This is a genomic window from Mycobacterium sp. IDUB_19 (assembly GCF_055419445.1).
Genome location: NZ_JBVAXR010000003.1, coordinates 113,769 through 224,952 on the forward strand (window position 1 = coordinate 113,769; position 111,184 = coordinate 224,952).

At 67.1% G+C, this 111,184-nt stretch carries 113 protein-coding genes, 1 pseudogene and 1 riboswitch (2 of these 115 only partly in view); of the genes and pseudogenes, 76 read left to right on the top strand and 38 right to left on the bottom strand.

Annotation, left to right across the window (positions count from 1 at the left end; genetic code table 11):
• The 3 genes in view from infB to ACZY0B_RS04310 are tightly spaced (each overlapping or abutting the next) and all read left to right on the top strand, a layout consistent with a single transcriptional unit that may run on beyond the window.
• A protein-coding gene (gene infB, locus ACZY0B_RS04300) for a translation initiation factor IF-2 (RefSeq protein WP_463762754.1) crosses the window boundary here: on the top strand, positions 1–2,383 show its 3' portion. 416 nt of this gene lie to the left of the window's left edge; only the last 2,383 of its 2,799 coding nucleotides appear in the window; its start codon lies off the left edge, out of view; the stop codon is at positions 2,381–2,383.
• Positions 2,383–2,904, top strand: coding sequence for a 30S ribosome-binding factor RbfA (rbfA, locus tag ACZY0B_RS04305; protein ID WP_463762755.1), 522 nt, complete (start codon positions 2,383–2,385; stop codon positions 2,902–2,904). The genes infB and rbfA overlap by 1 nt, the downstream gene beginning before the upstream one ends.
• Positions 2,879–3,889, top strand: coding sequence for a DHH family phosphoesterase (locus ACZY0B_RS04310; protein ID WP_463762756.1), 1,011 nt, complete (start codon positions 2,879–2,881; stop codon positions 3,887–3,889). The genes rbfA and ACZY0B_RS04310 overlap by 26 nt, the downstream gene beginning before the upstream one ends.
• 7 nt (positions 3,890–3,896) lie before the next feature.
• On the opposite strand, the gene ACZY0B_RS04315 is transcribed toward ACZY0B_RS04310, so the two are convergent.
• A complete protein-coding gene (locus ACZY0B_RS04315) occupies positions 3,897–4,478 on the bottom strand; it encodes a hypothetical protein (protein ID WP_463762757.1) in 582 nt (193 codons plus the stop codon).
• Positions 4,479–4,670: 192 nt separating this feature from the next.
• Positions 4,671–5,420, bottom strand: coding sequence for an enoyl-CoA hydratase (locus tag ACZY0B_RS04320; RefSeq protein WP_463762758.1), 750 nt, complete (start codon positions 5,418–5,420; stop codon positions 4,671–4,673).
• A 43-nt stretch (positions 5,421–5,463) separates the two neighbouring features.
• Between ACZY0B_RS04320 and ACZY0B_RS04325 the strand changes: the two genes are divergently transcribed.
• On the top strand, positions 5,464–5,742 hold the full coding sequence (locus tag ACZY0B_RS04325; RefSeq protein ID WP_463762759.1) for a DUF2277 domain-containing protein: 279 nt from the start codon (positions 5,464–5,466) through the stop codon (positions 5,740–5,742).
• On the top strand, positions 5,739–6,299 hold the full coding sequence (locus tag ACZY0B_RS04330; protein ID WP_463762760.1) for a DUF1802 family protein: 561 nt from the start codon (positions 5,739–5,741) through the stop codon (positions 6,297–6,299). The genes ACZY0B_RS04325 and ACZY0B_RS04330 overlap by 4 nt, the downstream gene beginning before the upstream one ends.
• On the opposite strand, the gene ACZY0B_RS04335 is transcribed toward ACZY0B_RS04330, so the two are convergent.
• The gene (locus tag ACZY0B_RS04335; protein WP_463762761.1) at positions 6,258–7,970 is read right to left on the bottom strand and encodes a CocE/NonD family hydrolase; all 1,713 of its coding nucleotides are present in this window, start codon (positions 7,968–7,970) and stop codon (positions 6,258–6,260) included. The genes ACZY0B_RS04330 and ACZY0B_RS04335 overlap by 42 nt on opposite strands.
• A gap of 101 nt (positions 7,971–8,071) precedes the next feature.
• Positions 8,072–8,659 (bottom strand): DUF3558 domain-containing protein, encoded by a 588-nt coding sequence (locus ACZY0B_RS04340; protein WP_463762762.1) that lies wholly within the window; start codon positions 8,657–8,659, stop codon positions 8,072–8,074.
• A 161-nt stretch (positions 8,660–8,820) separates the two neighbouring features.
• Between ACZY0B_RS04340 and ACZY0B_RS04345 the strand changes: the two genes are divergently transcribed.
• The 5 genes from ACZY0B_RS04345 to ACZY0B_RS04365 all read left to right on the top strand — a co-directional run bounded on the left by ACZY0B_RS04345 (position 8,821) and on the right by ACZY0B_RS04365 (position 13,905).
• Complete coding sequence (locus ACZY0B_RS04345; protein ID WP_463762763.1) at positions 8,821–9,786, top strand: metallophosphoesterase family protein; 966 nt, start codon at positions 8,821–8,823, stop codon at positions 9,784–9,786.
• On the top strand, positions 9,783–10,457 hold the full coding sequence (pptT, locus tag ACZY0B_RS04350) for a 4'-phosphopantetheinyl transferase PptT (protein ID WP_463762764.1): 675 nt from the start codon (positions 9,783–9,785) through the stop codon (positions 10,455–10,457). The genes ACZY0B_RS04345 and pptT overlap by 4 nt, the downstream gene beginning before the upstream one ends.
• Positions 10,454–11,356 carry a tRNA pseudouridine(55) synthase TruB gene (gene truB, locus ACZY0B_RS04355; RefSeq protein WP_463762765.1) on the top strand — a complete coding sequence of 301 codons (903 nt, stop codon included), beginning with the start codon at positions 10,454–10,456 and terminating at the stop codon, positions 11,354–11,356. The genes pptT and truB overlap by 4 nt, the downstream gene beginning before the upstream one ends.
• 79 nt (positions 11,357–11,435) lie before the next feature.
• The gene (locus tag ACZY0B_RS04360; RefSeq protein WP_463762766.1) at positions 11,436–12,626 is read left to right on the top strand and encodes a lipid-transfer protein; all 1,191 of its coding nucleotides are present in this window, start codon (positions 11,436–11,438) and stop codon (positions 12,624–12,626) included.
• Positions 12,627–12,651: 25 nt separating this feature from the next.
• A complete protein-coding gene (locus tag ACZY0B_RS04365; protein ID WP_463762767.1) occupies positions 12,652–13,905 on the top strand; it encodes an acyl-CoA dehydrogenase family protein in 1,254 nt (417 codons plus the stop codon).
• 19 nt (positions 13,906–13,924) lie between these two features.
• Here ACZY0B_RS04365 and mntR read toward each other — a convergent pair whose 3' ends face one another.
• Complete coding sequence (gene mntR / locus ACZY0B_RS04370) at positions 13,925–14,617, bottom strand: manganese-binding transcriptional regulator MntR (protein ID WP_463762768.1); 693 nt, start codon at positions 14,615–14,617, stop codon at positions 13,925–13,927.
• A 142-nt stretch (positions 14,618–14,759) separates the two neighbouring features.
• Between mntR and ACZY0B_RS04375 the strand changes: the two genes are divergently transcribed.
• The 6 genes from ACZY0B_RS04375 to bla all read left to right on the top strand — a co-directional run bounded on the left by ACZY0B_RS04375 (position 14,760) and on the right by bla (position 22,077).
• On the top strand, positions 14,760–15,731 hold the full coding sequence (locus tag ACZY0B_RS04375; RefSeq protein ID WP_463762769.1) for a bifunctional riboflavin kinase/FAD synthetase: 972 nt from the start codon (positions 14,760–14,762) through the stop codon (positions 15,729–15,731).
• A 143-nt stretch (positions 15,732–15,874) separates the two neighbouring features.
• On the top strand, positions 15,875–16,144 hold the full coding sequence (gene rpsO, locus ACZY0B_RS04380; protein ID WP_036468159.1) for a 30S ribosomal protein S15: 270 nt from the start codon (positions 15,875–15,877) through the stop codon (positions 16,142–16,144).
• Between the two features lie 372 nt (positions 16,145–16,516).
• Positions 16,517–18,787 carry a polyribonucleotide nucleotidyltransferase gene (locus tag ACZY0B_RS04385; RefSeq protein WP_463762770.1) on the top strand — a complete coding sequence of 757 codons (2,271 nt, stop codon included), beginning with the start codon at positions 16,517–16,519 and terminating at the stop codon, positions 18,785–18,787.
• Positions 18,765–20,147, top strand: a complete 1,383-nt coding sequence (locus tag ACZY0B_RS04390; RefSeq protein ID WP_463762771.1) for a M16 family metallopeptidase — start codon at positions 18,765–18,767, stop codon at positions 20,145–20,147. Before ACZY0B_RS04385 ends, ACZY0B_RS04390 begins: the two co-directional genes overlap by 23 nt.
• A 4-nt stretch (positions 20,148–20,151) precedes the next feature.
• Complete coding sequence (locus ACZY0B_RS04395; protein WP_463762772.1) at positions 20,152–21,180, top strand: nitronate monooxygenase; 1,029 nt, start codon at positions 20,152–20,154, stop codon at positions 21,178–21,180.
• A gap of 6 nt (positions 21,181–21,186) precedes the next feature.
• A complete protein-coding gene (bla, locus tag ACZY0B_RS04400) occupies positions 21,187–22,077 on the top strand; it encodes a class A beta-lactamase (protein WP_463762773.1) in 891 nt (296 codons plus the stop codon).
• A 3-nt stretch (positions 22,078–22,080) separates the two neighbouring features.
• On the opposite strand, the gene ald is transcribed toward bla, so the two are convergent.
• Positions 22,081–23,196 (bottom strand): alanine dehydrogenase, encoded by a 1,116-nt coding sequence (gene ald, locus ACZY0B_RS04405; protein WP_463762774.1) that lies wholly within the window; start codon positions 23,194–23,196, stop codon positions 22,081–22,083.
• 67 nt (positions 23,197–23,263) lie between these two features.
• Between ald and aldR the strand changes: the two genes are divergently transcribed.
• From aldR to ACZY0B_RS04435, 6 genes are all read left to right on the top strand, one after another.
• Positions 23,264–23,779 carry an HTH-type transcriptional regulator AldR gene (gene aldR / locus ACZY0B_RS04410; RefSeq protein ID WP_463762775.1) on the top strand — a complete coding sequence of 172 codons (516 nt, stop codon included), beginning with the start codon at positions 23,264–23,266 and terminating at the stop codon, positions 23,777–23,779.
• A gap of 35 nt (positions 23,780–23,814) precedes the next feature.
• On the top strand, positions 23,815–24,276 hold the full coding sequence (locus ACZY0B_RS04415; protein WP_463762776.1) for an SRPBCC family protein: 462 nt from the start codon (positions 23,815–23,817) through the stop codon (positions 24,274–24,276).
• Positions 24,277–24,297: 21 nt separating this feature from the next.
• Positions 24,298–25,761, top strand: coding sequence for a flavin-containing monooxygenase (locus tag ACZY0B_RS04420; protein WP_463762777.1), 1,464 nt, complete (start codon positions 24,298–24,300; stop codon positions 25,759–25,761).
• Between the two features lie 126 nt (positions 25,762–25,887).
• Positions 25,888–26,796: a metal-dependent hydrolase gene (locus ACZY0B_RS04425; protein WP_463762778.1), complete on the top strand. Its 909-nt coding sequence runs from the start codon at positions 25,888–25,890 to the stop codon at positions 26,794–26,796.
• 3 nt (positions 26,797–26,799) lie between these two features.
• Positions 26,800–28,566 carry an SDR family oxidoreductase gene (locus ACZY0B_RS04430; protein WP_463762779.1) on the top strand — a complete coding sequence of 589 codons (1,767 nt, stop codon included), beginning with the start codon at positions 26,800–26,802 and terminating at the stop codon, positions 28,564–28,566.
• 2 nt (positions 28,567–28,568) lie between these two features.
• A complete protein-coding gene (locus tag ACZY0B_RS04435) occupies positions 28,569–29,663 on the top strand; it encodes a PDR/VanB family oxidoreductase (RefSeq protein ID WP_463762780.1) in 1,095 nt (364 codons plus the stop codon).
• Between the two features lie 6 nt (positions 29,664–29,669).
• Here the strand turns inward: ACZY0B_RS04435 and ACZY0B_RS04440 are convergent, their stop codons facing one another.
• Complete coding sequence (locus ACZY0B_RS04440; protein ID WP_463762924.1) at positions 29,670–30,254, bottom strand: TetR/AcrR family transcriptional regulator; 585 nt, start codon at positions 30,252–30,254, stop codon at positions 29,670–29,672.
• 203 nt (positions 30,255–30,457) lie between these two features.
• Between ACZY0B_RS04440 and ACZY0B_RS04445 the strand changes: the two genes are divergently transcribed.
• Together ACZY0B_RS04445 and ACZY0B_RS04450 are read left to right on the top strand one after the other, a co-directional pair.
• Positions 30,458–31,504, top strand: coding sequence for a Rieske 2Fe-2S domain-containing protein (locus tag ACZY0B_RS04445; protein ID WP_463762781.1), 1,047 nt, complete (start codon positions 30,458–30,460; stop codon positions 31,502–31,504).
• The gene (locus tag ACZY0B_RS04450) at positions 31,501–32,589 is read left to right on the top strand and encodes an NAD(P)H-dependent amine dehydrogenase family protein (RefSeq protein ID WP_463762782.1); all 1,089 of its coding nucleotides are present in this window, start codon (positions 31,501–31,503) and stop codon (positions 32,587–32,589) included. The genes ACZY0B_RS04445 and ACZY0B_RS04450 overlap by 4 nt, the downstream gene beginning before the upstream one ends.
• 1 nt (position 32,590) lies before the next feature.
• Here ACZY0B_RS04450 and ACZY0B_RS04455 read toward each other — a convergent pair whose 3' ends face one another.
• Entirely contained in the window at positions 32,591–33,949 is a 1,359-nt protein-coding gene (locus ACZY0B_RS04455) for an HNH endonuclease signature motif containing protein (RefSeq protein ID WP_463762783.1), read from the bottom strand.
• Between the two features lie 112 nt (positions 33,950–34,061).
• On the opposite strand from ACZY0B_RS04455, the gene dapB reads away from it, so the two are divergent.
• From dapB to ACZY0B_RS04470, 3 genes are read left to right on the top strand one after another with little or no spacing between them, the layout of a single operon-like run.
• Positions 34,062–34,799: a 4-hydroxy-tetrahydrodipicolinate reductase gene (dapB, locus tag ACZY0B_RS04460; protein WP_463762784.1), complete on the top strand. Its 738-nt coding sequence runs from the start codon at positions 34,062–34,064 to the stop codon at positions 34,797–34,799.
• The gene (locus ACZY0B_RS04465) at positions 34,796–35,251 is read left to right on the top strand and encodes a tetratricopeptide repeat protein (RefSeq protein WP_463762785.1); all 456 of its coding nucleotides are present in this window, start codon (positions 34,796–34,798) and stop codon (positions 35,249–35,251) included. The genes dapB and ACZY0B_RS04465 overlap by 4 nt, the downstream gene beginning before the upstream one ends.
• The gene (locus ACZY0B_RS04470; RefSeq protein WP_463762786.1) at positions 35,248–35,703 is read left to right on the top strand and encodes a flavodoxin family protein; all 456 of its coding nucleotides are present in this window, start codon (positions 35,248–35,250) and stop codon (positions 35,701–35,703) included. Before ACZY0B_RS04465 ends, ACZY0B_RS04470 begins: the two co-directional genes overlap by 4 nt.
• Here ACZY0B_RS04470 and ACZY0B_RS04475 read toward each other — a convergent pair.
• Complete coding sequence (locus ACZY0B_RS04475) at positions 35,700–36,533, bottom strand: thioesterase family protein (RefSeq protein WP_463762788.1); 834 nt, start codon at positions 36,531–36,533, stop codon at positions 35,700–35,702. The genes ACZY0B_RS04470 and ACZY0B_RS04475 overlap by 4 nt on opposite strands.
• Before the next feature lie 39 nt (positions 36,534–36,572).
• Between ACZY0B_RS04475 and ACZY0B_RS04480 the strand changes: the two genes are divergently transcribed.
• Both ACZY0B_RS04480 and ACZY0B_RS04485 read left to right on the top strand, forming a co-directional pair.
• Entirely contained in the window at positions 36,573–38,108 is a 1,536-nt protein-coding gene (locus tag ACZY0B_RS04480; RefSeq protein ID WP_463762790.1) for a class I adenylate-forming enzyme family protein, read from the top strand.
• Complete coding sequence (locus ACZY0B_RS04485) at positions 38,105–41,332, top strand: acetyl-CoA carboxylase family protein (RefSeq protein WP_463762792.1); 3,228 nt, start codon at positions 38,105–38,107, stop codon at positions 41,330–41,332. Before ACZY0B_RS04480 ends, ACZY0B_RS04485 begins: the two co-directional genes overlap by 4 nt.
• Before the next feature lie 20 nt (positions 41,333–41,352).
• Here ACZY0B_RS04485 and ACZY0B_RS04490 read toward each other — a convergent pair whose 3' ends face one another.
• Positions 41,353–41,682 carry a PE-PGRS family protein gene (locus ACZY0B_RS04490; RefSeq protein ID WP_463762925.1) on the bottom strand — a complete coding sequence of 110 codons (330 nt, stop codon included), beginning with the start codon at positions 41,680–41,682 and terminating at the stop codon, positions 41,353–41,355.
• A 133-nt stretch (positions 41,683–41,815) separates the two neighbouring features.
• Between ACZY0B_RS04490 and ACZY0B_RS04495 the strand changes: the two genes are divergently transcribed.
• The 4 genes from ACZY0B_RS04495 to ACZY0B_RS04510 are packed head-to-tail and all read left to right on the top strand — an operon-like array spanning position 41,816 to position 46,126.
• The gene (locus ACZY0B_RS04495; protein ID WP_463762794.1) at positions 41,816–42,598 is read left to right on the top strand and encodes an SDR family oxidoreductase; all 783 of its coding nucleotides are present in this window, start codon (positions 41,816–41,818) and stop codon (positions 42,596–42,598) included.
• Positions 42,595–43,797, top strand: a complete 1,203-nt coding sequence (locus ACZY0B_RS04500; RefSeq protein WP_463762795.1) for an acyl-CoA dehydrogenase family protein — start codon at positions 42,595–42,597, stop codon at positions 43,795–43,797. The genes ACZY0B_RS04495 and ACZY0B_RS04500 overlap by 4 nt, the downstream gene beginning before the upstream one ends.
• Positions 43,794–44,891 carry an acyl-CoA dehydrogenase family protein gene (locus ACZY0B_RS04505; protein ID WP_463762797.1) on the top strand — a complete coding sequence of 366 codons (1,098 nt, stop codon included), beginning with the start codon at positions 43,794–43,796 and terminating at the stop codon, positions 44,889–44,891. Before ACZY0B_RS04500 ends, ACZY0B_RS04505 begins: the two co-directional genes overlap by 4 nt.
• Before the next feature lie 5 nt (positions 44,892–44,896).
• Entirely contained in the window at positions 44,897–46,126 is a 1,230-nt protein-coding gene (locus ACZY0B_RS04510) for a glycosyltransferase (RefSeq protein ID WP_463762798.1), read from the top strand.
• On the opposite strand, the gene ACZY0B_RS04515 is transcribed toward ACZY0B_RS04510, so the two are convergent.
• Positions 46,123–46,872: a dienelactone hydrolase family protein gene (locus ACZY0B_RS04515; RefSeq protein WP_463762799.1), complete on the bottom strand. Its 750-nt coding sequence runs from the start codon at positions 46,870–46,872 to the stop codon at positions 46,123–46,125. The two genes, ACZY0B_RS04510 and ACZY0B_RS04515, sit on opposite strands and share 4 nt — an antisense overlap.
• Positions 46,873–46,976: 104 nt before the next feature.
• Between ACZY0B_RS04515 and ACZY0B_RS04520 the strand changes: the two genes are divergently transcribed.
• The 9 genes from ACZY0B_RS04520 to ACZY0B_RS04560 all read left to right on the top strand — a co-directional run bounded on the left by ACZY0B_RS04520 (position 46,977) and on the right by ACZY0B_RS04560 (position 56,379).
• Positions 46,977–47,783, top strand: a complete 807-nt coding sequence (locus ACZY0B_RS04520; protein WP_463762926.1) for a thymidylate synthase — start codon at positions 46,977–46,979, stop codon at positions 47,781–47,783.
• A 73-nt stretch (positions 47,784–47,856) separates the two neighbouring features.
• Positions 47,857–48,342 carry a dihydrofolate reductase gene (locus ACZY0B_RS04525; protein WP_463762801.1) on the top strand — a complete coding sequence of 162 codons (486 nt, stop codon included), beginning with the start codon at positions 47,857–47,859 and terminating at the stop codon, positions 48,340–48,342.
• A gap of 102 nt (positions 48,343–48,444) precedes the next feature.
• Positions 48,445–49,146 carry a cell division protein DivIVA gene (locus ACZY0B_RS04530; protein WP_463762927.1) on the top strand — a complete coding sequence of 234 codons (702 nt, stop codon included), beginning with the start codon at positions 48,445–48,447 and terminating at the stop codon, positions 49,144–49,146.
• Positions 49,147–49,187: 41 nt separating this feature from the next.
• A complete protein-coding gene (locus ACZY0B_RS04535) occupies positions 49,188–50,423 on the top strand; it encodes a winged helix-turn-helix domain-containing protein (RefSeq protein WP_463762802.1) in 1,236 nt (411 codons plus the stop codon).
• Complete coding sequence (locus ACZY0B_RS04540; RefSeq protein WP_463762928.1) at positions 50,393–51,823, top strand: class I SAM-dependent DNA methyltransferase; 1,431 nt, start codon at positions 50,393–50,395, stop codon at positions 51,821–51,823. The genes ACZY0B_RS04535 and ACZY0B_RS04540 overlap by 31 nt, the downstream gene beginning before the upstream one ends.
• Positions 51,820–52,872 carry a restriction endonuclease subunit S gene (locus ACZY0B_RS04545; RefSeq protein WP_463762929.1) on the top strand — a complete coding sequence of 351 codons (1,053 nt, stop codon included), beginning with the start codon at positions 51,820–51,822 and terminating at the stop codon, positions 52,870–52,872. The genes ACZY0B_RS04540 and ACZY0B_RS04545 overlap by 4 nt, the downstream gene beginning before the upstream one ends.
• Before the next feature lie 5 nt (positions 52,873–52,877).
• Positions 52,878–53,630: an FAD-dependent thymidylate synthase gene (gene thyX / locus ACZY0B_RS04550; RefSeq protein ID WP_463762803.1), complete on the top strand. Its 753-nt coding sequence runs from the start codon at positions 52,878–52,880 to the stop codon at positions 53,628–53,630.
• Positions 53,631–53,792: 162 nt separating this feature from the next.
• Entirely contained in the window at positions 53,793–54,695 is a 903-nt protein-coding gene (gene dapA / locus ACZY0B_RS04555) for a 4-hydroxy-tetrahydrodipicolinate synthase (protein WP_463762805.1), read from the top strand.
• A 7-nt stretch (positions 54,696–54,702) separates the two neighbouring features.
• Positions 54,703–56,379: a ribonuclease J gene (locus tag ACZY0B_RS04560; RefSeq protein ID WP_463762807.1), complete on the top strand. Its 1,677-nt coding sequence runs from the start codon at positions 54,703–54,705 to the stop codon at positions 56,377–56,379.
• Between the two features lie 10 nt (positions 56,380–56,389).
• On the opposite strand, the gene ACZY0B_RS04565 is transcribed toward ACZY0B_RS04560, so the two are convergent.
• Genes ACZY0B_RS04565 through ACZY0B_RS04575 form a run of 3 tightly spaced genes read right to left on the bottom strand, consistent with a single transcriptional unit; the run spans position 56,390 to position 58,400 of the window.
• Positions 56,390–57,262, bottom strand: coding sequence for an SAM-dependent methyltransferase (locus tag ACZY0B_RS04565; RefSeq protein WP_463762809.1), 873 nt, complete (start codon positions 57,260–57,262; stop codon positions 56,390–56,392).
• A 5-nt stretch (positions 57,263–57,267) separates the two neighbouring features.
• Positions 57,268–58,089 (bottom strand): mycofactocin-coupled SDR family oxidoreductase, encoded by an 822-nt coding sequence (locus tag ACZY0B_RS04570; RefSeq protein WP_463762811.1) that lies wholly within the window; start codon positions 58,087–58,089, stop codon positions 57,268–57,270.
• Positions 58,086–58,400 carry a putative quinol monooxygenase gene (locus tag ACZY0B_RS04575; protein WP_463762813.1) on the bottom strand — a complete coding sequence of 105 codons (315 nt, stop codon included), beginning with the start codon at positions 58,398–58,400 and terminating at the stop codon, positions 58,086–58,088. Before ACZY0B_RS04575 ends, ACZY0B_RS04570 begins: the two co-directional genes overlap by 4 nt.
• A gap of 206 nt (positions 58,401–58,606) precedes the next feature.
• Here ACZY0B_RS04575 and ACZY0B_RS04580 point away from each other — a divergent pair, with 206 nt between their 5' ends.
• Positions 58,607–61,105, top strand: coding sequence for an FtsK/SpoIIIE family DNA translocase (locus ACZY0B_RS04580; protein WP_463762815.1), 2,499 nt, complete (start codon positions 58,607–58,609; stop codon positions 61,103–61,105).
• 27 nt (positions 61,106–61,132) lie between these two features.
• Here the strand turns inward: ACZY0B_RS04580 and ACZY0B_RS04585 are convergent, their stop codons facing one another.
• Positions 61,133–61,651 carry an amino-acid N-acetyltransferase gene (locus tag ACZY0B_RS04585; protein ID WP_463762817.1) on the bottom strand — a complete coding sequence of 173 codons (519 nt, stop codon included), beginning with the start codon at positions 61,649–61,651 and terminating at the stop codon, positions 61,133–61,135.
• A 56-nt stretch (positions 61,652–61,707) separates the two neighbouring features.
• Here ACZY0B_RS04585 and pgsA point away from each other — a divergent pair, with 56 nt between their 5' ends.
• The 4 genes from pgsA to pspM all read left to right on the top strand — a co-directional run bounded on the left by pgsA (position 61,708) and on the right by pspM (position 64,501).
• A complete protein-coding gene (gene pgsA, locus ACZY0B_RS04590) occupies positions 61,708–62,298 on the top strand; it encodes a CDP-diacylglycerol--glycerol-3-phosphate 3-phosphatidyltransferase (protein WP_463762819.1) in 591 nt (196 codons plus the stop codon).
• A gap of 57 nt (positions 62,299–62,355) precedes the next feature.
• Positions 62,356–62,694, top strand: coding sequence for a transcriptional regulator ClgR (gene clgR, locus ACZY0B_RS04595; protein ID WP_463762820.1), 339 nt, complete (start codon positions 62,356–62,358; stop codon positions 62,692–62,694).
• 139 nt (positions 62,695–62,833) lie between these two features.
• The gene (pspA, locus tag ACZY0B_RS04600) at positions 62,834–63,664 is read left to right on the top strand and encodes a phage shock protein PspA (RefSeq protein WP_463762822.1); all 831 of its coding nucleotides are present in this window, start codon (positions 62,834–62,836) and stop codon (positions 63,662–63,664) included.
• An 18-nt stretch (positions 63,665–63,682) separates the two neighbouring features.
• Positions 63,683–64,501, top strand: coding sequence for a phage shock envelope stress response protein PspM (pspM, locus tag ACZY0B_RS04605; RefSeq protein ID WP_463762824.1), 819 nt, complete (start codon positions 63,683–63,685; stop codon positions 64,499–64,501).
• A 27-nt stretch (positions 64,502–64,528) separates the two neighbouring features.
• Here pspM and ACZY0B_RS04610 read toward each other — a convergent pair whose 3' ends face one another.
• Positions 64,529–64,960 carry a limonene-1,2-epoxide hydrolase gene (locus ACZY0B_RS04610; protein ID WP_463762825.1) on the bottom strand — a complete coding sequence of 144 codons (432 nt, stop codon included), beginning with the start codon at positions 64,958–64,960 and terminating at the stop codon, positions 64,529–64,531.
• A gap of 49 nt (positions 64,961–65,009) precedes the next feature.
• On the opposite strand from ACZY0B_RS04610, the gene ACZY0B_RS04615 reads away from it, so the two are divergent.
• On the top strand, positions 65,010–66,176 hold the full coding sequence (locus ACZY0B_RS04615; protein ID WP_463762826.1) for a glycosyltransferase: 1,167 nt from the start codon (positions 65,010–65,012) through the stop codon (positions 66,174–66,176).
• Between the two features lie 23 nt (positions 66,177–66,199).
• Positions 66,200–66,394: a DUF3046 domain-containing protein gene (locus ACZY0B_RS04620; RefSeq protein WP_463762828.1), complete on the top strand. Its 195-nt coding sequence runs from the start codon at positions 66,200–66,202 to the stop codon at positions 66,392–66,394.
• A 94-nt stretch (positions 66,395–66,488) separates the two neighbouring features.
• On the opposite strand, the gene ACZY0B_RS04625 is transcribed toward ACZY0B_RS04620, so the two are convergent.
• Positions 66,489–67,166, bottom strand: a complete 678-nt coding sequence (locus ACZY0B_RS04625) for a (2Fe-2S)-binding protein (RefSeq protein ID WP_463762829.1) — start codon at positions 67,164–67,166, stop codon at positions 66,489–66,491.
• A 43-nt stretch (positions 67,167–67,209) separates the two neighbouring features.
• A riboswitch (cobalamin riboswitch) is annotated at positions 67,210–67,336 on the bottom strand.
• Between the two features lie 163 nt (positions 67,337–67,499).
• Here ACZY0B_RS04625 and recA point away from each other — a divergent pair.
• The 4 genes from recA to ACZY0B_RS04645 are packed head-to-tail and all read left to right on the top strand — an operon-like array spanning position 67,500 to position 71,224.
• Positions 67,500–68,540, top strand: a complete 1,041-nt coding sequence (gene recA, locus ACZY0B_RS04630; protein ID WP_463762830.1) for a recombinase RecA — start codon at positions 67,500–67,502, stop codon at positions 68,538–68,540.
• Positions 68,506–69,027: a recombination regulator RecX gene (gene recX / locus ACZY0B_RS04635; RefSeq protein WP_463762832.1), complete on the top strand. Its 522-nt coding sequence runs from the start codon at positions 68,506–68,508 to the stop codon at positions 69,025–69,027. Before recA ends, recX begins: the two co-directional genes overlap by 35 nt.
• 44 nt (positions 69,028–69,071) lie before the next feature.
• On the top strand, positions 69,072–70,607 hold the full coding sequence (gene miaB / locus ACZY0B_RS04640; RefSeq protein ID WP_463762834.1) for a tRNA (N6-isopentenyl adenosine(37)-C2)-methylthiotransferase MiaB: 1,536 nt from the start codon (positions 69,072–69,074) through the stop codon (positions 70,605–70,607).
• Positions 70,595–71,224, top strand: coding sequence for an Rv2732c family membrane protein (locus ACZY0B_RS04645; protein WP_463762836.1), 630 nt, complete (start codon positions 70,595–70,597; stop codon positions 71,222–71,224). The genes miaB and ACZY0B_RS04645 overlap by 13 nt, the downstream gene beginning before the upstream one ends.
• Here ACZY0B_RS04645 and ACZY0B_RS04650 read toward each other — a convergent pair.
• Positions 71,221–72,549, bottom strand: a complete 1,329-nt coding sequence (locus ACZY0B_RS04650) for a DUF349 domain-containing protein (RefSeq protein WP_463762838.1) — start codon at positions 72,547–72,549, stop codon at positions 71,221–71,223. The genes ACZY0B_RS04645 and ACZY0B_RS04650 overlap by 4 nt on opposite strands.
• Before the next feature lie 255 nt (positions 72,550–72,804).
• Between ACZY0B_RS04650 and ACZY0B_RS04655 the strand changes: the two genes are divergently transcribed.
• The gene (locus tag ACZY0B_RS04655) at positions 72,805–73,707 is read left to right on the top strand and encodes a DMT family transporter (protein ID WP_463762840.1); all 903 of its coding nucleotides are present in this window, start codon (positions 72,805–72,807) and stop codon (positions 73,705–73,707) included.
• A 128-nt stretch (positions 73,708–73,835) separates the two neighbouring features.
• On the opposite strand, the gene ACZY0B_RS04660 is transcribed toward ACZY0B_RS04655, so the two are convergent.
• Positions 73,836–74,018 (bottom strand): hypothetical protein, encoded by a 183-nt coding sequence (locus ACZY0B_RS04660; RefSeq protein WP_463762842.1) that lies wholly within the window; start codon positions 74,016–74,018, stop codon positions 73,836–73,838.
• A 155-nt stretch (positions 74,019–74,173) separates the two neighbouring features.
• Between ACZY0B_RS04660 and ACZY0B_RS04665 the strand changes: the two genes are divergently transcribed.
• The 7 genes from ACZY0B_RS04665 (at position 74,174) to ACZY0B_RS04695 (ending at position 83,364) form a co-directional block, all read left to right on the top strand.
• Complete coding sequence (locus ACZY0B_RS04665; RefSeq protein WP_463762844.1) at positions 74,174–75,109, top strand: DMT family transporter; 936 nt, start codon at positions 74,174–74,176, stop codon at positions 75,107–75,109.
• 66 nt (positions 75,110–75,175) lie between these two features.
• On the top strand, positions 75,176–75,871 hold the full coding sequence (locus ACZY0B_RS04670) for a class III extradiol ring-cleavage dioxygenase family protein (RefSeq protein WP_463762845.1): 696 nt from the start codon (positions 75,176–75,178) through the stop codon (positions 75,869–75,871).
• Positions 75,868–76,809 carry a tRNA (adenosine(37)-N6)-dimethylallyltransferase MiaA gene (gene miaA / locus ACZY0B_RS04675; protein WP_463762847.1) on the top strand — a complete coding sequence of 314 codons (942 nt, stop codon included), beginning with the start codon at positions 75,868–75,870 and terminating at the stop codon, positions 76,807–76,809. The genes ACZY0B_RS04670 and miaA overlap by 4 nt, the downstream gene beginning before the upstream one ends.
• Positions 76,810–76,813: 4 nt before the next feature.
• Positions 76,814–77,680: a diaminopimelate epimerase gene (gene dapF, locus ACZY0B_RS04680; protein ID WP_463762849.1), complete on the top strand. Its 867-nt coding sequence runs from the start codon at positions 76,814–76,816 to the stop codon at positions 77,678–77,680.
• A 45-nt stretch (positions 77,681–77,725) separates the two neighbouring features.
• Positions 77,726–79,180 (top strand): GTPase HflX, encoded by a 1,455-nt coding sequence (hflX, locus tag ACZY0B_RS04685; RefSeq protein WP_463762851.1) that lies wholly within the window; start codon positions 77,726–77,728, stop codon positions 79,178–79,180.
• A 98-nt stretch (positions 79,181–79,278) separates the two neighbouring features.
• Positions 79,279–80,439 (top strand): acyl-CoA dehydrogenase family protein, encoded by a 1,161-nt coding sequence (locus ACZY0B_RS04690; RefSeq protein WP_463762853.1) that lies wholly within the window; start codon positions 79,279–79,281, stop codon positions 80,437–80,439.
• A 552-nt stretch (positions 80,440–80,991) separates the two neighbouring features.
• The gene (locus ACZY0B_RS04695; protein ID WP_463762930.1) at positions 80,992–83,364 is read left to right on the top strand and encodes an LGFP repeat-containing protein; all 2,373 of its coding nucleotides are present in this window, start codon (positions 80,992–80,994) and stop codon (positions 83,362–83,364) included.
• A gap of 18 nt (positions 83,365–83,382) precedes the next feature.
• Here ACZY0B_RS04695 and lexA read toward each other — a convergent pair whose 3' ends face one another.
• A complete protein-coding gene (gene lexA, locus ACZY0B_RS04700; RefSeq protein ID WP_463762854.1) occupies positions 83,383–84,084 on the bottom strand; it encodes a transcriptional repressor LexA in 702 nt (233 codons plus the stop codon).
• Positions 84,085–84,398: 314 nt separating this feature from the next.
• Here lexA and ACZY0B_RS04705 point away from each other — a divergent pair, with 314 nt between their 5' ends.
• The 3 genes from ACZY0B_RS04705 (at position 84,399) to ACZY0B_RS04715 (ending at position 86,006) form a co-directional block, all read left to right on the top strand.
• Complete coding sequence (locus ACZY0B_RS04705; protein WP_463762855.1) at positions 84,399–84,893, top strand: LysM peptidoglycan-binding domain-containing protein; 495 nt, start codon at positions 84,399–84,401, stop codon at positions 84,891–84,893.
• Between the two features lie 157 nt (positions 84,894–85,050).
• On the top strand, positions 85,051–85,515 hold the full coding sequence (nrdR, locus tag ACZY0B_RS04710; RefSeq protein WP_463762857.1) for a transcriptional regulator NrdR: 465 nt from the start codon (positions 85,051–85,053) through the stop codon (positions 85,513–85,515).
• 5 nt (positions 85,516–85,520) lie between these two features.
• Positions 85,521–86,006 carry a peroxynitrite isomerase gene (locus ACZY0B_RS04715; protein WP_463762859.1) on the top strand — a complete coding sequence of 162 codons (486 nt, stop codon included), beginning with the start codon at positions 85,521–85,523 and terminating at the stop codon, positions 86,004–86,006.
• A gap of 34 nt (positions 86,007–86,040) precedes the next feature.
• Here the strand turns inward: ACZY0B_RS04715 and ACZY0B_RS04720 are convergent, their stop codons facing one another.
• From ACZY0B_RS04720 to ACZY0B_RS04730, 3 genes are read right to left on the bottom strand one after another with little or no spacing between them, the layout of a single operon-like run.
• The gene (locus ACZY0B_RS04720; protein WP_463762861.1) at positions 86,041–86,727 is read right to left on the bottom strand and encodes a PhzF family phenazine biosynthesis protein; all 687 of its coding nucleotides are present in this window, start codon (positions 86,725–86,727) and stop codon (positions 86,041–86,043) included.
• Between the two features lie 33 nt (positions 86,728–86,760).
• Entirely contained in the window at positions 86,761–87,792 is a 1,032-nt protein-coding gene (locus ACZY0B_RS04725; RefSeq protein ID WP_463762863.1) for an alpha/beta fold hydrolase, read from the bottom strand.
• Between the two features lie 35 nt (positions 87,793–87,827).
• The gene (locus tag ACZY0B_RS04730) at positions 87,828–88,802 is read right to left on the bottom strand and encodes a proteasome assembly chaperone family protein (protein WP_463762865.1); all 975 of its coding nucleotides are present in this window, start codon (positions 88,800–88,802) and stop codon (positions 87,828–87,830) included.
• A gap of 208 nt (positions 88,803–89,010) precedes the next feature.
• Between ACZY0B_RS04730 and ACZY0B_RS04735 the strand changes: the two genes are divergently transcribed.
• On the top strand, positions 89,011–89,829 hold the full coding sequence (locus ACZY0B_RS04735) for a trypsin-like serine peptidase (protein ID WP_463762867.1): 819 nt from the start codon (positions 89,011–89,013) through the stop codon (positions 89,827–89,829).
• A gap of 4 nt (positions 89,830–89,833) precedes the next feature.
• Here the strand turns inward: ACZY0B_RS04735 and sthA are convergent, their stop codons facing one another.
• Positions 89,834–91,240 (bottom strand): Si-specific NAD(P)(+) transhydrogenase, encoded by a 1,407-nt coding sequence (gene sthA / locus ACZY0B_RS04740; protein ID WP_463762931.1) that lies wholly within the window; start codon positions 91,238–91,240, stop codon positions 89,834–89,836.
• 113 nt (positions 91,241–91,353) lie between these two features.
• Here sthA and ACZY0B_RS04745 point away from each other — a divergent pair, with 113 nt between their 5' ends.
• Positions 91,354–92,412, top strand: a complete 1,059-nt coding sequence (locus ACZY0B_RS04745; protein ID WP_463762868.1) for a DUF4192 domain-containing protein — start codon at positions 91,354–91,356, stop codon at positions 92,410–92,412.
• A gap of 6 nt (positions 92,413–92,418) precedes the next feature.
• On the opposite strand, the gene ideR is transcribed toward ACZY0B_RS04745, so the two are convergent.
• From ideR to ACZY0B_RS04760, 3 genes and pseudogenes are all read right to left on the bottom strand, one after another.
• Positions 92,419–93,108, bottom strand: a complete 690-nt coding sequence (ideR, locus tag ACZY0B_RS04750) for an iron-dependent transcriptional regulator IdeR (protein WP_463762869.1) — start codon at positions 93,106–93,108, stop codon at positions 92,419–92,421.
• Positions 93,109–93,254: 146 nt separating this feature from the next.
• Positions 93,255–94,217, bottom strand: coding sequence for a sigma-70 family RNA polymerase sigma factor SigB (sigB, locus tag ACZY0B_RS04755; protein WP_108920061.1), 963 nt, complete (start codon positions 94,215–94,217; stop codon positions 93,255–93,257).
• Between the two features lie 218 nt (positions 94,218–94,435).
• Positions 94,436–94,853 (bottom strand): annotated as a pseudogene (locus ACZY0B_RS04760) (DUF3099 domain-containing protein); the annotation flags it as partial.
• A gap of 58 nt (positions 94,854–94,911) precedes the next feature.
• Between ACZY0B_RS04760 and ACZY0B_RS04765 the strand changes: the two are divergent.
• A complete protein-coding gene (locus tag ACZY0B_RS04765) occupies positions 94,912–95,151 on the top strand; it encodes a DUF3039 domain-containing protein (RefSeq protein ID WP_463762870.1) in 240 nt (79 codons plus the stop codon).
• Here ACZY0B_RS04765 and ACZY0B_RS04770 read toward each other — a convergent pair whose 3' ends face one another.
• Both ACZY0B_RS04770 and ACZY0B_RS04775 read right to left on the bottom strand, forming a co-directional pair.
• On the bottom strand, positions 95,152–96,156 hold the full coding sequence (locus ACZY0B_RS04770) for a YihY/virulence factor BrkB family protein (protein WP_463762871.1): 1,005 nt from the start codon (positions 96,154–96,156) through the stop codon (positions 95,152–95,154).
• 66 nt (positions 96,157–96,222) lie between these two features.
• Positions 96,223–96,408 carry a DUF7455 domain-containing protein gene (locus ACZY0B_RS04775; protein ID WP_463762872.1) on the bottom strand — a complete coding sequence of 62 codons (186 nt, stop codon included), beginning with the start codon at positions 96,406–96,408 and terminating at the stop codon, positions 96,223–96,225.
• A gap of 158 nt (positions 96,409–96,566) precedes the next feature.
• Between ACZY0B_RS04775 and ACZY0B_RS04780 the strand changes: the two genes are divergently transcribed.
• A complete protein-coding gene (locus ACZY0B_RS04780; RefSeq protein ID WP_463762932.1) occupies positions 96,567–96,926 on the top strand; it encodes a DUF952 domain-containing protein in 360 nt (119 codons plus the stop codon).
• Here the strand turns inward: ACZY0B_RS04780 and ACZY0B_RS04785 are convergent.
• From ACZY0B_RS04785 to ppgK, 4 genes are all read right to left on the bottom strand, one after another.
• Positions 96,911–97,288, bottom strand: a complete 378-nt coding sequence (locus ACZY0B_RS04785) for a RidA family protein (RefSeq protein WP_463762873.1) — start codon at positions 97,286–97,288, stop codon at positions 96,911–96,913. The two genes, ACZY0B_RS04780 and ACZY0B_RS04785, sit on opposite strands and share 16 nt — an antisense overlap.
• A gap of 95 nt (positions 97,289–97,383) precedes the next feature.
• The gene (locus tag ACZY0B_RS04790; protein WP_463762874.1) at positions 97,384–98,250 is read right to left on the bottom strand and encodes a DUF4436 family protein; all 867 of its coding nucleotides are present in this window, start codon (positions 98,248–98,250) and stop codon (positions 97,384–97,386) included.
• Between the two features lie 47 nt (positions 98,251–98,297).
• Positions 98,298–99,827, bottom strand: coding sequence for an RNA polymerase sigma factor (locus ACZY0B_RS04795; RefSeq protein ID WP_463762875.1), 1,530 nt, complete (start codon positions 99,825–99,827; stop codon positions 98,298–98,300).
• A gap of 178 nt (positions 99,828–100,005) precedes the next feature.
• A complete protein-coding gene (ppgK, locus tag ACZY0B_RS04800; RefSeq protein ID WP_463762876.1) occupies positions 100,006–100,815 on the bottom strand; it encodes a polyphosphate--glucose phosphotransferase in 810 nt (269 codons plus the stop codon).
• 127 nt (positions 100,816–100,942) lie between these two features.
• Here ppgK and ACZY0B_RS04805 point away from each other — a divergent pair, with 127 nt between their 5' ends.
• On the top strand, positions 100,943–101,830 hold the full coding sequence (locus ACZY0B_RS04805; RefSeq protein ID WP_463762877.1) for an inositol monophosphatase family protein: 888 nt from the start codon (positions 100,943–100,945) through the stop codon (positions 101,828–101,830).
• Between the two features lies 1 nt (position 101,831).
• Here the strand turns inward: ACZY0B_RS04805 and cei are convergent, their stop codons facing one another.
• On the bottom strand, positions 101,832–102,482 hold the full coding sequence (gene cei, locus ACZY0B_RS04810) for an envelope integrity protein Cei (RefSeq protein ID WP_463762878.1): 651 nt from the start codon (positions 102,480–102,482) through the stop codon (positions 101,832–101,834).
• A 181-nt stretch (positions 102,483–102,663) separates the two neighbouring features.
• Between cei and ACZY0B_RS04815 the strand changes: the two genes are divergently transcribed.
• The gene (locus ACZY0B_RS04815) at positions 102,664–102,966 is read left to right on the top strand and encodes a DUF4193 domain-containing protein (protein ID WP_036468275.1); all 303 of its coding nucleotides are present in this window, start codon (positions 102,664–102,666) and stop codon (positions 102,964–102,966) included.
• 4 nt (positions 102,967–102,970) lie between these two features.
• Here the strand turns inward: ACZY0B_RS04815 and ACZY0B_RS04820 are convergent, their stop codons facing one another.
• The gene (locus ACZY0B_RS04820) at positions 102,971–103,450 is read right to left on the bottom strand and encodes a DUF3093 domain-containing protein (protein WP_463762879.1); all 480 of its coding nucleotides are present in this window, start codon (positions 103,448–103,450) and stop codon (positions 102,971–102,973) included.
• Between the two features lie 25 nt (positions 103,451–103,475).
• Between ACZY0B_RS04820 and dut the strand changes: the two genes are divergently transcribed.
• Both dut and ACZY0B_RS04830 read left to right on the top strand, forming a co-directional pair.
• Positions 103,476–103,940 carry a dUTP diphosphatase gene (gene dut, locus ACZY0B_RS04825; protein WP_463762880.1) on the top strand — a complete coding sequence of 155 codons (465 nt, stop codon included), beginning with the start codon at positions 103,476–103,478 and terminating at the stop codon, positions 103,938–103,940.
• Positions 103,937–104,707 carry a DUF3710 domain-containing protein gene (locus tag ACZY0B_RS04830; RefSeq protein WP_463762881.1) on the top strand — a complete coding sequence of 257 codons (771 nt, stop codon included), beginning with the start codon at positions 103,937–103,939 and terminating at the stop codon, positions 104,705–104,707. Before dut ends, ACZY0B_RS04830 begins: the two co-directional genes overlap by 4 nt.
• Before the next feature lie 207 nt (positions 104,708–104,914).
• Here ACZY0B_RS04830 and ACZY0B_RS04835 read toward each other — a convergent pair whose 3' ends face one another.
• Positions 104,915–105,613 carry an alpha/beta hydrolase gene (locus ACZY0B_RS04835; protein WP_463762882.1) on the bottom strand — a complete coding sequence of 233 codons (699 nt, stop codon included), beginning with the start codon at positions 105,611–105,613 and terminating at the stop codon, positions 104,915–104,917.
• 138 nt (positions 105,614–105,751) lie between these two features.
• On the opposite strand from ACZY0B_RS04835, the gene ACZY0B_RS04840 reads away from it, so the two are divergent.
• Both ACZY0B_RS04840 and ACZY0B_RS04845 read left to right on the top strand, forming a co-directional pair.
• On the top strand, positions 105,752–106,120 hold the full coding sequence (locus tag ACZY0B_RS04840) for an OB-fold nucleic acid binding domain-containing protein (RefSeq protein WP_463762883.1): 369 nt from the start codon (positions 105,752–105,754) through the stop codon (positions 106,118–106,120).
• A 2-nt stretch (positions 106,121–106,122) separates the two neighbouring features.
• On the top strand, positions 106,123–106,800 hold the full coding sequence (locus ACZY0B_RS04845) for a DUF3159 domain-containing protein (RefSeq protein ID WP_463762933.1): 678 nt from the start codon (positions 106,123–106,125) through the stop codon (positions 106,798–106,800).
• Here the strand turns inward: ACZY0B_RS04845 and ACZY0B_RS04850 are convergent.
• Both ACZY0B_RS04850 and ACZY0B_RS04855 read right to left on the bottom strand, forming a co-directional pair.
• Positions 106,797–107,474 carry a potassium channel family protein gene (locus ACZY0B_RS04850; RefSeq protein ID WP_463762884.1) on the bottom strand — a complete coding sequence of 226 codons (678 nt, stop codon included), beginning with the start codon at positions 107,472–107,474 and terminating at the stop codon, positions 106,797–106,799. The two genes, ACZY0B_RS04845 and ACZY0B_RS04850, sit on opposite strands and share 4 nt — an antisense overlap.
• 37 nt (positions 107,475–107,511) lie before the next feature.
• Positions 107,512–108,195, bottom strand: coding sequence for a potassium channel family protein (locus tag ACZY0B_RS04855; RefSeq protein ID WP_463762885.1), 684 nt, complete (start codon positions 108,193–108,195; stop codon positions 107,512–107,514).
• A gap of 134 nt (positions 108,196–108,329) precedes the next feature.
• Here ACZY0B_RS04855 and ACZY0B_RS04860 point away from each other — a divergent pair, with 134 nt between their 5' ends.
• Complete coding sequence (locus tag ACZY0B_RS04860) at positions 108,330–110,324, top strand: APC family permease (protein WP_463762886.1); 1,995 nt, start codon at positions 108,330–108,332, stop codon at positions 110,322–110,324.
• 30 nt (positions 110,325–110,354) lie between these two features.
• A protein-coding gene (locus tag ACZY0B_RS04865; protein WP_463762934.1) for a class I SAM-dependent RNA methyltransferase crosses the window boundary here: on the top strand, positions 110,355–111,184 show its 5' portion. Its footprint extends 373 nt past the window's final position; 830 of the gene's 1,203 nt are visible here — the first part of the coding sequence; its start codon is at positions 110,355–110,357; its stop codon lies off the right edge, out of view.

The window sequence follows — 111,184 nt, forward strand, 5'->3', positions numbered from 1 at the left end:
GACATCCGGCCAGGCGCCCGGCCAACAGGCGCCGCCGCCCGGTGCGACACCCGGACCGCGTCCCGGCCCGATCCCGAAGCCGGCCGCTCGTACCCCGCGCGTCGGCAACAACCCGTTCTCGTCGGCGCAGCCCGTCGACCGCCCGATCCCGCGTCCGCAGGCGCCGCGTCCGGGCGCGCCCCGGCCCGGCGCTCCGCGGCCCGGTGGTGCGTCGCCCGGCAGCATGCCGCCCCGCCCCGGTGGCGGCGGCGGAGGCGGAGGGTTCCGTGGCCCGGCCCGTTCCGGCGGCGGCGGCCCTCGTCCCGGTGGCGGTCGGCCCGGTGGTCCCGGCGGCGGCCGCGACGGCGGCGGTGGTGGTGGTGGTAACTACCGCGGTGGTGGCGGCGTCGGTGCCGCGCCCGGTGGTGGCGGTGGTGGTTTCCAAGGTCGTCCCGGCGGCGGTGGCCGTCCCGGCCAGCGTGGCGGTGCGGCCGGTGCGTTCGGCCGTCCCGGTGGCGCCCCCCGGCGCGGTCGCAAGTCGAAGCGCGCAAAACGCGCCGAGTACGAGAACATGCAGGCTCCGGTTGTGGGTGGCGTGCGGTTGCCGCACGGCAACGGCGAGACCATCCGGCTGGCCCGCGGCGCATCGCTGAGCGACTTCGCCGACAAGATCAACGCCAACCCGGCCTCGCTGGTGCAGGCGTTGTTCAACCTCGGTGAGATGGTCACGGCCACCCAGTCCGTCGGCGACGAGACGCTCGAGCTGCTGGGCAGCGAGATGAACTACGTGGTGCAGGTCGTCAGTCCGGAGGATGAGGACCGTGAGCTGCTGGAGTCGTTCGACCTGACCTACGGCGAGGACGAGGGCGGCGAGGATGATCTGCAGACCCGTCCGCCGGTGGTGACCGTGATGGGTCACGTCGACCACGGTAAAACGCGGTTGCTGGACACCATCCGAAATGCCAGCGTGCGCGAGGGCGAGGCCGGCGGCATCACCCAGCACATCGGCGCCTACCAGGTCGGAGTCGACTTCGAGGGCAGCGAGCGGCTGATCACCTTCATCGACACCCCGGGTCACGAGGCGTTCACCGCCATGCGTGCCCGTGGTGCCAAGGCCACCGACATCGCGATCCTGGTGGTCGCCGCCGACGACGGCGTGATGCCGCAGACGGTGGAGGCCATCAACCACGCGCAGGCGGCCGACGTGCCGATCGTGGTCGCGGTCAACAAGATCGACAAGGAAGGTGCCGACCCGGCCAAGATTCGCGGGCAGCTCACCGAATACGGTTTGGTGGCAGAGGATTTCGGTGGCGACACGATGTTCGTCGACATCTCCGCCAAGCAGGGCACCAACATCGAAGCGCTGGAGGAGGCGGTGCTGCTGACCGCCGATGCCGCCTTGGACCTGCGGGCGAACCCCGACATGGAGGCCCAGGGTGTGGCGATCGAGGCGCACCTGGACCGCGGTCGCGGACCGGTTGCCACCGTGCTGATCCAGCGCGGCACGCTGCGAGTCGGTGACTCTATCGTCGCCGGCGACGCCTATGGCCGGGTCCGACGGATGGTCGACGAGCACGGCGACGACGTTCACGAGGCGCTGCCGTCGCGGCCGGTCCAGGTCATCGGCTTCACGTCGGTGCCCGGAGCCGGTGACAACCTGCTGGTCGTCGACGAGGATCGCATCGCCCGCCAGATCGCCGACCGGCGCAGCGCCCGCAAGCGCAACGCGCTGGCCGCGCGGTCGCGCAAGCGGATCAGCCTGGACGATCTGGATGCCGCGCTGAAGGAAACCAGCCAGCTGAACCTGATCCTCAAGGGCGACAACGCCGGTACCGTCGAGGCGCTGGAAGAGGCCCTGATGGGAATCGAGATCGACGACGAGGTGGAGCTGCGCGTCATCGACCGCGGCGTCGGTGGCATCACCGAGACCAACGTCAACCTGGCGTCGGCCTCCGACGCGGTGATCATCGGCTTCAACGTGCGCGCCGAAGGCAAGGCGACGGAGCTGGCCAATCGCGAAGGCGTGGACATCCGGTACTACTCGGTGATCTACCAGGCCATCGACGAGATCGAGAAGGCCCTGCGCGGCATGCTCAAGCCGATCTACGAGGAGAACGAGCTGGGCCGGGCCGAGATCCGGGCGATCTTCCGGTCCTCCAAGGTCGGCATCATCGCCGGCTGCCTGATCACCTCCGGCATTGTGCGCCGCAACGCCAAGGCGCGGCTGCTGCGCGACAACATCGTGGTGGCCGAAAACCTGACGATCTCCTCGCTGCGCCGGGAGAAGGACGACGTGACCGAGGTCCGCGATGGCTTCGAATGCGGTATGACGCTGACCTATTCCGACATCAAGGAAGGCGACATCATCGAGTCCTTCGAGCTCGTCGAGAAGGAGCGCGCCTGATGGCAGACCCCGCTCGGGCGCGCCGGCTGGCCAAGCGGATCAACACGATCGTCGCTTCGGCGATCGAGTTCGAGATCAAGGATCCGGGGCTGGATGGGGTGACCATCGTTGACGCGAAGGTGACCGCCGACCTGCACGACGCGACGGTGTTCTACACCGTGATGGGGCCGACATTGGACGGCGAGCCGGATTACGAGGCGGCCGCGGCCGCGCTGGACCGGGCCAAGGGCACGTTGCGCACCAAGGTAGGCGCGGGCACTGGCGTGCGCTTCACCCCCACGTTGACCTTCATCCGGGATACGACAACGGACAGCGTGCAGCGGATGGACGAGCTGCTGGCGCGTGCGCGTGCCGCCGACGCCGACGTGGCGCGGGTTCGGGTGGGGGCCAAGCCGGCCGGGGAGGCCGATCCCTACCGTGAGAGCGGGTCTGCAACGGGGGCGGCGAACGGGTTCGATGCTGTGGGGGTACCACCCGCTTGCGGGGGAGGTGCCGGTGACGACCATCGACCCGAAGACTGACTTGGCCCGCGCCCCGATCGCGGGGTCGCGGGTGGACGCATTCGGTGCCGCCGAGTTGCTTTCGGCGGCAACGACAATCGGGGTGATCTGCCACGTTCACCCCGACGCCGACACGATCGGCGCGGGGCTGGCCCTGGCCACGGTGCTCGATAGAAGCGACAAGCAGGTAGAGGTGAGTTTCGCCACACCCGCGACACTGCCGGAGTCGCTGCGGTCGCTGCCCGGCTGCCATCTGCTGGTAGCTCCCGACGCGATGCGCCGCGATGTCGATCTGGTTGTGACGGTGGATGTTCCGAGCGCCAAACGGCTCGGCGCGCTGGGCGAGTTGACTGGCCCGGGCCAGCCGCTGTTGGTGATCGATCACCACGCCTCCAACGACTTGTTCGGAACCGCGAACTTCGTCGACCCGTCGGCGGACTCCACCACGCTGTTGGTGGCCGAACTGCTCGACGCGTGGGGCAAGCCGATCGATCGCGACGTCGCGCACTGCATCTACGCCGGGCTGACCACCGACACCGGCTCGTTCCGCTGGGCCAGCGCCCGCGCGTTCCGGCTGGCGGCGCGGTTGGTCGAGACCGGTGTGGACAACGCCAAGGTCAGCCGAACGCTGATGGATACGCATCCGTTCGTGTGGCTACCGCTGTTGTCGCGGGTGCTCGGCTCGGCGCAGCTGCTGCCGGACGCGGCCGGCGGGCGCGGGCTGGTCTATGCGGTCGTCGACAACCACGACTGGACCAACTCACGTCCGGAGGAAGTCGAGAGCATCGTCGACATCGTGCGCACCACGCAGCAGGCCGAAGTGGCCGCGGTGTTCAAAGAGGTTGATCCGCAACAGTGGTCGGTCTCGATGCGGGCCAAGACGGATGTGGATCTGGCCGCGGTCGCGTCGGTGTTCGGTGGCGGCGGCCACCGGCTCGCCGCCGGCTATTCGACCGCCGGGTCGATCGACGACGTCGTGGCCTCGCTGCGAACGGCGCTTGGTTAGGGCGGGTTTAGAACGCCCAGCTTCCCACGGACTGCAGGACGAACCCGTGGTCCCCGCTGGTGGTATCCAGGCAGGCAATGAGGTTGTCGGCGCCGACTGCGCAGGTGACGTTGAGGTAGGACAGTTTCTGCCCCGCGGGCAACGCCTTGCCGCCGTACGGCAATGCGGCCGGATTGCCACCGCAGCCGCCATAGGACATCCGGCTCAATTCGTAGCCGGGACCCTTGAAATTCACCGAGCCCTCCACGCAATCGCCCGGTTTCGGGTGGCCGCCACCGGGAAAGGGAATGTCGTCCATTCCGGGCACTTCGCCATTGCACTTAATATCTTGTGAGGGTTGTGTCACGGGTGCCGGGCCGCCATAGAAATCGCACACCACCGAGTTCGGGGCCGAGAAAATTATCCGGGGCGCGTTTCCCGGCAACGACGTCGTGATATACCCCTCGGCCGGAACGGCGGTGAATCCGTCGAGATTAGGAAAGCGCGGTGGCGGCAGCGCGGCCGCGTGCTGCCCGGACGCGATCGCGGATGCGATTAGCACGGTCAGGACGCCGAGAACCCGCATTATGAGGTCGACGACAATGCGCATCGATTCCTCCTGCTCTGGGAGAATAATTTCGGGTCGCTGTTGGGATCGTATGGGCTATTGCCCCGGCTGGCGATCAAAAGTTTCGCGGCACAGGCCAACGGCATATAAAACGAATAGCGGCGATGCCCGGACGTGGGCCGACTATTTCCTGGTGCCCGAAGCACGTCAATTCTGCCAGGGCACCGACTGCCGTTAGCGGACTTGGGCCCGGCCGCGTTGCAGTACCGCCTCGCGGTTGGCGGCGATGTCGTCGCCGGTGGTCCGGAACTGCCTGGCCGCCATGGCTTCCAGCCACAGGCCCTCGCTGGTCTGCGACTCGTCGATGCGGTGGTAGGAGGCCAGCAGGGCGCGGACCGCGTTCTGGTTGTTGCCGACGATCGACGCGGCCACCTGGCGTGCGGTCGCCAGCAGCTGGTCGTGTGGCACCACTTCGGTCGCCAGCCCGGCCCGCAGCGCGTCGGCGGCCGACAGGTAGTCCCCGGTGAGGCTCATACGCCGGGCCAGGCCGATGCCCACCTTCTGCGGTAGCCGCACGCTGAGGCCCCAAGTGGGCAGCAGGCCCACCCGGGCGTGGGTGTCGGCGAAGCGGGCCTGCTCCGAGGCGATCACGATGTCGCAATACAGGACCAGCTCCAGCCCGCCGGTGACCGCGGCGCCGTTGATCGCGCCGATCACCGGCTTGGTCATCGACGGCCACCGCGGCGAGATGTCCGGAAGCGCCGAGGAATCACCCAGTTCTCTGAGATCGAGTCCGGCGCAAAACACCGGGTCGGCGCCGGTGAGGATGACCACGTCGACGTCGTCGTCGGTTTCGGCCTCGCTCAGTGCCCCGAAGAACCGATCCCGCAGCGCCGAGGACAGCGCATTGCGCGATTGCGGCCGGTTGAGGGTCAGGGTGCGCACCCGCTCGTCGGTGCTGATCAGCAGGATGTCGTCGGTCATGGCATCACCGTAGAGGGTCGCCCGGTGCGCCTATCGTTGAGGGATGTGCCGGAATATCACCGAACTGCGCGGTTTGCAGCCAGCGGCCACGGCTGAGGAGATCGCCGCGGCCGCGCGCCAGTACGTGCGCAAAGTCAGCGGCATCACGCACCCGACCCGTCTGCCCGGCGCAAGCGCCTCGGCTTTCGAGGCCGCCGTCGCCGAGGTCACCCAGACGACGACACGCTTGCTGAAGTCCCTGCCACCGCGCCGGCAACCGCCGAAGACCGTCCCGCCGTTGCGCCGACCCGAAGTCGTGGCCCGCCTCTCAGCAACGAAATGACGCTCACCGCAACGACGCCGGCGCTCAAGGAGTGGAGCGCGGCCGTGCATGCACTGTTGCACGGTCGGCAGTACGTGCTGTTGCGCAAGGGCGGTATCGGGGAGAAGCGGTTTGAAGTGGCATCGCCGGAGTTCTTGCTGTTCCCGACGGTTGCGCACAGCCACGAAGAGCGGGTCCGGCCCGAGCATCGCGACCTGCTGGCCGCTGCGGCGGCCGACAGCACCGACGCTGAGCTGGTGATCAGGGCGGCAGCGAAAGTGGTTGCTGCACTGGCGGTTAACCGGCCTGAGCAGCTCGGGGAAATCGAGGACCTGCACATCTGGACCGCTGAGTCGGTGCGCGCCGACCGGCTGGATTTCCGGCCCAAGCACAAACTCGCCGCGCTGGTGGTGTCCGTGGTTCCGCTGACCGAGCCGATACACCTGACCCGGACCCCGGAGTACGGGGGTTGCACCAGTTGGGTGCAGCTGCCCGCCCGTCCGGCGTTGGGGGCGCCGATCCACGACGACGCCGTGCTAGCCGGGGTTGCCGCCCGGGTCCGCGACGCCGTGGGCTGACAGGTCGAGCGGGCCGACCGGAAGCAACAGCCGGGAGCGCCCGTAGGCGATGGCGTGGGCGGCCGGCTTCGATTGCCGGGCCGTCAGAGTCGGTTCGTCGCTGCCCAGGTTGCGCGCGTAGCGCGGGAACCAGCTGCCGGAGATGAGCAGGCGGATGCGTGAGCCGGCCCGGAAGCGGTGCGCGATCGCGTCGAGTTCGATGCTGACGGTTTTCGCCTTGGCGCTCAGCCGCCGATAGCCGTCGCTGACGTTTCGCGACTTGCCCTTGGCCCCGATATCGCTGACCTCGCTGACCCGAACGAACAGGTCGACGTTCGGATTGTCCGAGCTGTGCGCCAGCTCGACGACCGGGCTTCCGTACACGCACAGATCGTGCAGCAAAGTCGCACTGTCGAAGGTCAGCACGTCATCGCGCAGTGCGAGGCGACTGTCGTCGCGGTAACCGCCGGTCGGGGACAGCAGCGGACCGCCGGTGGTCGGTGTCGGGTTGGCGGGGGCGTAGCGGAAGGTCGCCGGCGGCAGTCCCTTCAGGTCCTTGGGCGACGTGTAGTCCAGGTAGCGGCCGGGCCGCAGGTACAGCGCGCGCTGCGAGGTGACGGGCGGCCAGTCGGGCAGGTTGCGCCAGCCCTGGCCGGTGACGCAGACGCGGACCCTGCTGGGGCGGCGCAGCTCCGCGGTGCCCGCCAGATGGGTGTCCAGCCAGTCCACGGTCTCGCGCGCGTTGGTGGCCAGTCCCTTGCTGAGCATCTGGGCGTGGGTCCAGGGCCCGACCGTGAGCGCGACGTCCACCCCCCGGCGGCGCAGGTGCGCGTATTGCTGCAGCGTCTGGCGCAGAAAGATGTCTTGCCAGCCACCCATCAGCAAGACCGGCACCTGGACGCGGTCCAGCGCGGCGTCGCACCGCAATCGCTCCCAGAACGCGTCATCTCGATCGCGGTGTTCCACCCAGGATTCGAACCACGGCGCACCGGTGCCGAGCAGTGCCCGCGCCGACTCACCGAACGGCACCCCGGCGGCCGCCTCGGCCACCTTGCGGGGAGCCAGCAGCTGGCGGATTCCGGCCCGGACGCGGACGGGGTCTTCCTGGTGGGACACCATGTCGCTCCACCCGAGAAAGTCGGTCGTGAACGAGCCGGTATCCCAGACCGCGGCGTGGAAATCGTGTGGGCCCACGGCGATGATGGCGGCGGCCAGCTCCGGTGGCGGATCCTGCAGCAACGCCCATTGGGTGAAACCCAGATACGACAGGCCGATGGTCGCGAACCGGCCGGTGAACCACGGCTGCTCGACCAACCATGCGGCAGTGTCGGCGCCGTCGGTGGCTTCGTTGGCCATCGGCTCGAAAATGCCGGCAGATCCGAACGTCCCGCGCACGCTCTGCATCACGACGTGGTAGCCGCGCGCCGCATACGGCCTGGCGAATACCAGCGAAAACGGAAATCCGCGCCCGTAGGGCCCGCGCACCAGCACGGTGCCCGCGGGGCTGGAGGTGGTCGGTGCGTAGTGATCGGCCACCAGCGCCACCCCGTCGCGCATCGGGACCTCAACCCGGTTCACGGTGTAGCCGCTGGTGGCCGGGCGCAGACCCAACAGCCGGCCCAGGGCGTTGCTACCGGCCTGGGTCAGGGTGTGCAGCGCGGGTTCGGCGGGTCGAGTCGATGTCATGCTCACGTCCCCAGGTTAAGGCCGGCCGGCAACGGTCATTTGCGCCGACGCGAATTCATTTCGGCCACAAAAGATCGTGCGCACCGGCGCCGATCACCGCGGCCGGGCTAGAACTTGTAGTAGGGCGCGAGGTCGTTGGCCCGCTGCAGGTTGGTGGACGGGCAGTCGACCTCGGGGTTGGAGTAGACCGTCGAGTAGTACAGCGCCTGTTGCAGCACGCCGTAGCTGGTTTTGAACGCCACCATGCAGGAGAAGAACCAGTAGCTGTTGTGGTAGGTCGGCTTCAGCACCCAGTACGTCGCCGCGCGGTGTCCCTGGATCGTGGTCTCGAGGGCGTCGGGGGGCAGGGACTGCTCGTAGGTACGCCAGATGATGGGTTCGACGGCCACCTGATAGTTACCCGCGTCGAGTTTGCAGCGCAGACCGTCCTCGTGCTCGGGAGGCGTGAACGCCAAACCGAGCCGCTGCAGGGCGTCGATCGGGATGTCTTCGCACGCGTCGAAGGGCCGCGGGTCGGTGGTGGCGATGATGGGACTCTTCATCGTCGTTTCCATCGGCTGCCCCGTCGACCGCAGCTCGACGGTCTTGGCGCCTCCGGTCGGTTCGGGCGGGGCGCTCTGCCAGCCCACCGTGCTTCCGATGACCGCTGTCATCACCGCACCGAACGCCCCGAGCAGGCGCACCTTGGTGAACATGACACCCCCCTACCGTCGGCCGTCCCTTTTGCGGGGAGTTTACAAGTCACGTGCGCGAGGTCACAGCCAATCCTGAACTTGTTCTAACCGGGAGGCGACGACCGCCCGAAAGTCCCCAGCGGAACCCGGGTCGGCGCGCCGGGTCGTTAGGCTGGTTACTCGTGGTTACGCGTGACTCGACAAACGGGGGACAGCCGACACTGTGGGCGGTCTCCGATCTGCACACGGGTCACATGGGCAACAAGCCGGTCACCGAATCGCTGCACCCGTCGTCGCCGGACGACTGGCTGATCGTCGCCGGCGACGTGGCCGAACGCACCGACGAGATCCGTTGGGCCCTTGACCTGCTGCGACGCCGGTTCGCCAAGGTGATCTGGGTGCCGGGCAACCACGAGTTGTGGACCACCAACCGCGATCCCAACCAGGTCTTCGGCAAGGCTCGCTACGACTACCTGGTCAACATGTGCGACGAGATGGGCGTGGTCACGCCGGAACATCCCTTCCCGGTGTGGACCGAACGCGGCGGCCCGGCCACGATCGTGCCGATGTTTCTGCTCTACGACTACACCTTCTTGCCAGATGGGGCGCGGAGCAAAGCCGAAGGCCTGGAAATCGCCCGCCAGCGCAACGTGGTGGCGACGGACGAATTCCTGCTCTCATCGGAGCCGTACCCCACCCGCGACGCCTGGTGTCGCGAGCGGGTGGACATCACCCGCGCCCGCCTGGAACAACTCGACTGGATGACGCCGACCGTCCTCGTCAACCATTTCCCGCTGGTGCGCGAGCCCTGCGACGCGTTGTTCTACCCGGAATTCTCGCTGTGGTGCGGCACCACCAAGACCGCCGACTGGCACACCCGCTACAACGCCATCTGCTCGGTCTACGGCCACTTACACATTCCACGGACCACCTGGTACGACGACGTGCGCTTCGAGGAAGTCTCGGTGGGTTACCCGCGGGAGTGGCGGCGCCGCAAGCCGCCCAGCTGGCTGCGCCAGGTGTTGCCCGACCCGCAGTACGCGCCCGGCGACCTCAACGACTTCGGTGGTCACTTCGAGATCACCCCCGAAATGAAGGCGCAGGCCGCGCAGTTCCGGGACCGGTTGCGGCAGCGGCAGTCGCGATGACCGCAGACACCCTCGTGTCGTCGGTGTTGCCGGCGACCGACGATATGGCGTATTCGGAGGTGTACTCCGACCCGCCGGGTCTGGCCCCGTTGCCCGAAGAAGAGTCACTGATCGCAAAGTCGGTTGCTAAGCGGCGCAACGAGTTCATCACCGTGCGGTACTGCGCCCGGATCGCGCTGGGTGAGCTGGGCGTGGCGCCGGTGCCGATCCTCAAGGGCGACAAGGGAGAACCCTGCTGGCCCGAAGGCGTGGTCGGTAGCCTCACGCACTGCACCGGGTATCGCGGTGCGGTGGTGGCGCGCAGTGCCGCGGTGCGTTCGGTGGGCATCGACGCCGAACCGCACGATGTGCTGCCGAACGGCGTGCTGGACGCGATCAGCCTGCCCCAGGAGCGCACCGAAATGCCGCAGGCAATGCCGCCAGCTCTGCACTGGGACCGAATCCTGTTCTGCGCCAAGGAAGCAACGTATAAGGCGTGGTTTCCGCTGACCAAGAGATGGCTGGGTTTTGAAGACGCCCACATCAGCTTCGAGGCCGACGGCCCGGCGGCCGGCACCTTCGTCTCGCGGATCCTGATCGACGCCGGGGCGCTGTCGGGTCCGCCGCTGACCGCGCTGCGGGGCCGCTGGTCGGTCGACCGCGGGCTCGTGCTGACCGCGATCGTCCTATGACCGAAAGCCCCACCGGCCCGGGGTTAGTCGTCGTCGACAAGCCGGCCGGAATGACCAGCCACGACGTCGTGGGGCGCTGCCGCCGAATCTTTTCCACCCGACGGGTGGGCCATGCGGGCACGCTCGACCCGATGGCCACCGGCGTGCTGGTGATCGGAATCGACCGCGCCACCAAGATCCTCGGCCTGTTGACGGCGTCGGAGAAGTCGTATGCCGCCACCATCCGGCTGGGCCAGACCACCTCCACCGAGGACGCCGAAGGCGAACTGCTGCATAGCATCTCGGCTGAAAATGTCACTGACGAGGCGATCGCCGCCGCGGTCGCCGGGCTGCGCGGCGATATCGAACAGGTGCCGTCGGCCGTCAGCGCGATCAAGGTCGGTGGCCGTCGGGCGTATCAACTGGTTCGCGAGGGCGAGGCCGTCGAGCTCAAGGCCCGCCCGGTGCGCATCGACCGGTTCGAAGTGTCGGCGACGCGGCGTTCGGGCGGCGGCCAGGGCCTCATCGACCTCGACGTCGACGTCGACTGTTCGTCGGGAACCTACATTCGCGCGCTGGCCCGCGACCTCGGGTCCGCGCTCGGGGTGGGCGGGCATCTGACGTCGTTGCGGCGCACCCGCGTCGGTCGCTTCGGGCTCGATACGGCACGCACACTCGACGAACTGGCCGACCAACCGCGACTGAGCTGGACGCTGGACGACGCGTGTCTGCTGATGTTCCCGCGCCGCGACCTGAGCGCCGAGGAGGTCGACGCGACCAGCAACGGCCGGTCCTTGTCGCCGGCGGGTATCGACGGCGTCTATGCCGCCAGCGACGGCGACGGCCGAGTGATCGCGCTGCTGCGCGACGAGGGTTCGCGGACCAAGTCGGTGGTGGTGATCCGCCCCGCGACGCTCTAACGGGTCCCGGCCGAGCGGTTGGTAGGGCGGCGTTGCACACTGGGATGACCAGGCGGCCCACCGTTCGAAAGGGGCAGGAATGTCCAACAAGGTTTATGTCATCGGCGTTGGCATGACGAAGTTCGAGAAGCCGGGCCGCCGCGAGGGCTGGGACTACCCGGACATGGCTCGCGAGTCGGGGACCAACGCGCTACAGGACGCCGGCATCGACTACGGCGAGATCGAGCAGGGCTACGTCGGCTACGTCTACGGCGAGTCGACCGCGGGGCAGCGGGCGCTCTACGAATTGGGCTTGACCGGCATTCCGGTCGTCAACGTCAACAACAACTGTTCGACCGGCTCCACCGCGCTGTTCTTGGCGGCGCAGGCGATTCGCGGCGGGTTGGCTGACTGCACCATCGCGCTCGGGTTCGAGAAGATGAAGCCCGGATCGCTGGCGACAACCTACGAAGACCGCACCAATCCGATGGACAAGCACGTCAAGGCGATGGCCGAGATCAGCGAGTTCGCCTTCCCGGCGGCGCCGTGGATGTTCGGCGCGGCGGGCCGCGAGCACATGGTGCAATACGGCAGCACCGCTGAGCACTTCGCCAAGATCGGCTACAAGAATCACAAGCATTCCGTGAACAACCCGTTCGCGCAGTTTCAGGACGAGTACACCCTTGAGGACATCCTGGCGGCGAAGATGATCTACGACCCGCTGACCAAGCTGCAGTGCTCGCCGACGTCGGACGGCTCGGGCGCGGCGATCCTGGCCTCGGAGGGTTTCGTCGATCGCCACGGGCTGGCCAGTCAGGCGGTGGAGATCGTCGGTCAGGCGATGACCACCGACTTCAAGTCCACCTTCGACGGCAGCGCCAAGAACATCATCGGTTATGACATGAATGTGCAAGCGGCGCAACGGGTTTACGACCAGTCCGGTCTGGGTCCGGAGGACTTCCAGGTGATCGAGCTGCACGACTGCTTCTCGGCCAACGAGCTGCTGCTCTACGAAGCCCTCGGCCTGTGCGCTGCGGGTGAGGCGCCCAAGCTGATCGACAACGGCGACACCACCTACGGCGGACGCTGGGTGGTCAACCCGTCCGGCGGCCTGATCTCCAAGGGTCATCCGCTGGGCGCGACCGGGCTGGCGCAGTGCGCGGAACTCAACTGGCAGTTGCGCGGCAAGGCCGACAAACGTCAGGTCGACAACGTCACCGCCGCACTGCAACACAACATCGGACTGGGCGGGGCCGCCGTCGTCACCGCGTATCAGCGGGCCGAGCGCTGAGCGGCGCGCGGCCGGGGGGAACACGATGATCGAGTGGTCCGACACCGATCTGATGATGCGGGATGCCGTTCGTCAGTTCGTGGACAAGGAGATCCGCCCACATCTGGATGAACTGGAAACCGGTGCGCTGTCGCCGTATCCGATCGCCCGTAAGTTCTTCAGCCAGTTCGGCCTGGACGCCATGGCCGCCGAGTCGGTCAAGAAGATGCTGGACCGCGAGCGTGCCAAGCGCAACGGTGAACCCAACGGCGAAAAGCGGGACGGCGCAGACGATTCCGGCGGCATAGGCGGCCAGCAATCGATGGTCGCGGTACTGGTTTCCGAAATCGCCCGGGTCAGCATCGGATTGCTCAGCACGGCATCGGTCAGCCTCGGCCTGGGCGCGGCGACCATCATGAGTCGCGGCACGCTGGCCCAGAAAGAACGCTGGCTGCCCGAGCTGATGACGCTGGAAAAGATTGCGGCGTGGGCGATTACCGAGCCGGACTCCGGGTCGGACGCGTTCGGAGGCATGAAGACCTACGTCAAGCGCGACGGCGAGGACTACATCCTCAACGGGCAGAAGACATTCATCACCAACGGCCCCTGCGCCGACGTCCTGGTCGTGTACGCGAAGCTGGACGAAGGCGACGCTTCCGTGGACAAACGGAACCGGCCGGTGCTGGTTTTCGTGCTCGATGCGGGGATGGAAGGCCTCACCCAGGGCAAGCCCTTCAAGAAGATGGGAATGATGTCCTCGCCGACGGGTGAGTTGTTCTTCGACAACGTGCGGCTGAGCCCGGACCGGTTGCTCGGCGAGAGTGAACAGCACGCCAGCGGCGACGGCCGCGACAGCGCCCGCGACAATTTCGCCGCCGAGCGGATCGGGATCGCGATGATGGCGTTGGGCATCATCGACGAATGCCACCGGCTGTGTGTGGACTACGCGAAGAATCGCACGTTGTGGGGCAAGAACATTGGGCAGTTCCAGCTGATCCAGCTCAAGCTGGCGAAGATGGAAATCGCCCGGATGAACGTGCAGAACATGGTCTTCATGACCATCGAGCGCCAGCAGGCCGGTAAACCGCTGACGCTGGCCGAGGCGTCGGCCGTCAAGCTGTACTCGTCGGAGACGGCCACCGAGGTGGCGATGGAGGCCGTGCAGTTGTTCGGCGGCAACGGCTATATGGCCGAATACCGGGTCGAGCAGCTTGCCCGCGATGCGAAATCACTGATGATTTACGCCGGCAGTAACGAGGTCCAGGTCACCCACATCGCCAAGGGATTATTGGCGAACTGACGGCCCGGCCCGCGAAAAATCAGGGCACGACCCAGACTGCCCGGGCGGCCGGACTGCCCAGATCGACGGTGTTCTGAGCGCCGTCGACCGATTCGATCTCGATCGAGATCATGCCCGCGAATTCGCGCCGGGTCAGCACCCGTACCCGCGAGTCGAGATTGATTCCGACGCTGGCGAAATAGCGCAGCATCTCGGGGTCCTTGTCGGAGATTCGGGCCACGGTGACGGTCTCGTCCTCGCCGCATGCCCACAGCTGGCGGGCCGGCGGGGCGGGCACTTGCCCGTCGGAGGCGGGGATGGGGTCACCGTGCGGATCGCGCTGCGGGAATCCCAGCTTGGCGTCGATGCGGGCGACCAGACGATCCGAGACCGCATGCTCGAGCACTTCGGCCTCGTCGTGCACCTCGTCCCAGCCGTAGCCGAGCTCATTGACCAGGAAGGTCTCCAGCAGCCGGTGCCGGCGCACCACCTCCAGCGCCGCACGCCGGCCCGCTTCGGTCAGGGTCACCGCGCCGTACTTCGCGTGGTCGACCAGTCCCTGCTCGGCGAGTTTGCGGATCGACTCCGAGGCCGTGCTGGCCGATACCCCGATCCGGTCGGCCAGCATCTTGGTGCTGACCTTCTCCACCGACCATTCCTGGGCATTCCAGATGACCTTGAGATAGTCCTGGCCAACCGCGGTGAGACCGCCAGCCTCGTCGTCAGCCCTCACAACCCGAAAGTCTAGGCATCCACGTCTGGTCTGGCGTGCTGACCGGCTCACTGGGCGTCGTCGTGCCGAAATGCCCACGCCGGTTCGGCGGAATCGGGATCCTTCGGCGCGTCGGGCCACCGTGCACCGTAGGCTTGCGATCGTGCAGCGGTGGCGCGGCCAAGACGAGATCCCCACTGACTGGGGCCGATGCGTGCTCACGATCGGGGTGTTCGACGGTGTGCACCGCGGTCATGCCGAATTGATTGCGCACGCGGTGAAAGCCGGCCGGGCGCGCAACGTGCCGGCCGTGATGATGACCTTCGATCCGCATCCGATGGAAGTGGTCTATCCGGGCAGCCACCCCGCACAGCTGACCACCTTGACGCGCCGCGCCGAGCTTGTCGAAGAACTGGGTATCGACGTCTTCCTGGTGATGCCGTTCACCACGGACTTCATGAAGCTCACCCCGGAGCGTTACGTGCACGAGCTGCTGGTGGAGGACCTGCACGTCGTCGAGGTCGTGGTGGGGGAGAACTTCACCTTCGGCAAGAAGGCGCTCGGCACCGTCGACACCCTGCGCAAGGCCGGCGACCGGTTCGGATTCGCGGTGGAGTCGATGTCGCTGCTGTCCGAGCACCACAGCAACGAGACCGTGACGTTCTCGTCCACCTACATCCGCTCCTGCGTGGACGCCGGCGACATGGTGGCCGCGACCGAGGCGCTGGGCCGTCCGCACCGCGTCGAAGGCGTCGTGGTCCGCGGTCACGGGCGCGGCGCCGAGTTGGGCTTTCCCACCGCGAACGTCGCACCGCCGATGTACTCGGCCATCCCGGCCGACGGCGTCTACGCCGCCTGGTTCACCGTGCTTGGGCACGGACCGGTGACGGGCACCGTCATCCCGGGTGAGCGCTACCAGGCCGCCGTCTCCGTCGGCACCAACCCGACCTTCTCAGGACGCACCCGCACCGTCGAAGCATTCGTCCTCGACACCACCGCTGACCTGTACGGACAGCATGTCGCCCTGGACTTCGTCACCCGCATCCGCGGACAGCACAAGTTCGATTCGGTGAAGGAACTGGTGGCCGAGATCGGCGTCGACACCGAACGAACGCGCACCCTGCTGTCGGACTGACGCGCGCCTGACCCCGCATCCGACGATTCGGGGCGGGCACCTCTTGGCTGCTAAACTGCCGGACGACATCGGCGCGTGCTGCGGTTCGCGGTGGCCGTGCCAAGAAAATCGAACGTTCGCGGACCCATTGATGGAGATATTTCGTGGCGCTTACTGCCGAGCAGAAAAAAGAAATTCTGGGCCAATACGGCTTGCATGACACCGACACCGGATCGCCGGAGGCGCAGATCGCGCTGCTGACCAAGCGGATCGCCGACCTCACCGAGCACCTCAAGGTGCACAAGCACGACCACCACTCGCGGCGCGGTTTGCTGCTGCTGGTGGGACGCCGGCGCCGGCTGATCAAGTACATCTCGCAGATCGACGTCGAGCGTTACCGCTCGCTGATCGATCGGCTGGGCCTGCGTCGCTGACGCGGAGCCAATCCCACGCCATTCCCGCGGGCCGAGTTGGCCCATGTAGAGTGGGAGCGTTCTGGGCCTGTCTGGCCCGAGCAAACGGTGCGGTCCACGCAGATCCGCGTGTTCCGTTCCAGCGTGTCACGACGGGAGTAGCCCAGTCTGTATCGGGCGGTCTTCGGTAGTGGCTGCCGGGCTCCCTGGATCTGGGGCAGGTCGGCCGCTTCGATCGATGGCCGTAGCCGCATTCAGACTCCATGTTTCTCAGGGCAGCTCTCAGGGGTGGCTCGCGGGTCCGTCCGGGCCGGTGAGCTGGCCCGGACCCCTCCGGGTTGCGTGTGACCACGCGAAAAAGCTGAATAACCCAGAGAGGCTGTACGGACACCTATGTCTGTAGCTCAAATTGATGAGGGCGTGTTCGAGACGACCGCCACAATCGACAACGGGACCTTTGGTACCCGGACCATTCGTTTCGAGACCGGCCGGCTGGCCCAGCAGGCCGCCGGTGCCGTCGTGGCCTACCTCGACGACGAGAACATGCTGCTGTCGGCGACCACCGCCAGCAAGTCGCCCAAGGAACATTTCGACTTCTTCCCGCTGACCATCGACGTCGAGGAGCGGATGTATGCAGCGGGCCGCATCCCCGGCTCGTTCTTCCGTCGCGAGGGCCGGCCATCCACCGACGCGATCCTGACATGCCGGCTCATCGACCGCCCGTTGCGCCCGACGTTCGTTTCCGGTCTGCGCAACGAGATCCAGGTCGTGGTGACGATCCTGAGCCTGGACCCCAACGACCTGTACGACGTGTTGGCGATCAACGCCGCGTCGGCGTCCACCCAGATCTCCGGCCTGCCGTTCTCCGGCCCGGTCGGCGGTGTGCGGGTGGCGCTGATCGACGGCACCTGGGTCGCGTTCCCGACCGTCGAGCAGCTCGAGCGCGCCGTGTTCGACATGGTCGTGGCCGGCCGGGTCGTGCATGACGGCGACGTCGCCATCATGATGGTCGAGGCGGAGGCCACTGACAAGGTCATCGAGCTCGTCGAGGGCGGCGCCCAGGCGCCGACGGAAACGGTTGTGGCCGAAGGCCTGGAGGCCGCCAAGCCGTTCATCGCCGCACTGTGCACCGCTCAGCAGGAGTTGGCCGACGCGGCCGCCAAGCCCATCGGTGATTACCCGGTGTTCCCGGACTACGCCGAGGACGTCTACTACTCGGTCGCCTCGGTGGCCACCGACGAGTTGGCCAAGGCGCTGACCATCGGCGGCAAGGCCGAGCGCGACGCGCGCACCGACGAGCTCAAGGCCGAGGTGTCGGCGCGGCTCGCCGAGACCTACGAGGGTCGGGAGAAAGAGGTCAGTGCCGCGTTCCGCTCGCTGACCAAGAAGCTGGTCCGCCAGCGCATCCTGACCGATCACTTCCGCATCGACGGCCGCGGCATCACCGACATCCGCGCGCTGTCGGCCGAGGTCGCCGTGGTTCCGCGCGCACACGGCAGCGCGCTGTTCGAGCGCGGCGAGACCCAGATCCTGGGTGTCACCACGCTGGACATGGTCAAGATGGCCCAGCAGATCGACTCGCTGGGGCCGGAAACCTCCAAGCGGTACATGCACCACTACAACTTCCCGCCGTTCTCCACCGGCGAGACCGGCCGGGTCGGTTCGCCCAAGCGGCGTGAGGTCGGGCACGGCGCGCTGGCCGAGCGGGCCCTGATGCCGGTGCTGCCCGGCGTCGAAGAGTTCCCGTATGCCATCCGGCAGGTGTCCGAGGCGCTGAGCTCCAACGGCTCGACCTCGATGGGGTCGGTGTGTGCGTCCACGCTGTCGCTGCTCAACGCCGGTGTGCCGCTGAAGGCGCCGGTCGCGGGCATCGCGATGGGCCTGGTCTCCGACGACGTCGAGGTCGACGGCAAGACCGAGCGTCGCTTCGTCACCCTCACCGACATCCTGGGCGCCGAGGACGCCTTCGGCGACATGGACTTCAAGTGCGCCGGCACCAAGGACATCGTCACCGCGCTGCAGCTGGACACCAAGCTCGACGGAATCCCGTCGCAGGTGCTCGCGGGTGCGCTGGCGCAGGCCAAGGATGCGCGCCTGACCATCCTCGAGGTGATGGCCGAGGCGATCGACGAGCCCGACCAGATGAGCCCCTACGCGCCGGTGGTGACCACCATCAAGGTTCCGGTCGACAAGATCGGTGAGGTCATCGGCCCCAAGGGCAAGATGATCAATTCAATCACCGAGGAGACCGGCGCACAGATCTCCATCGAGGACGACGGCACCGTGTACGTCGGTGCCACCAACGGCCCCTCGGCGCAGGCCGCGATCGACAGGATCAACGCCATTGCCAACCCGCAGCTGCCGACGGTCGGCGAGCGATTCCTCGGAACCGTGGTCAAGACAACGGATTTCGGCGCGTTCGTGTCGCTGCTGCCCGGCCGTGACGGTCTGGTGCACATCTCCAAGCTCGGCAGGGGCAAGCGCATCGCCAAGGTCGAGGACGTGGTGAACGTCGGCGACAAGCTGCGTGTGGAGATCGCCGACATCGACAAGCGGGGCAAGATCTCGCTGGTCCTGGTGGCCGAAGAGGACTCGGCAGACAGCTCGGCCCCCGCAGATTCCCCGGAGACCGCACCAGCCGATGCCGCGACGGCCAGCAGCTGACTTAGCCGGGGCGCGCCCCGGTCGAGTGGGTGCCCTGCGGCGGGGCAAACAAGCCGCCGAGGCTGAGCCTCAATTGCAGGCCACCCTGCGCCGCACCACCTTGCCGGGCGGCCTGCGGGTGGTCACCGAGTACCTGCCCGCGGTGCGCTCCGCGTCGGTCGGGGTGTGGGTCGGTGTCGGATCTCGCGATGAAGGCGCGACCGTTGCCGGTGCCGCGCACTTCCTCGAGCATTTGCTGTTCAAGTCGACGCCGACCCGTTCGGCGGTGGACATCGCCCAGGCGATGGACGCCGTCGGCGGCGAGCTGAACGCGTTCACCGCCAAGGAGCACACCTGCTACTACGCGCACGTGCTCGACAGTGATCTCGAGCTGGCCATCGACCTAGTCGCCGACGTGGTGCTCAACGGCCGCTGCGCAGTCGAGGACGTCGAGCTCGAACGCGATGTCGTCCTCGAGGAAATCGCGATGCGCGACGACGATCCGGAGGACGCACTGGGGGACATGTTCCTCGCGGCGCTCTTCGGTGACCATCCGCTGGGACGCCCGGTAATCGGTACCGGGCAATCGGTGTCGGCGATGACGCGGTCCCAGCTGCACTCCTTCCACATGCGGCGTTACACGCCGGAACGGATGGTCGTCGCGGTGGCGGGCAATGTCGACCACGACGAGGTGGTCGCGTTGGTGCGCGATCACTTCGGGTCGCGTTTGGTGCGTGGGCGCCAACCCATTTCGCCGCGCAAGGGTGCCGGACGCGTGAACGGCCAGCCGGGATTGTTGGCGGCCAAGAGGAACGCCGAGCAGACGCATGTGTTGTTGGGCGTGCGTACTCCCGGGCGCACCTGGGAACATCGCTGGGCGTTGTCGGTGCTGCACACTGCGCTGGGTGGCGGGTTGAGCTCGCGGTTGTTCCAAGAGGTCCGCGAGCTACGCGGGCTGGCCTACTCGGTCTACTCCGCGGTCGACATGTTCTCCGACAGCGGCGCGCTGTCGGTGTATGCCGCGTGCCTGCCCGAGCGGTTCGCGGACGTCATGCGGGTGACCAGTGAGGTGCTCGAATCGGTGGCACGCGACGGCATCACCGAGGCCGAATGCCGCATCGCCAAGGGCTCCATGCGTGGCGGGATCGTCCTCGGCCTGGAAGACTCCAGTTCTCGTATGAGCCGCATCGGTCGTAGCGAATTGAACTATGGCAAGCACCGCAGCATCGAGCACACCCTGCGGCAGATCGACGACGTCACCGTCGACCAGGTCAACGCGGTCGCCAGCCAGCTGCTGACCAAGCGCTTCGGTGCCGCCGTTCTGGGACCATATGCTTCGAAACGATCACTGCCGCAACAACTTCGGGCGATGGTAAATTAGCCGGATGGTGCTGGGCTTTTGGGACATCGCGGTGCCGATCGTTGGCGCACCGATGTCGGGCGGACCCGGTAGCCCGGCATTGGCGGCGGCGGTGTCCAACGCGGGTGGACTCGGGTTCGTCCCCGCCGGGTACCTGAGCGCAGACCAGTTCGCGGCCGACGTCGCGGCCGCCCGCGCCGCCACCACCGGCCCGCTCGGCGTGAACCTGCTGGTACCCCAACCCAGCGTCGCCGACTGGGTGGCACTGGACTTCTATGCGGACGAACTCGAAGGCGTCGCCGAGCATTACCAGGTCCAGGTCGGCCGGCCCGAATACGGCCACGACGACGACTGGGCGCGCAAGCTCGAGGCGGTGGCCGACCTCCGCCCGGAGTTGGTGTCCTTCACCTACGGAGTGCCGTCGCCCGACGTGATCCGGCGGTTCGGGGCGCTCGGGCTGTTGGTGATGGTCACGGTGACGTCGGTGTACGAGGCCGGGGTCGCCGTCGCGGCCGGTGCGGACAGCCTGGTGGTCCAGGGCCCCAATGCCGGCGGGAACCGCGCCACCTTCGCCCCGGACATGGACCCCGGCAACGAGCCGCTGCAGCACCTGATCGACCGCATCCACCGGGCGCATCGCGACGTCCCTATCATCGCCGCGGGGGGGCTGGGCACCGCCGAGGATGTCGCGAGCGTGCTGCGCCGGGGAGCGGTGGCCGCGCAGGTCGGGACCGCGCTGTTGCTCAGCGACGAAGCCGGCACCAGCCCCGGGCAGCGGGTCGCCATGAAGAATCAGCTTTTCGCCAAGACCATCGTCACGCGCGCGTTCTCGGGCCGGTATGCGCGCAGTCTGGAGAACGAATTCATTCGCCTCTTCGACAACATCGCGCCGCTGGGCTATCCCGAGGTCAACCAGATGACGCTGCCGATCCGGGAGGCCGCGGCCGACCGGGAAGACCCGAACGGCATGAACCTCTGGGCGGGAACGTCGTTCCGTAAGGCGCAGCCCGGCCCGGTGGCCGATATCGTCGCGAGCCTCACGCCCAACGAATAGCGCGCCGTGCCAGAACTAACCCGCCGGCGGATGTTGTCGGCCGCAATGGCGGTACCTGCGCTGAGTGCCTGCGGACGTGCGCTCGCCGCACCGGGCGCGCCTAGGGTTTATGACCGCTTGGCAGAGCTGGAGCGCCAATACGACGCCTACATCGGGCTTTTCGCAACCGACGTCGCATCGGGACGCACCTGCGCACATCGCGACGACGACCCGCTCGCGATGTGCTCGACGTTCAAGGTCTACGCCGCGGCGCGGGTGCTGCAGAAAGCGCAGCGCGGCGAATTGGATTTGCAGCGAGCGGTTTTCGTAGATCCCGCCGCGCTGCTGCCCAACTCTCCGGTGACGGCGCCACAGGCCGGCAACACCATGACGCTCGCGCAATTGTGTGCGGCCGCGTTGCAGCGCAGCGACAACGCCGCCGCCAACCTGCTGTTGACCGAAATCGGCGGACCGCCTGCCATCACCGACTTCGCTCGCTCCGTCGGCGACGAGCGCAGCCGGTTGGACCGCTGGGAAATCGAGCTGAACACCGCGATCCCCGGCGACCCGCGCGACACCAGCACCCCGCGGGCCCTGGGCACCGGAGTCCAAAAGCTGCTCACCGGAACGGTTCTCGGCGCCGAACAGCGCGATCAGCTGGAACAGTGGATGCGCGACAATGTGACTTCGAGCATACGGGCGGCCCTGCCGCCGGGGTGGACCACCGCCGACAAGACCGGCTCTGGGGATTACGGCAGCACCAACGACATCGGCATGCTCTACGGGCCAACCGGGCAGCGGGTGCTGCTATCGGTGATGACCCGCTCGCAGTCACCGAACTCCGACGCCGACGCGCTGCGGCCGCTGATCGTCGAGGTGACGAAATCGGTGTTGGGATGGCTGACCGGACAGGGCTGAGCGTCAGGCCAGTACGCTGGCCGTTTCGCTGAACGGCAGGCCCAGGTCGGCGGCCACCCGTTCGGACAACAGCGCGCCCTCGTGCGTCGAAAGGCCTTTTGCCAGAGCGGGATCCGAGCGGCAGGCCGCCTGCCAGCCCTGGTCGGCGAGCCGCAGCACGTACGGCATGGTCGCATTGGTCAGCGCGTACGTCGAGGTCTTGGGGACCGCGCTGGGCATGTTCGCCACGCAGTAGAACACCGCGTCATGCACCCGGAACGTCGGGTCATCGTGGGTGGTCGGTCGCGAATCCTCGAAGCAACCGCCCTGGTCGATGGAGATGTCCACCAGCACCGCGCCCGGTTTCATCTGTGCAACAAGCGAATTCGTGATCAACTTCGGCGCCTTAGCGCCGGGCACCAGGACGGCCCCGATAACCAGGTCGGCGCGCTTGACGGCACCTTCGAGCTCGTAGACCGACGAGTGGCGGGTCTGGATGCGGCCGGTGAACTCGGCGTCGAGCAGCCGGAGCTTGTCGATGTTGAGGTCCAGTACCCGGACGCTGGCGCCCATGCCACTGGCCACCCGGACCGCGTTGTAGCCGGCGGTGCCGGCGCCGATGACCACGACGTCGGCGGGCTTGACGCCCGGCACCCCACCCATCAGCACGCCGCGCCCACCCTGCGTCCGCATCAGGTGGTACGCCCCGATCTGAGCGGACAACCGGCCGGCGACTTCGCTCATCGGGGCCAACAGCGGCAGTGCGCCATCGGCGGCCTGAACGGTCTCGTAGGCGATCGACGTCGTGCCGGAGGTCAAGAGCGCGCCGGTGCAGGCACGCGACGCGGCCAGGTGCAGATAGGTGAACAACACCTGCCCGGAGCGCAACAGGCCGTACTCGGCCGGCATCGGTTCCTTGACCTTGAGCAGCAGGTCGGCGTCGGCCCATACCTGGTCGGCGGAGCTGAGAACCTGGGCGCCCGCCGCCTTGAACTTCATATCGGGGATGGCCGACCCTTCTCCGGCACCGGCCTGGACGAGCACCTCGTGGCCGCGATGCGTCAGTTCGGCGACGCCCGCCGGGGTGATGGCGACCCTGAATTCGTTGTTTTTGGTCTCGGTGGGGATGCCGATGCGCATCCTTCAATTGTGAAGAAAGTTCGGCACGAGGGCAAACAGGCTGATGTTAATTCTGTAAGTTGTGCATATGGGTGATAAGACAACGGATATTGTCGTCGGATTGAGTGACGCGCCGAAGGAAGTTCGGCCTGCCGACCTCGACGGCGTCGATCGCAGAATTCTGAGCCTGCTGCACTCCGATGCGCGTATCACCAACTACGCGCTCGCCGAGGCGGTCGGGATCGCCGCGTCGACGTGTCATGGCCGGGTGCGGCGGCTGGTGGACCTCGGCGTCATCCGGGGCTTCTACACCGACATCGACCCGGTCACGGTGGGGATGCCGCTGCAGGCGATGATCTCGGTCAGCCTGCAATCCAACGCGCGCGGCAAGATCCGCAGCTTCATCCACCAGATCCGGGGCAAGCGACAGGTGATGGACGTCTACTTCCTCGCCGGTGCAGACGATTTCATCCTGCACGTCGCCGCCCGCGACACCGAGGACCTGCGATCGTTTGTGGTCGAGAACCTCAACGCCGACGCCGACGTCGCCGGAACCCAGACCTCGTTGATCTTCGAGCATCTCCGTGGAGCCGCGCCGATCTAGGTCCACCACGAATTAGCGGTGGTTATGATCCACGCATGACTGACCCGTGCGTTTCGGCCACTGTTGCGATCAACGCACGACCCGACCTGGTCTATTCGCTCATCACCGACCTGCCCACACTGGCGTCACTGGCCGAAGAGGCGACCGCGATGCAGTGGTGCAAGGGCGATGCCGTGCGCCCGGGAGCGGTGTTCGCCGGGCATAACGAAAACGGCACCAGGCGGTGGACCACGAAGTGCACGGTCACCGACGCCGAACCCGGCCGGATGTTCGCGTTCGACGTGCGGCACACGGTCTTTCCCGTCGCGCGCTGGCAATACGACATCGTCGCGTCCGACGGCGGCTGCCGGGTCACCGAAAGCACCTGGGACCGGCGGCCCGGCTGGTTCCGCAAGCTCGCCGGCAAGGCCACCGGCGTGACCGATCGGGTGGCCGCCAACACGAAGAACATCGACCTCACGCTGCAGCGCCTCAAGCAGCGCGCCGAAGCCGGGTAGCCGGAGAGGGCGTTACTGGCGATGACGAGACGCGATCCCGCCGTAGCCGTCGTCGGAGCCGGCATGTCCGGCCTGTGCGTCGCAATTGCCTTGCTGCGCAGCGGTATTAACGATGTCACCATCTATGAAAAGGCCGACGAGGTCGGCGGCACCTGGCGGGAGAACACCTACCCCGGACTGGTCTGCGACATCCCTTCGCGTATCTACCAGTACAGCTTCGCCCGGAATCCGAACTGGTCACACTTGTTCTCACCCGGCGGCGAAATCCAGGCCTACTTCCGTGACATCGCCGACCGATACGGGTTGCGGGACCGGATCCGGTTCGGCACCGAAATCGCCCACGCGCGTTTCGACGACGGCCGGTGGGTGCTGCGCACGGACGCCGGCGAGGAGGGGTGCGTCGACTTCCTGATCTCGGCCACCGGTGTGCTGCATCATCCGCGCTTGCCATCGATCGCGGGCTTGGACGACTTCGGCGGCGACGTCTTCCATTCGGCGCGCTGGGACCACGGTATTGCGGTGCAGGGGCGCCGAATCGCGGTGATCGGCAACGGATCCACCGGCGTCCAACTCGTCTGCGGCCTGGCCGGGGTGGCGGGCAACGTCATGCTGTTCCAGCGCACCGCGCAGTGGGTACTGCGGCTGGCGAATCCCCACTACAGCAGGTTCACCGGGATCACCCGACGCAAAATGCCGTGGCTCGATTGGTTGGCATCCCGCATATACAGCCTCGGATATGACTTCTTCGCGGTCGGACTGACCAAGCCCGGCGTGCGCCGAAAGATCCTGGCGACGCTGTGCCGCGCCAGTCTCTGGGAAGTGCGTGATCCGCAGTTGCGCCGCGCGCTGACCCCCGACTACACGCCGGCCTGCAAGCGACTGGTGATGTCGAACGGCTTCTACCGCGCGATGCAGCGCGACGATGTCGAGCTTGTCACCGCCGCTATCGATCATGTGGAACGGCGCGGCATCGTCACCGACGACGGCGTGCTGCACGAGACCGACATCATCGTGCTGGCAACGGGTTTCGACACGCATGCGTTCTTCCGGCCGATGCAGCTGATCGGCCGGGACGGGACGTGTGCCAACGAAGTCTGGCGCGACGGCCCTTCGGCCTACCAAACCGTTGCGCTGTCCGGCTTTCCCAACTTCTTCATGATGCTGGGGCCACACAGCCCGGTGGGAAACCTCGCGCTGACGACGGTGGCCGAATCGCAGGCCGACCACATCCTGGGCTGGATAGAGCGCTGGCGCCGCCGCGAATTCGACACCGTCGAGCCGACGGCCGCGGCGACCGAGCGCTTCAACGCAAAGCTGCGTGCCGCGATGCCGGACACCGTGTGGACCACCGGCTGCAACAGCTGGTATCTCAACAAGGACGGCGTGCCCGAGGTGTGGCCGCTGACGCCGGCCGAACACCGGTGGATGCTGGCCAACCCCGACCCCGGCCAGTACGACCTGCGCCGGCACGTCGCGGCCGGCTGAGGACGGCTCCGGGCAAAAACCCGGTACCGGCGGTTTCGCATATCTGGGTTGCGAACTTATACTTGCCCTGCCCGATGTTCACCGAGACGACTTTGATGGTCGGTAAACGCTGAGGTAGGGGGCCAGATGTTCACCGTCGACGACCAGGCCGCGGGTCCGCACGACGCATCACTCGACCACGAGCGTCTGGTGCTCGAGGCGCGTGATGTCGCATTCGACTGGGCAAAGCTGCCGCTGCACTATGTGCCCGACGAGCCGTTCACCACTCACATGCTCAACGTCCTGCACCTGCTGCTGCCCGCGGGTGAAGAGTTCTTCGTCGAGGTTTTCAAGAAAGCGCTGCCGTTGATCAAAGACGACCAGCTGCGCCTGGATGTCCAGGGATTCATCGGCCAGGAGGCGGTGCATTCTCAGGCGCACTCGGGAGTGCTCGACCGGTTCGGCGCTCAGGGCATCGACGTGACGCCCTACACCGGCCAGGTCAACTGGATGTTCGAGAAGGTGCTGGGGAACAGGCCCCACTGGAGCAAGCGGCGCCAGGACAGTTGGCTGCTGGAGCAGGTGTCGTTCGTCTCCGCGATCGAGCACTACACCGCCATCTTGGGTGAGTGGATTCTGAACACCCCGGCCCACGACGCCATCGGCACCGATCCCGTGATGCTGGACATGCTCCGCTGGCACGGCGCCGAGGAGGTCGAGCACAAGTCGGTGGCCTTCGACACGATGAAGCATCTGCAGGCCGGGTATTGGCGGCAGGTGCGCGCGCAGCTGGTCGTCTCACCGGCGATGCTGCTGTTGTGGATTCGCGGCGTGCGCTACCTGTATTCGGTGGATCCGCAGCTGCCGCCCGGCGCCAAGCCGCGTCTGCGCGATTACTTCAACGCCGCACGCCGGGGTTTGTTGCCCGGCCCGCTGCGATTCGTGCGCGGCATCGCAAACTACTACCGGCCGGGCTTTCACCCCTCACAGTTGGGCGGGCTCGGGCCGGCAGTCGACTATCTGGCCGTATCGCCTGCCGCGCGGGCGTCGCACTGATCGATGACCATCAATTCCGGATTCATGTCATCGGACGGTGTGGCTCTGGCCGTCCATCGCTACACCGATGTCGACACGTCGCGCCCGACCATCCTGGCCGTTCATGGCTGGCCCGATAACCACCAAGTGTGGGATCCGGTAGCCGAGGAATTCGCGCGCAGCTACCCCGACCGGTACAACGTCGTGGCCTACGACGTACGCGGCGCCGGTGAATCATCGCGTCCGGCAAAGAGATCCGGATATGCTTTCGAGCATCTGGTCTCGGATCTCGGCGCGGTGATCGACAGCCTAGGTGTCGAGCAGGTCCACCTGCTGGCGCACGATTGGGGTTCGATTCAGGCCTGGGCGGCCATCACCGACGAATCGGTGATGAACAAGGTCGCCTCGTTCACTTCGATCTCGGGCCCGCATCTGCAGTACGCGGGCGTGTTCTTGCGCTCGGCGCGTACCCCCCGGACGCTGGCCCAGGTCGCCAGGCAGTTGATCGGCTCGGCCTACATCCCCTTCTTCCTATGCCCGGGCCTGCCGGAGGTGGCGTTTCGCTCCCGGCTGGGAGTGAAACTTGTTGAGGCCTTTGAACGTATCGGCCGATCGAGTACCCGCAGCCAGCGGCACGCAACGCCCCGGTCGATCACGGACTACGTCAACGGGCTCAACCTGTACCGGGCGAACATGCCAGGGCCGATGCTGTCGCCCGGACGCGAGCTGTCGAAAACCAGTGTCCCGGTCCAGGTGCTGGTGCCGCGCAAGGACATTTTCGTGACTCCGGCGGTGCAGCGGTTCACCGGCGCGATTCCCGCTGGGAGCAGGGTGATTTCGATCGAAGGCGGACATTGGGTGGTGACGTCGCGTCCCGATGTCGTGGCCCGGCTGACCAGCGAGTGGGTGGATCGAAGCTTCGGCGGCACGGTCACCGCAACCGAGCCGTCGGTGCTCGGCGGCCCCCACGAGATACCGGGCAAACTCGCCCTGATCACCGGCGCGGGTGCCGGCATCGGCAGGGCCACCGCGGTCGAGCTGGCCCGTCATGGTGCCCGCATGGTGGTCATCGTCGATCGAGACCTCGCCGCGGCCAACGAGACCGCGGATGCGGTGCGCGCCGCGTGCGCCAAGGCTGCGGTGTACCAAGCAGACGTCAGCGACGAAAAGGCGATGAATCACCTTGCCGCACAAGTCTTCAACGACCACGGCGTGGTCGACATCCTGGTGAACAATGCCGGCATCGGGATGGCGGGCCGGTTTCTGGAGACCAGCCCGCAGAACTGGGAAGACATCATCGGGGTCAATCTGCGCGGCGTCATCACCGGCAGCCGAGCGTTCGGCGCGCAGATGGTCGAGCGCGGCCAGGGCGGCACGATCATCAACGTGGCGTCCGCGTCGGCATACCTGCCGTCGAAATCCATGGTCGCCTACAGCACGACGAAGGCGGCCGTGCTGGCGTTCAGCGAATCGTTGCGGGCCGACTTCGCCGACGAGGGCATTGCCGTCACCGCGGTGTGCCCCGGATTCGTCAACACCGATATCGCCAAAAGCACCGTCTACGCGGGGATGTCGGCCGCCGAGCAAGAGCGCGCCCGAGACAAGGCCGACGTGGCCTACCGGCGCCGCAACTACACCCCGGAGGCCACCGCAGCGGCGATCGTCAAGGCCGTCAAGACCGGTCCGGCGGTGTTGCCGATCGCCGCGGAGTCCAGGATCGGCTACGCGATGCGCCGGATCAGCCCGTCGATGATTCGGATGCTCGCGCGGTTGGACATTCGGCCGACGTAAGCATGGTAGGGGATTTGCCTGTGCGGGAGAGTATTTGGACCAGTAGGCCGGCCGACCTCTACGGCCGGCGCGACCGCGACCGTCTCGGCACGCTGTTGTGGGGCATCCGGGTGTTGTACGACGGATTCGCCTCGGTGTCGCGGTGGGAGCCGTCGCGGATCAAGCCGGTGCGTCGCACCCAGGCCGCCGTCGTCACCGAACGCGAGTTCGTCGCGCCCGACGTTGTCGCATTGACATTGGCCGACCCGGGCGGCGGTTTGCTCCCGTCCTGGACTCCCGGCGGGCACATCGATGTCTCGCTGCCCTCGGGCCGGCGCCGCCAATACTCGCTGTGCGGCCCGCCCGGCCGGCGAACGGACTACCGCATCGCGATTCGCCGGATCGCGGACGGCGGTGGCGGTTCGATCGAAATGCACGACGGGTTCGACGTGGGCGACACGCTGATGTTCGAAGGCCCGCGCAACGCCTTCTACCTCGGCACGGCCGAACGCGACGTGTTGTTCGTGATCGGCGGCATCGGCGTGACACCGATCCTGCCGATGCTCCAGGTGGCCCGGCAGCGCGGAATCAATTGGCGCGCAATCTACGCCGGGCGCAGCCGGGAGTACATGCCGTTGCTGGACGAAGTCGTGTCGGTGGCGCCGGATCGGGTTACCGTATGGGCCGACGACGAACACGGCCGGGTTGCCGCCGTCGATGACTTATTGGCCGGCGCCTCGCCGACGACGGCCGTCTACGTGTGCGGCCCGAGCGCGATGCTCGATGCGGTGCGCCTGGCCCGTGACGAACACGCCGACGCACCATTGCATTACGAGCGATTCAGCCCGCCGCCGGTCGTGGACGGAGTGGCATTCGAACTCGAGCTCGCGCGGTCGCAGCGACTGCTCGATGTTCCGGCGAATCGGTCCGCGCTCGACGTGATGCGCGACCTTGATCCGACGACCCCGTACTCGTGTCAGCAGGGTTTCTGTGGGACGTGCAAGGTCAAAGTGCTTGCCGGACAAGTCGATCACCGTGGGCGCACGGTCGTGGGTGACGGCGAGATGCTGGTCTGCGTGTCACGGGCCAAGGCCGACCGCCTCGTCATCGACGCCTGAGGACTCCTAAGGTCGATCCGACCGGGATTGCTCGAGATAGGCGACCAGAGCGTTGGTCAGACCTTGCCGGGCCAAGTCGAGGTCGGCGAAGGAACCGAGCTGGCGCTCGGACACCAGGCCGCGCATCGCGCCCGGGATGAGTGCGGCCACCTCGCGCACCCGGCCCGGGTCGACGTCGAGGCCGGCGAAGGCGTTTTGACAGGTTTCCAGCCAGCTTTTGCCCCAGGAGAACAACTCCGCGGCGGTGCGCGGATAGAGGCGTTCGAGTTCGTCGGGATCTCGGGGCAGGGCTGCGCGCAGATTTTCGATCGCGCGTGAATCTGCGGACGCCAGGCCGCGATACAGGGTTTCGATGATGGCGCTGACCCGCTCGCGCAGGGGCGCGTTCGGCCGAACCGGTGTCGACAGCGTCGAGAACGTCGCTTCGCGCCGCTCGGCGGTGCGGTGCAGCACGGCCGCCCAGAAACCGTCGGTGTCGCCGAACTGATACTGCACAGCGCCCCAGGTGGCACCTATTTCCTTGGCGATGCGATTGGCCGACACCGAACCCGGCTCGCCCGAGGCCAGCGACCGCAATGCGGCCTCGAGCATGTTTTCGCGTGTCGCGCTCCCGCGCCGGTTGGGACGCCGGCCCACGATCCCGGCCTCCGAAATATGCCGGGTAGCCCGCTGCGCCATCGGCCGATCCTAGTCGATTGCTTGCACGCGGCGGGCTAACCCATTACGGTTTCATAGAGGGTACTGTGATTGTTGACCGGCGACGCTATCATTCGTACGCGAGGAGGACAGCTCAGATGGCTAAGCCGCCGTTGTCGATGAAACCGACCGGATGGTTCCAGGTCGCCTGGTCCGAGGAGATCGGCGTCGGGGACGTCCACAAGATGAAGTACTTCGACCAGGAGATGGTCGCCTGGCGGGCCGAGTCCGGCCAGCTCACTGTCATGAACGCCTATTGCGAGCACCTGGGTGCGCACCTGGGCTACGGCGGCAAGGTGCTCGGCGAGGTGTTGCAGTGCCCGTTCCACGGCTGGCAGTGGAGCAATGAGGGCCGCAACGTGTGCATCCCGTATCAGGACCGTCCTAACCGTGGCCGCCGGGTGCGCACCTATCCGGTGGTCGAGCGCAACGCTTCGGTCTACATCTGGCACGACGCGCAGCGCCGCGATCCGTTCTTCGACGCTCCGGACGTGTTCGCCGCGTTCGACGACGGCAGCAGTGCGGCCGACTACTACCCGCAGCAGCGGTTGCACCGCGCCGGCCTGGAGCTGCATCCGCAGTACGTGCTGGAAAACGGGGTGGACTTCGCGCACTTCAAGTACGTGCACAACACGCCGATCGTGCCGGTCTTCACCCGCCACGACTTCGACGAGCCGGTGTCCTTCGTCGACTTCACCATCACCTTCGAAGGCGACGACGGGCAGCGCATCGAGGACGTCAACAGTGGCGTGGAGGCCATCAACGGTGGGCTGGGAATCGCGGTGACCAAGAGCTGGGGCATGGTCGACAACCGCACCATCTCGGCGATCACTCCGGTCGACGAGTGCACCTCCGATATCCGGTTCATGGTGTATATCGGCCGCACACCGCACAAGGAAGCCGGAGCGGGCCTTGAAAAGGCCCGAGCGAAGGCGCAGGAGTTCGGGCGAGAAGTCATCCGGCAGTTCGAGCAAGACGTCGAAATCTGGCAGCACCAGCGGTATTCGGATCCGCCCGCGTTGGCCACCGACGAGTACGAAGGCTTCACGGCAATTCGCAAGTGGGCCAAGCAGTTCTACCCCGACGGCATCGGTGGCAGCGCCGCCGAAGTGTACGCAGCATCCGAGAAAGGCTTAATGGAATGAATGCACCCGCTCGACCGATTCGCGTCTTCCAAGTCGGAAGCGGAAACGTCGGTTCGGAGATGATCAAGCGGATCGCCACCCAGCCTGATCTCGAACTCATTGGCGTGCACTGCTATTCGCCGGAGAAGGTCGGCAAGGACACGGGCGAGTTCGTCGGCGTCGGGTCCAACGGGGTGAAGTTCACCGGCACCATCGAGGAGATCATCGCCGCCAAGCCGGACGTGCTGACGTTCCACGGTGTGTTCCCCGACGAGGACCTCTACGTCAAAGTGCTTGAGGCGGGCATCGATATCGTCACCACCGCCGATTGGATCACCGGCTGGCACCGCGACACCAACCACCCGCACCCGTCCGGCAAGCTGGTCAGCCAGCTGCTGGCCGAGGCCTGCGAAAAAGGTGGCGCGACCTTCTACGGCACCGGGATGAACCCGGGGCTGAACCAGATTCTCGGCGTGGTGTGCTCGGCCGACGTCGCCGACATCGAAAACGTCACCACGATCGAGTCGGTCGACGTGTCGTGTCACCACTCCAAGGACACCTGGATAGAGGTGGGTTATGGCCTGCCGGTCGATGATCCGTCCATTCCGGCGAAGCTGGAGAAGTACACCCGCGTTTTCGCGGACAGCGTGCTGATGATGGCCGACTGCTTCGACGTGAAGCTCGACGAGGTCAAGTTCAGCTACGAGCTGGGTGCCTGCACGAAGGACGTCGACCTGGGCTGGTACACACTGCCCAAGGGTTCGCTGGGCGGCAACTACATCAAGTACCAGGGCATGGTGGACGGGGTGCCTCTGGTCGAGACGCACCTGGAATGGCAGATGACCCCGCACACCGATCCGCACTGGGATATCAAGGGCTGCTACATCACCCAGATCAAGGGCGACCCATGCGTCTACAACAAGCACATGATCTTCCCCAAGCCCGGCGTGGACCTGTCCAATCCGGACAACTTCGCGTCCATCGGCATGACCGTGACCGGGATGCCCGCCCTTGCCTCGATCCGGTCAGTGATGGCGGCGCCGCCAGGGCTGATCACCAGTGCCGACCTTCCGCTGCGTGGGTTCGCCGGGCGGTTCAAGAAGTAGCTCAGCACGCTTCGTCATCACCGAGGAGCCGTTCTGGATGGTGGTAGTCGTTGGTGCGTGCGCGCGCGTCGAACTGCGGCGGCGGGATCCACGCGGTGCGGCCGTCGGCCAGTTTCCTTGTTCGCCAACCTGTTCCGGCTAGTTTGTGGTGGGGTCCGCACGCGAACGTAAGCTTGTCGGCATCCGTCGCGCCGCCGGCGGCCCATTCGTCGACGTGGTGGACTTCGCACCAATATCCGGGCACGTCGCAGCCCGGATGCGTGCAGCCGCGATCCTTGGCATACAAGACCACGCGTTGATCCGGTGAGGCAACGCGGCGGGATCGGCCGAGATACAGCGGCCGACTTTGATGCTCGTCGAACACGGCCAGGTAATGGTAGGCGTGGCTGGCCATCCTGATCAGGTCCGGCATCGGCAGCAGCGTACCGCCGCCCGTCACCGCTCGGCCCGTGCCCGTCGTCAGCTCCCGCAGCGTGGTCGACACGATGACCGTCACGGGCAGCCCGTTGTGCCGGCCGAGCTTCGGGTCGCCCAACTGACCGCGGACTAAGGCGTTGAGCGCGTCGTGCTGACGCTGGGCCGGTGTGCGGGTGTCGCGACCGGCCGCCTCATCGGCGGGGTCGTCAGCGGTACAAGGGTATTCGTCATCGGGGTTGCACATTCCTGGCGCGGCGAATCGCGCAAGCCAGGCGTCGAGATTGGCGCGCAATTCCGGGGACGCGATGAGCTTTCCGATGCTCATCCCGTCGCGGCGCTGCCCGCACCACGTGAAGCCGCGCTGGCGGGCGCGGTCGGAGTCCGAAAATTTCCCGTCGGGGTTGATGTGCAACGCAATCCGGTGGGCGGCCCGTTCCAGTTGATCGGGACGCAGTTTGGCGGCTTGTTCGGCGAGGAATCGCTCGGCGTCCTCGACGATATCGGCGGGCGTCGCGTCCGGGAGGTCGTGTAAGAAAGCCTGAATCACCCGCAGGTGTTGCGCGTCGAGTTCGCCTTCTCGCCACGCCTGGGCGGTAGCCGGCAGCTCCGGTGGCAACTCGTGGCCGGTGAGAGTCAAACGCGGAGAGAGCTGTTCGGCGTCCCTGAGCCGGCGACGGGCTTCGGCAAAACTGATCCGCAGGCAGTCGGCAATGACTTTGTGGATCGGGCCGCCGACGGCGGCCGGCTCCTCCTTAGCCAGGCCGGCGATCAGGTCGTGGCTCACCGCAATCTGGCGTCGGCGTGCAGCCTCCAACCGTTTCAGCACTTCCAGCCGGACGGCGGGGCTCAACCCATCGAAGTTCAGGCCGGCCAGCGCGGCGTCGGCGGCGTCCTGCGCGTCCAGGGCGGCGGACACCTCCGCCGGAACCTCGATCGAATGCATGTTCGAATTTTATCTGTGGCCATTGCGCCGGGCAGCAGGGAAAGCGCTAACTGTGGATAGACGCCCAACTGTGCACAAATCCCGCCCGAGCGCTCCGTCTAGGGTGAAGGCCATGCGGGTAGGAGTGCTGGGTGCCAAGGGCAAGGTCGGGACGGCGATGGTGGCGGGTGTGCAGGCCGCCGAGGATCTGACCCTGTCCGCCGAAGTGGACGCCGGCGATCCCATGAGTCTGCTGACCGATCACAACACCGAGGTCGTCATCGACTTCACCCACCCCGATGTGGTGATGGGCAACCTGGAATTCCTCATTAGCAATGGAATTCACGCCGTGGTGGGCACGACGGGCTTTACCGCCGAGCGGCTGCAGCAGGTCGAGGCCTGGCTGGCCGACAGCGCAGGCACGTCGGTGCTGATCGCGCCGAACTTCGCGATCGGTGCCGTGCTGTCAATGCATTTCGCGAAACAGGCCGCGCCCTTCTTCGACTCCGCCGAGGTGGTCGAGCTGCATCACCCGCACAAGGCCGACGCGCCGTCGGGCACTGCGACTCGCACCGCCAAGCTGATCGCCGAAGCTCGAAAAGGCTTGCCGCCCAACCCCGATGCCACCAGCACCGGCCTGCCCGGGGCTCGCGGCGCCGACGTCGACGGCATCCCCGTGCACTCGGTGCGGCTGGCCGGGCTGGTCGCCCATCAGGAGGTGCTGTTCGGCACCGAGGGGGAGACGCTGACGATCCGCCACGACAGCCTGGACCGCACGTCGTTCGTGCCGGGCGTGCTGCTGGCGGTGCGCCGCATTCGGGAATACCCCGGGCTGACGGTGGGGCTGGAGCCCCTGCTCAACCTGCAATGAGCAGGTCGCTGCGCACGCAATTGCTCATCGCCTTCTTGTGCGCGGCGATGTTGCTGTACTTCGTGCTGCTGGGGCGATTGGCCGTCGCGATGATCGCCTCGGGGCGGGCCGCCGCCGTCGGCCTCGGGCTGGCGGTGTTGATCATGCCGGTGATCGGGCTGTGGGCGATGATCGCCACCCTGCGGGCCGGGTTCGCGCACCAGAAGCTGGCCCGGCTGATCGCCGAAGACGGGATGGAACTCGATGCCAGCGCGCTGCCGCGACGGCCGTCCGGCCGCATCCAGCGCGACGCGGCCGACGCGCTGTTCGCCACCGTGCGCACCGAAGTCGAATCCCACCCCGACGATTGGCGGCATTGGTACCGGCTCGCTCGTGCCTACGACTACGCGGGGGATCGCCGCCGCGCCCGCGAGGCCATGAAGAGGGCGGTCGAGCTGGAGGGGCACCCGTGAGCAAGACACTGCTGATCGTGCACCACACGCCGTCGCCGGCCACCCGCGAGCTGCTCGAGGCGGTGCTCGCCGGAGCCAACGATCCCGAGATTGACGGCGTCGACGTGGTCTCCCGGCCGGCGCTGGCGGCGACGCTGCCGGACATGCTCGACGCCGACGGCTACCTGTTCGGCACCACCGCCAACTTCGGCTACATGTCCGGCGCCCTCAAGCACTTCTTCGACACCGTCTACTACCCGAGCCTGGACCACGTATCGGGACGGCCCTACGGGCTGTGGGTGCACGGCAACAACGACACCGTCGGTGCCGCCTCGGCCGTCAACAAACTGGCCATCGGACTGTCGCTGAGCCAAGCCGCCGACGTGCTGGAGGTGGTCGGTGCCGTCGACGCCGCGGTGCGTGAGCGGGCCTACGAGCTGGGTGGGACGCTGGCCGCGACGCTGATGGGCTAGGTGTGGGTCGGCTTGAACGCGTCGGCGGGCTGGGCCACCGCCAGCGCCGAGCTGGTACCCAGCGGTCCGTGCCGATCGAACAGCGTCGCCGCCCCGGTGGCCACACCTGCCGTGCCGTAGTGGCTCAGCGCGGCCAACCCGACGAATTCACCGTCGGGCAATCGGCTCGCGGTGACCGTGTAGTCGGCATTGATGTAGCGCAATCCGCCTGTGCCCCAATGCGTGAGCGAACTGGTGATGTCACCGACGAAGGCCAGGCGAGTAAACGGCGTCAGCGGGTGGCCGTGCACCATCGGGCGAAACACCCGGGCCCAGGCGAACTTCTGGGAGTGGGATTGCTCCCATTCGCCCGCGGCGATACCGGGACTGCCCTCGAACGTGGCCCCGTACCCCCAGATAAGGAACGGCATGTCGCTCGGAAAGCCGTCGTAGGACGTCGGTAGCGCCGGCATCTGGACCGGAAAGGACCACACCTGGCCCTCGGGATGATCGCCGCGACGCAGGAACAGCGCACTTGCGCGGGCGACAACAGTGCCGCTCTGAACCAAGGCGGCGTCGACCAGTCTGATGCGACGGCCTTCGCGCTGTATCGAAGTCTGAATCTGCACCGGCCGCAGCAGCACCGGCCGTAACAGGTCGACGGTCAGACGGGCGGGCTGAAAGTCGGGATCGATGCCCGATTGTTCTATGCCCCAACCCAACAAGCCTCCGACGATCTGACCGCCCATTGCCGCGCCCCACGGCCCTCGCGTCAGCGGGCCCGGAACATAGGAGTCGCCGTCGACAGTGAAGAATGCCTCGGGCATGATGGCGGAATCCTCGATCGTCACCGCTATCACGATAGGACACGACGATAGTAAGGACCGGGCATGCCTGAAGTGATCGACATTTCGCGCGGCCACAACCCGTTCTCGACGACGGGCGTGACCCGCGACCCTGACGGCATCCCGCGTTACCACGATCTGCCCGCAACGCTGCTGGACATGCTGGCCGAGCACGTCGAGCACCGTCCCGACAGCGAGGCCGTTGTCGAAGTCGGTGCCGGCCGACTGACCTACCGGCAGTTGTGGGACCGCGCCGCACGGGTCGCCGGCGGGCTGCGGGCGGCCGGTGTGCAACCAGGGGAGCGCGTGGCGGTGCGCTACCCCGCGGGCATCAATTGGGTGTTGGCGTTTTGGGGCACGGTGATGGCCGGCGGCATTGTGGTGGCGGTCAATACGCGCTCGGCGCAACCGGAAGTCGAGTTCGTGCTGTCCGACTCCGGGGCGACGCTGGATCTGGCGGCGGACACCCCGCTGCCCGACGGCCAACCCTATGTGGCCGAAGGACTCACGCCTGCGGACACCGCCGCGCTGTTCTACACCTCGGGGACCACCGGGCATCCCAAAGGCGTGCCGACCACTCACGAGGCATTCGTCACCAACACCGAGAATTCAATTCGGTGCGTGGGATTCTCCCGGGATGCCGGCGATGAGCTGCGCACCCTGATCTCGGTGCCGCTGTTTCACGTGACCGGTTGCAACTCACAGCTTTTGGCGGCCATTCGGCTCGGGGGAGCATCGGTGATCCTGCCGACACTCAACGTTGACGGGTTGATCGCCACCCTGAGCGCCGAACGTATTTCGCTGATGGTGACGGTTCCCGCGATCTACTCGTTATTGCTGCGGCACAAGGAGTTCGCCAATACAGATGTGTCCGGTGTTCGCTGGGTGGGCTACGGTGGGGCGCCCATCGCGCCCTCGTTGGTGCGGTCGGTAAAGAATGCGTTTCCGCAGGCAAAGGTGTTCAACGGCTACGGCATGACCGAGTCCGCCTCGCTGATGACCGTGCTACCCGATCGGGACGCGGTCGCACACGCCGACTCCGTGGGGTATGCCGTGCCCTCGGTAGATCTCGGCCTGATTCCGTTCGGCGGCGACGAGCAAGGCGTCGGTGAGTTGGTGGTGCGCGGCGCCAACGTGACCGCCGGGTACTGGAACCGGCCGGAAGCGACCGCTGCCGCGATCGTGGACGGCTGGCTGCACACCGGCGACGTGGTGCGCGTCGACGACGCGGGCCGGGTGCACATCGTCGACCGCCTCAAGGACATCATCAATCGCGGCGGAGAGAACGTCTCCAGCGTCGAGGTCGAAGCGGTGTTGTTGGCCGCGCCCAGTGTCGCGGATGCCTGTGTGCTGGCGGTGCCCGACGAGGTCATGGGTGAGAAGGTCGGGGCCGTGTTGTTCGGCGGCGGCGCGCAGGTCGACGTGCCGGCCGTGCTCGAGCACTGCCGCGGGAAGCTCGCCGACTACGAAATTCCGCAGTACGTCACGGTGGTATCAGAAGCGTTGCCGCGCAATGCCGGTGGCAAGCTACTCAAAGCCAGGCTGCGTGGTGAAGTGCAGTGGGGCGACCCGCTCCGATGAGCGCGACCCTGCTGATCGCGAACCGCGGTGAGATCGCGCTTCGGATCATCCGCACCGCAACCGAATTGGGTATCCAGACCGTCGCGGTCTACGCCGAGGACGACGCCGAGAGTCCGCACGTGCATGCCGCCGAGGAAGCGATCGGCCTGCCGGGCAGCGGCGCCGACGCCTACCTGGACCAGTCGGCCATCCTGGCGGCGGCGAAGAACGCCGGCGCGGAGCTGATCCATCCGGGTTACGGCTTCCTTTCCGAGAACGCCGGATTCGCTCGTGCGTGCGCGGCGGCCGGGTACACCTTCGTGGGGCCGGACGCCGACGTGCTCGAGACAGTCGGCAACAAATCCTCGGCGCGCGCCGCCGCGATCGCTGCCGGTGTGCCCGTGTTGCCCGCCACCGCTGGGCCGAGCAGCGTCGAGGATGTCCGGGCGTTCTTCGCCACCCACGGCGCAGCGGTCATGATCAAGGCGCTGGCCGGTGGGGGCGGTCGCGGCATGCGCCGAGTGGACCGTGCCGATCAGATCGACAATGCCTACCGGCAGTGTGCGGCGGAGGCGCAACTGGGATTCGGCAATGCCGCGGTGTTCGCCGAGGCGCTTCTGGACGACGCCAGGCACATCGAGGTGCAGATCGTCGCCGCCCCGGCCGGGCCCCGCACACACGCGCTCGCCCTCGGCGACCGTGATTGCAGCATTCAGCGCCGCTACCAAAAGGTCGTCGAAATAGCTCCCGCGCAAGGGCTTTCGGATGCGCTGCGCCGCGAGCTGCACCTGGCCGCGGCGCGGCTGTGCGGCGGTGTCGGCCTGCGCGGGCTGGCCACCGTCGAATTCCTGGTCGCCGGTGAGAAATTCGTCTTTCTCGAGGTCAACCCTCGCATTCAGGTCGAGCACCCGATCACCGAGGAGACCACCGGGGTGGACCTGGTGGCCGCACAGCTGGCCATCGCCGGTGGCGCCTCCTACTACCAGCTGGGGTTGCCGTCCGGAATCGCCTCTGACGGTGACGAAGTCATCGGCGAGCCCGCCGTACGGCGCGGCATTGCAATACAGGCCCGGGTCAACATGGAGACCCTGACGGCGCAGGGGGCCGTGGTGCCCGCAGCGGGCGTCTTGACGGTGTTCTCGCCGCCGAGCGGTCCCGGCGTGCGCGTCGACACGTACGGGCGGACCGGGCTGGCGTTGAGCGCGCGATACGACTCGCTGCTGGCCAAGGTCATCACCCACGTGCACGGGTCGTCGTTCGCTGTGGCGCTGCGAAAGTTGCGCACCGCGCTGGCCGAATTCGGTGTCGAGGGTGTCCGCACGAACATCAATTTTCTGCAAGAGCTGCTGTCCGACGGCGAAATTCAGTCGGGTGTGGTGACCACGAGCTTCCTCGATGCCAAGCTTCGGACGCTGGCGGCCGCGGCGCTGAGCCACGAACACGACACCCGGGTGGCGTCCGTCGAGCTCTATCCCGGTGAGGAAGCGCTACGTGCTCAGCTGGCCGGCACCGTGGTCGAGTTGTCGCCCGAGGGCACCGAGCTTTCTCCCGGCGATCAACTGGTCGTGCTCGAGGCAATGAAAATGCAACATGTGCTCGTCGCCCCGGACGCGCTGCGAACGGTCCGCAATCTCGTGGCACCCGGCCAGGTTGTCGGAGCCGGCGATCCGCTGGTGGTCTTCGCCCGCACCGGGGCCGGTATCGGCGGCGAGTCCGCCGTCGCCGCGGTCGACCTCGACCGCCCGCGTGCCGACCTCGACGAGGTCGCCCAGCGCCATCTGCTCACTCTGGACGAGGGACGCGAACCCACGGTGGCCAAGCGGCACAACAAGGGTCGCCGCACCGCCCGGGAGAACATCGCCGATCTGATCGACGCCGGCAGCTTCGTCGAGTACGGCGCGCTCGCCATTGCCGCGCAACGCAGCCGGCGCTCGGAATCCGACCTCATCGCCAACACCCCGGCCGACGGCCTGGTCGCGGGGTTGGCGACCATCGGCGCCGACCGATTCGGGCGCGCGGCGGCCGAGGCGGTCGTGGTGTCCTACGACTACACCGTGCTCGCCGGGACACAGGGCATGCGCAACCATGCCAAGACGGACCGCGTTTTCGACGTGGCCGCCCGAAAACGCTTGCCGGTGGTGCTGTTCGCGGAGGGCGGTGGTGGACGGCCCGGCGACACCGACGTCGGGGGCGCGGCCGGGCTGGATGTGCCGACCTTCCGGGTACTGGCCGGGCTGCGCGGTCAGGTGCCATTGGTGTCCATCGTCTCCGGACGTTGCTTCGCCGGCAACGCCGCGCTGGCCGGAGTGTGCGACGTGATCATCGCGACCCCGGACGCCAACATCGGAATGGGCGGGCCGGCGATGATCGAGGGTGGCGGGCTCGGGGTGTACCCGCCCGAGGCGATCGGTCCGATCGACGTGCAGCGGCACAACGGGGTGGTGAGCCTGATCGCGCGCGACGAGGCGCACGCGGTGTCGCTGGCCAAACAGTATCTGTCGTACTTCCAGGGCAGTATCAGCGACTGGGCGGCACCCGATCCACGGCTGGCCCGACATGTGGTGCCGGAGAATCGGTTACGCGCCTACGACGTACGTCGGGGGATCGAGTCGATTGTCGACGTCGACTCCGTGCTCGAGCTACGCCCCGACTATGGCGTCGGCATCGTCACCGCACTTGTCCGCGTCGAGGGCGTGGCATTTGGATTGCTCGCCAACAGCAGTCACCATCTGGGCGGCGCGATCGATGCCGAGGCCGCCGACAAGGCCGGTGACTTCCTGACTCTGTGCGAATCGTCTCGGCTGCCGGTGATTTCGTTGTGCGACACACCGGGATTCATGGTCGGGCCGGATGCGGAAAAACAGGCCGCGGTCCGCCGGTTCGGCCGGATGTTCGTGTTGGGTGCGCGGTTAACGGTGCCGCTCGGAATGATCATCCTGCGCAAGGGATATGGGTTGGGCGCGATGGCCATGGCGGGCGGCTCGTTCCACGCCCCGCAGTTCACCGTCGCCTGGCCGACGGGGGAGATCGGTGGCATGGGCTTGGAAGGCGCGGTACGGCTCGGCTTCAGTAAAGAGCTGGCCGCCGCGTCCGATGCGGCCGAACGTGAACAGCTATTCGATCGGCTTGTGGCGGCGGCATATCAACACGGCAAAGCACTTCGGGCCGCCACGACGTTCGAGCTTGACGATGTGATCGACCCTTCAGACTCCCGCGCCTGGATCACCAGGCTGACGGGAGGCTGAAGGGTTGTGACGGAGGGATATCAGGCGTGGCCGGATCCGCAGCCGACGCCCGGCAGACATCCGGTGCCACCCGGAACGCCGCCCGGGCCGGCGTTTTGGCCGCCGGAGCCGCAGCCGACACCCGGCAGACATCCGGTGCCGCCCGGACCGCCGCCCGGGCCGTTGTTCTGGCCGCCGGAACCGCAGTTGCCGTTGGCGTCGCAGCCGCCGCCGCCCGGGTCGTCCTTGAAGACGACGTGGGTCGGTGACGGGCCGGTCATGGCCGGGCCGGTCGCAAAACTATCCGCAGCTGCGATCGGTGCGGCGGCGATCGCGGCAGCGACGGCACCGCCGACCACCAGTGGTTTCAGGAGGGTCAATTTCGCTAACATGCGACTCGCATACCACGCATGCCCGCGGACAAAACCTTTCACTGAAAGATTGTTTGCAATCGACGTTCTCCGCTAACGAACTCGGGCCCCACAAAATAAAAGGTGTACGAAGATGACCTCACTGGATTTGACCGGCCGTACTGCGATTATCACGGGGGCCTCGCGCGGAATCGGGTTGGCGATTTCGCAACAGCTGGCAGCCGCCGGCGCCAATGTGGTGCTCACCGCGCGCAAGCAGGAAGCGGCGCAGGAAGCTGCGGCTCAGATCGGGGAGCGGGCGTTGGGCGTGGGCGCTCACGCGGTCGACGAGGACGCCGCGCGCAGCTGCGTGGACCTCGCCTTGGAAAGGTTTGGCAGCGTCGACATCTTGATCAATAACGCGGGCACGAATCCGGCGTATGGCCCACTGATCGACCAGGATCACGCCCGGTTCACCAAGATTTTCGAGGTCAATCTGTGGGCCCCGTTGCTGTGGACATCGCTGGTTGTCAAGGCATGGATGGGCGAACACGGTGGCGCGATCGTGAATACCGCCTCCATCGGTGGCCTGCACCAATCCCCGGCGATGGGGCTGTACAACGCGACCAAGGCGGCGCTGATCCACGTCACCAAACAACTCGCCCTGGAACTGTCACCGCGCATCCGGGTCAATGCCATCGCCCCGGGAGTGGTGCGTACCAAACTGGCCGAGGCGCTGTGGAAGGACCACGAAGATCCGCTGGCCGCCCAGATTGCGCTCGGGCGCATCGGTGAGCCAAGCGATGTGGCGAACGCGGTGGCCTTTCTGGTTTCCGACGCGGCGAGCTGGATCACCGGTGAGACGATGGTCATCGACGGCGGTCTGCTGCTGGGCGGCGCGCAGGGCTTCCAGATTCGGCCCGGGGGCAAGCCATGAGCACGGAGGATTTCTCGGCCGACCTCACGAAGCGGGTGCAAGCGCTGCTGGACGACCACGACCCGGCGACCACTGATCCTCGCGATTTCCTTGGCGCACAATTCGATGCCGGGCTGGCCTGGGTGCATCTGCCACAGGGTTTCGGCGGACTGGACCTGCCGCGTAAAGCGCAGGAACTGGTGAACGCTCGGCTGGGCGCCGCGGGCGCGCCGGTGGGCGGCACCATCAAGAACTTCATCGGAATGGGCATGGCGGCCCCGACCATCGCGGCGTTCGGCACCGACGAGCAGAAGCGAAAGTTCTTGCGCCCGTTGTTCACCGGCGAGCAGGTCTACTGCCAGTTGTTCAGCGAACCCGGCGCGGGATCGGACCTGGCCGGGGTGGCCACGCGCGCGGTCCGCGACGGTGACGACTGGATTGTCAACGGGCAGAAGGTGTGGACGTCGATGGCGCAACATGCGCAGATGGCCATCCTGGTTGCCCGCACCGACCCGACCGTGCCCAAGCACGCGGGCTTGACCTACTTCGTCTGCGACATGACGCAACCGGGCGTCGACGTTCGGCCGCTGCGTCAGATCACCGGTGAGGCCGAGTTCAACGAGGTGTTCCTCACCGATGTCCGGGTGCCCGACACGAATCGGCTGGGCCCCGTGGGCGGCGGCTGGCGGGTTGCGACCACCACGCTCAACAACGAACGCGTCGCGATCGGTGCCAGCTCCGGTGTTCCGCGGGAGGGCGGGATCATCGGGAAGATCGCCCGCGCATGGCGAGACGAGCCGGGGCTGCGCAACGGCGCGATGCACGACGAGCTGATGCGGCTCTGGGTCGAGGCGGAAGTCCTTCGGCTGGCCGGGGAACGGCTTGGGCAAAAGGCCCAAAAGGACCCAGCGGGCCAGCCCGGGCCGGAGGGCGCCGGCATGAAGGTGGCCTTCGCCAAACTGGCGCAAGCGCTCTCGGGTTTCGACATCGAGCTACATGCCGAATCCGGCCTGCAGTACGACGACTGGACCATGCGCAGAACAGAAGTCGTCGACTTGGTCGGCCGCGAACCCGGGTACCGCTACCTGCGGGCACGCGGCAACTCGATCGAGGGCGGCACGTCGGAAATCTTGCGCAACACCATTTCTGAGCGGATTCTCGGCCTGCCGGGCGAACACCGCGTCGACAAGGATGTCGCCTGGAAGGATCTGGACCGATGAGCATCGGGGACCTGCTCTACTCCGACACCGAGGAGGCGTTGCGCGACAGCGTCCGCCACCTGTTCGCCGAGCGGTGTGCACCCGAAGTGGTGGTTCGCGCCTACGACCCAGAGCCACAAGACTTTTCCAACTTGTGGCGGCGCCTGGCCGGTGAGTTGGGGGTCGCGGGTCTGCTGGTGCCGGAATCGCTTGGCGGTGCCGGCGCGAGTGCCCGCGAGGCCGCGGTCGTGATGGAGGAGATCGGCCGCGCCGTCGCGCCGGTGCCGTTTTTGTCCAGCGCCGTGCTGGCCACGGTCGCGCTGGTGGGTGCCGGCGAGACCGAGACCTTGTCTGCGCTGGCCCAAGGTGAGCTCACCGCGGCGCTGGCGGTGCCGCTGTCCACCGCGCCCGGCGATCCGATCGCGGGGGTCAGTGTCGGGGCCGACGGCCTGACCGGCGTGGTCAGCAGCGTCGCCGGCGCGGGCGAGGCCGACGTGTTGGTGGTGCCGGTCGCGGGCCGCGACGGTCTCGAGTTGCACACCGTCTCCACTAGCGCGGCGGGAGTACGGGTGTCACCGTTGCTGGCCTTGGACATGACGAGACCCCTTGCCAACGTGACCTTTTCGGCGGCGCCATCAACTCGCGTCGGACCCGCGGATCAAGGCGTGGCCGCCGCGCTACAGACGGGTGCGGCGCTGCTGGCCTCCGAGCAACTCGGGCTGGCGCGGTGGTGTTTCGAGACCACGCTGGCCTATGCCAAGCAGCGCAAGCAGTTCGGCCGCGCGATCGGCTCGTATCAGGCGATCAAGCATCGGTTGGCGGATCTGTGGTTCGAGGTCGGTGCGGCGACGGCGGCCGCACGCCACGCCGCGGATACTTGCGCTTCCGAAGATCCGGATGCGAGCATCGCCGCGGCCGTCGCGCAGGCGTACTGCAGCGGCATCGCGGTGCACGCCGCCGAGGAGTGTGTGCAGCTACACGGCGGCATAGGCATGACCTGGGAGTATCCGGCCCACCTGTACCTCAAGCGAGCCAAGAGCGATCAGTTGGCCTTCGGCACGGCCTACCGTCATCGGACCCGGCTGGCCGAACTGGTGGACCTGCCGGCCGGCTGAGCGCCATGCGTGTGTTGTTGACGACATACGATTCGCGCGGCGGCGTCGAACCACTGCTGGGGCTCGCGGTGCAGTTGCAGGCGCTCGGCGCCGAGGTGGTGCTCTGCGCGCCGCCGGACGACGAATTCGCTGAGCGGGCAGCTGGTTTCGACGTTCCCCTGGTTGGTTTCGGTCCGTCCGTGCGCGCGATGGCGACCACGGCGACGCGGTCGTCGGAGGCGGACCTGCGCGGGCACCTGCTCGGGTTGATCGCCGCGCAGTTCGACACGGTCGCCGCGGCGGCGCAGGGATGCGACGCGCTGGTGTCGGCCAGCCTGGTGTGGACGTCGGCCGGTGCGCGGTCAGTGGCCGACAAACTCGGTATCCCCTACGTCTACGCGAGCTACCACCCGACCCAGCTGCCGTCGCCGTACCACCCGCCGCCGGAGTACGTCGGCCGGGGGATGGGGACCACCGAGATCGACAACCGGGTGATGTGGGATCACAACGCGCGCAATGCCAATACGTTGTTCGGTCCGACGCTCAACAGCCACCGGGCGGCGATCGGCCTGGCCCCGGTGGACGACGTGCGTGCTTACGCCTACACCAATCAGCCGTGGCTGGCAGCCGACCCGACGCTGGGCCCGTGGCAGCCGCTGGCCGACTTCGACGTCGTGCAAACCGGAGCGTGGCTGTTGCACGACGAACGCCCTCTCGCACCCGAGCTTCAGGAGTTCCTCGACGCCGGCACACCGCCGGTGTACCTGGGCTTCGGCAGCATGCCGTTGTGGGGTGCCAAGGAGGTCGTGCCGATGGCGATCGAGGCGATCCGCGGCCAGGGCCGGCGGGTGTTGCTCTCGCACGGCTGGGCCGAGCTGGCGCTCGGCGATGACCGTGACGACTGTTTCGCCGTCGGCGAGGTCAATCAGCAAGCGCTGTTTGCCCGGGTGGCCGCCGTCGTGCACCACGGCGGCGCGGGCACCACGACGACAGCCGCCCGGGCGGGCGCGCCCCAGCTGGTGGTACCGCAGGGCGCCGACCAGGTGTATTGGGCCTGCCGGGTGGCCGAGCTGGGCATCGGCACCGCATGCGACGGTCCGACTCCGCCCCCGGGCGGCCTGCCGGCCGCACTCGAGGTGGCCCTGGCCGACGAGACCCGCGCACAAGCCGGCACCGTCGCGGCCACGATCCGTGCCGACGGCGCGACGGTCGCCGCGCAGTTGTTGCTCGACGTGGTGAGCCGCGAAAAGCGTTAGTGGGACAGCTCCGAAGCGAAGACCTCCGTCATCGCAGCCCAGTGCCGCTCGGCAGCGGCCGCGTCATAGGGCGCGTTGTCCGGGACCGCGAAGCCGTGCGCTGCCTGATACCACTCGATGGTGTGCCGCACACCGGCCGCCGTCAGCGCCTTGTCGAGCTGTTCGGCGTCATCGGTGGTGAAGGACGCATCGTTCTGCGCGCCGCCCACGTAGACCGTGGCGTTCATCCGGTGGGCCAGCAAGTGCGGGCTGTCCGGGGTGTCGGTCACCAGGCCGCCGCCGTGGAAAGACGCCGCGGCGGCCACCCGGTCCGGAACACGGCCGGCCACCGTCAGCGAGATTCGCCCGCCCATGCAGTAGCCGCACACGCCGAAGCGTTCGCCGGATACGTCGGGGCGCGCCGCCAGGTAGTCGAAGAATGCGCGCGCATCGCTGGCGATTTTGTCCGCTGTCAGGCCGCCAATCATGGAAAACAGGCGCTTGCGCTCTGTTTCGTCGCCGAACACGCTCGCCATGTCGAACGGGGCCCAGTTGCCGTTGCGGTAGTACACATCCGGCAGCAGCACCGTGTAGCCGAATCCGGCCAGTTTGGCCGCCATTTGTCCGAAGGTGTCGCGCAGTCCGCCGGCGTCGGGGTACATGACCACGCCGGGCCAGGCGACTTGGGATTGCGGACCTTCGGGCGTGAAGAGGTGGACGGTGCAGGTCCCGTCGGCGGTGGTGATGGTGTCGGTGATGTTCGGCATGGCACCCGTTCTACTCCTGGGATCTGAACCTAAATTCATCGGCGCCGCCGCGCCGCGCCCGGCTTCGCCACGCCCGCGATCGCGGCTAAGCTGACCGCGTGCCGATCGCCGCCCCGGTTCCTGCGCCGTACGAGGACTTGCTGCGCCTGGTCCTAGAGACGGGTTCGGCCAAATCGGACCGCACCGGCACCGGAACCCGCAGCCTATTCGGCCAGCAGTTGCGCTACGACCTGTCGGCCGGATTCCCGCTGCTGACCACCAAGAAGGTCCATCTCAAATCGGTGGTCTACGAGTTGCTGTGGTTCCTGCGCGGCGACTCCAACGTCGGCTGGCTACACGAACACGGCGTCACGATCTGGGACGAATGGGCCAGCGACACAGGCGATCTCGGGCCCATCTACGGCGTGCAGTGGCGATCCTGGCCAACCCCTTCCGGTGAGCACATCGACCAGATCAGCGCGGCGCTGGAGCTGCTGCGCACCGACCCGGACTCCCGGCGCAATATCGTGTCGGCCTGGAACGTCGGCGAAATCCCGCAGATGGCGCTCCCGCCGTGTCACGCGTTCTTCCAGTTCTACGTGGCCGACGGACGGCTGAGCTGCCAGCTTTACCAGCGCAGCGCGGACCTGTTTTTGGGCGTGCCGTTCAACATCGCCAGCTACGCGCTGCTGACCCACATGATGGCGGCCCAGGCCGGCCTCGGTGTCGGGGAGTTCGTCTGGACCGGGGGCGATTGCCACATCTACGACAACCACGTCGACCAGGTGCGGACCCAGCTCAGCCGCGATCCGCGGCCGTACCCGGAACTCTTTCTAGCCCAACGGGATTCGATCTTCGACTACACCTACGACGACGTCGTCGTGAAGAACTACGATCCGCACCCGGCGATCAAAGCTCCCGTCGCTGTATGACACGCGCCGGCGACGATGCAGAGCGAAGCGATGAGGTGGGGGTACCTCCCGCTTGCGGGGGAGAGTGGCGCGCTTGACCACCGTGGGCTTGGTGTGGGCGCAGTCCACATCCGGGGTCATCGGCCGCAATGGCGACATCCCGTGGCACGTGCCGGAGGACCTGGCCCGCTTCAAGCAGGTGACCGTGGGCCAAACCGTGATCATGGGTCGGCGGACCTGGGATTCGTTGCCGGCTGCGGTGCGGCCGTTGCCGCGCCGCAGAAACATCGTCCTGTCCCGCCAGGCCGACTTCAAGCCTGAGGGAGCCGAAGTGGTCGACTCCCTCGAAGAGGCCCTGACCGAGCCCGAAGCGTGGGTGATCGGCGGCGCCCAGATCTACCGGCTCGCGCTGCCGCGCGCCACCCGATGCGAGGTCACCGAGATCGAGATCGACCTGGTTCGCGACGACGAGGACGCGCTGGCCCCGGTGCTCGACGAGACTTGGCTCGGTGAGACGGGGGAATGGCAGGTCAGCCGGTCCGGGCTGCGGTATCGGTTTCACAGCTATCGTCGGCCCTGAGCGCTCGTCTCGGCGTCGACGCCCGTGACCTGACATACTCGACGGGGGTCGGCGGGTCGGAGTGACGGGGTTTAGGGCATTTCCAGGGAGGGGAAATTGGCAGTGATTACCGAACCCACATCGGCATTCACCCGCAAGTTCATGGGGTACGACGCGACCGCTGTCGATGCCCACATCGAGATGTTGACCACCAAGCAGAGTCTGTTGCTCAACGACGTCGAGAGCCTGCGGGCCCGGCTCAAGGAATCCGGGGAGGAAGCGACCGCGCTGCGCAAGGAGGTCGCCGTCCTGACGGACACCTCACCCGCGCCCCAGGCGATGCAGCAACGGATGGCGAAGATGCTGCGGCGTGCGGTCGACGAAATTTCGGAGATGCAAGCCGAGGCGCGGGCCGAGGCGGAGGCGCTGATCACCGCGGCGGAAGCGGAGATCGAGGCCGAGCAGCGCAAGCACCAAGAGGTGTTGGCGGACATGGCCTCCCAGCAAAAGGCGATGGAAGCGCAGTATCGCAAAACCAAGGAGACGCTCGAGGCCGAACTGGCCAGCATGCGCGACGACGCCCAGCGGGCGCGTGAACAGCTGCTCGCCGACGCCAAGGAGCAGGTCGACCGGGATCGTGAACAGGCCCGGCGGGCGGTGGACGCCGCGAGCGAGCAGCGGATCAAAGTCCTCGAACAACTGATGGGCGTATACCGCGACCTGGAATCGGTTCCGGCCGCGCTCGAGACGGCATACCAAGAACAAAAGAATCCGCCGGAGCGCAGCGGTGCCGCGCCGGTGGACGAGAAAGTCAGCGCGGGGTGAGCCTGCGCTGAGAGCGGCGCAAAGACCGGTATTCTCGGCGCGTGTCGATCAGGAGGCTGACCGCCGCGCAGGCCCGGCGGATAGCCGTTGCGGCCCAAGGGTTTAACGAGCCGCGACCCGGCGGCGAGATCACCCGCGCCCACCTGCGTCGGCTGATCTCGAGAATTCAAGTGCTGCAACTGGATTCGGTTTCCGTAGCGGTACGTGCGCATTACGCGCCGGTGTTCAGCAGGCTCGGCCCCTACGACCGCGACGTGCTGGACCGCGCCGCCTGGGGCCCACGCTCGGCGCGGCTGCTGGCCGAGTACTGGGCACACGAGGCCGCACTGATGGCCGTCGACGACTGGCCGCTGCTGCGCTGGCGGATGCGCCAGTACCGGCACGGCCGCTGGGGCACCCACATCGTCAAGGCCAACCCGGCGCTCGCCGACAAGATCGTCGCCGCCGTCCGCGAACTCGGGCCGAGCACCGCCGGACAGATCGAGGCCCATCTCGAGGCCGAACCTCGCGGGCCCAAAGGAAGCTGGTGGGGCAGTCGCAGCGACACCAAATGGGTGGCCGAGGCACTGTTCGCCTCCGGGGTGCTCACCACGGCCACCCGGGTCGGCTTCGCCCGCCACTACGACCTGGTGGAACGGGTGCTGCCGGCGAGCGTGCTGGCCCGCGAGGTCGACGACGCCGAAGCCATCCGCGAGCTCATCCTGCGCGCGGCCACCGCCCTGGGGGTGGGCACCGAGGCCGACCTCCGCGACTACTTCCGGCTGTCCGCGCAACAGGTCAAACCGGCGATCGCCGAGCTGGCGGCCGCCGGCGACATCGAGGCGGTCAGCGTCGACGGCTGGTCGGCGCCCGCGTATCTGCATGCCGGCCGGTCGGTGCCCCGGCTCGATCGCGGCACCGCGCTGCTGTGTCCGTTCGACCCGTTGATCTTCTTCCGGCCTCGGGTGCAGCGGCTGTTCAATTTCCATTACCGCATCGAGATCTACACCCCGGCGCCCAAGCGCCAGTACGGCTATTACGTGTGGCCGCTGCTGGTGGACGGTGAGCTGATGGCACGAGTCGACCTCAAGGCCGACCGCGCCGCCGGCACGCTGCGCGTGGTGGGCGCGTTCGGTGAGCCCCAGCATGCTGGCCGGGTGTCGCGCTCCCGGGCGGCCGCTGCGCTGGCCGGCGAGCTGGAGTCGATGGCGTCATGGCTTGGCCTGGGCGGGTTTACCGTGTCCGGCCGCGGTGATTTGGCCGGGGAATTGCGCACCGCCGCCAAGCGGGTGAGCTGATGCCGCCGCCGTCAAAGGAGCTCAGGGCCACGCTGTGGAAGGCGGCCGAGAAGCTACGCGGGTCGGCGTCGGCCAGTGAGTACAAGGACGTGATTCTGGGGCTGGTGTTCCTCAAGCACGTGTCCGAGTCGCACTGGAACATGTTGGCGGACAACGCAAAAGCCGACAATATCGGTCGTTTCGTCGATGACGCGATGGGTGCTGTGATGGCCGGCAATCCGGCCCTTGCCGGGATGCTGCCGCGGCTCTACGAAAGCCTCGACCAGCGCCGGCTCGGTGAGCTGGTGGAGCTGCTCGACGGCGCGCGACTGCAACCGCAGGACGGCCGCCGCCCCCGGGACCTGATGGGGGAGGTGTACGAGTACTTTCTCGGCAACTTCGCTCGCGCGGAAGGCAAACGGGGCGGGGAGTTCTTCACACCGCCCAGCGTGGTGCGCCTCATCGTGGAGGTCCTGGAGCCGGCGGGCGGGCGGGTGTACGACCCGTGCTGCGGCTCGGGCGGAATGTTCGTGCAGACCGAGAATTTCATCGCCGCCCGCGACGGTGACCCGAAGGACGTGCGCATCTACGGGCAGGAGGGCGTCGAGCAGACCTGGCGAATGGCGAAGCTGAACCTCGCCATTCACGGGCTCGACAACACCGGCCTCGCCCGGGGCGACACGTTCGTGAACGATGTGCACGCCGGCGTTCAGATGGACTACGTGATGGCCAATCCGCCCTTCAACATCAAGGATTGGGCTCGCGACGAACACGATCCGCGCTGGCGCTTCGGCGTTCCACCGGCCGGCAATGCCAACTACGCGTGGATTCAGCACATTCTTTCCAAGCTGGCGCCCGGTGGTGCGGCCGGAGTGGTGATGGCCAACGGCTCGATGTCGTCGAACGCCGTCGGCGAGGGCGACATTCGCGCGCGGATCGTCGACGCGGATCTGGTGTCGTGCATGATCGCGCTGCCCGCGCAGCTGTTTCGCAGCACCGGAATCCCGGTGTGCCTGTGGTTCTTCGCGAGGGACAAGGGCGACCGCTCCGGTCAGGTGCTGTTCATCGACGCCCGCGGGCTCGGCTACCTCGTCGATCGCACGGAACGCGCATTGACCGACGGCGAAGTCGTCCGCATCGGCGACACCTGTCACGCGTGGTGCGGGTCGAGCTCGGCGGCGGCGAAGGGCATTGTCTACGAGGATATTCCGGGCTTCTGCAAATCCGTATCGCTGAGCGAGATCGCCGCCGCGGGCTACCTGCTCACACCGGGACGCTATGTCGGTGCTTCCGCTGCCGAGGCTGACGCGGAGCCGGCCGACGAGAAGATCGCGCGCCTGACCGAAGACCTGCTGACGGCGCTCGACGAGTCCGCGCGGCTGGAAACGGTGGTGCGGCAGCAGGTGCGGCGATTGTGCTGAAGGCAACGCTGGGCGAGTATCTCGACTTCAGCACCGGAAGCGGCTCGCCGGCGCGGGTACCGGACGGGCGGTTCCCGGTTTACGGCGCCAATGGCGCGATCGGGTATGCGGCGCAACCCAATGCGAGCGGCCCGCTGATCGTGCTCGGTCGCGTCGGGTCGTATTGCGGCAGCGTGCGCTATTGCGACTCCGATGTTTGGGTCACCGACAACGCGCTGGTATGCCGGGCCAAAGAGCCTGCGGAGACGCGATATTGGTATTACGCGTTGCAGGCCTGCAGGCTGGGCGATCACCGGGCCGGGTCGGGGCAGCCGCTGCTCAATCAGGCGATTCTGCGCGACGTTTCGGTTCGGGCGGTCCCGGGACGCCAGCGGCAGCGGATCGCCGCGCTGCTCGGAGCCTTCGACGACAAGGTGGCCGCCAACGAACGCGTGATCGAGGCCGCGGAGAAGCTGATGGTCGCCATCGTCGAGCCGGTCTCCGATGACGTGCCGCTGTCGAGCCTGGCGCAGCGGTCGACGGTGCTTCGAGGACCGGAGCAATTCGACGATGTCGTCGCGCATTTCAGCCTCCCGGCGTTTGACGACGGCGCCACACCACGGCGGGTTTCCGGCGCATCCGTGCGAAGCGGCAAGTTCGTGTTGTCCGAACCGTGCGTGCTGTTCGCCAAGTTGAATCCGCGGATTCCGCGCATCTGGAATGTGCCGCGGCTACCTGCCGAAATGGCAGTGGCGAGCCTGGAATTCGTCGTGCTGCGACCGAACGGCGTCGACACCTCGGCGCTGTGGGCGGCGGTGCGGCAACCCGACGTCTCGCACCGACTGCAGCAGCAGGTCGCCGGAACCTCGACCAGCCACCAACGCATTACGCCGCGCGACCTGATGGATGTCGCGGTGCGCGACGTGCGGCGTCTGAGCGCCGATGCCGCGCAGACGATCACCAGTCTTGGTGCGCTGTGTCACGCGCGACGCAGCGAATCCTTGCGGCTGTCGGGTTTCCGCGACGCCTTGCTGCCCTTGGTGATATCGGGCGAGGTCCAGCTAAGGTAATCGCCGTGGCCGAGACCGCGCCGCTGCGCGTGCAACTGATCGCCAAGACGGAGTTCTTGGCGCCGCCGAACGTACCGTGGACCACCGACGCCGACGGCGGGCCGGCGCTGGTCGAGTTCGCCGGCCGCGCCTGCTACCAGAGCTGGTCGAAACCCAACCCCAAGACCGCGACCAACGCCGGCTACGTCAAACACATCATCGATGTCGGGCACTTCTCGGTGCTCGAGCACGCCAGCGTGTCGTTCTACATCACCGGCATCTCGCGTTCGTGCACGCATGAACTGATCCGGCACCGGCATTTCTCCTACTCGCAGCTCTCGCAGCGCTACGTGCCAGAGGCGGACTCGCAGATCGTCGTGCCGCCCGGCCTGGAAGACGACCCCGAACTGCGACAGGTCCTGGCCGAGGCAGCCGACGCCAGCCGCGCCACCTACACCGAGCTGCTGGCCAAGCTCGAGGCGAAGTTCGCCGACCAACCCAACGCGATCCTGCGGCGCAAGCAAGCGCGACAGGCGGCCCGGGCCGTGCTGCCGAACGCCACCGAAACCCGCATCGTCGTGACCGGGAACTACCGGGCATGGCGGCACTTCATCGCGATGCGTGCCAGCGAGCATGCCGATGTGGAAATCCGGCGTCTGGCCATTGAATGTCTGCGTCAGCTCGTGGCGGTCGCACCGGCGGTATTCGCCGATTTCGAGATCTCCACGCTTGCCGATGGGACCGAGGTCGCGACCAGTCCGTTAGCCACCGAAGCCTGAGACGCGCGGTGGCGCCGTCGGGTGTGCCCTCTGGGCTTCGGGTGTGCGTCTAGGGCGCCGATTTCGCGCTATTGCGACCTTGAGTGCACACTCGAAGCCCCCCGGACCCCAACAGCCGCGCGGCGGCGAAATCGGCTTGGCACCGCCAGGTAATCTGGGATCGTGAGTTCCGTCGGATTCGATGCCCCCGCGCGTCTGGGAACCTTGCTGACCGCAATGGTCACGCCGTTTGCCGCCGATGGCTCGCTCGACACCGACGCCGCGGCACGCGTGGCGAACCACCTGGTAGACGCCGGCTGTGACGGCCTGGTCGTCTCGGGAACCACCGGCGAGTCGCCGACCACCACCGACGACGAGAAGCTCGAGCTGCTGCGCGTCGTCCTCGAAGCGGTGGGCGACCGGGCTCGCGTCATCGCCGGAGCGGGCACCTACGACACCGCGCACAGCATCAAGCTGGCCAAGGCCAGCGCGGCCGAAGGTGCGCACGGTCTGCTCGTGGTCACGCCGTACTACTCGAAGCCACCGCAGAGCGGGCTGATCGCACATTTCACTGCTGTCGCCGACGCGACCGACCTGCCGGTGCTGCTCTACGACATCCCGCCGCGGTCGGTGATCCCCATCGAGCCCGACACCATCCGCACGCTGGCGTCGCACCCGAACATCGTCGGGATCAAGGACGCCAAGGCTGATCTGCACAGCGGCGGCCAGATCATCGCCGAAACCGGATTGGCCTACTACTCCGGAGACGACGCGCTCAACCTGCCCTGGCTGGCGATGGGCGGGATCGGATTCATCAGCGTGATTTCCCACCTGGCCGCCGGTCAGCTACGAGAGTTGTTGTCCGCCTTCAATTCCGGGGACATTGCGACCGCCCGCAAGATCAACGTGGCGGTCGCGCCGCTGTGCAACGCGATGGGCCGGCTGGGTGGGGTGACGCTGTCCAAGGCAGGCCTGCGGCTGCAAGGCATTGACGTCGGCGATCCCCGGCTACCGCAGGTGCCGGCGACGCCCGAGCAGATCGACGCGCTGTCCGCCGACATGCGTGCGGCCTCGGTACTCAGGTGATCGACACGTGAACGAAGACCTCAGCCCGCCAGGTCCGTTGACCACAGGTGGGTTGCGGGTGACCGCGCTCGGTGGGATCAGCGAAATCGGCCGCAACATGACGATTTTCGAACACCTGGGCCGGCTGCTGATCATCGACTGCGGGGTGATGTTTCCCACTCACGACGAGCCGGGTGTCGACCTGATCCTGCCCGACCTGCGCCACATCGAAGACCGGCTGGACGACATCGAGGCGCTGGTGCTCACGCACGCGCACGAGGACCACATCGGGGCGATCCCGTTCCTGCTCAAGCTGCGGTCCGACATTCCGGTCGTCGGCTCGAAGTTCACCCTGGCGATGGTCGCCGCCAAGTGCCGCGAGCATCGCATCAAGCCGGTGTTCGTCGAAGTCAAAGAGGGGCAGAGCAGCCACCACGGCGTGTTCGACTGCGAATACTTCGCGGTGAACCACTCCATCCCGGACGCGCTGGCCATCGCCGTCTACACCGGCGCGGGAACGGTTTTGCACACCGGTGACATCAAGCTCGACCAACAACCGCTGGACGGCCGGCCCACCGACCTCCCCGGCATGTCACGCCTCGGCGACGCCGGTGTGGATCTGTTTTTGTGCGACTCGACCAACTCCGGGATCCCCGGTGTCGGGCCGTCCGAAAGCGAGGTCGGGCCGACCCTGCACCGGCTGATCCGTGGTGCGGAAGGGCGCGTCATCGTGGCGTGCTTCGCTTCCAACGTCGACCGGGTGCAGCAAATCATCGACGCCGCAGTGGCTTTGGGTCGGCGGGTGTCGTTCGTCGGGCGATCCATGGTGCGCAATATGGGCATCGCCCGGGACTTGGGCTTCCTGCGGGTCGACGACTCCGACGTGATCGACATCGGGGCCGCCGAGATGATGGCGCCCGAACGGGTGGTGCTGATCACCACCGGCACCCAGGGCGAGCCGATGGCGGCGTTGTCCCGGATGTCGCGCGGCGAGCATCGCAGTATCACGCTGACCGCCGGGGACCTCGTGGTGCTCTCGTCGTCGCTGATCCCCGGCAACGAGGAAGCGGTCTACGGCGTGATCGACGCGCTGGCCAAGGTCGGCGCCCGGGTCGTCACCAATGCCCAAGCCCGCGTACATGTTTCGGGTCACGCCTATGCCGGTGAGCTGCTCTTCCTGTACAACGGGGTGCGGCCCCGCAATGTGATGCCGGTGCACGGGACCTGGCGCATGCTGCGCGCCAACGCCAAGCTCGCCGCCACCACCGGAGTGCCGGAAGAATCAATCCTGTTGGCCGAGAACGGCGTCAGCGTCGACCTGGTCGGGGGCAGGGCATCGATTGCCGGAGCGGTGCCGGTCGGCAAGATGTTCGTCGACGGCCTGGTCACCGGCGACGTCGGCGACATCACCCTGGGCGAGCGGCTCATTCTGTCCGAGGGATTCGTCGCGGTGACCATCGTGCTCACCCGCGGCACCGGGCGTTCGGCGACTACGCCGCACCTATATTCACGCGGCTTCTCCGAGGATCCCAAGGCGCTCGAGCCCGTGGTGCGCAAGGTCTCCGAAGAGCTGGAAGCGCTGGCCGGGGCAGGAGTGACCGACCCGAACCGGATCGCTCAGGGTGTGCGGCGCACCGTTGGCAAGTGGGTGGGCGAAACCTTCCGCCGCCAGCCCATGATCGTGCCGACCGTCATCGAAATCTAGATTTTCTCGGCTAGATCTTTTCCGCGAAAGCCGACCATTCCAGCTGCGACGCCTTGAGTTTGCGGCCGGTCGGCTCGACGTAACGCGCGACGAGTTCCTCCGGTCCGGCCTGCTCGACCAGCCGCCAACCGTACTCGGCGATGAAGTCGGCGACCTCGTCGGGCTCCAGGCCGAAATGCCAAAGTTGTTGGCGCTGACGGACAGTGCGGTACAACGTCCGGGTGCCGTACCGATTCGTCCCGTCGATGAAGTCCCGGCGGACGTAGGTGAACACCAACCGGCTGCCCGGGGCGGCCGCGCGCAGCCCGTCAAGGGTTCGCCGCACGCCGTCCTCGGTGAGGTACTGCGTCACGCCTTCGCAGATGAAGAAAGCCCGGTAATCGGTGTGATAGCCGTGCTCGGCCAGGGCGGTGAGCAGGTCGTCGCGCTCGAAATCCAAGGCCACCAACCGAACCGACAGCGGTGGACCGCCTAGCACCCGCCGCAGCGTCTTGGCTTTCCTGGCGATGTTGACCGGCAGATCCACTTCGAAGACCGGGATACGGACTTGCCGGTTCAGCAGGTAGGCGCGGGTATCCAGACCGGCGCCGAGGATGACGACCGCATTGATGTCGTCGAGCGACTCGGTGATCTTGTCGGCGATGAAACGCTTGCGGCAGGCCAAGTTCGCCCACAGCCCGGGGCCGCTGAATTCCGATCCGCGAATCATCAGGCGACGGATCGGTGCTGCCCGGGTCGCGGCGACCAGCCAGCGCAGCGGGGCCGGCAGGAAAAGGTCCGCGAGGTCGTCGTCGACCAGCCGGCGCCCGGCTGGTTCGTTCTGCTCGACGGCGGCCAGCACCATCGGGCCAAAAGCAGTCTGAGCCGCGGGGTTTCGTGCCATGGCTGCTACTTGTTCAAGAAGCCCGCGTCGACCGGCAACGTCACGCCGGTGATGTAGCGCGCCTGGTCGGACACCAGCCACGCCACCGCGTTGGCGATATCCTCGACGTCTAGCACCTCCACCGGCATGGCATTGCCCATGGCTCCGGGCGTGTCGGTCGCGGCGGCCATCTTGGCCAGCCATTCCCGGGTGAACTCGTTGTTGATCATCGGCGTCTCCACACCGGACGGATGGATCGAGTTGACCCGAATCATCTCCCTCGCAAGCAGATTCGCGTATACCCGCATCAACCCGACGACCCCGTGCTTGGCGGCTGCATAGCCGACCGAACCGGCGTCCGCGCTGCCGACGCCGGCCAGCCCGGCACTCGAACTGATCAGCACGATCGACCCGCCGGTGCCCTGGGCGACCATGGTGGGTATCGCGGCCTTGATGGTGTTGTAGACGCCGGTGAGGTTGACGTCGATGACATCGCGCCAGCCGTCGTCCCCGGATTGCATGGGTGCGATACCGGCGTTGGCCACCACGATGTCGAGCCGGCCGAGCTCGTCGATACCGGCCTGCACGGCGGCCGACAGCGACGCGCGATCACGCACATCGCCCTGTTTGGCCACGATCCGGGCGCCGGTGTCTTCGACGAGTTTGACGGTGGCCGCCAGGTCCTCCGGCGTGGCCAGGGCATAGCGGACACTGTCGATCTGCGCGCACAGGTCGACGGCGATCACATCGGCGCCGTCGGTGGCCAGTCGAACCGCGTGCGCGCGGCCCTGGCCGCGGGCCGCGCCGGTGATCAGCGCGACCTTTCTTTCCAGGGGCCGCCCTGTCACTGGCGCAGTTGTCCCTTGTCCGCGTCGCCCGCGGGAACCGGCTGCAGCATCTTGATGTCCGGGGCTCCGGCCAGGTGCTCGCCGACAGCGGTGAACATGCCCCCGACCGCGGGAGCGGTGCTGTGGGTCTTCAGCGCCTCTTCGTCGGCCCACTGCTCGATGAACACGAACGTCTCACCGGTCTGGTGCAACGAGTACAGCTGGCACCCCGGCTCGCTGTGCACCTCTTCAACCGTGCGGGTCAGGATGTCGCGGACGGTGTCGACGGACTCGGGTTTGACGGTCAGGGTGGCGAAAACGACGACGGGCATACGGAGCTCCTTGAGGGGTAGCGGCGGGATGGCTGTCACCCTACTCACACAGAATTGACGGCCGCCGCGATGCCCGCCGCGGCCCAAGAGCGCTGCTCTCGGCCATTTCGGGCCTTGTCGAAGCGCTTCGAAGACCGAATCGACACGGTTTTGTGACCCGTGTGGCTGATGGTGAATATGGGGCGGTTGCGACTAGGCTGGACCCCATGGCTAGTAAGACCGCTGCCCGCTCCAGAACCCGAACGAGCAGGTCAAAGGCCACTTCGCGCACCAGCGGGTCTCGAAGTGCGCGACCGGCACCTGCCCGCAAGAAGGCGCGCAGGCCAGCCAAGCGGCACCACCGGTCCCTACTGGTTGCCGCCGGGATGACCGGCGGGCGCGCGATGCGCGCCACCTGGCTGATGGCGGCGCGGGGCACCGGCGGTGCGGCAAGGTCGATCGGGCGGGCCCGCGACATCGATCCGGGGCACCGCCGCGACGGAATCGCGCTGGTTCTGCTCGGCGTTGCCGTCGTGGTCGCCGCGAGCTCATGGTTCGACGCGGCGCGGCCGGTGGGCGCCTGGGTCGATGCGGTGCTGCGCACGTTCATCGGCGCCGGCGTGCTGGCCCTGCCGGCGGTCCTCGCCGTGGTGGCGGTGATGCTGATGCGCACTGCGCCCAACCCCGAGGCGCGGCCCCGGCTGATCCTGGGCGCGAGCATGATCAGCCTTTCGCTACTCGGTCTGCGCCACCTGTGGTCGGGTTCACCTGGAGACCCCGAATTGCGCCGTCGCGCAGCGGGATTCATCGGCTTTGCCATCGGCGGTCCGTTGTCGGAGGGGTTGACACCCTGGATCGCGGCACCCCTGTTGTTCATCGGCGCGCTATTCGGGCTGCTGTTGTTGACCGGCACCACGATGCGCGAGCTGCCCGAAATGATGCGAGCCTTGTTCGGCACCCGGTTCGTGGATGACCTCTACGCCGACGACGGCGATTACGACTACGACGACGCCGAAGGCCAACCGCGCGAAGACTTTTCCGACGGTTACTACGACGACGGCGCATTCGACAAGGAGCCGCAGCCCTGGCCGTCGGCGGACGGGGCCGTCGCTCTCGACGACCCGCTCCCGGACGACACTCCCACCGTTCCGGAACCAGCTATCGCCAAGACCCGCCGTCGCGCCAAGAAGCAGGACACCCAGGTCACCGACCGGGTCGTCGAGGGCCCCTACAACCTGCCGTCGCTGGACCTGCTGGTGGCCGGTGACCCACCCAAGAAGCGCAGCGCGGCCAACACGCAGATGGCCGACGCCATCAGCGAGGTGCTGAGCCAGTTCAAGGTCGACGCCGCCGTCACCGGCTGCACCCGCGGTCCCACCGTCACCCGCTACGAGGTCGAGCTGGGGCCGGGCGTCAAGGTCGAGAAGATCACGGCGCTGCAGAAGAACATCGCCTACGCCGTGGCCACCGAGAGCGTGCGCATGCTGGCGCCGATCCCCGGCAAGTCCGCCGTCGGTATCGAGGTGCCCAACACCGACCGCGAAATGGTGCGGCTGGCCGACGTTCTCACCGACCCGTCGACCCGCCGCGATCACCACCCGCTGGTCATCGGCCTCGGCAAGGACATCGAAGGCGACTTCATCTCGGCCAACCTGGCCAAGATGCCGCACCTGCTGGTCGCCGGCTCGACCGGTTCCGGTAAGTCCAGCTTCGTCAACTCCATGCTGATTTCGCTGCTGACCCGGGCCACCCCGGAAGAGGTCAGGATGATCCTGATCGACCCGAAGATGGTGGAACTGACGCCGTACGAGGGCATTCCGCACCTGATCACCCCGATCATCACCCAGCCGAAGAAGGCGGCGGCCGCGCTGGCCTGGCTGGTCGAGGAGATGGAACAGCGCTATCAGGACATGCAGGCGTCGCGGGTGCGTCACATCGACGACTTCAACGCCAAGGTGCGATCCGGCGCAATCACCGCGCCGCTGGGCAGCCAGCGCGAGTACCGGCCGTATCCCTATGTGGTCGCGATCGTCGACGAGCTGGCCGACCTGATGATGACCGCGCCGCGTGACGTCGAGGACGCGATCGTGCGGATCACCCAGAAGGCCCGTGCCGCCGGCATCCACCTGGTGCTGGCCACCCAGCGGCCGTCCGTGGACGTGGTCACCGGGCTGATCAAGACGAACGTGCCGTCGCGGCTGGCGTTTGCCACGTCGTCCCTCATCGACAGCCGGGTGATCCTGGACCAGGCGGGCGCCGAAAAGCTGATCGGCATGGGCGACGGGCTGTTCCTGCCGATGGGTACCAACAAACCCATCCGGCTACAGGGCGCCTACATCACCGACGAAGAGATCCACGCCGTCGTCACCGCCTGCAAGGACCAGGCCGAACCCGAATACACCGACGGCGTCACCACCGCCAAGCCCACCGGCGAGCGCACCGACGTCGACCCGGACATCGGCGACGACATGGACGTCTTCCTGCAAGCCGTCGAACTGGTGGTGTCCAGTCAGTTCGGCTCCACCTCGATGCTGCAGCGCAAGCTGCGGGTCGGCTTCGCCAAAGCCGGCCGGCTGATGGACTTGATGGAAACCCGCGGCATCGTCGGGCCCAGCGAGGGGTCCAAGGCGCGCGAGGTGCTGGTCAAGCCCGACGAGCTGGCCGGGACGCTGGCGCTGATCCGCGGCGGCGCCAACGCCGACGGATCCGACGAGGATTCCGACTAGACGCCGACGAATAGCGCCGTCGACGAGTCAGAGCAGCAGCAGCATCCGGGTGTTGCCCAGGATGTTCGGCTTGACGTAGCTCAGGTCCAGGAACTCGGCGACACCGATGTCGTAGGAGCGGCACATCTCCTCGAACACCTCGGCGGTGACCGGCGTGCCCTCGATCTCGGTGAACCCGTGCCGGCCGAAGAACTCGGTTTCGAAGGTCAACACGAAGATCCGCTCCAGCTGCAACTCGCGGGCGACTTCGAGCAGTCGCGTGACGATCGAGTGGCCGACGCCGTGGCCCGTCGCCGCAGGGTCGACCGCGACGGTGCGGATCTCGCCGAGATCCGACCAGAACACGTGCAACGCGCCGCAGCCGACCACTCTGCCGGCAAGCTCGGCCACCCAGAACTCTTGGACGGCTTCATACAGCGTCACCAGGGGTTTTTCCAGCAGGATCTTGCCCGCATAAGTGTCGACGAGGTGCTTGATCGCGGGGACATCGGAGGTTCGCGCGCGCCGGACGACGACTGGCCCGCTATCCCGAGAACGTTCGGTCACGGGTATCAGTATTGACATCTGGGGCGGCTGCGCTGGTCAACCGCTATTCTGTTGCGGTGTCGGGGCAGCCGCAGACAGGACCGGTGGCGGGGCGCGTCAGCATCGCCAACCTCGCCAATGTCCTGACGCTATTGCGGCTGGTATTGGTTCCGATCTTCCTGCTCGCATTGTTCGCCGGCGGCGGCCACGAAACCCCGGCCCGGGTGGTGGCTTTCGTGGTGTTCGCGGTGGCGTGCATCACCGACCGGCTGGACGGCCTGCTGGCCCGCAACTACGGCATGGCCACCGAATTCGGCGCGTTCGTCGATCCGATCGCCGACAAGATGCTGATCGGATCGGCGCTGGTCGGGCTGTCGATGCTGGGCGACCTGCCGTGGTGGGTCACCGTGCTGATCCTGGCCCGCGAGATCGCGGTGACGGTGTTGCGGCTGGCCGTGATTCGCCGCGGCGTCATTCCGGCCAGCTTCGGCGGCAAGCTCAAGACTTTTGTCCAGGCGGTGGCCATCGGGTTGTTCGTGCTGCCGCTGTCGGGACCGTTCGTGGTGGTGGCGTCGGTGGTGATGGCCGCCGCGATCGTGCTGACGGTGGTCACCGGAATCGACTATGTGGCCTCGACCATCAGGGAAGTGCGCCGGACGGGAACCTAGACGGCCGCTGCTGGCGTTGACCTGATGAAGCAGCTTTGCCGGACGAAGGAGATCAGCATGTCGCCACTGGTGCGCGAGGTCATCGGCGAGGTGCTGCGCCTGGCCCGAACGTCACAGGGTCGGACGCTGCGCGAGGTGTCGGACACCGCCCGGGTGAGCCTCGGGTATCTCTCGGAGGTGGAGCGCGGCCGCAAAGAGGCCTCCAGCGAGCTGCTGCACGCGATCTGCGACGCGTTGGAGGTCCCGCTGTCGGCGGTGCTCACCGATGCCGGTGAGCGGATGGCCAACGAGGAGCGCGCGGCCCGCAGCGTGCCGAACGGCGAGGCGAGCGTCACCACCATCGACGCGAGCACCAAGGTCGTCATCCGGCCCGTGGCGTCGCTCGTGGTGGCCTGAGTGTCAGGATTGCTCGGCGACGCCTATCGCGCGCCAGGGGTGGGGCGATCGGCGCCGACCCGATAAATTGAGCGGCAGGGTGATCGCTAGGGCCTATCGTGGGTCCTCCGGCACACAGAAACGAAGGTGGAGCTAACTCATGGCCAATCCGTTCGTCAAAGCGTGGAAATACGTCATGGCGCTGTTCAACGCGAAGATTGACGAGCACGCAGACCCCAAGATCCAGATTCAGCAGGCCATTGAGGAAGCCCAGCGCACGCATCAGGCGCTGACCCAGCAGGCGGCACAGGTGATCGGCAACCAGCGTCAGCTGGAGATGCGCCTCAACCGGCAACTCGCCGACATCGAGAAGCTCCAGGTCAACGTGCGCCAGGCCCTGACGCTGGCCGACCAGGCCACCTCCGGCGGCGACGCGGCCAAGGCCACCGAGTACACCAACGCCGCCGAGGCGTTCGCGGCCCAGCTGGTGACCGCCGAGCAAAGCGTCGAAGACCTCAAGACGTTGCACGACCAGGCGCTGTCCGCCGCCGTCCAGGCGAAGAAGGCCGTCGAGCGAAATTCGATGGTGCTGCAGCAGAAGATCGCCGAGCGCACCAAGCTGCTCAGCCAGCTCGAGCAGGCCAAGATGCAGGAGCAGGTCAGCGCGTCGCTGCGGTCGATGAGCGAGATCGCCGCGCCGGGCAACACCCCGAGCCTCGACGAGGTCCGCGACAAGATCGAACGCCGCTACGCCAACGCGGTCGGCTCCGCCGAACTCGCGCAGGGTTCGGTGCAGGGCCGCATGCTCGAGGTACAGCAGGCCAGCGTGGAGATGGCGGGCCATTCCCGGCTCGAGCAAATTCGCGCGTCGATGCGTGGCGAGGCCCTGCCGACGGGCGGTACCCCCGCGGCTCCCGGTGCCACACCTGCCACCCCCGCGCCCGCCGAGAGCGCCGGTGGACAGGTTGCCGAGAAACCCTTTGGTCAGTAGCCGTCCGGTCGGTCTGACATGGCGGTGAAGGCGACGCAGCGCGGGCCCTTTCGGGCACTGCTGCAGCAGGGGCTGGACACCGCCGCCGATCTCACCGGCTTCGTCGCCCAGAAGATCAGCGCGGCCGCCGATCCGCGGGCCCGGCTGCTGCGCCGCCGCCGTCGCGCGCTGCGGTGGGCGTGGATCTTCGCCGCCGGCAGCGTGTTCTGGGGTCTGGTCACCGCGGTGCTGGCGTGGTGGGGCTGGTTCGTGTTGCTGCTGCAGATCACCGGCGGCATCGCGGTCGTCGAGGTGGTACCCGCGACGTTGTTGTTCTTCCGCTACCACTGGCTGAAGTCGGAGCCGCTGCCGGCCAGCCGGCCCGTCAACCCCCGCCGGCTGCCGCCACCCGGTTCCGCGGCGCGACCCGCGATGTATGCGCTCGGCGCTTCCGAGCGTGGATTCTTTTCGTTGTTGGGTGTCATCGAGCGCGGCGCCATGTTGCCGGCGGACGAGATCAGCGACTTGACCGCGGCGGCGAACAAGACGTCGGCGGCGATGGCGTCCAGTGCCGCGGAGGTGGTGTCGATGGAGCGCGCCGCACACAGCTCGGAATCATCGCGGTCGTATCTGGTGCCCACCATCAATGCGTTCACCGCGCAGTTGAGCGCCGGCGTCCGGCAGTACAACGAAATGGTCACCGCCGCAGCGCAATTGGTTTCCTCGGCGAATGGCAATGGCGATGCCGGGCTCGCGGCGGCACACCAGCGCTACCGGGCCGAGCTGGTCGAGGCTACCGATCGCCTGACCGGTTGGGCCCAGGCGTTCGACGAACTGGGCGGCTTACCGCGCCGTTAAGGCCGGCGGCGGCGGCTTCCGGCCGGGTCAGAACGACGCCTTGAGCGACGGCAACACCAGCGCCGCCACACCACGCAGCAACGCCTTGGTCATGTCAAAGAAGTCAAAGTAGTCTCGCCACAGCGTGATTCGCCCGTTGTGGACCTCGAACACGCCGCACACCCAGAACTGCAGCCGCAGCGGGCCGAAGATCAGCGCGTCACTGCGCTCGGTGAGCACGGCGGCGCCGTCGGCGGCAACACGGTGGATCTTGACCTCGAACCCCGCGCGGCCGTCCATTCGGCGGAACAGCTTCATGGCCCGGGCGCGGCCATGGATCGTCGGCAACCCGACGTTCTCGTAGACGAGATTGTCATCCAGCGAGGCATCCGCGGTTTCGAAATCCGCGTCCATCAAGGCGTTCAGAAAAGTCTCGACCGTGCGCGTGTTCGCGACGGCTGTCCCAGTCAGCTCGGTCATGGTGCCAGCGTAGGCGCGTGCCGGCCGGGCCCTGTGGCAGGGTAAGGCGGTGCGAGTCGCCGTGGTCGCCGGGCCGGATCCCGGGCACTCGTTTCCCGCGATCGCGCTGAGTCGGCGTTTCCAGGACGCGGGCGATCAGCCCACCCTGTTCACCGGCGAGGAATGGATCCAGGCCGCCCGCGACGTCGGCATCCAGGCTGTCGCGCTCGACGGGCTCGCGGCGACCGATGAAGACCTCGATGCCGGGGCCCGAATCCACCGGCGTGCGGCGCGGATGGCCGTGCTCAATGTGCCGGCGCTGCGCGACCTGGCGCCCGACCTGGTGGTGTCCGACGTCATCACCGCCGGCGGCGGCATGGCTGCCGAGCTGCTGGGCATCCCGTGGATAGAGCTCAACCCGCATCCGCTGTATCTGCCGTCGAAGGGGTTGCCGCCGATCGGCAGCGGGCTGGCGCCGGGTAGTGGTATCCGCGGCCGGCTGCGCGATGCCGCGATGCGGGCGATGACGGCGCGGTCGGTGCGCGCGGGTCTGGCGCAGCGTGAGAAATCCCGCGCCGAGATCGGACTGCCGGCGCGCGATCCCGGGCCGCTGCGTCGGCTGATCGCCACGCTGCCCGCGCTGGAAGTTTCCCGTCCGGACTGGCCGGCCGAGGCCGTCGTGGTGGGGCCGCTGCACTTCGAACCGACCGATCGGATTCTCGAGGTCCCGGCCGGCTCGGGGCCGGTGGTGGTCGTCGCGCCGTCGACCGCGCTGATCGGGACCGAAGGTCTAGCCGAAGTCGCGTTGGGCTGCTTGACGCCGGGGGAGACATTGCCGGCGGGATCGCGTCTGCTGGTGTCGCGGTTGGGCGGACCGGATCTGACGGTTCCGCCGTGGGCGGTGGTCGGGTTGGGACGTCAGGACGAGCTGTTGGCACATGCCGACGTGGTGATCTGCGGCGGCGGCCACGGAATGGTCGCCAAGACGCTGCTGGCCGGGGTGCCGCTGGTGGTGGTGCCCGGCGGCGGCGACCAGTGGGAGATCGCCAATCGGGTGATGCGCCAGGGCAGCGCGCGGCTGATCCGGCCGTTGACCGCCGACGCGTTGGTCCAGGCGGTCAACGAGGTGTTGTCGACACCCCGCTACCGCGAGGCCGCCCGGACGGCCGCTGCCGGCATCCACCGCGTCGCCGACCCGGTGCGGGTATGCCACCAAGCGCTGGCGCTCGCACGATGATGGCGATCGGTATGTTGGCTGGCGTGCGGCTGACGGAGTTCAACGATCGGGTGGTGTTGCGGTTCGGCGCCGCCTACGGCGCATCGGTGCTGGTAGACCACGTGCTGCCCGGTTTCGACGGCCGGACCGCTTCGCAGGCGATCGAGGACGGCATCGAACCACGCGACGTCTGGCGGGCGTTGTGCGCCGACTTCGACGTGCCTCGCGAGCAGTGGTGAGTATCGCGCGCTACCCGTGAGCGAGTGTGCGTCGAGGGCGCCCTACACGCACGCTTCCCGCCCTGGACGCACACTCAACGCCACCAGCGCACACTCATCTCCGACTCGACCGTGGCGCCTGGCGAAACACGCAGTCGCCGCACACGGCTCGCCCGGGTAGGCGATAAAACAGGCAGCAGCTGTCGCGCCTGAAGCCCAGATGCGAGCCGCTGATAGCGCCGGATCCGGACAGCACGCCGGTGTCCAGCAGGGAGTCGGTGATCTCGACAATCCGCGCGCGTAGGTCAGGCCGCGCCACGAGCAGCGCCCGCGACGCGCCGACCAGTGCGGACGCGATGTTGCCCGCCAGCAGGGCAGGCGCCAGCTTGACCCGCAGACCGCTCTCGAACGGCTGCATATGGTGTTGCACCACAATGCGATACAACAACTCCGCGGAGATGTCCGGCGCCGATATTCCGGTGGGTTCGGGCATGCGGAGCTGTGCCCCGTCGTCGGCACGTTGCAGGTCGTCGAGGTCCGGAACAACGCCATGGGCCAATGCGCATGCCAGCACCGGCGACCACAGCCGGGTGGCGTGGCCGAGATGAACCAGCGAGGCGCCGATCCGTAGGTCCGTCGTGTGGTAGCGCTCCGCGATGGTGTCGATCAAACCGGCGAAGCCGTCGGCGTAGTCCTGGCGGACCGGATGCCATCCTGTCCCGGCACCACCCACAGTCAGCGCGAAAAACCCTTTGTAGGAAGATATTTCGGCCAGCTCGGCGGAGATATCCATGCGTGCGCGACCACCCTCTCTGGGGAGATCCGCCCCAGTGGCTAGCGAGGAAGCGCCGACGGTGAGTATCTGGCTCTCGGGTCGCAAGGTGCCCGATCACAGTGGCGGGACCGCACCGGATTCGCACCGGTTTCCTCAGCTTGTGCAGGCCCGTCGACGCTCTTTCGGTAGCCGATATTGCCACACCGAACCGGCACGGCGTGTCGAACTTGAATCGAACAGGTGTTCGCCTACAGTGTTGATTGTTCGACGATGACTTGTCGGTGGGTCTCTCTAGTGTCACGGCCAACCGACCGATACCGGTCAGAGAACAACGACTACAGGAGAGACACCATGGCGCAAGCCCCCGACCGCGAGAAGGCTCTCGAACTGGCGATGGCCCAGATCGAGAAGAGCTACGGCAAAGGCTCGGTGATGCGTCTCGGTGACGAGACGCGGCAGCCGATCTCGATCATCCCGACCGGATCCATCGCACTGGACGTGGCCCTGGGCATCGGCGGCCTGCCCCGCGGCCGGGTCGTGGAAATCTACGGCCCGGAATCCTCGGGTAAAACCACCGTTGCACTGCACGCGGTCGCCAATGCTCAGGCGGCCGGCGGCGTCGCGGCGTTCATCGACGCCGAGCACGCCCTGGATCCGGACTACGCCAAGAAACTCGGCGTCGACACCGATTCCCTGCTGGTCAGCCAACCCGACACCGGTGAGCAGGCCCTGGAGATCGCCGACATGCTGATCCGCTCCGGCGCGCTGGACATTCTGGTCATCGACTCGGTGGCCGCGCTGGTGCCGCGCGCTGAGCTCGAAGGCGAGATGGGCGACAGCCATGTCGGGCTGCAGGCCCGGCTGATGAGCCAGGCGCTGCGGAAAATGACCGGCGCGCTGAGCAATTCAAAGACCACGGCGATCTTCATCAACCAGCTTCGGGAGAAGATCGGGGTGATGTTCGGCAGTCCGGAAACCACCACGGGTGGAAAGGCGTTGAAGTTCTACGCGTCGGTGCGCCTGGATGTGCGCCGGATCGAGACGCTCAAGGACGGCACTGACGCGGTCGGTAACCGCACCCGGGTCAAGGTCGTCAAGAACAAGGTGGCGCCACCCTTCAAGCAGGCCGAATTCGACATCCTCTACGGCCGGGGTATCAGCAGGGAAGGCTCGCTGATCGACATGGGTGTAGACCACGGCTTCATCCGTAAGTCCGGTTCCTGGTTCACCTACGAGGGCGAACAACTCGGCCAGGGCAAGGAGAACGTCCGCAACTTCTTGATGGAGAACGCCGATATCGGCAACGAGATCGAGAAGAAGATCAAGGAAAAGCTTGGCATTGGCGCGGTCTTGACCGATGACGACGTCCTCCCCGCTCCCGTCGACTTCTGAGCCCTCCCGCGAAGAGCAGGCGCGGGCGTTGTGCCTGCGCCTGCTCACCGCGAGGGCGCGCACCAGGGCCGAGTTGACCGGCCAGCTCACGAAACGCGGATACCCCGGCGACGTCAGTGCCCGGGTACTCGATCGGCTGGCCGCTGTCGGGTTGGTGAATGACCGGGACTTCGCCGAACAGTGGGTGCAGTCCCGACACACCAGGGCGGGAAAGAGCAAGCGCGCCTTGGCCGCCGAGCTACACACCAAAGGCGTCGACAAAGAGGTGATCACCACGGTGCTGGCCGGGATCGACGCCGGTGCCGAGCGAGACCGGGCCGAAGAACTGGTACAGGCCAAGCTACGACGGGACACGCTGAGCGGCGACGACGCGCGGATCACCCGCCGGCTGGTGGGGATGCTGGCACGCCGTGGCTACAGCCAAAACCTGGCCTGTGAAGTCGTCCTCGCCGAGCTCGCCGCCGAACGGGAACGCCGCCGGGTCTAGCTGCGGGTTAATGCCGTCGGCCCCGGTCGCCGTACCATGGCCCCGTGACTTCGACAGTGACGCCAGACGCCGCGAGCCCCTCCGGGGCCGTGGCGGGGTCGGCGCGCACCTATCAAGTCCGCACCTACGGCTGCCAGATGAACGTCCACGACTCCGAGCGGCTGGCGGGCCTGCTCGAGGCGGCCGGCTACCAGCGCGCCGCCAAGGGCGCCGACGCGGATGTGGTGGTCTTCAACACCTGCGCGGTGCGCGAAAACGCCGACAACAAGCTGTACGGCAACATCAGCCACCTGGCCCCGCGCAAGCGCGACAACCCGGACATGCAGATCGCGGTCGGTGGCTGTCTGGCCCAGAAGGACCGAGACTCGTTGCTGCGCAAGGCCCCATGGGTCGATGTCGTGTTCGGCACGCACAACATCGGGTCGCTGCCCACGCTGCTGGACCGGGCCCGGCACAACAAAGTCGCCCAGGTGGAAATCGTCGAGGCGCTGCAGGAGTTTCCGTCGTCGCTGCCGAGCGCTCGCGAATCCGCTTACGCCGCTTGGGTTTCCATCTCCGTCGGCTGCAACAACAGCTGCACCTTCTGCATCGTCCCGTCGCTGCGGGGCAAAGAGGTCGACCGCAGCCCGGCGGACATCCTGACCGAGGTGCAATCGCTGGTGGACGACGGCGTGCTGGAAGTCACGCTGCTGGGCCAGAACGTCAACGCCTACGGGGTCTCGTTCGCCGACCGGGCATTGCCCCGCAACCGCGGCGCCTTCGCCGAGTTGCTGCGGGCCTGCGGGGATATCGACGGGCTGGAACGCGTGCGATTCACCTCGCCGCACCCGGCCGAGTTCACCGATGATGTCATCGAGGCGATGGCGCAGACGCCGAATGTCTGCCCCGCCCTGCATATGCCGCTGCAGTCGGGATCCGACCGGATGCTGCGGGCGATGCGGCGGTCTTACCGTGCCGACCGCTACCTCGGGATCATCGATCGGGTTCGCGCGGCCATGCCGCACGCGGCCATCACCACCGACCTCATCGTCGGGTTCCCCGGTGAGACCGAAGAAGACTTCGCCGCCACTCTCGATGTGGTGCGCCAGGCTCGGTTCGCGGCCGCGTTCACCTTCCAGTACTCCAAACGGCCCGGCACCCCCGCCGCTGAACTCGACGGACAGCTGCCCAAGGCCGTCGTACAGGAACGCTATGAGCGGCTGATCGAGGTGCAGGAGCAGATCTGCATGGAGGGCAACCGGGAGCTGATCGGCCAGAGGGTCGAATTGCTGGTCGCCACCGGCGAAGGACGTAAGGACGCTCGCACGGCCCGCATGACCGGTCGGGCCCGCGACGGCCGGCTGGTGCACTTCACCGCCGACACAGCGGTGCGGCCCGGCGACATCATCACCACGGCGGTCACCGAGGCCGCCCCGCACCACCTGATCGCCGACGCCGGCATCCTGACCCACCGGCGCACCCGGGCCGGTGACGCGCACGCCGCCGGACAACGCCCGCGCGGCATCGGTCTGGGCATGCCAGGCGTCGGGGCCGCCGTCGATCCCGCAGAAACCCCAGCACCCCTTGGATGTACCCGATGACGAAAGACCACACCGGCTTTGACGCCCTGCGTGCCGAGATCGAGGCCGCAGAACGCCGCGTAGCACGCGAGATCGATCCTGGCCCAAGGGGATTCGTCGTTGCGATACTTGTTTTCGTGCTGCTGGGCTCGTTCATCCTGCCGCACACCGGACATGTCCGCGGATGGGATGTGCTGTTCAGCAGTCACGGCGCCGGCGCCGCCGCCTTGTCCCTTCCCTCAAAGGTATTCTCTTGGCTGGCACTGGTTTTCGGTGTCGGTTTCTCGATGCTGGCATTGCTGACGCGTCGCTGGGCGCTGGCCTGGATCGCGCTGGCGGGCTCGTCGATAGCCAGCGCGGCCGGGCTCTTGGCGGTGTGGTCACGTCAGACCGTGGCGGCCGGTCATCCCGGCCCCGGCATCGGGCTGTTCGTGGCATGGATCACCGTGATTCTGTTGACGTTCCACTGGGCCCGTGTGGTGTGGTCGCGCACGATCGTGCAGCTCGCGGCCGAAGAGCAGCGCCGCCGCGTCAGTGCCGAGCAACATTCCAGGCCGCTGCTAGAGACCCTGGGCGATTCGGACACTCCCGAGAGCCCCGAGGACGGGGCGCCCGCGGACCAGGCCGACGGCCGCTAGGACTTGCGGGTCAGCGCGTCGGCGGCCGCTTGGGCCCACTGGCGCCATTGTTCGGCATTGGCTTGTGCCTCTTGGGCTTCTTTGGTCCGGCCGGCCGCGGTCGCCTTGCGGGCCTGCTGCTCGTAGTGCTCGGCGCGGGTCGCGAACTGTTCGGCCCGGGCCTGCGCCTCGGGGTCAGTCCAATTCGCTTCGCCGGCGTCGCGCACCTTCTTCTCGACGGCGCGCAGCCGTCGCTCCAGGTCGGCCGACCGCTCCCGGGGCACTTTGCCGATCGCCTCCCATTTGTCGGCGATCGAGCGCATTGCTGCCCTGGCGGCCTCGTGGTTGCTGGTGTCGATCTTCTCGGCCTCGGCCAGCAGCGCCTCCTTGGCCGAGGCGTTGGCGCGGAACTCCTGATCCTTCTCCGATGTCGCGGCGTTACGGGCGGTGAAGAACGCGTCCTGGGCGGCCTTGAAGCGTCGCCACAGGGCGTCGTCGACGTCCCGGTTCGCCCGCCCCGCCGCTTTCCATTCGGTCAGCAGCTTGCGGAATTCGGCGCTGGTGCCGGCCCAGTCCGTCGAATCGGACATCTCCTCGGCCCGCTCGCACAGGCTTTCCTTGGACTGCCGCACTCCCGCGCGCTCGCGGTCCAACTCGGCGAAATGTGAACCCCGCCGCCGGTTGAACGCCTCGCGGGCCGCCGAATAGCGCTTCCACAGCGCGTCGTCGACCTTGCGGTCCAGACCACTGATTGTCTTCCACTCATCGAGAATCTGGCGCATCCGGTCGCCGGCGACCTTCCAATGCGTCGAGTTGGTGGCCAGCTCCTCGGCCTCGGCGGCCAGCGCCTCCTTGCGGGCGGTCTGCGCGGCCCGGAGCTCGTCGCGGCGGGAGCGATCGGCGGCGACCGCGGCGTCGGCGTGCTCCACCAGGGTGGTCAGCCGGCCCGCCAGCGCGTCGATGTCGCCCAGCACGGAGGCCGTCGGCAACATCTCGGCAAGCGCGGAGGCGTTGGCCTTGATCTTGCGCGCATCGCCGCTCCCGGAGGCCAGCCGCTCCTCCATCAGTGTGACCTCGGTGCTGAGGTCGTCGAACCGCCGGCCGAAGTGGGCGAATGCGGCCTCACGGTCGCCGGCCTGCCAGGAGCCGATAACACGTTCGCCGGCCGAGCTGACCAGCCAGACCGTCCCGTCGTCGTCGACGCGTCCGTACTGGTGCGGATTGCTGGTCGGGGGCAACACCACCGGGTGGGCGCTGGGTCGCGGTGTCGGTCCAGGGCCAGGCCGCGGACCCGGGCGTGGTGTCGGCTTGGGCGCGTCGCTGGAGCGGGGCGCGTCATCGGTCATGCGCTCGTCACAATCTTCTACACCCTTTCGCGCGTTCGCTGTCCCGCGCACCTGCCGCGCGTAGCGGCACCCGTTCAGTCGGGAGACCTGCTGCCATCAACAGCTGCTCCTTCACCGATTCCACCAGTATTCAAGCAGCTTGACGGGCTGTATACCGCAACCTGATCGTCGTCGTCGAGACGGCCCGTTGTGAAACAGTGGTGCACGCAGCATCTTTACTCGAGAACCGCCCTCGACGTCGGAGAGAACCCGCACATGGACAAGCTCGATGTCGCCGCGTTGCTCGCGTTGACTTCCGCGCTGTGCGTCGCGATCGGCGACGTCCTGCAGCAACGCGCGACGCACCGGATTACCGACCCATCGCTTCGCCTGCCGCAGCTGTTCACCAAGCTGGCCCGCAATCAGCGGTGGCGATGGGGCGTGCTGATCCTGACCGGCAGCATCGCGCTGCAGGCGGCCGCGCTGGACCAGGGTTCGGTGCTGCTCGTGCAGGCGTTACTGGTGCTTTCGCTGCTATTCGCGCTGCCGATCAGCGCGAAATTGGCCCAGCGCCCGGTGAGCAGCCGGGAGTGGATCTGGGCTCTGGTGCTGACGGCCGCGGTGACTGTGATCGTCACGGTCGGCAACCCGCGGGCCGGTCATGCGAACGCCTCACTTCAGACCTGGGCCTACGTGGCGGCGGTGCTGGGGCCGCTACTGGTCGGGTCCATCGTGGCCGCCCGCATCTGGGGCGGCGCGCTGGCCGCGGTGCTGTTCGCCTTCGTCTCCGGTGCGCTGTGGGGGATCTTCGCGGTGCTCACCAAGGGTGTCGTCCATCGGCTCGGCGAAGGCGGATGGGCGGTCTTCACCAGTCCCGAGCTGTATGCCTGGCTTCTGGTCGCGTTCGGCGGTTTCGCGTGGGAGCAGTCGGCGTTTCGGGCCGGCGCACTGACGGCGTCCATGCCGACCCTGCAGGTGTCCCAGCCGGTGGTAGCGGCGTTGCTGGGTGTCGTCGTCCTCGGCGAGACGCTGAACACCGGCCGCGGCGGAATGGTCGTCCTTATCGCGGCCGCGTTGGTGGTAGCGGCGGCCACCGCCGAGCTCGCGCGCGTCGATGCCGTCGCGACCGGTAAGCGCATCGACGCGGCGCTCGCTGGCGCCGTCGAGCAACCGGCGTAGCTGCGCGCACCCGGCCGGATAACAGTTCAATTCCACCGTTGCTGGGGGCGTAGGGCGACGTCGCTGCGCCCGGTACCGTAACAGTGACAATTGGTGTTGTTGGTACTTGTGGGGCTACAGGGGGCACGTCAAGATAGCGAAGGTGCGGTCGGTGCGACGGCGGCTGTGGCCCGCGATGTGGCCGCCACGATCGTCGTCGAGCCACCGGTGTCACACAGCCGGTCGTCCGGCTGTGTGACACCATTGGGGGCGAGTTCGTCGGTCTTGTCGGGCGTCAGCAGCCAGCCACAGCCGTGCCACAGGCTGTTCATAGGTTCGTGAACTACTTATTGCGCAGGACCGTTTCTTGTTCGAGCAGCGCAGACAGTTTCACCGCGCACACAACGGAAACGGTTCCGAAACGGGTAGTGCATACCCGCCGCAGATGATGGGCCCACGGGTCCGCACACCGGGGAGGACGTCGCAGATGCAGAAAACAGAAATCGCGGTTCTTCTCGCACTGCTCGCCGCGTTCGCGTCGGCGCTGGGGAATGTCGTCCGTCAGCGTTCAGCGCAGGAGATCACCGACAAACCGGTAGGCCACCTCGAGCTCTTCCGGATGTCGGTGCGCGATTCGAAGTGGTGGCTGGGAGCGGGCGGAGCGATCGCCAATTACGTGCTGCAGGCCGCCGCGCTGACGCTGGGCTCTGTGATGCTGGTCACGGCACTGCAGGTGACGGCCCTGCTGTTTGCGCTGCCGATCTACGCGCGGATGACCCGGCGTGCGGTCACCCGCTGGGAATGGACCTGGGCATTGCTGCTGGCCGCCGCGTTGACCGTGGTGGTCGTCGTCGGCGATCCGGATCCCGGAGCGTCGCGCGGGTCGGTGGGAACCTGGGCGGTGGTGGCCCTGGTGATGGGCCCGGCGCTGGTGTTCTGCGTGCTGGGCGCGCGGATCTGGTCTGGCTCGGTGGCTGCGGTGCTGCTGGCCATCGTCGCCGGTTCGTCGTTGGCATTGTTCGCGGTGCTGACCAAAGCCGTTGTCCAGGTCGTCGGAAACGGCGTCGGCGCGTTGCTGCTGGCGCCGGAGTTCTACGCGTGGATAGCCGCCGCGCTGGCCGGCATGATCTTTCAGCAGTCGTCGTTCCGTGCCGGTTCGCTGACCGCCTCACTACCGACCTCCGTCGTGGCCAAGCCGGTGGTCGGTTCGATCCTTGGCATCGCCGTGCTGGGCGAGTACCTGGACTGCACCGGGCCGGCCAGGCTGGTGCTCGCCGCGGGGATCGTGGTGGTGGTCGTCGCGACGGTGGCTCTGGCCCGCGGTGAAGCCGCGACCATGTCGAGCAAGGTCGCCGAGAAACTCGCAAAAAAAGCGCTGCGGAAATCGGGAGAGATGCGGCTCGCCGAGGCCGAATGCAGCTGACCGTTTCGCCCGGACCGACTAGCTCGTTGGCCTAGCGGGCATCGACCCTTCGGTTACTTTGGTGGCGTGCTGAGCGCCATCGCAATCGTTCCCTCCACGCCGCTGCTCCTTCCCGAGCTCACCGGGGCAGTGGCTGCCGAGGTGGCCGACCTGGCCACTGCGGTATTGGCCGCGGCCGCCCTGCTGCCGTTGCGGTGGGTGGTGATCGGAACGGCCGGCGCCGACGACGTGCTGGGCCCCAACGGAATCGGCAGCTTTGCCGGCTACGGCGCCGACGTGCGGGTCCGGCTCTCGCCCCAGGGCGGCGAGCGCTCCGAGCCGGTGGCCGACTTCTCGCTCTGCGCGCTGATCGCCGGCTGGCTGCGTGGCCAGGCGAGGCCCGAGGCCAGCGCGCAGGTCCGCGTCTACCGCGACGGCCATGACGTCGACACCGCGCTGGGTCTGGGCAGGCGGCTGCGCGCCGAGATCGACCAAGCGCCCGATCCGGTCGGTGTGCTGGTCGTCGCCGACGGCGTGAACACCCTGACGCCAGGCGCGCCCGGCGGCTATGACCCCGGCAGCGTCGATGCGCAGCTGGCCCTCGACGACGCCCTGGCGCACGGCGACACCGACACTCTGACCCGGCTGCCGGAGCAGATCCTCGGACGGGTCGCCTTCCAGGTGATGGCGGGACTGACCGAGCCGGGGCCGCGCGCGGCCAAGGAGCTGTATCGAGGAGCGCCCTACGGTGTGGGGTACTTCGCCGGAGCCTGGCAGCCATGAGACCACTGGCGATTATCGGGCCCACCGGGACCGGCAAGTCGCAGCTGGCCCTCGACGTCGTCGAGCAACTCAGCGGCGAGGTGGGCGCGGAAATCGTCAACGCCGACGCGATGCAGCTCTACCGCGGCATGGACATCGGGACCGCCAAACTGCCGGTCGAAGCGCGCCGTGGCATCCCGCATCACCAGCTCGACGTCCTGAACGTCGTGCAGACCGCGACCGTCGCCCGTTATCAGCGGGCCGCCGTCGCCGATATCGAGGCGATCGCGGCCCGGGGCGCGGTGCCGGTGATCGTGGGCGGGTCGATGCTTTACGTCCAGTCGCTGCTCGACGATTGGTCGTTTCCCGCGACCGATCCCGCGGTGCGGGCGCGCTGGGAGCAGCGGCTCGCCGAGCTGGGGGTGGGCGAGCTGCACGCCGAGCTGGCCCGCCGCGACCCGGCCGCCGCCGCCGCGATCCTGCCCACCGATGGCCGCCGCACGGTGCGTGCGCTCGAGGTGGTCGAGCTCACCGGCCAGCCGTTCGCCGCGTCCGCGCCCCGCATCGGTGTCCCACGCTGGGGCACCGCTATCGTCGGATTAGACTGTGACACAACGATTCTCGACGAAAGGTTGGCCCGCCGCACCGCCACCATGTTCGAGCACGGCCTGGTCGACGAGGTCCGCGCGCTGCTGCTCGAGGGCCTGCGCGACGGCGTAACCGCGTCTCGCGCGCTCGGTTATGCGCAGGTGCTTGCCGCTCTTGACGGCGACGGCGGTGAAGCTTTGCGTGACGCGCAGGAGCAGACGTACTTCGGCACCCGGCGCTATGTGCGACGGCAACGGTCGTGGTTTCGCCGCGACCACCGGGTGCACTGGGTCGACGTGGGCGCCGCGACCGAGTCCGACCGCGCCCGCATCGTCGCGGACACCTTGCGGGCGTGGCGGCACGTACCCTGAACAGGTGATCTTTACCAAGGGCCACGGCACCCAGAACGACTTCGTGCTGCTGCCCGACGTCGACGCTGCGCTGTCGCTCACGGCGGGGCGGGTGGCTACGCTGTGCGACCGGCGCCGCGGATTGGGTGCCGACGGGGTGCTGCGGATTACCACCGCGGGTGCCGCCCTGGCGGTCGGCGTGCTCGATCGACTGCCCGACGGTGTTGGCGCGAGCGACTGGTACATGGACTACCGCAACGCCGACGGGTCCACCGCGCAAATGTGTGGCAACGGCGTGCGGGTGTTCGCGCATTACCTGCGCGTCAGCGGGTGCGAGTCCCGCGACGAGTTCGTCGTCGGGTCGCTGGCGGGGGCGCGGATGGTCAGCCTGCACCATGCCGACGCCACCAACGCCGACATCACCGTCGACATGGGCAAGGCCAACCGGCTGGGCGCCGGGGAGGCCGTCGTCGGCGGCAGGCGCTTGCGCGGGCTGGCGATCGACGTCGGGAATCCGCACCTGGCGTGCGTCGACCCACAGCTGAGCGACGACGAGCTCGCCGCGCTGGATGTCGGTGCGCCCGTGCACTTTGACCGTGCGCAGTTCCCGGAAGGCGTCAACGTCGAGGTGCTCACCGCGGCCGCCGACGGCGTGGTGCGGATGCGAGTCCACGAGCGCGGGGTGGGCGAAACCCGCTCGTGCGGAACCGGAACGGTCGCGGCCGCGGTGGCCGCGCTGGCTGACGCCGGGGCCGACACCGGCACGCTGACGGTCCGCATACCCGGCGGCGATGTCGTCGTCACCATCACCGACGCCACCAGCTACCTGCGCGGGCCGTCGGTGCTGGTGGCACATGGCGAGATCAGTGATGCCTGGTGGAGCGCGCAGTAATTCAGATGCATTGCCGCCCGCGACGTGCCACCATCGAAAGTGGCTATGACATTCCCTGATTCGCCCGACACGGGCTCCCTAAATTCGACGCCCAGCGTCGGCGAACTCGCCCTCGAAGACCGATCGGCACTGCGCCGCGTCGCCGGGCTGTCCACCGAACTCGCCGACGTCTCCGAGGTCGAATACCGGCAGCTGCGCCTGGAACGCGTCGTGCTGGTGGGGGTGTGGACCGAGGGCAGCGCGGCCGACAACCAGGCGAGCCTGGCCGAGCTGGCAGCCCTGGCCGAAACCGCCGGTTCGCAGGTGCTCGAAGGCCTCATCCAGCGCCGCGACAAGCCCGACCCGTCGACCTACATCGGCTCGGGCAAGGCGCAGGAGTTGCGCGAAGTGGTCCTGGCGACCGGCGCCGACACCGTCATCTGCGACGGCGAGCTGTCGCCGGCACAGCTGACCGCGCTGGAGAAGGCCGTCAAGGTCAAGGTCATCGACCGCACCGCGCTGATCCTCGACATCTTCGCCCAGCACGCCACCAGCCGCGAGGGCAAGGCGCAGGTGTCGCTGGCCCAGATGGAGTACATGCTGCCCCGGCTGCGCGGCTGGGGTGAGTCGATGTCCCGGCAGGCCGGTGGCCGCGCCGGCGGCAGCGGTGGAGGTGTGGGCCTGCGTGGTCCAGGTGAGACCAAGATCGAGACCGACCGGCGCCGTATCCGCGAGCGGATGTCCAAGCTGCGCCGCGAGATCAAGGACATGAAGCAGGCCCGCGACACCCAGCGCAGTCGCCGGCTGCACGCCGCCTTGCCGTCCATCGCGATCGTCGGCTACACCAACGCCGGCAAGTCCAGCCTGCTCAATGCGCTTACCGGGGCCGGGGTGCTGGTGCAGGACGCGCTGTTCGCCACCCTGGAGCCCACCACCCGCCGCGCCGAGTTCGACCCCGATAAAAGGGGGGCCCGGCCATTCGTACTCACCGACACCGTCGGCTTCGTGCGCCACCTGCCCACCCAGCTGGTCGAGGCATTCCGCTCGACGCTGGAGGAGGTCATCGACGCCGATCTGCTGGTGCATGTCGTGGATGGCTCCGACGTCAACCCGGTGGCCCAGATCAATGCGGTGCGCCAGGTGGTCTCCGAAGTCATCTCCGACCACCACGGCGATGCGCCGCCCGAGCTCCTGGTGGTGAACAAGATCGACGCCGCAAGCGATCTGATGGTGGCCAAGCTCCGGCACGGGCTGCCCGGTGCGGTGTTCGTCTCCGCGCGCACCGGCGACGGCATCGACGCGTTGCGGCGGCGGATGGCTGAGCTCGCTGCCCCCGTCGACACCGCCGTCGACGTGGTAATTCCCTACGACCGCGGCGACTTGGTGGCGCGCATGCACGCCGACGGTCGCGTCCAGCAGGCCGAGCACAACCCGGAGGGCACCCGGATCAAGGCCCGGGTTCCGGAGGCGCTGGCCGCGAGCCTGCGGCAATTCGCGGCCGCCGGCGACGAGGTCTCTTAGCAGCGAAGTGCCGCTAGGGCGGCCCGGGGCCAGCTGCCGACCAACCGTCTGGTTGGTATATGTTGGGCGGCAGAGTTCCCGTTGGCCGGAGGTTATTCATGAGCAGCGCAATCAGGTATCAGCGCACACTGTTTGAACCCGAGCACGAATTGTTCCGCGAGTCCTACCGCGCCTTTCTCGAGCGCCATGTCGCGCCGTACCACGACGAGTGGGAGAAGGCGAAAATCGTCGACCGCGGCGTCTGGCTCGAGGCCGGCAAGCAGGGATTCCTCGGCATGGCGGTGCCCGAAGAGTATGGCGGCGGCGGCAATGCCGACTTCCGCTACAACACGATCATCACCGAGGAAACCACCGCCGGACGTTACAGCGGGATCGGCTTCGGACTGCACAACGACATCGTCGCGCCGTATTTGCTGGAGCTGGCTAACGAAGAGCAGAAGCAACGCTGGTTGCCGAAGTTCTGCACCGGAGAACTGATCACCGCGATCGCCATGACCGAGCCGGGAACCGGCAGTGACTTGCAGGGCATCAAGACCCGTGCGGTCAAGCAGGGCGATCACTATGTGCTCAACGGCGCAAAAACGTTCATCACCAACGGAATCAACTCCGACCTGGTGATCGTGGTGGCCCAGACCGATCCGGAGAAGGGCTCGCAGGGCTTTTCGCTGCTCGTCGTCGAACGCGGCATGGAAGGCTTTGAGCGCGGCCGACATTTGGACAAGATCGGACTGGACGCGCAGGACACGGCGGAGTTGTCGTTCACCGACGTCAAGGTTCCGGCCGAGAACCTGCTGGGCGACGAGGGCAAGGGCTTCATCTACCTGATGCAGAACCTGCCGCAGGAACGCATCTCGATCGCCATCATGGCGGCCGCGGCGATGCAGCAGGTCCTCGAGCAGACACTGCAATACACCAAGGAGCGCAAAGCCTTTGGCAAGCCGATCGGCAGTTTCCAGAACAGCCGCTTCGTGCTGGCCGAGTTGGCGACCGAGGCCACCGTGGTGCGCATCATGGTCGACGAGTTCCTCCGGCTGCATCTGGACAAAAAGCTGACGGCCGAGCAAGCAGCAATGGCCAAGTGGTACTCCACCGAAAAGCAGGTGCACCTGATCGACCGTTGCCTGCAGCTGCACGGCGGCTACGGCTACATGCGCGAATACCCAGTCGCGCGTTCCTATCTCGACGCGCGGGTGCAGACGATCTATGGCGGCACAACCGAGATCATGAAGGAAATCATCGGGCGCGGCCTCGGCGTTTAATCGCGTGATCCCAACCCCGGTCGGCTGGCGTCGTCGGTGGTGACCAATCCTGCTGCCACGCAACAACGAATCGTGGACGGCCGTGCAAAGCGCGCGCGCATGGTGACACGCAAGCACAACTAGTCCGCTTACGCTCTGGTTGCTCGGGTGTACGGCAAAATGATTGCTGCCCATGAATTGCTTCTTTGCTCGAGCGGATAGCCGGCGAACTGATGGCGTCGCGTACCGTCAGCGCATGTGTTTCGGCTTCGTGGAGCGCCTAATCACTTGCCCGCGGCATGTAGGAAGGCACGATTGGTCGCGACACGATCGTCGTCCCGCATCATTTCGACATCAGAGCGGTATCCGTTCTCGTAATATTCGCGAATTGCCTTCGCATTTCTTGTTCGCTAGAGCAAAGTTATGCGGGCCCGGCGACAATGCGAACCCTGGTGGGTTCGTAACCCGCGTTCGGGGTACCAAACGCTCGCAGGGTCCGCAGGGCACGGGCATGGCCATACATACGGGCATATCCGTCGGCTGGGAGGCTTGGTGAACGGGAAGAGGGGTCAATTGCGCAGGCTCGCCGGGCGGGCGCTGATCAGCGTGGCGACCACAGCGTTGGCCGTCGTGCTGCTGGCACCTACCGCCTCAGCTTCTCCGATCGGCGACGCCGAAGCCGCCATCATGGCCGCGTGGGACAAGGCCGGCGGCGATACCTCACCGCTCGGCCATCGCAAGGGCGACGTCTACCCCGTGGCCGACGGCTTCGCGTGCGACTTCGACGGCGGCAAGTTTTACTTCACCACGGCCACCGGTGCGAAATTCGTGTACGGGCCGATCCTGGAAAAGTACGACATGCTCGGCGGCCCGGCCGGCAGCGATCTGGGATTTCCGACCATCAACGAGGTTCCCGGACTGGCGGGCCCCGACAGCCGCGTGGCGACGTTCTCGGCCAGCGACAAGCCGGTGATTTTCTGGACGCCCGATCATGGCGCGTTCGTCGTGCGCGGCGCCCTGAACGCCGCATGGGACAAACTCGGTAGCTCGGGCGGTGTGCTCGGCGCCCCGGTATCCGATGAGACTTACGACGGCGAGGTGTCCTCGCAGAAGTTCGGCGGCGGCCAGATCTCCTGGAACCGCAAAACCAAGGAATTCACGACTGAGCCGGCGGGATTGGCCGACCAGCTGAAAGGCCTGCAGGTAGCGATCGACCCCAGCGCGGCCATCAACATGGCCTGGCGCGCGGCCGGCGGCGTGAACGGCCCGCTGGGCGCCAAGCAGGGCGGCCAGTATCCGATCGGCGGCGACGGAATCGCCCAGAACTTCGCCGGCGGCAAGGTGTTCTTCAGCCCGGCGAACGGCGCGAACGCCCTCGAAAGCGACATTCTGGCGAAGTACGAGTCGGTGGGTGGCCCGGTCAGCAGCGACCTGGGTTTCCCGATCGCCAACGAGTCCGACGGCGGCGTCAGCCCCAACAGCCGGATCGCCACCTTCTCGGCAGCCGACAAGCCGGTCATCTTCTGGAGCTCTGACCATGGCGCCTTCGTCGTGCGCGGGGCGATGAAGGCCGCCTGGGACAAGCTGCGGGGTCCCACCGGAAAGCTGGGTGCCCCGGTCGGCGATCAGACCGTCGACGGGGACGTGATCTCGCAGAAGTTCACCGGCGGCAAGATCTCGTGGAACCGCGCAAAGAACACCTTCTCCACCGACCCGGCGAACCTGGCCCCGCTGTTGTCCGGCTTGCAGGTGTCGGGACAGAACCAGCCGAGCGGTTCGGCAATGCCGCCGCACGCCAAGAAGTGGTTCAGCTGGAGCTGGTGGTACCTGTTCGCCCTGGTCCCGCTGCTGGTTCTGGTGTTGCTGGCAGTATTTGTGGCGTTGCGGTGGCGCCGGCATCGCGCCGAGCGCGTCGCCGCGCCCTACGACTTCGATCGCGACGTCGACGTCGGCGGTTACGACGACCCGGGTGAGCCGCGCTGGGGGCCCGATTACGCCGACGCCTCGATCGAGCACTTGTCCTACGGCGACCTGCACGCACCGGAGCACCACGACGCCGACAACGCCCCGCGAGCCAGGTGGCCGCATTCGCCCGAAACGGCCGACCTGGACGAAGACGCCGAACCCGCGGCCGGGTACGACGACGAAACCGTATCCGAGGAGGAGTGGGATCAGTTAGGGGTCGACGACCAAGATCCCGACGCGGTCGACACCGATTCCATCCCCGTGGTGTCGGCGGACGATCTCGCCGAGGCCGGCTATGGCGATGAGGTTCCCGAAACCGCCTACCCGGACGCTGTCGAGGTGCCGGAGCGCGCTGATCCGGACGCTGAATACACCGATGCCGGCGTCCCGGAAGCCGCCTACCCAGACGCCGCCGAGGAAGACGTCGCGTATGCGGAGGCCGGCTATCCGGGGGTCGACGATGACCAGGCGGCCTATCCCGACATGGCCGTGCCGCACACCCCGCCGGACGCCCACCCCGACGCCTCCTATGCCGACGACGCTTTTGCCGACGACGCGTATGCCGACGACGCGGCGGAGTCCGCGTATCCCGATGTCGCCGTGCCGCACACGCCGCCGGATCTTGCCGGCGCGGGCGGCTCCGCGTCCGGCGCTGCCTCCGCCGCCGGCCTGGCCGCCGTGGTCGGCGCAGCAGCCGACGCCGCGCCGAGAGGCGGACGGCACGCAGCCGCGGATGCCGACGACGAGTCTGATTTCGAACCGACAGCCGCCCTCGCGGCACTAAGCCCGGCCGGGCGTCCGACGATCCACCTGCCGCTGGATGACCCGTATCAGATACCCGACGGTTATCCGATCAAGGCGAGCGCTCGCTTCGGCCTGTACTACACCCCGGACAGCGACCTCTACCACGACACGCTCGCCGAAGTCTTCCTGTCCAGTGAGGAAGCCGCGCTGGTCAACGGCTTCATCAAGGCCGACTAGACGCCGGACCTCGCGGCGCTAGACCTTGCGGATCACCGTGACGACCTTGCCGAGCACGGTCGCCTCATTGCCGGGGATGGGATCGAACGCCGGGTTGTGCGGCATCAGCCACACCTGACCACCCGCGCGCTTGAACGTCTTGACGGTGGCCTCACCGTCGAGCATGGCGGCGACGATGTCGCCGTTGTCGGCGACGTTTTGCTGCCGCACCACGACCCAGTCGCCGTCGCAGATCGCGGCTTCGACCATCGAGTCGCCGACCACTTTGAGCAGAAAGAGCGTGCCCTCGCCGACCAACTCGCGGGGGAGCGGGAAGACGTCCTCGACGGCTTCTTCGGCCAGGATCGGTCCACCGGCCGCGATGCGCCCGAGCACGGGGACGTAGGTGGGTTCCGGCAACGCGTCGGAGCCGGCGACCTCGGTGACCGCAGCGGCCGTCGCGATGTCGTCGGCACTGCGGACATCGACGGCCCGGGGGCGGTTGGGGTCGCGGCGCAGAAACCCTTTGCGCTCGAGGGTGCGCAATTGGTGAGCCACCGAGGACGTCGATGTCAGGCCGACGGCATCGCCGATCTCCCTGATGCTCGGCGGATATCCGCGGGTGGTCACCGATTCCCGGATGACGTTCAGGATGGTGCGTTGCCGCTGGGTAAGCGATGAATCCACGGAATGCAACCGGCCTTCGGGGCCGGCGGCTGAGGTGTTGTTGCTGTCGCTCATGGCACTGAATGTAGCCCCCTTGAAGCCGCGAATCAAACATGTGTTCGACTAGCGTGTCGCAATCCGGCGGACTTGGGCCTAAAGGCCCCAGGACTGGCCCCAAAGTCCCTAGGACTGGCGAATCACAAGTGTGTAACTTTCGAGAAGATCGGGTATTCGCGCGACATGACGGTACTAGCAACCCAGCAGTCCTGTCGGTGGCGTGGTCTAGCGTTTTGCTCGTGCGACACGCTTCGCTCAAATGTTCGGATTTCGAACACACGAGCGATACTGTCGAACACACGAGCGAGGATTAGTTGACCGGAGGAACGCACATGACGCTCATGCACACAGTCTCACCGCGGACCAGCAACGTGCGGCGCCCCAGCGATGGGTTCCTCGCGCGGCCTCGCTACGACCAGCAACGCGCGCAGCGGGCGCGCCGGTCCGTGCAGTCGCGGCCGGTCGGCGCCCCGATGCGCTACCGCGGTACCGGCGTAGCGATGTCGGCCGCGCCGCATCGCCGGCGTCCGGCCACGCTGGGGACGACGTTGGGCCTGGCCCTGATGGCCGGGATCATCACGCTCTGGCTGGGCCTGGTCGCGAATCTCGGTCAGCTCGCCAACGGGGACTCCGCCGCCGCGGCCGCTCCCGTACCGGACAGGCTGTCCGTCGTGCAGGTCGAGCCGGGCGAATCCCTCCAGGACGTCGCACACCGGGTGGCGCCCGAAGCGCCGGCCCGCCAGGTCGCCGACCGTATCCGCGAACTCAACAACCTGAACTCGCCGTCACTGGCCGCCGGCCAGACCCTGATCGCGCCGGTCGGCTGACGGCGCCGCGGCGTAGTTCCGAAAACCGCTCTACGCCAACGCTGCTCAGTTCTCGCGCTGGTATCAGCGCACGTGTCGCGGCTACATTAGCCCGGCGGGGAGCGCGCGGGTACGCTCGGAGTGTTCTGCGAGATGCCGGCACAGCGAAGGAGCGGTCATGCATTGTCCGTTCTGCCGACATCCCGATTCCCGGGTAATTGACTCGCGGGAAACCGATGAAGGCCAAGCCATTCGGCGCCGCCGGTCGTGCCCGGAGTGCGGGCGACGTTTCACCACGGTAGAAACCGCGGTGCTGGCCGTGGTCAAGCGCAGCGGAGTCACCGAGCCGTTCAGTCGCGAAAAGGTCGTCAAAGGGGTGCGCCGCGCGTGCCAGGGCCGTCAGGTGGACGAGGACGCGCTGAATCTGTTGGCCCAGCAGGTGGAAGACACCGTGCGTGCCGCCGGCTCGCCGGAGATTCCCAGTCACGAGGTGGGCCTGGCGATCCTCGGGCCGCTGCGTGACCTGGACGAGGTGGCGTACCTGCGCTTCGCGTCGGTATACCGGTCGTTTTCCTCGGCCGACGATTTCGAACGCGAGATCGCGGCGCTTCGCAAGCATCGCAAAGTAGCGACACCGAGCTGACCCGTATGCCTGGCGACTTGCATCCCGACCTCGAGGCGCTCGCGCCGCTGCTCGGCACCTGGGCCGGTCGTGGTGCGGGGGAATATCCGACAATCCAGCCCTTCGAGTATCTCGAAGAAGTTGTGTTTTCCCATGTGGGCAAGCCGTTCCTGGCCTATACGCAGAAGACCAAAGCGGTAGCCGACGGCAAACCGCTGCACGCCGAGACCGGTTACCTTCGGGTGCCGGAAGCCGGCCACGTCGAGCTGGTTCTGGCACACCCCAGCGGCGTCACCGAAATCGAGGTCGGCTCCTTTTCCGTGACCGGCGATGTCATTGACATCGAGCTGGCCACCACGTCGGTCGGATTGACGCCGACCGCCAAAGAGGTTTCCGCGCTTGGTCGTTCAATCCGCGTCGACGGTGACCAGCTTTCGTACTCGGTGCAGATGGGGGCGGTCGGGCAGCCCCTGCAGCATCATCTCGCCGCGGTGTTACAGCGACAGTCCTGAATTCCCGTCGGCTTTGGCATGCCCGGGTTATCGCTCAGTCCAGTTGTGTCACACCGTCGTTGACGACGCGCCCGGCCACGCAAACCCAACCCTCGGCACTCCACGTGGTTTCCAGCATCGATCCCTTGCCTTGGGTAATGCTCAGGTCGCGGCTCAGGTAGTCGGTGATCCGCATCGCCGCGGAGCCGGTCGCTTCGTCTTCGGGCACACCGAGATTCGCGGCGAACATCCGGGAACGCAGCGCCCCCGCGGACTCATCGATCCAAGCCCACAGGTAGTGCGCGGTGTCGTCGGGAAAATCGACCGGGTCGGCCGCGAGAAGCTGTTTGACGGAATCGAATTCGTGCACCGCGAACTCGGGAGCCCATTCAGCGCGTGCCGTGATGCGGGTGAGGTCGCCCTCGTAGTGCGCCTGCACAATGCCTGCCGGCACCTGCAGCGTGTTAATCGGTGTGCCGTTAGCCCGCAGCCACCACGACGCGCCAACGCACGGGTGCCCGGCGAACGGAATCCCGATGCGCGGGGTATAGATCTCGGCCCGTGCGGTGGCCGAGCCTGCGCTGGGGATCTCGACGAATACCGTTTCGCTGTAACCTAATTGGGCTGCCAGCTGTTGGCGATCGGCGGAAGCGACCTGTTTGGCATCGACCACGCCCAGTGGATTGCCGAACTTTCCTTCTTGGTCGGTGAAGACACGCAACACCGTCACTTCGATACCCATGGCCCGACTGTACGGGCCGGGTCAAAGCATTTATCAGGTGGCGCTTCGCTCGTCGGAACCCATCGCGTTGAGCACCGCGACCCGGGTGTCGGCCGGGCCGGTGAGCGTGCTTTCGCCGCGACCGGCGCGCAGCAACCCACGAAGCGCGCCCTGATCGTATTCGGCGGCCACGGTGGTGTCGATGAAGCGCTGGACGACGTCGATGAAGCGAGCCGGGTCGTCGTGGAAGGGAAAGTGGCCGGAGCCTTCGAAGATCTCCAGGCGCGAGCCGGGCATCGCGGCGTGCGCCATCCCTGCGTGCCGGACGGGAACCACCACATCTTTGGTGCCCCAGACGATCTGCACCGGGATGGCCTCGGTCAAATAACATCGATCCAGGAACGTGACGATCTGCCCGCGCCAGTCGACCACCGCCCGCAAGGTCCGGCTGAATGCCGATGACGCCGTTGGTTCCGGCAGGTCATCCAATATGCGCAGTACGTTCGGCAGATCGCGGCCCAGGCCGGTCGATCCGATCGCCAGGCCGGCAACTCGTCCCACCAGCTGAACTGCCGGCAGTACCAGGGGTAGCCGCAGCAATGCCAACGCCTCGCTACCCATCGGCAACGAGGCCAAGCGGAAGGCGACGTTGACGTCCTTGGTGACGCCACCCGCGGCGACCAGGATCAGCCGTTCGACCAAGTGCGGGAACTGGTAGGCGAATTGCATCGCCACCCCGCCGCCGAGCGAATGACCCACGATGGTCACGCGCTCGATATCGAGCACGGACAGCAAGTCGCGCATCCCGTTGGCGTAGCCCGCCACCGAGTAGTCGGCACGCGGCTTGTCGGACCGACCGTGTCCCAGGAGATCGGGAGCGATCACCGTGTACCGCTGAGCGAGCTTGGCCTGCACGGTATTCCAGGTCGTGGAGTTGTCGCCGATGCCGTGGATCAGCAGAATCGCAGGCCCGGAGCCGGCGATCCGGAACGCCCGCTTGTAGCCGTGGATGGTACGGAACTCGAGTCTGGGGGCGGTTACTTCGCGCACCGGGCGGAGATTGCTCTTGCGCTTGCGCTCAGTCATCTCGCCACCCTTGTTGTCGCAGCCGGCTCGGAGCGTTAAGCCGGGTCGTCGTCGTCGCGCTTCTTTTCCGCCTGCTGGGCTAGGAATCGCTCGAACTCGGCACCAAGCTCGTCGCCGCTAGGCAGGTCTTCGTCTCGTGTTAGTAACGACCTGTTTTCCTGAGCGTCGATGAAGGCATCGTACTGGCGCTCGAGTGCAGCCACCACTTGAGCCACTTCGGCACTCGCCTCGACCTGCTCGTCGATCTTGCCCCGGATCTCTGCTGCAGCCTCGGTCAGCGCCGACAGCGGCAGCTCCAGCGACCCGGTCTTCGCGACCTGCTCGAGTAGCGCCTGGGCGGCGGCGGGGTAGTCGGTCTGCGTCAGGTAGTGCGGCACGTGCACGGTGAAACCGACCACCTCATGCCCGTGCTGAGCCATCCGGTATTCGAGCAGGTTTGACGCACTGCCGGGGACCTGGATCTCCGAGATCCACGGCTGGAAATCGGTGATCAACTCGCGGTTGTTGGAGTGCGCCGTCAGCGTGATGGGCCGGGTGTGCGGAACCGCCATCGGAACGGTGCCCAGGCCGATGGTTTGGCGCACCCCCAACCGCTCGGCCAGCAGACGGACCGCGGTGATGAACCGCTCCCACTTGAGATCCGGTTCCATGCCCGCCAGCAGCAAAAACGGGTTACCGATGTTGTCGCGCAGCGCGTACAGGGTCAGCTCCGGGTCGTCGTAGTTGGTGAAGTGATCGGTCTTGAAAGTCATCAGCGGCCGTCGCGAGCGGTAGTCCAGCAATTCGTCGATCGCGAACGACGCGACCAGCTCGGTGTCCAGGGCGGCCTTCAGGTGGGTCGCGGCCAGCCGAATCGCATGGCCGGCGTCCGAGAAGCCCTCCAAAGCGTGCACCAGAACCGGTCCGCGGCCGTCCGATGTCACCAACTGGGGCGCCGGGAACTCCAGCTCATACATGCCGGGTTGTCCCGGCTGGTAGTAGAGATCGTCGTCTTTGTGCTCGTCGGACATCGGGTTTGCCTCCTCTCGGGGGTCTTTCCAGGGTGCCCTCACCAGTGTCCCCGAATCGACAGGCACCAATAGTCGAAACGGGATGACGCCCGAACGTAATCCAGCCGGAACAATTCTGGCGGCACCGGATCTGCCAGCAAATCTAGGTGTCGCAGCGCGATGCGTCGAATTCCGCTTCCGCCGCTGCGGTCGGGCATGATGGGACGCGATGCGCCCGATGCTGCTGCTGTGCCCGATTGTCGGCCTCGCGACGTTACTGGCGTCGTGCGGCGGCCCGGTGCTGCACGTGTCGCTGCCCACCACGACACAGGCACCGAAAACGAGTGGGCCCGTACAACATCTGAGCCAGCCCGCGCCGGGCGCGGTTGCGGGTCCGGTGGATCCCGACAGGCGGGTGGGAGCAATCTTTCTGGACGGCAGCACCCAGCACGTGTGCACCGGCTCGGTGGTGCATTCCACGACCGGCAACCTGGTGCTGACCGCCGCGCACTGCCTGGCCGGAGCTGCCCAGATCTCGTTCGTACCGGGTCTGTCCGGTGACGGGCCGCCACCCGATCTCTGGACGGCGGACAACGTCTACCTGGATCCACGGTGGGTGGCCAGCAAAGATCCGCACGCCGATTACGCGATCGCGCGGGTCAACAGCCAGCACGGTGGTTCGGTGGAGTCGCATGCCGGGTTGGCGCTGACCCTGGGTACGGCTCCGCCTCCCAGCAGTCACGTCACCGTGGTGGGGTATCCGAGCGGCGTGGGCGGATCGCCGATCGGCTGTCAGGGCAGCACCGCAGTTACCGACGGTGGATTTCCCTCACTCGTATGCCAAGGGCTGGTCGGCGGTACCAGCGGCGCGCCCTGGGTCAGCGGCACCACCGTCGTCGGGCTGATCGGCGGACTCGAACGCGGCGGATGCGCCGAGAACGTGTCCTACTCCGCGCCGTTCGACGAACACATCGCCGAGCTGCTGGGCCGTGCCGAAGCCGGCGGTCCGGGCGACTCGGTGCCGGCCGACCTGGGCGACACCTGCTGAGGTGTCAGCGGCGGAACTGGTTGAGCGCCCGCACTTTGTTCATCACGTCGAGCGCGGCGACCTTGTAGGCCTCGGAGAACGTCGGGTAGTTGAACACCGCGTCGACCAGATACTCCACGGTGCCGCCGCATCCCATCACGGCCTGCCCGATGTGCACCATCTCGGTCGCGCTGGTGCCGAAGATGTGCACCCCGAGCAGCTTGAGGTCGTCGGTGGAGACCAGCAGCTTGAGCATGCCGTAGGAGTCACCGGCGATCTGGCCGCGGGCCAGCTCCCGGTAGCGGGCCATGCCGACCTCGTAGGGGACCGAGTTCTTGGTCAGTTCCACCTCGGTGGCGCCGACATAGGAGATTTCGGGAATCGAGTAGATGCCGATCGGCTGCAGGTCGGTAATGCCATCGCACGCTTCCCCGAACGCGTGGTAGGCGGCCAGGCGGCCCTGCTCCATCGAGGTCGCGGCCAAAGCGGGAAAGCCGATGACGTCGCCCACGGCGTAGATGTGGGGCACCTTGGTCGCGAAGTAATCGTCAACGAAAATCCGGCCGCGGTTGTCGGCCTCCAGTTCGGCGTTGTGCAGATCCAGGTGGTCGGTCTGACCTTGCCGTCCGGCGGAATACATCACCGTCTCCGCGGGAATCTGCTTGCCACTGGCCAGGGTTGTGATGGTGCCGGAAGCACCGACGTCGACGGCGGTCACTTCCTCACCGAACCGGAACGTCACCGCCAAATCGCGCAGATGGAACTTCAGCGCCTCGACGACCTCGGGGTCGCAGAAGTCGAGCATGTCGTCGCGTTTCTCCACGACGGTCACCTTGGTGCCCAGCGCGGCGAACATCGACGCGTACTCGATGCCGATCACGCCGGCGCCGACCACCACCATCGAAGTCGGCAGCGTCTTGAGGTCGAGAATCCCGTCGGAGTCGAGCACTCGGTCTTCGTCGAACTCGACGCCGGACGGCCGTGCCGGGCGGGTGCCGGTGGCGATCACGACGTATTTGCCACTGACGGTTAGCTTTTCGCGTCGAGAGGGGTCTTCGACCTCGATCGTGTGTGCGTCGATGAACCGCGCGTGGCCGATCAGCAGGTCGATCCGGTTGCGCATCAGCTGATTGCGCACCACGTCGACTTCCTTGCCGATCACGTGCTGGGTGCGGGCCAGCAGGTCGGCCGGGGTGATCTTCTCCTTGACGCGGTAGCTCGCGCCGTAGAGTTCCCGTTGGCTCATCCCGGTGAGGTAGAGCACCGCCTCGCGCAACGTCTTCGACGGGATGGTGCCGGTTTGCACGCACACGCCGCCCAGCATTTGGCCGCGTTCGACGATCGCGACCGATTTGCCGAGCTTGGCCGAGGCGATGGCGGCCTTCTGCCCGCCGGGCCCCGAGCCGATCACGACCATGTCGTATTCCTGCATCGATCCCATGAGATAGACGATAGAGCCCACAGTCGAGACTTTCTCCACAGACGGAAAGCTCAATTGCCTTGCGCGAGCGCGTTCTGACGGTGGCGGCCATCAGCGTTAGGCCCATGACACCGCATTCGCCCGATTTTGAACTGAACCGCCCAGGAGCACTGGTCGCCGCGCTACCCGCCGTTCTCGGCTTCGTTCCGGAGAATTCATTGGTCCTGGTGTCGTTGGACGGTGGCGAGTTGGGCGCGGTACTGAGGGTCGATCTCAGCGAGGAGCTCGGCGACCGGGTCGGGCACCTTGTCGAGGTTGCCGCCGCGGCGGAGCCCGAGGCGGTGATCGTGGTGATCATCGATGAGGAGGGCGCGCACTGTCCGCGGTGCAATGAGGAATACCGGCAGCTGTGCGCAACACTCGCAGAGGCGTTGGTGGAGAACAACATTGAGCTGTGGGCCGCGCATGTGGTGGACCGGGTGGCCCGCGGCGGGCATTGGCACTGCGTGGACGGCTGCGGCGCGAGCGGCACGGTCGACGATCCGTCGGCATCGCCGCTGGCCGCCGCGGCGGTGCTGGAAGGCCGGCGGCTCTATCCGCGCCGCGCCGACCTACAGGCCGTCGTGGCCGTCGAGGATCCGGCGCGAAGTGCCGCGCTGGCCGGGGCCCTCACCCGGCAGGCGGCTACCCGCGCACAGGCGCATCGCGCCGACCCGGTGGGCTGCGGTCGCCGCGACGTGGAAGCCGCGATCGCCGCGGCCGGCCGTGTCGGTGGCGGGCAATCGCTGTCCGACGCCGAGCTGGCCATCCTGGGCTGCGCGCTGAACGACGTGCAGGTGCGCGACACGTTGTACGCCCTGGCGGTCGGCGAGAAGGCCGGGGAAGCCGAGGCGCTGTGGGCGTCGCTGGCCCGCACCCTGCCGCAGCCGTGGCGCGTCGAAGCGCTGGTGTTGCTCGCGTTCAGTGCCTACGTCCGCGGCGATGGGCCGCTGGCCGGCGTGTCGCTGGAGGCAGCGCTACGCTGCGATCCGGATCACCGGATGGCAAGCATGCTGGATACGGCGTTGCAGTCCGGTCTGCGGCCGGAACAGATTCGGGACCTGGCGGTCACCGGCTATCGACTGGCTAAGCGGCTCGGCGTGCGGCTACCGCCGCAGCGGGTGTTCGGCCGCCGTGCGGGGTAAGGGAGGTCAGACCTTCTCGACCTTGACCGCGTGCGCCATCTCGTGCGGCAGGGTGACGTTCTCATGCCCGGGTATCACGATGGTGACTCCAACGGGACCGGTTTCGACGGTGACCCGCGCATTGGGCACGACGCCGGCGTCCTTGAGGCGGCTGATCAGATCGATGTCGCCCTGAACGTGCTCGGTGAGCTGACGGACCACGACCGCGACCGGCGAACCCGCCGGTAACTCGGTCAGCCGGACCAGGTTGGCGTCGTCGGCGCCGGAATTCGGACCCACACCCAGGTCCAGCAAACCCGGAATCGGGTTGCCGAACGGGGAAGTGGTCGGGTTGTCGAGCACCTTCACCAGCCGACGCTCGACATCCTCGCTCATCACGTGTTCCCACCGGCATGCCTCGGCGTGCACTTCTTCCCACGGCAGGCCGATGACGTCGACGAGCAGTCGCTCGGCGAGGCGGTGCTTGCGCATCACCGCGATGGCCAGGGCCCTGCCCTTGTCGGTGAGTTCCAGGTGCCGGTCACCGGCCACGTGGAGCAATCCGTCCCGCTCCATCCGGGAGACTGTCTGGCTGACGGTCGGACCGCTCTGGTCGAGCCGTTCGGCGATCCTGGCGCGCAGCGGCGTAACGCCCTCTTCCTCGAGGTCGTAGATGGTCCGCAGGTACATCTCGGTGGTATCAACCAGGTCGTTCATTCAGCACCCTCCATTGACGCCGAGTCTACTTGGCCAGCTGCCGAAATGGGCTTAACGCTCCCTAGGCAAGCAGTATGCCCGCCGCGCATCTGCGGCGGGCATACTGTCCTGCTACTTGGCTGAGTGGGCTGCCTGAGCCCGGGGGCTCAACTCGCGTACGAGCGCAGCCGATCGGCGCGTTCGCCGTTGCGGAGCTTCGCCATCACGTCGCGCTCGATTTGACGGACCCGCTCACGAGATAGGCCGAACAGCTTGCCGATCTGATCCAGCGTCCGCGGCTGGCCGTCGTCCAGACCGAAGCGCAACCGGATCACCTGGTGCTCCCGCTCGTCGAGAGTGGCGAGCACGCTGCGGATGTCGGTGTGCAGCAGCTCGGCGATCACCGCGTTCTCCGCGGACATCGCTTCGGCGTCCTCGATGAAATCGCCCAGCGGCGCTTCTTCCTCGGAGCCGACCGGCATGTCCAGGCTTACCGGGTCGCGGCTGTGCTCGAGCAGATCGTTGATCTTCTCGACCGGGATTCCCGACTCAGCGGCCAGTTCGTCGTCGGTGGCCTCGCGGCCGAGGTTCTGGTGCATCTCGCGCTTGATCCGCGCCAGCTTGTTGACCTGCTCGACGAGGTGAACGGGCAGCCGGATGGTGCGGCTCTGGTCGGCCATACCGCGGGTGATGGCCTGACGGATCCACCACGTGGCGTACGTCGAGAACTTGAATCCCTTTGTGTAGTCGAACTTTTCCATCGCGCGGATCAGCCCGAGGTTGCCTTCCTGAATCAGGTCGAGCAACGGCATCCCGCGGCCGGTGTAGCGCTTGGCCAGCGACACCACCAGACGCAGGTTTGCCTCCAGCAGGTGACGACGCGCCGCCTGCCCATCACGTGAGATGGCAGCTAGATCGCGTTTGCGGTTCTCGCCGAGGCGCTTCCGCGTCGCGAGCAGATGCTCGGCATATAACCCGGCCTCGATACGCTTCGCCAGTTCGACTTCGTCCGCGGCGGTCAGCAACGCCGTCTTCCCGATGCCGTTCAGATATACGCGCACGAGGTCCGCAGCCGGGCTCTGAGCATCTAGATCGCTGGTGTCGAACCTGCCTGTGATGGCATTCGCCATGGCGGCCTCCCGATTGGCTTGTAACTGTCATGGTGTTTAACGACAGATCAGCCCTGAGAGTTCCCATCCCGCCGTCATCTCACACGCTTTGACGTGCAGAAATGTGCCGACGACCTGAGAATGTCCTGAGAAGTGCGCGCCGCGGCCCGGTCAGCCGGAACCGGCGTCGTACCCGTGACCCGGGTTGTACTCAGAACCCGGGTCGTAGTCGTGGCCCGGCGAGCCCGGCTGCGGCCGCCGGGGTCGCGGCGCCTCGAGCGCCGGCCGCTCGGCCGTCGGGAACAACGGCGTGCGCCGAGCGGCATCGTGGAACCGCCGGGGCTCGTCCGAGCGGCGGGGCGGCCGGTCGTTGGCGATCAATACGGCGATCCACGGCAGCGGTATCGAGGCCCCGACGATCAGCAGCGAGATCAGGCCGTTGTGCCAGGCGCCATAGGCGAGGGCCGCAAGGATCAGCGCGGGAATCCGGAACGACATGATCGTCAGATACTTACGGACCCGGGCGCGATGCTGCTCTTCGTACGAGGGCTCGGCGGCGGTGATGAGTACCGGCCGCGCTTTGTGGCCGTCGAAGTCGTCAAACCTGTCGTCGAACTCCGGATCGGAGCCGCGCTTCATCTCTCCACTGTCCCACACGTGATCGATTCCGGCTCAGCCGGTTTTGCAGCGACGCCGAGCGTGCACAATGTGAGGTATGCAGACCCAGACGATCGAGCGCACCGACACCGACGAACGCGTCGACGACGGGACCGGCAGCGACACCCCCAAGTACTTCCACTACGTCAAGAAGGACAAGATCGCCGAGAGCGCGGTCATGGGTAGCCATGTCGTCGCGTTGTGCGGTGAGGTTTTTCCCGTGACGAAGGCGGCCAAGCCTGGCTCACCGGTCTGTCCGGAATGCAAGCAGATCTACGAGCGGCTCAAGAAGAGCTGATCAGCTCGGCGGTTCTGCCGGTGCGGCATCGCGACCCTGGGTCGCGGGATTCGTCGTCACCGGATTCGATAACGCCTCCGCCGTCTTTTTCAGTGCGGGCGAGCGCGACAACAGCCATTTACGCAGCCGGTGGGCGTGTGTCCGGGGCGCGGGGAATTCTTCCTGGATCGCCGCATTGAGTTCGGCGCCGATCATGATCGCGAAACCGCCGAAGAACGCGAACAGCAGAAACGCGATCGGCGTGGACAGCGCGCCGTAGGTGTAGCCGGTGCTGGTGATCCACCGCAAGTAGACCCGCAGGCCCAGAGTCGCGATCACGAACACGGCGGTAGCCAGGACGGCGCCGAAGACCAGCCGATGCGTGGGCAGTGGTTCCGGCAGCGCCACCCGGTACAAAATGATGACCCCCATCATCAGCCCGAGGATCAGCGCCGGGTAATAGCCGTAGTGCAGCGCGTTGGCCAAGGTGTCCGGGATGTGTTCGGACACCTTGCGCGGACCCACGACCAGGACCGGTGCGGCCACCACCGCGGCCACCAGCCCCACCACATAGAGGAACAGCGCGAACAGCCGTTGTCGCACCGGATGGCGCAGTGGTGTTTGGTCATGCGCCTCGACCACGGAGTCGACGAACGAGGAGATCGCCGACGAGCCCGCCCACAGCGACAGCAAAAAGCCGAGTGAGACCACCTCACCGCGGGCGTGCGCCGTGATGTCACGGACGGTGGGTTCGATGATCTCGACGACGACGCTGGCCGAGAAAAGGCTGTGGGCCGCCGAGATCGCGCTCTTCTCGATGCTGGGCAGCGCGTCCGGCCCGAACAGCGGGGCCACGTAGGCCAAGCTGCCCAGCATTCCCAACAGCAATGGGGGCGTCGAAAGCGCCGACCAAAAACCCGCCTGCGCGGACTCGGAAAAGATGGAGTCGTCCCAGCTTTTAACCAGAGTCCGCAATCCAATTCGCCAGACGTGATGGCGCGACGGCTTTGCAGTCTGCTCGCTCATACCGGTCCAGCATTACCGATGAGTGCGCCCACACCTCACATTGTGAACGGGTGAGTTTCGCTGGACCTAGCTGGCGCTAACCTCTAACACGGCGGCGAGCTCGACAAGCTTGGCCTCGTGCTCGTTAGCGTGGTGCTGGCAGAAGAGAAGTTCGGCTCCGGAAGGCAGCTTGGCGCGTACGCGAGCTGCAGCACCGCAGCGGTCGCAGCGGTCGGCTCGAGTCAGCTCGCGACTTGTCAGAGTTGCGTTCATTGGCTTCTCCGTTCTCGTTTATCCACTTTCTCAGACGTTGGGCGTTTTCGCGTTGTTCCCCGATCGTTATCGGGTGTGTCGTTTCTCACGGATTTGTCGACCGCTGTCACGCAGGCGCTTTAAGGTGACCGATCGTGGCCCCAGCTCCTGACGTACTGATGCATCTGTGTGCGGGCGACGAGTGGTCTCGCGCCCGCGATCGCGGGGCGATCCACCCCTCGGTGCCCGGTCCCGACGGCATCGCTGCGTTCATCCATCTGTCAGCGCCTGAGCAGGTGCACCTGCCGGCCAACCGGCTCTTCCACGGACGTCAGGACTTGGTCCTGCTGCACATCGACCCCGATTTGCTGGATTCACCCGTGCGTTGGGAGCCAGGCGTGCCGACCGATCCGGAGGCCATGCTGTTCCCGCACCTGTACGGACCGCTGCCGGTCGCCGCTGTGAAAAGGGTCACCGTTTATTTGCCGGGGCCCGGGGGAGCATTTGCGCCGCTGGTAAGTCCTCACGACCCGACGTAGGCGTCGGCCTCGATCTCCACCAGCAGTTCGGGTGCGATCAGCGCCGAGACTTCGACCATGGTCGCCACGGGACGTATCTCCCCGAAGACCCGCGCGTGCACCGCCGCTACCTCGCGCCACCGCGAAATGTCGGTCACGTACATGCGGGTGCGGACCACGTCGGTCAGCGAAGCTCCCGCCTCTTGGAGCGCAATCTCGATGCGGCGCAAGGCGTCTTGGGCTTGCGCGGCGATGTCATCCGCGGGCCCGCTGCCGGTCGTGCCGGCGATCGCCACATACGGGCCTACTCGCACCGCACGCGAGTAGCCGACCGTGGATTCGAAGTCGGATCCTGACGAGACGAGGACGCGGTTGCCGGACATGGGGTCACAGTAGCCTCCGCCGGCCGATCGGCGAAGAGGTGACTACGGAACATGTTGGAAGACAGCTGATTTGCGCTGTTCGGGCGGAACGGCATTCAGCTTCGGCGGATCCGGAAAATGAGCAGGGCGACCAGGCCGAGTCCGAGTGCCACTTCGCACCAGAAGTAGGACAGGTAATCGGCGAGCGCACCAAGGGCTGGTGCGTTGGGCATTGAGTTGCGGATCGCGGTAAAGGCGAAGAGCAGGACACCAAGCAGTGAAATCAGTGGGGTGTCGATCGCGGCACCGGTGCGGATCAGCTTCGCTGAGAGCCATAGCGCGAGGACCGTCACCGTCCACATCAGCAGCATGATGAATACCGCGAATATCCACGTCGCGGGTCCGCGGGATACGCCGATCGTCAAGTTGTTGCCGCCGTTCGGTTCCCGTGTGGGATCGGCGATGTCGATGCTGTAGCCATGGAGAGACCCGTCGGCGACCAGCACCGAGGGGACAGCGGCGCCGTCACTGGTGAGGACGCGCACACCGAAAAGTGCGCTGTAACGATCGAAGGGATACTGGCTGACATCGCCGCCTTCGAGCGCAACGGGGAGGGTACTGGGCGTCATCACGCCGCCCGCGGCGAACGATTCGTCAACCAGACCGGCGCCGCCGACCGCGACGACCCGGACGCGTTGGGCCAGGAAGACCCCGTCCTGTGCGAAGCGTCCTCTCGGTTCGAAATCGAGCCGAACCATCAACTGGGGATCCCCGGGAACCATCTTTTCGAGGTTGGCATGGATCCGGACACCGTCGGCCAGGTTCCTATCACCGGATACGCCCGACGCGTGGCCCTCCTCCTCAAACGAGAGGGCGGCCATGGCCACCAGGCAGACGAAGACCAGTACTGCGAGCAGCAGGAGCGTATGTCGGCGACGCGCTACTGGACCAGATTTGACGCCAGTACCGACGGCCACGCCCACACCCTAGATGAGCACACCCCGGCGTGCTGGTCGTCGGGCAACTCTGGTCAGTCCAGGTAGTCGCGCAACACCTGGGAGCGGCTGGGGTGGCGCAGCTTCGACATGGTCTTGGATTCGATCTGGCGGATGCGCTCGCGGGTCACGCCGTAGACCTGGCCGATCTCGTCGAGGGTACGAGGCTGGCCGTCGGTGAGACCGAAGCGCAGCCGTACTACACCGGCTTCGCGCTCCGAGAGCGTCTCGAGCACCGATTGCAACTGGTCTTGCAGCAAGGTGAAGGACACCGCGTCGACGGCCACCACCGCTTCGCTGTCTTCGATGAAGTCACCGAGCTGGCTGTCGCCCTCGTCGCCGATGGTCTGGTCCAGCGAGATGGGCTCGCGGGCGTACTGCTGGATCTCCAGCACCTTCTCCGGCGTGATGTCCATTTCCTTGGCCAGCTCTTCAGGCGTGGGCTCGCGGCCCAGATCCTGCAGCAGCTCGCGCTGAATGCGGCCCAGCTTGTTGATCACCTCGACCATGTGCACCGGGATGCGGATGGTGCGGGCCTGGTCGGCCATGGCGCGGGTGATCGCCTGACGGATCCACCACGTCGCGTAGGTGGAGAACTTGTATCCCTTGGTGTAGTCGAACTTCTCGACAGCGCGGATCAGACCCAGGTTTCCTTCCTGGATCAGGTCGAGGAAGGCCATGCCGCGGCCTGTGTAGCGCTTGGCCAGCGAAACCACCAGCCGCAAGTTGGCTTCCAGCAGATGGTTTTTCGCGCGGTCTCCGTCGCGGCAGATCCACATCATGTCGCGGCGCTGGGCGGCGGGCAGTTTGTCGCCACGCTCGGCGTGCTCGGTCATCAGCTGGGTGGCATACAGGCCGGCTTCGATCCGCTTGGCCAGCTCGACCTCTTCCTCGGCATTAAGCAGCGCCACCTTGCCGATCTGCTTGAGGTAAGCACGAACCGAGTCAGCGGACGCGGTGAGTTCGGCGTCCTTGCGGGCCTGCCGCAACGCCTCGGATTCGTCTTCGTCCCAGACGAAATCGCCGGAGGCCTTGTCCTTTTCGGAGGGCTCAGCGATCTCCTCCTCGTCCTCGGCCGGCGCCTTGACGGCCGCCGGCTTCGCGGCGCTCGCGCCCTCCTCGGCGTCGTCGTCCCCCTCGCCGGCCTCGGCGGGCGCTACCTCATCCTCCAGCTCGTCGAGGACGAGGTCGGCGTCGATTTCGAGGTCCTCGACGGGCACATCCGCGAGGTCCGGCTCGCCGTCGAGGTCCTCGGCGGCGTTCTCGTCGACGCCCTCCGGGCTCTCGTCGTCGTCGGCGCCCTTGGCTGCGGCCTTGGTTCCGCGACCCGATGGCGCCTTGCCCGCGGCCGCCTTGGCGGGAGTGCGGGACTTCTTCGCGGCGCCGCCCTCGGCGGTCGCCTCGGTGTCGTCGGCGGGCTTGGTGGCCGTCGCCGCAGCCTTCGTCGCGCGCTTCGCCGGTGCGGCGCCATTGGCGGCCTTTGCCGCGGGCCGCTTGGCGGGGGTCTTGGTGGCGGTGCGCTTCACCGGCTCATCGGTTGCCGGGCTGGTCTTGGTGGCTGCCACGTACACCCCTTCGGTTGGACTCACTTTTCGGTGGGTTTGGGCATGGTTAACCGAAAGTGTCTGCTATGTCGAATGTCGGCGTTGGTATCAGCGTGACTGCTCGCACGCTATCTGTCGGGCGGTCGCCGTGGACCATTGTAACGACAGTGCGCGCTCCTACCGCCCCAGCGGGGAAAATTCAGTGCGTTACGTCCGCGGTCGAGGCCATCGCGGCGCCGACTATCCCCGCGGTATTGAGCAATGCCGCCGGGACCACCGGGGTGCGGTTTTCGAGCAGCGGCACCCATTGGTCGGCCTTTCGGCTGATCCCACCGCCGGCGATGATCAGGTCGGGCCATATCGCGTTCTCGATGGCGATCAGCACCCTGGTCACCTCTTTCGTCCAGCGCCGGTAGCTCCACTCGTTCTTGTCTTTGACCGACGACGCCGCGCGTTTCTCGGCTTCTTTGCCACCGACTTCGAGATGGCCGAACTCGGTGTTGGGTATCAGTTTCCCGTTGTGGATCAGGGCGGACCCGATTCCAGTTCCGAACGTCAGCAACACGACCAGCCCGGACTTATTCTTGCCCGCCCCGTAGCGCTCTTCGGCGAGCCCGGCCGCGTCGGCATCGTTGAGAACGGTGACCTCCTGGCCGTTCAGCTCGGAGCTGATGACGTCGCGCGCGTTGGTCCCGATCCAGGCGGGGTCGACGTTGGCGGCCGTCTGGACGATGCCGTGGGTGACGACGCCGGGATAGGTCACGCCGAGTGGACCGGTCCACCCGAATTCCTTGACGACCTTGGCGATGGTCTTGCCGACGGCCGACGGCGTGGCGGGTTGCGGTGTCAGCAGTTTGACCCGGTCGCCGACCAACAGTCCGGTGTCCAGGTCGACGATGCCGCCTTTGATTCCGCTGCCGCCGACGTCGATGCCGAATCCACGACGCTGCGGCGTGCTGGAGGCTGCCTCGGCACCGGGTGTATCCGTGGCCGATTCGGTGCTGGTCATCGAAATCTCCTTGGCGAGATTTGGGCTGGTTCACACCTTAGCTGGCAACGATGCGGTTGCGGTCGGGCAATGCGAGCGGGGTGTCGCCGGCCTGCGCCGTGGTGGGCGACTGTGATGCCATAGACCGGTGACACGACCCGACGTGCGGGCGCCAGCCGATTGCGGGGGAGAGCCCGCCCGGCTGCGCTCGGTAGCCGAGACGCTAGCCGCCGAAGCCGCCGCGTTCGTGAGGTCTCGCCGCGCCGAGGTGTTCGGCGCTCACGCGGGCGCGACCGACAGCGGCGCGGTGCGGTCCAAAAGCACACCGACCGATCCGGTGACGGTGGTCGACACCGAGACCGAGCGGCTGCTGCGTGACCGGTTGGCCGAATTACGGCCCGGCGAACCGATTCTCGGGGAGGAGGGCGGCGGGCCCGCCGATGCCACCGACGCGGTCACCTGGGTGCTCGATCCCATCGACGGCACGGTGAATTTCGTCTACGGCATACCGGCGTACGCGGTGTCGGTCGGGGCGCAGCGCAACGGCGTGTCGGTGGCCGGCGCGGTCGCCGACGTCGTCGGGGGCCGGGTCTACTCCGCGGCGACAGGCCTCGGTGCGCACTTCATCGACGAGCAGGGGACGCACCCGTCGCGGTGTGCCGACGTCGACGAATTGTCGATGGCCTTGCTGGGCACCGGCTTTGGGTATTCGATCGCGCGCCGCACCACCCAGGCGGCGCTGCTGGCGCAACTGCTGCCGCTGGTTCGCGATGTGCGGCGGATCGGTTCCGCGGCGCTGGACTTGTGCATGGTCGCGGCGGGGCGGCTGGACGCCTACTACGAGCACGGGCTGCAGGTGTGGGATCACGCGGCGGGTGCACTGATCGCCGCCGAGGCCGGGGCGCGGGTGTTGGTGCCGCCGCCGGACGGGCCGGTCGGCGGCGCCGGACTGGTGATCGCGGCCGCGCCCGGAATCGCCGACGAACTGCTGGCGGCCCTGGAGCAATTCAACGGCCTTGCGCCCATCGCGGACTGAATCAGCAGCTGCTGGCGTGAATCTTCGATAACAGCGAGGGATCTGACGTTCCGGTGGCACCGGGGCGCAGGCTGGCGAGCACCGAGTCGATGTCGTCGTTGTGGGCCAGCGCGGTGAATTCCGTGCCGACGGCCAGGTCGACGGAGTCGTCGGCGCGATTGTCGTTGAACAGCTCGCTGCACGGGGCAACCAGCCAGACCGCGGCGGCGGTGGCTTGTCCGGCCGTACCGAAGCGGATCTGCCCCTGGCAGGTCAGGCGGGTACCGGCGTAAATCGGGTCGTTGGCCGCGGTCGGCTGCGCGAAGCCCAGATCCTTCATCGCACCGGCGACGTCGGCGGCCTGCCCGCCGCGGCCGCTGGCGTTGAGGACGCGGACCTTGGTGTCGGCGAGTTTGGCGGGCATCACGTCGGCCATCGCACTGCGCGACATCTGCTCGCCGATTTGGGCCGGCGCCGATCCGGTCGGCTGCGGGGGCGGGTTGCACGCTTGGACTTCGCGTTCTTTCGCGGGTCGGGTGAGCGCCACGGTCCACGCGACACCCGTCACGGCCACCAGGAAAACCAGCACGACGATGGCAGGCCGGGGATTGCGCCGCCGAAAGGGCCGACCGTGCTTGTCGAAGGCTGTACCCTCGGTGATTTGTGCGACCACAGCTGCACTCTAGCTGCAACTAAATCCACTGTTTAAAGGCAAATATGAGGGTCAATCCGGGGGTGTGAGGTAAATCACAACCGAATCGACCGGGTTCTGGGCACGAATCATTTGGTGGATGCGTTCGACGCTGGTACAAAGCGTTGCTTGAGGTAACGCAGGCATGTGAGGGGATTGGACGATGCCTACCGACTACGACGCTCCACGGCGCACCGAAACGGACGACGTTTCGGAGGACTCGCTGGAGGAGCTCAAAGCTCGACGGAACGAAGCGGCGTCGGCCGTTGTCGACGTGGACGAATCTGAGTCTGCCGAGAACTTCGAACTGCCTGGCGCCGACCTGTCTGGCGAGGAGCTATCTGTTCGGGTCATCCCGAAACAAGCTGACGAGTTCACCTGCTCGAGCTGCTTTTTGGTGCAACACCGCAGTCGACTTGCCAGCGAGAAGAACGGCGTGATGATCTGCACCGACTGCGCAGCCTGATCGGTCAGCTGCGTAATGCCGACAGCACCCGCTCGGGGTGACGGCAGCTCACCATCCAGTACGGCGTCGGGTCGTCTGGGTCATCGAGGACGAGCAAAATCATCGGTCCGACCCATGCGCGATGCAGCACGAACGCCGCAGGGTCGAGCTGACGTCCCAGTGCCGCCGACTTCGCCGACGGCGCAATCTCCGCGGATCGGGCGATCACGGTGACCGGCAGATGGGCTTCGGAGGCCCACAGTTGCACCACACCGTCGTCGTCGGCGGTGACTCGGATTTCGACGCGGCCCAGCCACAACAGCGCACCGGTGGCCACGATGAACAGCACCACAAACGGCAGCCAATCGGGGAGGGCCTTGACACCGAGATTGACTTCGACAGCAATCAACGTCGCCAGCGCGAAGGCCGGTGGCCACCACCACCATGGGACCCACAGCCGCTCGCGATATCGCACGCTGTGCGGCGCGACGCGCGTACTGGACACGCGGTCAAGGGTAGTCTGTGGCCCCGTGTCGACCAGTCTGGCCGTTGTCCGCCTCGACCCCGAGCTCCCGCTACCCAATCGTGCGCACGACGGCGACGCGGGGGTTGACCTTTACAGCGCCGAAGACGTGCGGCTGGACCCGGGGCAGCGCGCCCTGGTCCGGACGGGCGTGGCGGTCGCCATCCCGTTCGGAATGGTCGGCTTGGTGCACCCGCGCTCGGGATTGGCTGCGCGGGTTGGACTTTCGATCGTCAACAGTCCGGGTACCATCGACGCGGGCTATCGCGGCGAGATCAAGGTTGCGCTGATCAACCTCGACCCGGCCGAGCCGATCGTGGTGCACCGCGGCGATCGGATCGCCCAGCTGCTGGTGCAGCGGGTCGAGTTAGTCGAGCTGGTTGAGGTCGCGTCGTTCGACGAGGCCGGGCTGGCCGAAACATCCCGTGGCGATGGTGGCCACGGTTCCTCCGGCGGACATGCGAGTTTGTGATGGCATTCGGTAGACGTTCTGGCAAAGACGACAGCGACGACATTTCAGCCACGGCGGCCGGCGACGACCCGGTCGACAGCGCCGCCGCTGGGCCAGCCGACGAGCTGGCGGGCCCGTTCGATATCGACGACTTCGACGACCCGTCGGTGGCGGAGCTCGCCCGGCTCGATCTGGGCTCGGTTCTCATCCCGATGCCGGAAGCCGGCCAACTGCAGGTCGAGCTGACCGAGACCGGCGTGCCGAGCGCCGTGTGGGTCGTCACGCCCAACGGCCGGTTCACGATCGCCGCCTACGCCGCCCCCAAGACGGGTGGCCTGTGGCGTGAGGTGGCCGGCGAACTCGCCGACTCGCTGCGCAAGGACTCGGCCCAGGTCAGCATCAAGGACGGCCCGTGGGGTCGCGAGGTGGTCGGCACCGCCACGGGAGTGGTGCGCTTCATCGGGGTCGACGGCTACCGCTGGATGATCCGCTGCGTGATCAATGGCGCGCACGAGACCATGGAGGCGCTGGAACAGGAGGCGCGGGCGGCGTTGGCGGACACCGTGGTTCGCCGCGACGACACCCCGCTGCCGGTGCGTACACCACTGGCCGTGAACCTTCCCGAGCCGATGGCCGAGCAGCTGCGGCAGGCCGCTGTGCAGCAGGCCGAGGCGCAGCAGCAGGCCTCGGAACAGACCTACGCGGAGCAGCCGCCCAACGATCCGGCCGCGCGCCGCAGCGTGGACGGATCGGCCATGCAGCAGTTGCGCACCACCACCGGCGGCTAGCCCCGCCCGTTCGACCGTCGAGTGTGCGGCGATACCGTCGAGCGTGCACTCGACGGTATCGAGTGTGAATCCGCGGCTTTGACTGTGCGTCCAGGGTGTCGACACGCCGGGACATCCCGCCGTGAGTGCGCACCGAAGCCCTGACCGCGCACGCGATCAGCCAAAGATGGCTGATGCGGGGTAACGCGCGCCGGCCGCCCGAGACGGCTACGCGTCGGCCAGCGCGGCCAGACAGGCCGCCCCGAGCGTGGCGCTGTCCGCGCCGATCTGATCGAGCGTCACCGTCCGCAGGCCCGCGTGCGGTGCGGCGTCGACCCAGTCGACACCGGCCTGCAGCGGATGAATCGGATCGTCGACCGCGGCGGCCACTCCGAGAGGCGCGGCCAGCTTGTGCAGTTCGTCACAACTTGGCGCGACGTAGGCGGCCGCTTCGTCCATCGCGTCGGGCAGCAGCGGCCATTGTGCAAGCCAGGACCGGGCCAGCTCCTCGGCCAACCACGCCGGGCTGGACGCCCGCATCTGTGCGGTCGCCGCCGCCAGACCGTCGGCACGTAGCTGGGAAGCGGAGTACCGCGCCGCCAGGGCGGCCGGCGCCGAACCGGGTGCCCCGGCCCAGGCCGGCAGCGCCGCCAGCACCGCGACCGCCTGACCAGGATGTGCGAGTGCCCACGCGGCTGCGACCGCGGCTCCGATCGAGATTCCGCCGACGGCGATGGGACCTTCGCGCGCGGCGTCGTCGAGCGCGGACAGGTAGCCGTCGACCAATCGATCCGGGCGCGGCGCAGGGGTCACCGGCCGTGCGCCGACACTGCGCAAGGGACCGGAAAACGCCCGTCCGACGTACACGTCGTCCGACCCGGTTCCGGGCAACAGCACGGTCGTGACACCGCGCAGATCGACACCCACGCCCCGATACTGCCCGGCCGAGACAAGCAGTCCAAAATCACGGTTTGGTCCGGTTGGCGCCGGGGAACCAACAGGTCTACGGTTTCCGTTGGCATAGATGAAGGCACCGCAGCTTTTTCGGAATTGTCAGGAGTGAGCATGGGGGCTCAGGGGTATTTACGCCGCCTCACCCGTCGGTTGACGGAGGACCCGGAGCAACTCGATTCCGAACAGCTGTCGGACGAGGTCGCCAGCACTGGCGCGCAGCGCGTGATCGATTGCGAACGTGGCCAGGAGGTCACGATGGTCGGCACGCTGCGCAGCGTGGAATGCAACGGCAAGGGCTGCGCGGGCGGTGTCAAGGCCGAACTGTTCGACGGCAGCGACACGGTGACGCTGGTGTGGCTGGGCCAGCGCCGCATCCCCGGCATCGATTCGGGCCGCACTTTGCGGGTGCGCGGCCGGATGGGCAAGCTGGAGAATGGAACCAAGGCCATCTACAACCCGCATTACGAAATCCAGCGTTGACTCTGCCCAGTAACACTTCTAATCGCATCAGTCCAGAACGCCTGCTGAGCCAGCTAGGCGGGGTGAGTGGTGTCATCTACTCGTCGCTGCCCGTCGTCATCTTCGTGGCGGTTTCCAGCCTGTCGGGCCTACTGCCCGCGATCGGCGCGGCGCTCGGGGTGGCCGCACTGGTCTTGGTGTGGCGGCTGATTCGACGGGATTCCACGCAGCCGGCGTTTTCCGGGTTCGCCGGCGTCGCCGTCTGTGCGCTGATCGCTTACGTCGTCGGCGAATCCAAGGGCTATTTCCTGCTCGGCATCTGGATGTCGCTGCTGTGGGCGGTGGTCTTCGCGGCGTCTGTGGTGATTCGCCGGCCGCTGGTGGGCTACGCGTGGAGCTGGGCCACCGGGCGGGACCGGTGCTGGCGCAACGTGCCCCGGGCCGTGTACGCGTTCGATGCGGCCTCGTTGTGCTGGGTGCTGGTCTTCGGCGCGCGGTTCGTGGTTCAGCGACTGCTGTACGACGCCGATCAGACCGGCTGGCTGGCCACGGCGCGTATCGGGATGGGCTGGCCGCTGACCGCGGTGGCAGGGCTGGTGACCTACGTGGCGATCAAGGCCGCGCAGCGCGCGATGGCCGGTGCCGCCGATGATTTCGGCCCCGCTGCCGTCCAGGTCGACGCCGACACCGTCGGCGACTAGTTGGCGGGCGGGGCGGCCGCCGGCAGCAGCAGCTTGCGCAGATCCTCTTCGGCATCGGCGGCCGCGACGAAGAGCAGCTCGTCGCCGCCTTCCAATGGCTCGTCGCCCTCGGGCACGATCACGCGCGGCCCGCGCAGGATGGTGACCAGCGCGGTATCCCGGGGCAGCTCGAGCCGGCGTACCGGCTTGCCGCCCCAGGGCGTGTCATCGGGCAGGGTGATCTCGACCAGGTTGGCCTGACCCCGCCGGAACTCCATCAGGCGCACCAAATCGCCCACGGCGACCGCCTCTTCGATCAGCGACGCCAGCATGCGCGGGGTGGACACCGCCACATCGACACCCCAGGCGTCGGTGAACAGCCACTCGTTGCGGGGGTCGTTGACCCGGGCCACCACCCGAGGCACCGCGAACTCGGTCTTGGCCAGCAGGCTGAGCACCACGTTGACCTTGTCGTCACCGGTCGCGGCCACCACCACGTCGAAATCCTCGAGGTGCACCGATTCCAGCAGGCTCAGTTCGCAGGCATCGCCAAGACGCCAGTGCGCGGCAGGGATCGCGTCGACGTCGACGTGGTCGGGGTTGCGTTCGATCAGGGTGATGTCGTGGTTGTTCTCGATGAGCTCGCGAGCGACCGAGCGGCCGACCGCGCCGGCCCCGGCAACAGCTACCTTCATGTGCGCCGCTCCTTGGTCACGGTCGGGTGCCTCGGGCTCAATGCCCCGGCCCCTCATCGATGTCGTCGGCGGGCGGCAGCGCGGCGATGGCCACCGCCTCGGCGACCCGGCCGGATATCGCGGCGATGTAGACCTGGTCGCCGGCCTGGATGACCGTCTTCGGTTCCGGCAGGATGCCCGTGCCGAAGCGGATTAAAAATGCCACGCGTGCGCCGGTGGCCCGCTCCAGATCGGTAGCCCGGCGGCCCACCCAGTCCTCGTGCAGGACGACCTCGGCGACGGCGACCGTTCCGGTGGGGTCGCGCCACTTGGCGGTCTCACTCTCCCGGGTCAACGCGTTGAGCAGGCGATCGGTGGTCCACGGCACGGTGGCAATCGTTGGGATACCGAGGCGTTCGTAGACCTCGGCGCGCTTGGCGTCGTAAATCCGGGCCACCACCCGGTTGACGCCGAACGTCTCGCGAGCCAGCCGAGCCGAGATGATGTTGGAGTTGTCCCCGGATGACACCGCGGCGAACGCGTCGGCCTCCTCGATGCCCGCTTTCAGCAGCACATCCCGGTCGAAACCCTGGCCCAGCACCCGTTCACCGGCGAACTCCGGGCTCAGCCGGTTGAACGCCGAGCTGTCGCGGTCGATCACCGCCACATCGTGGCCAATTCGGGACAGCCCGTCGGACAGGGAAGAGCCGACCCGGCCGCATCCCATCACAACCACCCGCACGTCAGGTCCTCTCGGCTGGGTCGGAGTATGTGTCATTCCATCGGCAAACTTCGTTGGCCAGCCGATATCCGTCGGGAACATTCTCGCTCACGGAACGCTACCGGCACTGCCCGTTGCGCTTACTCTTGGCTCTCGTGTCCAAACTTTCAACCGCAGCGCGCCGGTTGCTGATTGGCCGGCCGCAACGCAGCGACCGCCTGAGCCACACCCTGCTGCCCAAGCGCATCGCCTTGCCGGTGTTCGCCTCCGACGCACTGTCGTCGGTGGCGTATGCGCCCGAGGAAATCTTTCTGATGCTCTCGGTGGCCGGGGCGGCCGCGTACGCGCTGACGCCGTGGATCGGTCTCGCGGTGGCCGCGGTCATGTTGGTGGTGGTGGCCAGCTACCGGCAGAACGTGCACGCCTACCCGTCCGGTGGTGGCGACTACGAGGTGGTCACCACGAACCTGGGCGACACCGCCGGCCTCGTGGTGGCCAGTGCCCTGATGGTGGATTATGTTCTCACCGTTGCTGTTTCAACCTCGTCGGCGATGGCCAACATTGGTTCCGCGCTCCCGGTCGTGGCCGAGAACAAGGTCTGGTTCTGCGTGGGCGCGATCGTGGTGGTGATGGCGTTGAACCTGCGTGGGATACGCGAGTCCGGGGTGGCCTTCGCGATCCCGACCTACGCGTTCATCGTCGGGGTCGTCGTGATGATCGGGTGGGGGTTGATCCGGATTTTCGTGCTCGGCAACCCGCTGCGGGCCGAATCCGCCGGCTACCAGATGCATGCCGAGCACGGGCAGATCGTCGGTTTCGCGTTTGCGTTCCTGCTGGCCCGCTCGTTCTCGTCGGGCTGCGCGGCGCTGACCGGTGTCGAGGCGATCAGCAATGGAGTGCCGGCGTTTGAAAAACCCAAGTCCCGCAACGCCGCAACGACTCTGCTGATGCTCGGCGCGATCGCGGTGACGCTGCTGATGGGCATCATCGTGCTGGCCCAGCAGATCCACGTGCAGCTGGTCGAGGATCCCGCCACGCAGCTGGGCGGCATCCCGGCCGGCTATATGCAGAAGACACTGGTCACGCAGCTGGCGGAGACGGTGTTCGGCAGCTTCCACATCGGGTTTCTCCTCATCGCGACGGTGACCGCGCTGATCTTGGTGCTGGCGGCCAACACCGCGTTCAACGGGTTCCCGGTGCTCGGCTCGGTGCTGGCGCAGCACAGCTACCTGCCGCGCCAGCTGCACACCCGCGGAGACCGCCTGGCGTTCTCCAACGGGATCCTGTTCCTGTCGGCGGCGGCTCTCGCGTTCGTCATCGCGTTCCGTGGTGAGGTGACCGCGCTGATCCAGCTCTACATCGTCGGCGTTTTCATCTCGTTCACGCTGAGCCAAATCGGCATGGTCCGGCACTGGACTCGCTTGTTGCGCACCGAGACCGATCCGCCGGTGCGGCGCAAGATGATGCGTTCGCGAGTGGTCAACACGGTCGGCCTGCTTTCCACCGGTGCGGTGCTGTTGGTGGTCCTGGTCACCAAGTTTCTCGCCGGGGCGTGGATCGCCATCGTGGCGATGGGCGCGCTGTTCATCATCATGAAGCTGATCCGCAAGCACTACGACACCGTCAATCGGGAGCTCGAAGAACAAGCCGCCACCCAGCACGACGTGGTGCTGCCCAGCCGCAACCACGCCTTGGTGCTGGTGTCGAAGCTGCACCTGCCGACCCTGCGGGCACTGGCCTACGCGCGAGCGACCCGTCCCGATGCGCTCGAGGCCCTGACAGTCAGCGTCGACGACGTGGAAACCCGTGCGCTGGTGCATGATTGGGAGCGAAGCGAAATCAGCGTGCCACTGAAGGTCATCGCTTCGCCGTACCGCGAAATCACCCGTCCCATCCTCGATTACGTCAAACGAGTCGCCAAAGAGTCGCCGCGCACCGTGGTGACGGTGTTCATCCCGGAGTATGTCGTCGGCCATTGGTGGGAACAGGTGCTGCACAACCAAAGCGCACTCCGTCTCAAGGGCCGCCTGCTGTTCATGCCCAACGTGATGGTCACTTCCGTTCCCTGGCAATTGAATTCGGCCGAACGACTGCAGCTGCTGCAGCCGCACGCGGCTCCCGGCGACGCCCGTCGCGGAATCTTCGACTAAAGCGAACATGTCGTGAGAGCCGAGGCGTCGTTGCCGCCCGCTGGCGGGGAGCTGACGCTGGTCACCGGTGCTCCCGCCAACGGCGGTAGCTGCGTGGCCCACCACGAAGGCCGGGTGGTGTTCGTGCGCTACGCCTTGCCCGGCGAACGGGTGCGGGTTCGGGTCACCGCGGATCGCGGATCTTATTGGCATGCAGAGGTTGTCGAGGTCCTTGAGCCGTCGGCGGATCGGACCGAGTCGCTGTGCCCGATCGCCGGGGTGGACGGCTCCGGGTGTTGCGATCTGGCATTCGCTGCCCCGGAAGCGGTTCGGGCGCTCAAGGCGCAGATCGTGTCCAATCAGTTGGAACGGCTGGGTGGGCATCACTGGAGCGGTGAGGCGGAACCGCTTTCGGATTCCGGCCCGACCGGCTGGCGCACCCGGGTGCGCCTGGAGGTGGGTGCGGACGGCCGCCCCGGGTTTCACCGCTACCACAGCGACGAGCTGGTGACCGACCTGCGCTGCGCGCAGTTGCTGGCGGGAATGCTGGACGGACTGGCGGAGGCGTGTTCCGCGGCCGACCTGTCGCCGACCGCGCAGCTGCATGTCGCGATCGACGATGACGGCCGGCGCCATGTGGTGCGCACCCTGCGACATGGCGGGCGCACGACGACCAATGTGGTGCAGGGTGACTACGAGGCAACCCAGCGGGTGGGGCGGCGGAGCTGGCGGGTGCCGGTGACCGCGTTCTGGCAGGCGCACCGCGACGCGGCGCGGGTTTACAGCGCTCTGGTCGCCGACTGGGCACAGCCCGCCACCGGCATGACGGTGTGGGATCTCTACGGCGGCGTCGGCGTTTTCGCCGCGACCCTGGGCGATGC

What these genes read in the sequence shown, in the direction of transcription:
- rbfA (WP_463762755.1), top strand. Translation starts at nt 2,383, where the DNA reads ATGGCAGACCCCGCTCGGGCGCGCCGGCTGGCCAAGCGGATCAACACG.
- ACZY0B_RS04315 (WP_463762757.1), bottom strand. Translation starts at nt 4,478, where the DNA reads ATGCGCATTGTCGTCGACCTCATAATGCGGGTTCTCGGCGTCCTGACC.
- ACZY0B_RS04320 (WP_463762758.1), bottom strand. Translation starts at nt 5,420, where the DNA reads ATGACCGACGACATCCTGCTGATCAGCACCGACGAGCGGGTGCGCACC.
- ACZY0B_RS04325 (WP_463762759.1), top strand. Translation starts at nt 5,464, where the DNA reads ATGTGCCGGAATATCACCGAACTGCGCGGTTTGCAGCCAGCGGCCACG.
- ACZY0B_RS04330 (WP_463762760.1), top strand. Translation starts at nt 5,739, where the DNA reads ATGACGCTCACCGCAACGACGCCGGCGCTCAAGGAGTGGAGCGCGGCC.
- ACZY0B_RS04340 (WP_463762762.1), bottom strand. Translation starts at nt 8,659, where the DNA reads ATGTTCACCAAGGTGCGCCTGCTCGGGGCGTTCGGTGCGGTGATGACA.
- pptT (WP_463762764.1), top strand. Translation starts at nt 9,783, where the DNA reads ATGACCGCAGACACCCTCGTGTCGTCGGTGTTGCCGGCGACCGACGAT.
- truB (WP_463762765.1), top strand. Translation starts at nt 10,454, where the DNA reads ATGACCGAAAGCCCCACCGGCCCGGGGTTAGTCGTCGTCGACAAGCCG.
- ACZY0B_RS04360 (WP_463762766.1), top strand. Translation starts at nt 11,436, where the DNA reads ATGTCCAACAAGGTTTATGTCATCGGCGTTGGCATGACGAAGTTCGAG.
- ACZY0B_RS04365 (WP_463762767.1), top strand. Translation starts at nt 12,652, where the DNA reads ATGATCGAGTGGTCCGACACCGATCTGATGATGCGGGATGCCGTTCGT.
- ACZY0B_RS04385 (WP_463762770.1), top strand. Translation starts at nt 16,517, where the DNA reads ATGTCTGTAGCTCAAATTGATGAGGGCGTGTTCGAGACGACCGCCACA.
- ACZY0B_RS04390 (WP_463762771.1), top strand. Translation starts at nt 18,765, where the DNA reads ATGCCGCGACGGCCAGCAGCTGACTTAGCCGGGGCGCGCCCCGGTCGA.
- ACZY0B_RS04395 (WP_463762772.1), top strand. Translation starts at nt 20,152, where the DNA reads ATGGTGCTGGGCTTTTGGGACATCGCGGTGCCGATCGTTGGCGCACCG.
- ald (WP_463762774.1), bottom strand. Translation starts at nt 23,196, where the DNA reads ATGCGCATCGGCATCCCCACCGAGACCAAAAACAACGAATTCAGGGTC.
- aldR (WP_463762775.1), top strand. Translation starts at nt 23,264, where the DNA reads ATGGGTGATAAGACAACGGATATTGTCGTCGGATTGAGTGACGCGCCG.
- ACZY0B_RS04415 (WP_463762776.1), top strand. Translation starts at nt 23,815, where the DNA reads ATGACTGACCCGTGCGTTTCGGCCACTGTTGCGATCAACGCACGACCC.
- ACZY0B_RS04420 (WP_463762777.1), top strand. Translation starts at nt 24,298, where the DNA reads ATGACGAGACGCGATCCCGCCGTAGCCGTCGTCGGAGCCGGCATGTCC.
- ACZY0B_RS04425 (WP_463762778.1), top strand. Translation starts at nt 25,888, where the DNA reads ATGTTCACCGTCGACGACCAGGCCGCGGGTCCGCACGACGCATCACTC.
- ACZY0B_RS04430 (WP_463762779.1), top strand. Translation starts at nt 26,800, where the DNA reads ATGACCATCAATTCCGGATTCATGTCATCGGACGGTGTGGCTCTGGCC.
- ACZY0B_RS04435 (WP_463762780.1), top strand. Translation starts at nt 28,569, where the DNA reads ATGGTAGGGGATTTGCCTGTGCGGGAGAGTATTTGGACCAGTAGGCCG.
- ACZY0B_RS04440 (WP_463762924.1), bottom strand. Translation starts at nt 30,254, where the DNA reads ATGCTCGAGGCCGCATTGCGGTCGCTGGCCTCGGGCGAGCCGGGTTCG.
- ACZY0B_RS04445 (WP_463762781.1), top strand. Translation starts at nt 30,458, where the DNA reads ATGGCTAAGCCGCCGTTGTCGATGAAACCGACCGGATGGTTCCAGGTC.
- ACZY0B_RS04450 (WP_463762782.1), top strand. Translation starts at nt 31,501, where the DNA reads ATGAATGCACCCGCTCGACCGATTCGCGTCTTCCAAGTCGGAAGCGGA.
- ACZY0B_RS04455 (WP_463762783.1), bottom strand. Translation starts at nt 33,949, where the DNA reads ATGCATTCGATCGAGGTTCCGGCGGAGGTGTCCGCCGCCCTGGACGCG.
- dapB (WP_463762784.1), top strand. Translation starts at nt 34,062, where the DNA reads ATGCGGGTAGGAGTGCTGGGTGCCAAGGGCAAGGTCGGGACGGCGATG.
- ACZY0B_RS04465 (WP_463762785.1), top strand. Translation starts at nt 34,796, where the DNA reads ATGAGCAGGTCGCTGCGCACGCAATTGCTCATCGCCTTCTTGTGCGCG.
- ACZY0B_RS04480 (WP_463762790.1), top strand. Translation starts at nt 36,573, where the DNA reads ATGCCTGAAGTGATCGACATTTCGCGCGGCCACAACCCGTTCTCGACG.
- ACZY0B_RS04485 (WP_463762792.1), top strand. Translation starts at nt 38,105, where the DNA reads ATGAGCGCGACCCTGCTGATCGCGAACCGCGGTGAGATCGCGCTTCGG.
- ACZY0B_RS04495 (WP_463762794.1), top strand. Translation starts at nt 41,816, where the DNA reads ATGACCTCACTGGATTTGACCGGCCGTACTGCGATTATCACGGGGGCC.
- ACZY0B_RS04500 (WP_463762795.1), top strand. Translation starts at nt 42,595, where the DNA reads ATGAGCACGGAGGATTTCTCGGCCGACCTCACGAAGCGGGTGCAAGCG.
- ACZY0B_RS04505 (WP_463762797.1), top strand. Translation starts at nt 43,794, where the DNA reads ATGAGCATCGGGGACCTGCTCTACTCCGACACCGAGGAGGCGTTGCGC.
- ACZY0B_RS04510 (WP_463762798.1), top strand. Translation starts at nt 44,897, where the DNA reads ATGCGTGTGTTGTTGACGACATACGATTCGCGCGGCGGCGTCGAACCA.
- ACZY0B_RS04515 (WP_463762799.1), bottom strand. Translation starts at nt 46,872, where the DNA reads ATGCCGAACATCACCGACACCATCACCACCGCCGACGGGACCTGCACC.
- ACZY0B_RS04565 (WP_463762809.1), bottom strand. Translation starts at nt 57,262, where the DNA reads ATGGCACGAAACCCCGCGGCTCAGACTGCTTTTGGCCCGATGGTGCTG.
- ACZY0B_RS04575 (WP_463762813.1), bottom strand. Translation starts at nt 58,400, where the DNA reads ATGCCCGTCGTCGTTTTCGCCACCCTGACCGTCAAACCCGAGTCCGTC.
- ACZY0B_RS04580 (WP_463762815.1), top strand. Translation starts at nt 58,607, where the DNA reads ATGGCTAGTAAGACCGCTGCCCGCTCCAGAACCCGAACGAGCAGGTCA.
- clgR (WP_463762820.1), top strand. Translation starts at nt 62,356, where the DNA reads ATGTCGCCACTGGTGCGCGAGGTCATCGGCGAGGTGCTGCGCCTGGCC.
- pspA (WP_463762822.1), top strand. Translation starts at nt 62,834, where the DNA reads ATGGCCAATCCGTTCGTCAAAGCGTGGAAATACGTCATGGCGCTGTTC.
- pspM (WP_463762824.1), top strand. Translation starts at nt 63,683, where the DNA reads ATGGCGGTGAAGGCGACGCAGCGCGGGCCCTTTCGGGCACTGCTGCAG.
- ACZY0B_RS04610 (WP_463762825.1), bottom strand. Translation starts at nt 64,960, where the DNA reads ATGACCGAGCTGACTGGGACAGCCGTCGCGAACACGCGCACGGTCGAG.
- ACZY0B_RS04625 (WP_463762829.1), bottom strand. Translation starts at nt 67,166, where the DNA reads ATGGATATCTCCGCCGAGCTGGCCGAAATATCTTCCTACAAAGGGTTT.
- recA (WP_463762830.1), top strand. Translation starts at nt 67,500, where the DNA reads ATGGCGCAAGCCCCCGACCGCGAGAAGGCTCTCGAACTGGCGATGGCC.
- recX (WP_463762832.1), top strand. Translation starts at nt 68,506, where the DNA reads ATGACGACGTCCTCCCCGCTCCCGTCGACTTCTGAGCCCTCCCGCGAA.
- ACZY0B_RS04645 (WP_463762836.1), top strand. Translation starts at nt 70,595, where the DNA reads ATGTACCCGATGACGAAAGACCACACCGGCTTTGACGCCCTGCGTGCC.
- ACZY0B_RS04650 (WP_463762838.1), bottom strand. Translation starts at nt 72,549, where the DNA reads ATGACCGATGACGCGCCCCGCTCCAGCGACGCGCCCAAGCCGACACCA.
- ACZY0B_RS04655 (WP_463762840.1), top strand. Translation starts at nt 72,805, where the DNA reads ATGGACAAGCTCGATGTCGCCGCGTTGCTCGCGTTGACTTCCGCGCTG.
- ACZY0B_RS04660 (WP_463762842.1), bottom strand. Translation starts at nt 74,018, where the DNA reads ATGAACAGCCTGTGGCACGGCTGTGGCTGGCTGCTGACGCCCGACAAG.
- ACZY0B_RS04665 (WP_463762844.1), top strand. Translation starts at nt 74,174, where the DNA reads ATGCAGAAAACAGAAATCGCGGTTCTTCTCGCACTGCTCGCCGCGTTC.
- miaA (WP_463762847.1), top strand. Translation starts at nt 75,868, where the DNA reads ATGAGACCACTGGCGATTATCGGGCCCACCGGGACCGGCAAGTCGCAG.
- hflX (WP_463762851.1), top strand. Translation starts at nt 77,726, where the DNA reads ATGACATTCCCTGATTCGCCCGACACGGGCTCCCTAAATTCGACGCCC.
- ACZY0B_RS04690 (WP_463762853.1), top strand. Translation starts at nt 79,279, where the DNA reads ATGAGCAGCGCAATCAGGTATCAGCGCACACTGTTTGAACCCGAGCAC.
- lexA (WP_463762854.1), bottom strand. Translation starts at nt 84,084, where the DNA reads ATGAGCGACAGCAACAACACCTCAGCCGCCGGCCCCGAAGGCCGGTTG.
- ACZY0B_RS04705 (WP_463762855.1), top strand. Translation starts at nt 84,399, where the DNA reads ATGACGCTCATGCACACAGTCTCACCGCGGACCAGCAACGTGCGGCGC.
- nrdR (WP_463762857.1), top strand. Translation starts at nt 85,051, where the DNA reads ATGCATTGTCCGTTCTGCCGACATCCCGATTCCCGGGTAATTGACTCG.
- ACZY0B_RS04715 (WP_463762859.1), top strand. Translation starts at nt 85,521, where the DNA reads ATGCCTGGCGACTTGCATCCCGACCTCGAGGCGCTCGCGCCGCTGCTC.
- ACZY0B_RS04720 (WP_463762861.1), bottom strand. Translation starts at nt 86,727, where the DNA reads ATGGGTATCGAAGTGACGGTGTTGCGTGTCTTCACCGACCAAGAAGGA.
- ACZY0B_RS04725 (WP_463762863.1), bottom strand. Translation starts at nt 87,792, where the DNA reads ATGACTGAGCGCAAGCGCAAGAGCAATCTCCGCCCGGTGCGCGAAGTA.
- ACZY0B_RS04730 (WP_463762865.1), bottom strand. Translation starts at nt 88,802, where the DNA reads ATGTCCGACGAGCACAAAGACGACGATCTCTACTACCAGCCGGGACAA.
- ACZY0B_RS04735 (WP_463762867.1), top strand. Translation starts at nt 89,011, where the DNA reads ATGCGCCCGATGCTGCTGCTGTGCCCGATTGTCGGCCTCGCGACGTTA.
- sthA (WP_463762931.1), bottom strand. Translation starts at nt 91,240, where the DNA reads ATGCAGGAATACGACATGGTCGTGATCGGCTCGGGGCCCGGCGGGCAG.
- ACZY0B_RS04745 (WP_463762868.1), top strand. Translation starts at nt 91,354, where the DNA reads ATGACACCGCATTCGCCCGATTTTGAACTGAACCGCCCAGGAGCACTG.
- ideR (WP_463762869.1), bottom strand. Translation starts at nt 93,108, where the DNA reads ATGAACGACCTGGTTGATACCACCGAGATGTACCTGCGGACCATCTAC.
- sigB (WP_108920061.1), bottom strand. Translation starts at nt 94,217, where the DNA reads ATGGCGAATGCCATCACAGGCAGGTTCGACACCAGCGATCTAGATGCT.
- ACZY0B_RS04765 (WP_463762870.1), top strand. Translation starts at nt 94,912, where the DNA reads ATGCAGACCCAGACGATCGAGCGCACCGACACCGACGAACGCGTCGAC.
- ACZY0B_RS04770 (WP_463762871.1), bottom strand. Translation starts at nt 96,156, where the DNA reads ATGAGCGAGCAGACTGCAAAGCCGTCGCGCCATCACGTCTGGCGAATT.
- ACZY0B_RS04775 (WP_463762872.1), bottom strand. Translation starts at nt 96,408, where the DNA reads ATGAACGCAACTCTGACAAGTCGCGAGCTGACTCGAGCCGACCGCTGC.
- ACZY0B_RS04780 (WP_463762932.1), top strand. Translation starts at nt 96,567, where the DNA reads ATGCATCTGTGTGCGGGCGACGAGTGGTCTCGCGCCCGCGATCGCGGG.
- ACZY0B_RS04785 (WP_463762873.1), bottom strand. Translation starts at nt 97,288, where the DNA reads ATGTCCGGCAACCGCGTCCTCGTCTCGTCAGGATCCGACTTCGAATCC.
- ppgK (WP_463762876.1), bottom strand. Translation starts at nt 100,815, where the DNA reads ATGACCAGCACCGAATCGGCCACGGATACACCCGGTGCCGAGGCAGCC.
- ACZY0B_RS04815 (WP_036468275.1), top strand. Translation starts at nt 102,664, where the DNA reads ATGCCTACCGACTACGACGCTCCACGGCGCACCGAAACGGACGACGTT.
- ACZY0B_RS04840 (WP_463762883.1), top strand. Translation starts at nt 105,752, where the DNA reads ATGGGGGCTCAGGGGTATTTACGCCGCCTCACCCGTCGGTTGACGGAG.
- ACZY0B_RS04850 (WP_463762884.1), bottom strand. Translation starts at nt 107,474, where the DNA reads ATGAAGGTAGCTGTTGCCGGGGCCGGCGCGGTCGGCCGCTCGGTCGCT.